Origin of the sequence: Serpentinimonas maccroryi, assembly GCF_000828915.1 — a bacterium.
Lineage (GTDB): Bacteria > Pseudomonadota > Gammaproteobacteria > Burkholderiales > Burkholderiaceae_C > Serpentinimonas > Serpentinimonas maccroryi.
Genome location: NZ_AP014569.1, coordinates 1745606 through 1857767 on the forward strand (window position 1 = coordinate 1745606; position 112162 = coordinate 1857767).

At 66.0% G+C, this 112162-nt stretch carries 110 protein-coding genes, 1 tRNA gene and 1 pseudogene (2 of these 112 cut by a window edge); 50 read left to right on the plus strand and 62 right to left on the minus strand.

What is annotated here, in order from left to right; translation table 11 throughout:
* From SMCB_RS12495 to SMCB_RS08040, 4 genes are all read right to left on the minus strand, one after another.
* A protein-coding gene (locus SMCB_RS12495) for a 2Fe-2S iron-sulfur cluster-binding protein (RefSeq protein WP_144400306.1) crosses the window boundary here: on the minus strand, positions 1-1703 show its 5' portion. The gene continues 760 nt to the left of window position 1, outside the view; the window shows 1703 of its 2463 coding nt (coding positions 1-1703); it begins with the start codon at positions 1701-1703; the stop codon falls past the left edge of the window.
* A 40-nt stretch (positions 1704-1743) separates the two neighbouring features.
* A complete protein-coding gene (locus SMCB_RS08030) occupies positions 1744-2193 on the minus strand; it encodes a MarR family winged helix-turn-helix transcriptional regulator (RefSeq protein WP_045536147.1) in 450 nt (149 codons plus the stop codon).
* A gap of 101 nt (positions 2194-2294) precedes the next feature.
* Positions 2295-2867: a TetR/AcrR family transcriptional regulator gene (locus SMCB_RS08035; RefSeq protein WP_045536149.1), complete on the minus strand. Its 573-nt coding sequence runs from the start codon at positions 2865-2867 to the stop codon at positions 2295-2297.
* A 312-nt stretch (positions 2868-3179) separates the two neighbouring features.
* The gene (locus tag SMCB_RS08040) at positions 3180-3707 is read right to left on the minus strand and encodes an IS91 family transposase (RefSeq protein ID WP_052468463.1); all 528 of its coding nucleotides are present in this window, start codon (positions 3705-3707) and stop codon (positions 3180-3182) included.
* 46 nt (positions 3708-3753) lie between these two features.
* Here SMCB_RS08040 and SMCB_RS08045 point away from each other — a divergent pair, with 46 nt between their 5' ends.
* Entirely contained in the window at positions 3754-4251 is a 498-nt protein-coding gene (locus SMCB_RS08045) for a hypothetical protein (protein ID WP_144400308.1), read from the plus strand.
* Between the two features lie 96 nt (positions 4252-4347).
* On the opposite strand, the gene SMCB_RS08050 is transcribed toward SMCB_RS08045, so the two are convergent.
* From SMCB_RS08050 to SMCB_RS08065, 4 genes are all read right to left on the minus strand, one after another.
* Positions 4348-4599 (minus strand): transposase zinc-binding domain-containing protein, encoded by a 252-nt coding sequence (locus SMCB_RS08050; protein ID WP_052468465.1) that lies wholly within the window; start codon positions 4597-4599, stop codon positions 4348-4350.
* Between the two features lie 205 nt (positions 4600-4804).
* A complete protein-coding gene (locus SMCB_RS08055) occupies positions 4805-6013 on the minus strand; it encodes an MFS transporter (RefSeq protein ID WP_045536153.1) in 1209 nt (402 codons plus the stop codon).
* A gap of 26 nt (positions 6014-6039) precedes the next feature.
* A complete protein-coding gene (locus tag SMCB_RS08060) occupies positions 6040-6390 on the minus strand; it encodes a DsrE/DsrF/TusD sulfur relay family protein (protein ID WP_045536155.1) in 351 nt (116 codons plus the stop codon).
* A 60-nt stretch (positions 6391-6450) separates the two neighbouring features.
* On the minus strand, positions 6451-7122 hold the full coding sequence (locus tag SMCB_RS08065) for an ArsR/SmtB family transcription factor (protein ID WP_045536156.1): 672 nt from the start codon (positions 7120-7122) through the stop codon (positions 6451-6453).
* A gap of 224 nt (positions 7123-7346) precedes the next feature.
* On the opposite strand from SMCB_RS08065, the gene SMCB_RS08070 reads away from it, so the two are divergent.
* The 5 genes and pseudogenes from SMCB_RS08070 to SMCB_RS12720 all read left to right on the plus strand — a co-directional run.
* On the plus strand, positions 7347-8291 hold the full coding sequence (locus SMCB_RS08070; protein WP_045536158.1) for a chromate resistance protein ChrB domain-containing protein: 945 nt from the start codon (positions 7347-7349) through the stop codon (positions 8289-8291).
* A 53-nt stretch (positions 8292-8344) separates the two neighbouring features.
* Positions 8345-9520 carry a chromate transporter gene (locus SMCB_RS08075; protein ID WP_045536160.1) on the plus strand — a complete coding sequence of 392 codons (1176 nt, stop codon included), beginning with the start codon at positions 8345-8347 and terminating at the stop codon, positions 9518-9520.
* Positions 9521-9579: 59 nt separating this feature from the next.
* Positions 9580-10173 (plus strand): superoxide dismutase, encoded by a 594-nt coding sequence (locus SMCB_RS08080; RefSeq protein WP_045536163.1) that lies wholly within the window; start codon positions 9580-9582, stop codon positions 10171-10173.
* A 2-nt stretch (positions 10174-10175) separates the two neighbouring features.
* Positions 10176-10544 carry a rhodanese-like domain-containing protein gene (locus tag SMCB_RS13095; protein ID WP_045536165.1) on the plus strand — a complete coding sequence of 123 codons (369 nt, stop codon included), beginning with the start codon at positions 10176-10178 and terminating at the stop codon, positions 10542-10544.
* Positions 10454-10804, plus strand: a pseudogene (locus SMCB_RS12720) (chromate resistance protein ChrB domain-containing protein); the annotation flags it as partial. The gene SMCB_RS13095 and the pseudogene SMCB_RS12720, both read left to right, overlap by 91 nt.
* 294 nt (positions 10805-11098) lie before the next feature.
* Here SMCB_RS12720 and trhP read toward each other — a convergent pair.
* From trhP to exaC, 4 genes are all read right to left on the minus strand, one after another.
* On the minus strand, positions 11099-12481 hold the full coding sequence (gene trhP / locus SMCB_RS08095) for a prephenate-dependent tRNA uridine(34) hydroxylase TrhP (RefSeq protein WP_045536167.1): 1383 nt from the start codon (positions 12479-12481) through the stop codon (positions 11099-11101).
* Positions 12482-12588: 107 nt separating this feature from the next.
* On the minus strand, positions 12589-12948 hold the full coding sequence (locus SMCB_RS08100) for a DUF779 domain-containing protein (protein ID WP_045536169.1): 360 nt from the start codon (positions 12946-12948) through the stop codon (positions 12589-12591).
* 148 nt (positions 12949-13096) lie between these two features.
* Positions 13097-14245: an L-threonine dehydrogenase gene (yiaY, locus tag SMCB_RS08105; protein WP_045536171.1), complete on the minus strand. Its 1149-nt coding sequence runs from the start codon at positions 14243-14245 to the stop codon at positions 13097-13099.
* A gap of 51 nt (positions 14246-14296) precedes the next feature.
* Complete coding sequence (gene exaC / locus SMCB_RS08110; protein WP_045536174.1) at positions 14297-15817, minus strand: acetaldehyde dehydrogenase ExaC; 1521 nt, start codon at positions 15815-15817, stop codon at positions 14297-14299.
* 289 nt (positions 15818-16106) lie between these two features.
* Here exaC and SMCB_RS08115 point away from each other — a divergent pair, with 289 nt between their 5' ends.
* On the plus strand, positions 16107-18140 hold the full coding sequence (locus SMCB_RS08115; RefSeq protein WP_045536176.1) for a sigma-54-dependent Fis family transcriptional regulator: 2034 nt from the start codon (positions 16107-16109) through the stop codon (positions 18138-18140).
* Between the two features lie 82 nt (positions 18141-18222).
* On the opposite strand, the gene acnB is transcribed toward SMCB_RS08115, so the two are convergent.
* Genes acnB through SMCB_RS08135 form a run of 4 tightly spaced genes read right to left on the minus strand, consistent with a single transcriptional unit; the run spans position 18223 to position 23472 of the window.
* A complete protein-coding gene (gene acnB, locus SMCB_RS08120; protein WP_045536178.1) occupies positions 18223-20814 on the minus strand; it encodes a bifunctional aconitate hydratase 2/2-methylisocitrate dehydratase in 2592 nt (863 codons plus the stop codon).
* Positions 20815-20854: 40 nt separating this feature from the next.
* Positions 20855-21412 carry a hypothetical protein gene (locus SMCB_RS12195; protein ID WP_052468466.1) on the minus strand — a complete coding sequence of 186 codons (558 nt, stop codon included), beginning with the start codon at positions 21410-21412 and terminating at the stop codon, positions 20855-20857.
* Positions 21413-21436: 24 nt separating this feature from the next.
* Positions 21437-22453 (minus strand): HpcH/HpaI aldolase/citrate lyase family protein, encoded by a 1017-nt coding sequence (locus tag SMCB_RS08130; RefSeq protein ID WP_045536180.1) that lies wholly within the window; start codon positions 22451-22453, stop codon positions 21437-21439.
* A gap of 32 nt (positions 22454-22485) precedes the next feature.
* A complete protein-coding gene (locus SMCB_RS08135; RefSeq protein ID WP_045536182.1) occupies positions 22486-23472 on the minus strand; it encodes a malate dehydrogenase in 987 nt (328 codons plus the stop codon).
* Between the two features lie 125 nt (positions 23473-23597).
* Between SMCB_RS08135 and SMCB_RS08140 the strand changes: the two genes are divergently transcribed.
* The 7 genes from SMCB_RS08140 (at position 23598) to SMCB_RS08170 (ending at position 29633) form a co-directional block, all read left to right on the plus strand.
* Positions 23598-24389 carry a GntR family transcriptional regulator gene (locus tag SMCB_RS08140; protein WP_045536184.1) on the plus strand — a complete coding sequence of 264 codons (792 nt, stop codon included), beginning with the start codon at positions 23598-23600 and terminating at the stop codon, positions 24387-24389.
* 174 nt (positions 24390-24563) lie between these two features.
* Complete coding sequence (gene sdhC, locus SMCB_RS08145; protein WP_045536186.1) at positions 24564-24998, plus strand: succinate dehydrogenase, cytochrome b556 subunit; 435 nt, start codon at positions 24564-24566, stop codon at positions 24996-24998.
* A gap of 36 nt (positions 24999-25034) precedes the next feature.
* Positions 25035-25400, plus strand: a complete 366-nt coding sequence (gene sdhD, locus SMCB_RS08150; protein ID WP_045536189.1) for a succinate dehydrogenase, hydrophobic membrane anchor protein — start codon at positions 25035-25037, stop codon at positions 25398-25400.
* 3 nt (positions 25401-25403) lie between these two features.
* Positions 25404-27212: a succinate dehydrogenase flavoprotein subunit gene (sdhA, locus tag SMCB_RS08155; RefSeq protein ID WP_045536192.1), complete on the plus strand. Its 1809-nt coding sequence runs from the start codon at positions 25404-25406 to the stop codon at positions 27210-27212.
* Positions 27213-27245: 33 nt separating this feature from the next.
* Positions 27246-27950, plus strand: coding sequence for a succinate dehydrogenase iron-sulfur subunit (locus tag SMCB_RS08160; RefSeq protein WP_045536194.1), 705 nt, complete (start codon positions 27246-27248; stop codon positions 27948-27950).
* A gap of 18 nt (positions 27951-27968) precedes the next feature.
* A complete protein-coding gene (locus SMCB_RS08165) occupies positions 27969-28259 on the plus strand; it encodes an FAD assembly factor SdhE (RefSeq protein WP_045536196.1) in 291 nt (96 codons plus the stop codon).
* 63 nt (positions 28260-28322) lie between these two features.
* Positions 28323-29633: a citrate synthase gene (locus SMCB_RS08170; RefSeq protein ID WP_045536198.1), complete on the plus strand. Its 1311-nt coding sequence runs from the start codon at positions 28323-28325 to the stop codon at positions 29631-29633.
* A gap of 97 nt (positions 29634-29730) precedes the next feature.
* On the opposite strand, the gene SMCB_RS08175 is transcribed toward SMCB_RS08170, so the two are convergent.
* Positions 29731-30156, minus strand: coding sequence for a putative toxin-antitoxin system toxin component, PIN family (locus SMCB_RS08175; protein WP_197539295.1), 426 nt, complete (start codon positions 30154-30156; stop codon positions 29731-29733).
* A 2-nt stretch (positions 30157-30158) separates the two neighbouring features.
* The gene (locus tag SMCB_RS08180) at positions 30159-30383 is read right to left on the minus strand and encodes an AbrB/MazE/SpoVT family DNA-binding domain-containing protein (RefSeq protein ID WP_045536203.1); all 225 of its coding nucleotides are present in this window, start codon (positions 30381-30383) and stop codon (positions 30159-30161) included.
* Positions 30384-30511: 128 nt separating this feature from the next.
* On the opposite strand from SMCB_RS08180, the gene SMCB_RS08185 reads away from it, so the two are divergent.
* Together SMCB_RS08185 and SMCB_RS08190 are read left to right on the plus strand one after the other, a co-directional pair.
* Positions 30512-30808, plus strand: a complete 297-nt coding sequence (locus SMCB_RS08185) for a type II toxin-antitoxin system RelE/ParE family toxin (RefSeq protein ID WP_045536205.1) — start codon at positions 30512-30514, stop codon at positions 30806-30808.
* Positions 30809-30810: 2 nt separating this feature from the next.
* Positions 30811-31113, plus strand: coding sequence for an addiction module antidote protein (locus SMCB_RS08190; RefSeq protein WP_045536212.1), 303 nt, complete (start codon positions 30811-30813; stop codon positions 31111-31113).
* 31 nt (positions 31114-31144) lie between these two features.
* Here the strand turns inward: SMCB_RS08190 and SMCB_RS08195 are convergent, their stop codons facing one another.
* From SMCB_RS08195 to SMCB_RS08210, 4 genes are all read right to left on the minus strand, one after another.
* Positions 31145-31738, minus strand: a complete 594-nt coding sequence (locus SMCB_RS08195; RefSeq protein WP_052468467.1) for a C39 family peptidase — start codon at positions 31736-31738, stop codon at positions 31145-31147.
* A gap of 294 nt (positions 31739-32032) precedes the next feature.
* Complete coding sequence (locus SMCB_RS08200) at positions 32033-32905, minus strand: hypothetical protein (protein ID WP_231851185.1); 873 nt, start codon at positions 32903-32905, stop codon at positions 32033-32035.
* Positions 32906-32963: 58 nt separating this feature from the next.
* Positions 32964-33524: a hypothetical protein gene (locus SMCB_RS08205; RefSeq protein WP_144400310.1), complete on the minus strand. Its 561-nt coding sequence runs from the start codon at positions 33522-33524 to the stop codon at positions 32964-32966.
* A 151-nt stretch (positions 33525-33675) separates the two neighbouring features.
* Positions 33676-34668, minus strand: a complete 993-nt coding sequence (locus tag SMCB_RS08210; protein ID WP_052468468.1) for an IS91 family transposase — start codon at positions 34666-34668, stop codon at positions 33676-33678.
* Between the two features lie 334 nt (positions 34669-35002).
* Here SMCB_RS08210 and SMCB_RS12875 point away from each other — a divergent pair, with 334 nt between their 5' ends.
* A complete protein-coding gene (locus tag SMCB_RS12875; protein WP_171820295.1) occupies positions 35003-35590 on the plus strand; it encodes a hypothetical protein in 588 nt (195 codons plus the stop codon).
* Between the two features lie 84 nt (positions 35591-35674).
* Here SMCB_RS12875 and SMCB_RS08215 read toward each other — a convergent pair whose 3' ends face one another.
* The 5 genes from SMCB_RS08215 to SMCB_RS08235 form a co-directional block, all read right to left on the minus strand.
* Positions 35675-36301 carry a class I SAM-dependent methyltransferase gene (locus SMCB_RS08215; RefSeq protein ID WP_045536216.1) on the minus strand — a complete coding sequence of 209 codons (627 nt, stop codon included), beginning with the start codon at positions 36299-36301 and terminating at the stop codon, positions 35675-35677.
* Positions 36302-36320: 19 nt separating this feature from the next.
* On the minus strand, positions 36321-37571 hold the full coding sequence (locus SMCB_RS12205; protein WP_082027316.1) for a radical SAM protein: 1251 nt from the start codon (positions 37569-37571) through the stop codon (positions 36321-36323).
* A 40-nt stretch (positions 37572-37611) separates the two neighbouring features.
* Complete coding sequence (locus SMCB_RS08225; protein ID WP_045536218.1) at positions 37612-38673, minus strand: methyltransferase domain-containing protein; 1062 nt, start codon at positions 38671-38673, stop codon at positions 37612-37614.
* Positions 38674-38700: 27 nt separating this feature from the next.
* The gene (locus SMCB_RS08230; RefSeq protein ID WP_045536220.1) at positions 38701-39264 is read right to left on the minus strand and encodes a hypothetical protein; all 564 of its coding nucleotides are present in this window, start codon (positions 39262-39264) and stop codon (positions 38701-38703) included.
* 136 nt (positions 39265-39400) lie between these two features.
* Positions 39401-40300, minus strand: coding sequence for a hypothetical protein (locus tag SMCB_RS08235; protein ID WP_045536222.1), 900 nt, complete (start codon positions 40298-40300; stop codon positions 39401-39403).
* A 216-nt stretch (positions 40301-40516) separates the two neighbouring features.
* Here SMCB_RS08235 and leuC point away from each other — a divergent pair, with 216 nt between their 5' ends.
* From leuC to SMCB_RS08255, 5 genes are all read left to right on the plus strand, one after another.
* Positions 40517-41938 (plus strand): 3-isopropylmalate dehydratase large subunit, encoded by a 1422-nt coding sequence (gene leuC / locus SMCB_RS08240; RefSeq protein ID WP_045537885.1) that lies wholly within the window; start codon positions 40517-40519, stop codon positions 41936-41938.
* A gap of 22 nt (positions 41939-41960) precedes the next feature.
* Positions 41961-42086, plus strand: coding sequence for an entericidin A/B family lipoprotein (locus SMCB_RS12210; protein ID WP_052468471.1), 126 nt, complete (start codon positions 41961-41963; stop codon positions 42084-42086).
* A 29-nt stretch (positions 42087-42115) separates the two neighbouring features.
* Positions 42116-42766: a 3-isopropylmalate dehydratase small subunit gene (leuD, locus tag SMCB_RS08245; RefSeq protein ID WP_034113116.1), complete on the plus strand. Its 651-nt coding sequence runs from the start codon at positions 42116-42118 to the stop codon at positions 42764-42766.
* 115 nt (positions 42767-42881) lie between these two features.
* Positions 42882-43952 (plus strand): 3-isopropylmalate dehydrogenase, encoded by a 1071-nt coding sequence (gene leuB, locus SMCB_RS08250; RefSeq protein ID WP_045536224.1) that lies wholly within the window; start codon positions 42882-42884, stop codon positions 43950-43952.
* 44 nt (positions 43953-43996) lie between these two features.
* On the plus strand, positions 43997-44614 hold the full coding sequence (locus SMCB_RS08255) for a mechanosensitive ion channel family protein (protein ID WP_045536227.1): 618 nt from the start codon (positions 43997-43999) through the stop codon (positions 44612-44614).
* Here SMCB_RS08255 and SMCB_RS08260 read toward each other — a convergent pair.
* Positions 44604-44996 (minus strand): DUF2784 domain-containing protein, encoded by a 393-nt coding sequence (locus SMCB_RS08260; RefSeq protein WP_045533579.1) that lies wholly within the window; start codon positions 44994-44996, stop codon positions 44604-44606. The two genes, SMCB_RS08255 and SMCB_RS08260, sit on opposite strands and share 11 nt — an antisense overlap.
* A 317-nt stretch (positions 44997-45313) precedes the next feature.
* Between SMCB_RS08260 and asd the strand changes: the two genes are divergently transcribed.
* The 7 genes from asd (at position 45314) to accD (ending at position 53836) form a co-directional block, all read left to right on the plus strand.
* Positions 45314-46423, plus strand: coding sequence for an aspartate-semialdehyde dehydrogenase (gene asd / locus SMCB_RS08265; protein ID WP_045536229.1), 1110 nt, complete (start codon positions 45314-45316; stop codon positions 46421-46423).
* Between the two features lie 209 nt (positions 46424-46632).
* The gene (locus SMCB_RS08270) at positions 46633-49173 is read left to right on the plus strand and encodes a FimV/HubP family polar landmark protein (protein ID WP_052468472.1); all 2541 of its coding nucleotides are present in this window, start codon (positions 46633-46635) and stop codon (positions 49171-49173) included.
* Positions 49174-49222: 49 nt separating this feature from the next.
* Entirely contained in the window at positions 49223-50017 is a 795-nt protein-coding gene (gene truA / locus SMCB_RS08275) for a tRNA pseudouridine(38-40) synthase TruA (protein ID WP_045536231.1), read from the plus strand.
* Between the two features lie 69 nt (positions 50018-50086).
* On the plus strand, positions 50087-50812 hold the full coding sequence (locus SMCB_RS08280; RefSeq protein WP_045536233.1) for a phosphoribosylanthranilate isomerase: 726 nt from the start codon (positions 50087-50089) through the stop codon (positions 50810-50812).
* The gene (trpB, locus tag SMCB_RS08285; RefSeq protein ID WP_045536235.1) at positions 50785-52053 is read left to right on the plus strand and encodes a tryptophan synthase subunit beta; all 1269 of its coding nucleotides are present in this window, start codon (positions 50785-50787) and stop codon (positions 52051-52053) included. The genes SMCB_RS08280 and trpB overlap by 28 nt, the downstream gene beginning before the upstream one ends.
* Positions 52050-52916: a tryptophan synthase subunit alpha gene (gene trpA, locus SMCB_RS08290; RefSeq protein ID WP_082027317.1), complete on the plus strand. Its 867-nt coding sequence runs from the start codon at positions 52050-52052 to the stop codon at positions 52914-52916. Before trpB ends, trpA begins: the two co-directional genes overlap by 4 nt.
* A 41-nt stretch (positions 52917-52957) precedes the next feature.
* Positions 52958-53836 carry an acetyl-CoA carboxylase, carboxyltransferase subunit beta gene (gene accD / locus SMCB_RS08295; protein ID WP_045536237.1) on the plus strand — a complete coding sequence of 293 codons (879 nt, stop codon included), beginning with the start codon at positions 52958-52960 and terminating at the stop codon, positions 53834-53836.
* Positions 53837-53928: 92 nt separating this feature from the next.
* On the opposite strand, the gene nagZ is transcribed toward accD, so the two are convergent.
* The 22 genes from nagZ to SMCB_RS08405 form a co-directional block, all read right to left on the minus strand.
* The gene (nagZ, locus tag SMCB_RS08300; protein WP_045536240.1) at positions 53929-55011 is read right to left on the minus strand and encodes a beta-N-acetylhexosaminidase; all 1083 of its coding nucleotides are present in this window, start codon (positions 55009-55011) and stop codon (positions 53929-53931) included.
* Positions 54993-55403 (minus strand): holo-ACP synthase, encoded by a 411-nt coding sequence (acpS, locus tag SMCB_RS08305; protein WP_045536242.1) that lies wholly within the window; start codon positions 55401-55403, stop codon positions 54993-54995. Before acpS ends, nagZ begins: the two co-directional genes overlap by 19 nt.
* On the minus strand, positions 55400-56257 hold the full coding sequence (locus SMCB_RS08310; RefSeq protein ID WP_045536243.1) for a pyridoxine 5'-phosphate synthase: 858 nt from the start codon (positions 56255-56257) through the stop codon (positions 55400-55402). The genes acpS and SMCB_RS08310 overlap by 4 nt, the downstream gene beginning before the upstream one ends.
* Before the next feature lie 132 nt (positions 56258-56389).
* Entirely contained in the window at positions 56390-57313 is a 924-nt protein-coding gene (gene recO / locus SMCB_RS13315; RefSeq protein WP_045537892.1) for a DNA repair protein RecO, read from the minus strand.
* A gap of 8 nt (positions 57314-57321) precedes the next feature.
* Positions 57322-58476 (minus strand): GTPase Era, encoded by a 1155-nt coding sequence (era, locus tag SMCB_RS08320; RefSeq protein WP_231851186.1) that lies wholly within the window; start codon positions 58474-58476, stop codon positions 57322-57324.
* Positions 58473-59210 carry a ribonuclease III gene (gene rnc, locus SMCB_RS08325; RefSeq protein WP_082027318.1) on the minus strand — a complete coding sequence of 246 codons (738 nt, stop codon included), beginning with the start codon at positions 59208-59210 and terminating at the stop codon, positions 58473-58475. The genes era and rnc overlap by 4 nt, the downstream gene beginning before the upstream one ends.
* On the minus strand, positions 59210-59554 hold the full coding sequence (locus tag SMCB_RS08330; protein ID WP_045536245.1) for a DUF4845 domain-containing protein: 345 nt from the start codon (positions 59552-59554) through the stop codon (positions 59210-59212). The genes rnc and SMCB_RS08330 overlap by 1 nt, the downstream gene beginning before the upstream one ends.
* A gap of 57 nt (positions 59555-59611) precedes the next feature.
* Positions 59612-60577: a signal peptidase I gene (gene lepB / locus SMCB_RS08335; protein WP_045536247.1), complete on the minus strand. Its 966-nt coding sequence runs from the start codon at positions 60575-60577 to the stop codon at positions 59612-59614.
* 14 nt (positions 60578-60591) lie between these two features.
* The gene (lepA, locus tag SMCB_RS08340) at positions 60592-62403 is read right to left on the minus strand and encodes a translation elongation factor 4 (protein WP_045536248.1); all 1812 of its coding nucleotides are present in this window, start codon (positions 62401-62403) and stop codon (positions 60592-60594) included.
* Positions 62404-62487: 84 nt separating this feature from the next.
* Positions 62488-63897 (minus strand): Do family serine endopeptidase, encoded by a 1410-nt coding sequence (locus SMCB_RS08345; protein WP_045537898.1) that lies wholly within the window; start codon positions 63895-63897, stop codon positions 62488-62490.
* 266 nt (positions 63898-64163) lie between these two features.
* The gene (locus tag SMCB_RS08350; RefSeq protein ID WP_171820297.1) at positions 64164-65144 is read right to left on the minus strand and encodes a MucB/RseB C-terminal domain-containing protein; all 981 of its coding nucleotides are present in this window, start codon (positions 65142-65144) and stop codon (positions 64164-64166) included.
* 86 nt (positions 65145-65230) lie between these two features.
* Positions 65231-66127 (minus strand): sigma-E factor negative regulatory protein, encoded by an 897-nt coding sequence (locus SMCB_RS08355; protein WP_045536256.1) that lies wholly within the window; start codon positions 66125-66127, stop codon positions 65231-65233.
* Between the two features lie 33 nt (positions 66128-66160).
* Positions 66161-66793 (minus strand): RNA polymerase sigma factor RpoE, encoded by a 633-nt coding sequence (rpoE, locus tag SMCB_RS08360; protein WP_045536258.1) that lies wholly within the window; start codon positions 66791-66793, stop codon positions 66161-66163.
* Between the two features lie 105 nt (positions 66794-66898).
* Positions 66899-67375: a hypothetical protein gene (locus SMCB_RS08365; RefSeq protein WP_045536260.1), complete on the minus strand. Its 477-nt coding sequence runs from the start codon at positions 67373-67375 to the stop codon at positions 66899-66901.
* 109 nt (positions 67376-67484) lie between these two features.
* Positions 67485-68729 carry a beta-ketoacyl-ACP synthase II gene (gene fabF / locus SMCB_RS08370; protein WP_045536262.1) on the minus strand — a complete coding sequence of 415 codons (1245 nt, stop codon included), beginning with the start codon at positions 68727-68729 and terminating at the stop codon, positions 67485-67487.
* A 7-nt stretch (positions 68730-68736) separates the two neighbouring features.
* A complete protein-coding gene (gene acpP / locus SMCB_RS08375) occupies positions 68737-68976 on the minus strand; it encodes an acyl carrier protein (RefSeq protein WP_045536264.1) in 240 nt (79 codons plus the stop codon).
* 138 nt (positions 68977-69114) lie between these two features.
* Positions 69115-69921: a 3-oxoacyl-ACP reductase FabG gene (fabG, locus tag SMCB_RS08380; RefSeq protein ID WP_045536266.1), complete on the minus strand. Its 807-nt coding sequence runs from the start codon at positions 69919-69921 to the stop codon at positions 69115-69117.
* A gap of 79 nt (positions 69922-70000) precedes the next feature.
* The gene (fabD, locus tag SMCB_RS08385) at positions 70001-70951 is read right to left on the minus strand and encodes an ACP S-malonyltransferase (RefSeq protein ID WP_045536268.1); all 951 of its coding nucleotides are present in this window, start codon (positions 70949-70951) and stop codon (positions 70001-70003) included.
* A gap of 115 nt (positions 70952-71066) precedes the next feature.
* Positions 71067-72086 carry a beta-ketoacyl-ACP synthase III gene (locus SMCB_RS08390; RefSeq protein ID WP_045536270.1) on the minus strand — a complete coding sequence of 340 codons (1020 nt, stop codon included), beginning with the start codon at positions 72084-72086 and terminating at the stop codon, positions 71067-71069.
* 44 nt (positions 72087-72130) lie between these two features.
* Positions 72131-73177 (minus strand): phosphate acyltransferase PlsX, encoded by a 1047-nt coding sequence (gene plsX / locus SMCB_RS08395; RefSeq protein ID WP_045537900.1) that lies wholly within the window; start codon positions 73175-73177, stop codon positions 72131-72133.
* Positions 73178-73337: 160 nt separating this feature from the next.
* A complete protein-coding gene (gene rpmF, locus SMCB_RS08400) occupies positions 73338-73520 on the minus strand; it encodes a 50S ribosomal protein L32 (protein ID WP_045536272.1) in 183 nt (60 codons plus the stop codon).
* 133 nt (positions 73521-73653) lie between these two features.
* A complete protein-coding gene (locus tag SMCB_RS08405) occupies positions 73654-74238 on the minus strand; it encodes a YceD family protein (RefSeq protein WP_045536274.1) in 585 nt (194 codons plus the stop codon).
* 74 nt (positions 74239-74312) lie between these two features.
* On the opposite strand from SMCB_RS08405, the gene pdxH reads away from it, so the two are divergent.
* Positions 74313-74945 (plus strand): pyridoxamine 5'-phosphate oxidase, encoded by a 633-nt coding sequence (pdxH, locus tag SMCB_RS08410; RefSeq protein ID WP_045536276.1) that lies wholly within the window; start codon positions 74313-74315, stop codon positions 74943-74945.
* Positions 74946-75030: 85 nt separating this feature from the next.
* Here pdxH and folK read toward each other — a convergent pair whose 3' ends face one another.
* The 5 genes from folK to SMCB_RS08435 form a co-directional block, all read right to left on the minus strand.
* Positions 75031-75525: a 2-amino-4-hydroxy-6-hydroxymethyldihydropteridine diphosphokinase gene (gene folK / locus SMCB_RS08415; protein ID WP_045536278.1), complete on the minus strand. Its 495-nt coding sequence runs from the start codon at positions 75523-75525 to the stop codon at positions 75031-75033.
* A gap of 108 nt (positions 75526-75633) precedes the next feature.
* On the minus strand, positions 75634-77316 hold the full coding sequence (gene pcnB, locus SMCB_RS08420; protein WP_045536280.1) for a polynucleotide adenylyltransferase PcnB: 1683 nt from the start codon (positions 77314-77316) through the stop codon (positions 75634-75636).
* On the minus strand, positions 77313-77990 hold the full coding sequence (locus SMCB_RS08425) for a histidinol-phosphatase (RefSeq protein ID WP_045536282.1): 678 nt from the start codon (positions 77988-77990) through the stop codon (positions 77313-77315). Before SMCB_RS08425 ends, pcnB begins: the two co-directional genes overlap by 4 nt.
* 63 nt (positions 77991-78053) lie before the next feature.
* Positions 78054-78749 (minus strand): DnaA regulatory inactivator Hda, encoded by a 696-nt coding sequence (hda, locus tag SMCB_RS08430; protein ID WP_045536284.1) that lies wholly within the window; start codon positions 78747-78749, stop codon positions 78054-78056.
* 6 nt (positions 78750-78755) lie between these two features.
* On the minus strand, positions 78756-79925 hold the full coding sequence (locus SMCB_RS08435) for an AI-2E family transporter (protein ID WP_082027319.1): 1170 nt from the start codon (positions 79923-79925) through the stop codon (positions 78756-78758).
* A 66-nt stretch (positions 79926-79991) separates the two neighbouring features.
* Here SMCB_RS08435 and purM point away from each other — a divergent pair, with 66 nt between their 5' ends.
* A complete protein-coding gene (gene purM, locus SMCB_RS08440) occupies positions 79992-81044 on the plus strand; it encodes a phosphoribosylformylglycinamidine cyclo-ligase (RefSeq protein ID WP_045536286.1) in 1053 nt (350 codons plus the stop codon).
* A 38-nt stretch (positions 81045-81082) separates the two neighbouring features.
* On the opposite strand, the gene murJ is transcribed toward purM, so the two are convergent.
* Positions 81083-82648, minus strand: a complete 1566-nt coding sequence (gene murJ, locus SMCB_RS08445; protein WP_045536288.1) for a murein biosynthesis integral membrane protein MurJ — start codon at positions 82646-82648, stop codon at positions 81083-81085.
* Positions 82649-82764: 116 nt separating this feature from the next.
* Between murJ and SMCB_RS08450 the strand changes: the two genes are divergently transcribed.
* The 6 genes from SMCB_RS08450 (at position 82765) to SMCB_RS08475 (ending at position 87527) form a co-directional block, all read left to right on the plus strand.
* Positions 82765-83619 carry a 3',5'-nucleoside bisphosphate phosphatase gene (locus SMCB_RS08450; RefSeq protein WP_082027320.1) on the plus strand — a complete coding sequence of 285 codons (855 nt, stop codon included), beginning with the start codon at positions 82765-82767 and terminating at the stop codon, positions 83617-83619.
* Complete coding sequence (locus SMCB_RS08455; protein ID WP_231851187.1) at positions 83609-84502, plus strand: DMT family transporter; 894 nt, start codon at positions 83609-83611, stop codon at positions 84500-84502. The genes SMCB_RS08450 and SMCB_RS08455 overlap by 11 nt, the downstream gene beginning before the upstream one ends.
* 16 nt (positions 84503-84518) lie before the next feature.
* Complete coding sequence (locus SMCB_RS08460) at positions 84519-85154, plus strand: L-threonylcarbamoyladenylate synthase (RefSeq protein WP_045536292.1); 636 nt, start codon at positions 84519-84521, stop codon at positions 85152-85154.
* Between the two features lie 52 nt (positions 85155-85206).
* Positions 85207-85875, plus strand: coding sequence for a site-2 protease family protein (locus tag SMCB_RS08465; protein ID WP_034114573.1), 669 nt, complete (start codon positions 85207-85209; stop codon positions 85873-85875).
* A 28-nt stretch (positions 85876-85903) separates the two neighbouring features.
* A complete protein-coding gene (locus tag SMCB_RS08470) occupies positions 85904-87310 on the plus strand; it encodes a tryptophan--tRNA ligase (RefSeq protein WP_045537906.1) in 1407 nt (468 codons plus the stop codon).
* A 126-nt stretch (positions 87311-87436) separates the two neighbouring features.
* Positions 87437-87527, plus strand: a tRNA-Ser gene (locus SMCB_RS08475).
* Between the two features lie 250 nt (positions 87528-87777).
* Here SMCB_RS08475 and SMCB_RS12505 read toward each other — a convergent pair.
* The 3 genes from SMCB_RS12505 to SMCB_RS08485 are packed head-to-tail and all read right to left on the minus strand — an operon-like array spanning position 87778 to position 95017.
* On the minus strand, positions 87778-90501 hold the full coding sequence (locus tag SMCB_RS12505; RefSeq protein WP_045536295.1) for a DNA methyltransferase: 2724 nt from the start codon (positions 90499-90501) through the stop codon (positions 87778-87780).
* Positions 90498-91238: a hypothetical protein gene (locus SMCB_RS12725; RefSeq protein WP_144400317.1), complete on the minus strand. Its 741-nt coding sequence runs from the start codon at positions 91236-91238 to the stop codon at positions 90498-90500. The genes SMCB_RS12505 and SMCB_RS12725 overlap by 4 nt, the downstream gene beginning before the upstream one ends.
* A 14-nt stretch (positions 91239-91252) precedes the next feature.
* Entirely contained in the window at positions 91253-95017 is a 3765-nt protein-coding gene (locus SMCB_RS08485) for a DUF6079 family protein (protein WP_231851188.1), read from the minus strand.
* 333 nt (positions 95018-95350) lie between these two features.
* Between SMCB_RS08485 and SMCB_RS08490 the strand changes: the two genes are divergently transcribed.
* The 6 genes from SMCB_RS08490 (at position 95351) to icmF (ending at position 102771) form a co-directional block, all read left to right on the plus strand.
* Positions 95351-95584: a glycine zipper 2TM domain-containing protein gene (locus SMCB_RS08490; RefSeq protein ID WP_045536297.1), complete on the plus strand. Its 234-nt coding sequence runs from the start codon at positions 95351-95353 to the stop codon at positions 95582-95584.
* A gap of 57 nt (positions 95585-95641) precedes the next feature.
* Complete coding sequence (locus tag SMCB_RS12730; RefSeq protein WP_144400319.1) at positions 95642-95791, plus strand: lmo0937 family membrane protein; 150 nt, start codon at positions 95642-95644, stop codon at positions 95789-95791.
* A gap of 40 nt (positions 95792-95831) precedes the next feature.
* The gene (locus tag SMCB_RS08495) at positions 95832-97514 is read left to right on the plus strand and encodes a PAS domain-containing hybrid sensor histidine kinase/response regulator (protein ID WP_045536299.1); all 1683 of its coding nucleotides are present in this window, start codon (positions 95832-95834) and stop codon (positions 97512-97514) included.
* Entirely contained in the window at positions 97511-98344 is an 834-nt protein-coding gene (locus tag SMCB_RS08500) for a response regulator (protein ID WP_045536301.1), read from the plus strand. Before SMCB_RS08495 ends, SMCB_RS08500 begins: the two co-directional genes overlap by 4 nt.
* 99 nt (positions 98345-98443) lie before the next feature.
* Positions 98444-99163: a Crp/Fnr family transcriptional regulator gene (locus tag SMCB_RS08505; RefSeq protein WP_034110731.1), complete on the plus strand. Its 720-nt coding sequence runs from the start codon at positions 98444-98446 to the stop codon at positions 99161-99163.
* A gap of 182 nt (positions 99164-99345) precedes the next feature.
* The gene (gene icmF, locus SMCB_RS08510; RefSeq protein WP_045536304.1) at positions 99346-102771 is read left to right on the plus strand and encodes a fused isobutyryl-CoA mutase/GTPase IcmF; all 3426 of its coding nucleotides are present in this window, start codon (positions 99346-99348) and stop codon (positions 102769-102771) included.
* An 18-nt stretch (positions 102772-102789) separates the two neighbouring features.
* On the opposite strand, the gene SMCB_RS08515 is transcribed toward icmF, so the two are convergent.
* Positions 102790-103404 carry a 5-formyltetrahydrofolate cyclo-ligase gene (locus SMCB_RS08515; protein ID WP_045536306.1) on the minus strand — a complete coding sequence of 205 codons (615 nt, stop codon included), beginning with the start codon at positions 103402-103404 and terminating at the stop codon, positions 102790-102792.
* A 9-nt stretch (positions 103405-103413) separates the two neighbouring features.
* On the opposite strand from SMCB_RS08515, the gene SMCB_RS08520 reads away from it, so the two are divergent.
* The 4 genes from SMCB_RS08520 (at position 103414) to SMCB_RS08535 (ending at position 108333) form a co-directional block, all read left to right on the plus strand.
* Positions 103414-105534, plus strand: a complete 2121-nt coding sequence (locus tag SMCB_RS08520; protein ID WP_082027321.1) for a lytic transglycosylase domain-containing protein — start codon at positions 103414-103416, stop codon at positions 105532-105534.
* Between the two features lie 50 nt (positions 105535-105584).
* Positions 105585-106532: a complex I NDUFA9 subunit family protein gene (locus tag SMCB_RS08525; RefSeq protein ID WP_045536308.1), complete on the plus strand. Its 948-nt coding sequence runs from the start codon at positions 105585-105587 to the stop codon at positions 106530-106532.
* Between the two features lie 31 nt (positions 106533-106563).
* Positions 106564-106932: a metal-sensitive transcriptional regulator gene (locus SMCB_RS08530; RefSeq protein ID WP_082027322.1), complete on the plus strand. Its 369-nt coding sequence runs from the start codon at positions 106564-106566 to the stop codon at positions 106930-106932.
* A gap of 72 nt (positions 106933-107004) precedes the next feature.
* Positions 107005-108333 carry a multifunctional CCA addition/repair protein gene (locus tag SMCB_RS08535; protein WP_045536310.1) on the plus strand — a complete coding sequence of 443 codons (1329 nt, stop codon included), beginning with the start codon at positions 107005-107007 and terminating at the stop codon, positions 108331-108333.
* Between the two features lie 66 nt (positions 108334-108399).
* Here SMCB_RS08535 and SMCB_RS08540 read toward each other — a convergent pair whose 3' ends face one another.
* Positions 108400-109491: a class I SAM-dependent methyltransferase gene (locus tag SMCB_RS08540; RefSeq protein WP_420834890.1), complete on the minus strand. Its 1092-nt coding sequence runs from the start codon at positions 109489-109491 to the stop codon at positions 108400-108402.
* Between the two features lie 104 nt (positions 109492-109595).
* Between SMCB_RS08540 and SMCB_RS08545 the strand changes: the two genes are divergently transcribed.
* From SMCB_RS08545 to ttcA, 3 genes are all read left to right on the plus strand, one after another.
* The gene (locus SMCB_RS08545) at positions 109596-110387 is read left to right on the plus strand and encodes an SDR family oxidoreductase (RefSeq protein WP_045536314.1); all 792 of its coding nucleotides are present in this window, start codon (positions 109596-109598) and stop codon (positions 110385-110387) included.
* Between the two features lie 116 nt (positions 110388-110503).
* Entirely contained in the window at positions 110504-110896 is a 393-nt protein-coding gene (locus SMCB_RS08550; RefSeq protein ID WP_045536316.1) for a dihydroneopterin aldolase, read from the plus strand.
* 156 nt (positions 110897-111052) lie between these two features.
* Positions 111053-112018 (plus strand): tRNA 2-thiocytidine(32) synthetase TtcA, encoded by a 966-nt coding sequence (gene ttcA, locus SMCB_RS08555; protein WP_082027323.1) that lies wholly within the window; start codon positions 111053-111055, stop codon positions 112016-112018.
* A gap of 23 nt (positions 112019-112041) precedes the next feature.
* On the opposite strand, the gene SMCB_RS08560 is transcribed toward ttcA, so the two are convergent.
* Positions 112042-112162, minus strand: partial view of a chemotaxis protein gene (locus tag SMCB_RS08560; protein ID WP_045536318.1) — the final stretch only. It continues 857 nt past the right edge of the window; 121 of the gene's 978 nt are visible here — the last part of the coding sequence; its start codon lies beyond the right edge, outside the window; the stop codon is at positions 112042-112044.

Genomic DNA, 112162 nt, shown 5'->3' on the forward strand with positions numbered 1-112162 from the left:
CCCAGTTCGTCGTGCAGCCACCGCGAGACCAGTCCCTGGCCTTCACGCTTGACCGTGATCTCTATCCGGTCGCTCCAGGTCGGCGACGACGCGATCGTGTAGGAGCGTTTGGTCGGGACTCCGCCGGGCGCGATATGGAGCGTCACGAACTGGCCGGGCAGGTAGTTAAACGGGAGTTCCCCGCCCGCGGGGGGAGTGAAGCGGAAAGTCTTCACCTCGTGCGCCTCGTCCACCACCTCCGAGAGCGTGAGTTTGCCCCGCCACCGGACCTCACCGGTGGCAGGGTCGTTCTTCACGAAGGCCGCGGGCTCTCCCCTGAGCCTTGAGGGTCGTGGCTCAAGCTCGACCCGCTCCTGCCGGCCGCCCGCGCTCGGGAAGCACTTGCCAAACGCCAGCAGCAACTTGGGCGGGCCGGCGAGCCGAATCTTCCTCCGCACCAAGGCCCACACCATGTTCCGCTCGGCCCTCAGGAACCCGACCCACGTTTGCGAGTCCGCGGTCACGCGGAGATCGGGCTGGCCGACGTGCCCCTCCTTAACACTGATCTTCTGCTGCTGGATCACGACCGTCACCTGGCGCTGCTCGTGGCCGGTGAAGGTGAAGTGGTAGGTGGCGTTCAGGCCGGCCGACTTGCCCGGCTGGAAGACGTTCGGCATCCCGTTCAGGAAGGCGTCGATGCTGTTCGGCCGCAGGCTGTTGCCCACGTGCTTGATCGTCTTGTGGGGGAAGCGCTTGGTGACGTGGTCCTCGGCGTCGGAGTTCTGGGTGACGTAGACCGTCTCCTCCCGCTCCTGGAGGGGTCGCACCACTTGGTCGAGGTGGGCCTTCCGATCGGCGAGGAACGGCCCGATCACGTCCTCCCCGGCCGGGCACACCGCCAGGCAGTACGCGGCCTTGTAGTTCGCGCCGTAGGACAGGCTCTGCCACATCGAGGCCGACTCGGAATCGCTGACCCGACCGCGGTAGTCGCGGGCGCTACTGCTGTCGGCCACTTGCTCGACCCAGTCGGTGAAGCCGCCCATGAACTCCCGGTAGTTGTGGGTATAGCAGGACGTGAAGTTGAAGCTCCCGTCCGGCGAGATGGCCCCCACGGGGCACGCGGCCACGCACAGCTTGCATTCCAGGCACGGGTTGTAGTTGATCGGCCGGCTGGACTCCGACACCTCGGCCCCAACCAGGATCGTCCCGAGCAGGATGAAGTTGCCGAACTTCTCGTGGATCACGTTGCGGTGGATGCCCATCATGCCCAGCCCCGCCGCGACCGCCACCGGCTTGTGCGACACGACCCAGATCTTGTTGGGGAAGCGGTGCATCTCCATGGGGAAGCCCATGGCCGGGTTCATTGCCCGGATGCCCCGGTCCTCAAGGGCTTGAACCACCTCCCGGGCGACGTGGTTGACCTCCTCGCCGCTGTGGTGGAACTCGGTGTTGGAGACCGACCGGGCCGGCGTCCGAACGGCCTCTCGGTTCATGCGGACCACGAAGCTGACGAGCGTCTTGGTGTGAGGGAACGCCTTGAGGATGTCCTCGCGCTGGTCGTCCAAAGCGGGTCGGCCGATCTCCACAAATCCCACGTCATCGGCACCGGCCTCGAGGACCAGTTGTTTCAACCAGCCGGCGTCCACCGACTCGTCCGCGGGCCGAATGCTGGGCACCGTCTTGAGGCGAACCCGCCGCACGGTCGGGTGATCGTTGAGGTTCATGGGCAGATCTCTTTGTATATACAACTATATGGCGAAGCTATCAGCCCGGAGCGGGCCCTTTCTTGACTCGCTTCACGGCTCGGTTCAACTGTTCCAGGAACCCGTCCCCAACAACCCTCCTGACCTGCTGTTGCGCCTCGCTCCAAGCCGGAATCGCCTTGTCCAGAAGCTCGCGTCCCTGTGATGTCAGACGGAAAGGCTGCGAGCGGCCATCCTCTTCGGGCACAACTTCGAGCCAGCCACGAGCTTTCATTCGTTCGACGTTGCGGCTGAGGGTCGAGACGTCGAGATGGAGATGTTCACAAACTTCAACGGGGCGAGCCGTTCCCATCATCGCGGCGGCGACCAGAATGTTCATCTGGCTCACCTTCAGGTCGAGCGGCCGCAGGGCGTCGTCGTAGATGTTCGTGACGACCCGGTTCAACAGCCGCAACTGCTTGGCGACGCAACTCGCGGCGATCTCCTCGATGGTGGCAGCGGGTTTTGTCATGGTCACACTCCTCTTTTAATTGTATATGCAATTGCCGCCGGCGTCAACGGCTCGCCTCCAGAAGGGATGAAAAGAGCTTCCCGGGTGAATCAAAAGGGGTCCTATCCCTTCCCGGCCACGACGATCAGCGCGGCGTCGCGGGCGACGTCGGCCGCGCCCGGCGTCCCCTGGATCACGGCCGTCACGACGGCCCCCTCCACCAGCAGGGAGACGGCGGGGGCGACCTTTGCCGCCGACCGCCCGACCGTCTGCTCGACGATGGCCCGCAGGATCTCGAAGAACCGCTGCTTGTACCCGCGGACGAACTCGGCCCCGGGGTGCTTCGGGTCGGCCAACACGATTGCGGCGTTCTGGAACGCACAGCCCCGGAAGCCCGGGGACTCGAACCACTCTTTCAGGGCGGCGAAGAACGCCCGGAGCGGGGTCCTCTTGCCGTGCCGCTCCATCGCACCGCGGAAGAACTCGAGGACGGTCTTCTCGCGGTGTTGGAGGACGGCCAGGATCAGGTCGTCCTTGGACGGGAAGTGGGTGTACAGGGTCATCTTGGCAACCCCGACCTCGGCGATCACCCGGTCGATGCCGACGGCCCGGACGCCGTGCTGGTAGAACAGCCGGTCGGCGGATTCCAGGAGACGCCGCCGGGCGGCGGACGTCGTGGCTCGTGCGCGTCCCATGCTGGGTTGTGCCGACCGGTCAGTGTGGTGTTCGGGTGCGCATAGGAATTTCAAACGGCATTTGGAAGGCCCCACTGACCATGGGTTGGCGGCCGATGCTGGCCTGGATGGCCTGGAACTGACGACTGCGACGCCGTCTTGTGATGATTCGGCCGGCCCCTCCGGTTCTGTTGGGGTTCGTTGGGTCTCGATATCAGGGTTGCCCCGGAGTCACTCGGCATCCAGCCTACATGCGGCGCAGCGCCATTCCGGCTGCCGCTGGCAGCGCAGCCTGGAGCGAGGTTTTTGTGAAGGCCGGCGCGGCTCCGCGGCTCAGGTGGCGAAGTCTTGCCCCGCCTCACGCGCCCGGCCCCTGGGCGGCGGCTGCGGATCCAGCCCCAGGTGGGTCAAGATCTTCTCGATCACCGGTCGCTCCAGGATCGCCGCGATGATCTTCAGCTCCCCAGCTTCGCAGTTCGGGCAGTGCTGCATGTCGATGTCGAAGACACGCTTGAGAAGCCGCGCCCAGCTGATCCGGTGCGGCCGGGCCTGAACCGCCTCGACCTCGCATTCGTCGGCAACTGCTACTTTGGTGGCCTGCTGCTCCTGCACCTCGGGTCCCGGCGGTACCACCAGCGGGCGCAGCTTGGCATTGGGTGCCAGCACGCCGTGGAACCTGATCAGGTGCAGCCTCGGCCGCGGCACCAGCGCTGCCAGTCGCTGCATGAACTCCAGCGGACTCATGACCAGATGCGTGGTGCCGTCGCGCCACGGCGTCTTGAGCTTGAGCTCCACCTGGCCGACGGTATTGAGTTGCACCCGCTCGTCGGACAACGCCGGCCGGGTGATGTAGCGGCACAACTGTTCCAGCCGCTTGGCTGGCGTGCGGTTCGACGCGGACCGCGGCGTGCAGACTGAAACCGTCGATGTCGGCACAGAGTTGCTGGCGTGCCATAGCCTCGCGCGGCAGCGCGCCCCTGAGCTTCAGCACCTTCTGCCCAGCGCGGGGGCCAAAGGCGATGCGGTAAGTGATGGCCGCGGCCTGCAGTGGCCGCGAGCCGTGCGCGCCTGCCTCGCCGTCGGCATCAGGCTCGGCCAGGTAGGTCTGCCCCATGTCCTCGACCAGCACACCCCGGCGAGTGAGCATCTTCATGAGCCGGGCGATGACGGTCTGCAGCAGCGCTTGCAGCGCGTCGTCGGTGGGCGCACTCGCCTCGATGAAGCTGGGCGCGCCGCCGTGGCCTACGTCGGCCTTGAGCCCGGCAGCGTCCAGCAGATGGCGCGTGAGCACGCGCTGCACCACCTGCAGCACCGGCGTGACCAGCTCAGGCTGCGCGGCCAGCAGCACGCGCAGCGGGATCGGCAGCGACAGCACCCACTGGCGCACCGGCACATGCGGCGATGACGTGGTCCACGAGTTGCGCTGCTGTCTGCGACATCCGGCGCGCGCCACATGACGGGCAGAACCCTCGCCGCTTGCAGCTGAACGCCAGCAGCTTGGTCAGTGGCCGCAGTCGCCGCAGCGCAGCCTGAGGAACCCATGGGCCAGGATGCCGCACTCTAGGAAGGCGTCGAACTCGTCTTTGACGAACTGCGGCAGAGCGGCGCCAGTGCTGGCCTCGGTGTGGGCGATGAAGCTGGCCGCGTGCTGCTGCACCAGACGGTACAGCGCGGTCTGCTCCGGGCGGTGGCGTTCGTAGTGGACCCGGCTGGCCTGGCCGGGTGACGAACCAGGCTGGCGGGCGGCGTGCACGGCATGCAGAGGGCTCGATGGGAGACCTCTACCGGCCTTGTGCGGGGTGTTTGTGCGCGCCGCCGGGCCTTCGCACGGCCCGTTGGGCGGGGAAAGTGCAAGAAATCCCTGTTTCGGGCTGCGGCTGGGTGGGCGTGAGGGGTTGGCTCAATTGAGGTCACGGATTCAGGTGTTGAGTTGCGGGTTGGATGACGTGTGCATACCCTCAGGCTGGCGTTGCCACCGAACGGAGCCGACGCTCGATGCCGATCGCGGCGATCAAGGCAAGAATCAGCAACGGCACCACGGCCAAGTTGAGCGTGGCCCAGCCAAAGCGGTCATAGAGCCAGCCCGCCGATAGCGTCGCGAGCGCCACCAGGCCGAAAATCGAGAATTCGTTGATCGCCTGGACCTTCATCTGCTCCGACGGGCGATACGTCTGGGTGAGCAGCGCCGTACCGCCGATAAAGGCGAAGTTCCAGCCGACACCGAGCAGGATCAAGGCGGACAGGAAGTGCAGAAACTCGACGCCAAGCAGCGCGATCGCGACATGCCCGAGCAGCAGGATGAAGCCGAGTTGCATGATTCGGGGCGCGCCGTAGCGCTTGATCAGGTTACCGGTGATGAACGACGGCGCGAACATCGCGACGACGTGCCACTGAATCACTGATGTGACGCTGGTCGAGGACAGTCCGCACCCGATCATCGCCAGCGGGGTCGCGGTCATCACCATGATCATCACGGCATAGCCGACCGCTGCACCCAGAACCGAAGCTTGCAGCACCGGCTGCGCGAGAATCTCGCGCAAGGGCCGCGCCGCACCTCCGGCCGCAACGACCACGGGCTTGAGCCGCACGCACGCCAGCAGCGTCAGGGCGATCAGGCTGAGTGCGGCTTGGGCGACGTATGATCCGACGAACAATCCGCTGGCGAACCAGTCTCGCCCCCACTGGCCCAGTTGCGGCCCGAGGAAGGCAGCAACGACACCGCCCGCGACCACCCAGGCGATGGCCTTGCTGACGTGAGCCGAATCGACTGCCTCTGCGGCGGCGAACCGGTAATAGTTGGCGAAACCCTGGTAACAGCCCAGCAGCAGATGGCCCAGCACGAAGAGCTCGAACGAGTGGCGCTGCAATCCGAGCGCGGCAATCATGCTGCCGGAGACCCCGAGCGCAGCGCCGATCAGGAAACCCGTACGCCGTCCAAAGCGGCGCATCAGCATGGCCGCGGGCAGTGACGCGATCGCCACCCCGATGACCATGACGGCAATAGGCAGCGTCGCAAGACTCTTGTCGGGCGCAAGCGCACTTCCAAGAATCGCCGCCAGCGCCATTGACATGACGATGGCCGACATCATCATGGCCTGACTTGATGCAAGAAGCAGAACGTTGCGGCTGCCTTGAAACAGCAGAACGTTGCGAATGCCTTGAAACATCTGTTTCCCCTCGATCGTTCGAGCGCTCAAAACACCAGCACCTTGTCCGCCTCGGCGGTCCATTGGGCGAGCTCGCCCATCGTCGAACGCTTGGCGCCATCGACCATGTCTTGGTCGGTCAGCCCGCGCGCATCCATGCAGGTGCCGCACAAGGCCACGTCACCCTTGCGCAGGATCTTTCCGAGCATGAGTTGGACGTTGTAATAGCCCTCAGGGACCTTCTGGCCGGACTTGGCGCAGCCGACCGCATCGGCCATCAGGAAGACCCGCACCCGCTGATCTTCACGGCCGGCGAGCGCCCCGGCGAGCCGCAGCGCGTTGTAGGCCCGCTCATTGCCGTAGGGCGCGTCATTGATGATGAAAAGCGTGCTGGACATGGCATTGCTCCTTGGTCTTGCATTGAAGTGGATGACGGGCGAGCGGCAGTCGGTGGCCCATCAGCGCTTGTCCGCTGCCTCTACCGGGAGGCCGGCTGCTTCCCATTCGCTGACGCCGTCGAGAATCTTGCGAACCCGGTAACCCTTCGCCGCGAGCAGGGCCACGGCCTCATCCGAGAGCAGGCAGAACGGGCCGCGGCAGTACGCGACGATCTCCTTGTCGAGCGGCAATTCGGTGAGCCGACGTTCGAGCTCGGCGACCGGCATCGAGCGGGCGAAAGGCAGGTGCGCAGTCTCGTACTCGTTTTGCGGACGCACGTCGATCACAACGATTTCGCCGCGCTGTGCGCGCTCCAAGAGGGCTTGACGACCAACAGCCGCAAGCCGGGAGGGATCGGACACCATCTGACCAAGCGCGACGCGCAACTCGACCAGATGCTCTTCGGCCACCTCGCGCAACATGACCCAAAGCCGGGCGACATCCGGGCCACTGAGCCGGTAGATCACGAACTTGCCGTCTCGGCGCGATGCCACCAGGCGCGCCTCTTTCAAGGCTTTTAGGTGCGCACTGGTGAGCTTGACGTCTACGGCTAGCTCGCCGGCTAGCGTCTCGACGGTTTTCTCGCCTTGAGCCAGCAATTCAAGCAGTTCCAGCCGCTTCGGGCTGGATACCGCCTTGCCGATTCGGGCTACCTGTTCGTAGAGCAGGTCTTTCAAGAGTCTTTGTTCCATGCGAAGATTCTAACGATCGCGCGAATGTTGTCAAGACGTTCAGCACAGAGACGCTTTTAGGACCAATGACGCGGTGACTGGGAGACCGGGCTGCGACGCGGTTCCGACCGCGTTGATCACCCCAGTTCGCACCGGACTCGCTACGCAATTGCATAGATTTCGTTTTATCTATAACAAGGAGTAGGATATAATACTCATCCCTCTTGGCAACACGGAGTCCGTGCTTGAGCTTTCTCGCGCTGTTCATCAGCCTGCCCACCAAGGCATCGACCGGCCGCATGCGCGTCTGGCGCTCCGTCAAGGCGCTGGGCTGCGCGACGCTGCGCGATGGGGTCTATCTGCTGCCCGACTCGGCCGACAGTGCCGCGGCGCTGGACGAAGCGGCGGCGCAGTCGGTCGAGGCCGGGGGCAGCGGCGAGGTCTATCGACTCTCGGGGTGTGACGAAGCTCAGGAAGCCGCGCTGCGCGCCCTGTTCGACCGGGGCGAGGAGTACGCGGGCATCGTCGAGGAGATCAAAGGGCTCGGACGGAGCCTGGCATCCCTAGACGGCGCAGCCGCCGCGCGCAAGCTCCAGCCGCTCGTGCGCCGCTTCGAGCAGGTGGCGCGCATCGACTTCTTCCCCGGCGAGGCGCAGCGGCAGACCTTGAGCCTGCTCGACGACCTGCGCGACGCGCTCACCCGCCGGCTTTCTCCCGACGAGCCGACCCCTCGGCAGGCCGACATTCCGCGACTGGAGCGGGCCGACTATCGGGGCCGTGTCTGGGCCACGCGGGCCCGTCCGTGGGTGGACCGGCTCGCCTCGGCCTGGCTGATCCGCCGGTTTGTCGACCCGAAGGCCCGCATCGTCTGGCTGGCGAGTCCTGCCGACTGCAAAGCCGATTGGCTCGGCTTCGATTTCGACGGTGCGACGTTCAGCCACGTGGGGACGAAGGTCACCTTCGAGACGCTGCTGGCGAGTTTTGGCCTGGAGGACGCCCCGGCGCTGACGCGCTTGGGCGAACTGGTGCATTGCCTGGACGTGGGCGGTCTGCCGGTACCGGAAGCGCCGGGCATCGAGCAGCTGCTCGCGGGCCTGAGGGCATCCGAATCCGACGACGACGCGCTGCTCGTTCGCGCGTGCGAAGTTTTTGATTGGCTGTTGAAGAGTTACGAGGAAAAAACAACGTGAACACCCTGACCCGTCCTGAGACGGATGCCACGACTGAAGCCGTCCCTCCAGCGATGAGCTACCTGCAGCTCTTCGTGCGCTTCCTCAAGTTCGGCTTGCTCGCATGGGGCGGGCCGGTGGCTCAGATCGGCATGTTGCGCAGCGAGCTCGTGGACGAGGAACGCTGGATCTCCAGCGAACGCTTCAACAAGCTGCTTGCGGTGATGCAGGTGCTGCCCGGACCCGAAGCCCACGAATTGTGCGTTCATTTGGGCATCCGAGCAAAGGGGCGGCTGGGGGGCGTACTGGCGGGACTCGGGTTCATGCTGCCGGGGTTCTTGCTGATGTTCGCGCTGTCCTGGTTGTACTTCCAGATTGACATCGCAGGCACCGCGCTGGGCGCTGCGTTCCTTGGCATGCAGGCGGCCGTGATCGCCCTGATCGTGCGCGCCGTGCACCGCATCGGCGAGCACATCCTGCTCGATCGCTGGTTGTGGGCCATTGCCATCGCTTGCGCGCTGGCAGCCATGGGTGGTGTCGACTTCTGGATCACCCTGCCGGCGGGTGGCCTTGTGTACGCCCTGCTCGTGCTCAAGCATCGGGCCTTAGCACTGCTCGTGACGCTGGCAGCGGTGGCGCTGGCCACGGCCGTGGCTCTGTGGACTGCGCCGACAGCGAAGCTGGTGGAAACGGTCGTTCAGGGCCAAGCCTCGGTGCTGCTCATCTTCGCGGCGGGCCTGAAGGCCGGCTTGCTCACCTTCGGTGGTGCCTACACAGCGATTCCGTTCATTCGCGACGACGCCGTCGGGCGCGGGTGGCTGACCGATGGGCAGTTCCTGGACGGCCTGGCGCTGTCCGGTGTGCTGCCGGCACCGCTCATCATCTTCGCCACGTTCGTCGGCTATGCGGCGGGGGGGCCGATCGGGGCGGTGGCCATGACGGCGGGGATCTTTCTTCCGGCCTTTGCGTTCTCGCTGATTTTCTACGACCGGCTGGAGGCGGTGGTGGACAACAAACGGCTGCACGCCTTTCTGAACGGTGTAGCGGCCGGGGTAGTCGGCCTGATCGGCGCAACCACCATCGACTTGGCGCGGGTCACTGCCGAACGCGTGCCATCGCTGACGGCGGGCATATCGATCTTCGCCGCGGCCCTGGCATTCCTTTATTTCTGGAAGAACAAGCTCAACGTCGTCGTCGTGATCCTCGCGGCGGGACTGGCGGGGTGGCTGGTGTTTCCGGGCCAAGGCTGAACCTGATCGAGTCAGCCTTCGTCGCGCCGTTTCCGATCCACCTTGCTGAGGAAGCCAAGATGCCTTACGAACTGAAGTCCCTTTCATGCGATCCGGCCAAACTCACCGGCCTGTCCGAGAAACTCATCGTCAGCCATTGGGAGAACAACTACGGCGGCGCTGTCAAGCGTCTCAACGCCATCGAGCAAGAGCTGGCGCAATTGAACTGGGGAGCGGCGCCGGTGTTCGAGATCAACGGCCTCAAGCGCGAGGAGATGATCGCCAGCGGTTCCATGATCCTGCACGAGGTGTACTTCGATTCCCTCGGTGGCGCGGGAGGCGACCCGGGCGGGACGCTGAAGGCGGCCATCGAGCGCGATTTCGGCTCCATGGACGCCTGGCGCGCCCAATTCACGGCCATGGGCAAGGCCCAGGGCGGCGGCTCCGGCTGGACCCTGTTGGTGTGGAGTCCGCGCCGCGGGCGTCTCGTGAACGCCTGGGCCGCCGACCACGCCCACAACCTGGCCGGTGCCACGCCGCTGATCGCCCTCGACATGTACGAGCACAGCTACCACATGGACTTCGGCGCCAAGGCCGGGGCTTACGTGGACGCCTTCATGCAAAACCTGTCCTGGACCACCGCCGAGGCGGCTTTCACCCGATTGGGAGCCTGAACATGGACCGCACCATCAAACCCGAAACCCTGAAGAACGAACTGGCCGGCAAGCTGATTCTCGACGTGCGCCGTCCCGCCGATCGCGAGGCCGCGCCCGCGCACCTGCCCGGCGCGCAATGGAAGAATCCGGAACAACTCGCCGAGTGGGCCGACAGCCTACCGAAGGAGCAGGGCATCGTGCTGTATTGCGCGCGCGGTGGTTCGGTGTCCAACAGCGTGGTCGATGCCTTGCAAGGCAAGGGGCCCAAGGCCCGCTTCATCGAAGGCGGCATCGAGGGCTGGAAGGCGGCGGGCGGCGAGGTCGTCGGCCCAAGAAGTGGATCACCCTCGAACGTCCCAAGATCGACCGCATCGCCTGCCCCTGGCTGATCGCGCGCTTCATCGATCCGACAGCCGAGTTTCTGTACGTGCCTGCCGCCGACGTGCTGCGCATGGCAGAAGAAACCGGCGCCATTCCCTACGACATCCCGGGCGTGGAATACGGCCATCGCGGTGAACTGTGCAGCTTCGATACCTTCTTGGACAGGCACGATCTCAAGGATCCTGCGCTGCGGCAGCTCGCCGTGATCGTGCGCGGTGCCGACACCGACCGCCTCGATCTCGCCCCGCAGTGCGCCAACCTGCTCGCGCGCGAGCGGCCCCTGGACAGCAAGCAGATGCGGCTGGATCTGGCCAGCCCGAGCGTGCACGAGTGCGGCAAGCTCTGGGAGTACGCGGTGTATGTCACCGATGTGGACTACCCGCTGGAATCTATCGCCCAACTCTACCGTGACCGGGCCGCAGTGGGCAAGGCCGCCAGCCATGCCAACCAGACCACGCTGTACCTGACAAATGCTGCGAGCATGGTCGCGGCCTGGGCACTGCGCGCACATCGGCTTGCGGCTGGCGAATGAATGGCAAGCCGCACGCTCGAGGCAATGCAATTACGCTGGCGCTCCCAGCAGCCGCGCCAGCAAGGCGCCTTGCACCGGCGCGCCCAGCGGCACGAACACGCGCACCGGGTTGCCTTGGGCCACCTGCACCGGCACGCCGTCGGGGTTGTGCATGGCTTCGAGCTGCACGATGCGGTTGCCGCTGGGATGGATGACCTCGATCTGGTCGCCCACGGCGAAGCGGTTTTTGGTCTCGACTTCGGCCCAGCCGTCGGCGCGCACGCCCAGCACCTCGCCCACGTAGTGGCTGCGCTGCAGCTGCGAGTGGCCGCTGAGGTAGTTTTGGTAGTCTTGCGCCGGGCGGCGCTCGAGCAGGCCGCCGGTGTAGCCGCGGTTGGCTAGGCCCTCGAGCTGCAGCAGCAGGTCGGGGTCGAAGGGGCGGCCCGCCATGGCGTCGTCGATGGCGCGTCTATACACCTGAGCGGTGCGTGCCACGTAGTACAGGCTCTTGGTGCGGCCCTCGATCTTGAGCGAATCGACGCCGATTTGGCACAGCCTCTGTACGTGCTCGACGGCGCGCAAGTCTTTGCTGTTCATGATGTAGGTGCCGTGCTCGTCTTCCATGATCGGCATGAGCTCGCCGGGGCGGCCTTTTTCTTCGAGCAGATAGATCTGGTCGGCAGCCGGGTGCCGCTGCCCGCTGCCGCAGGTGGCAAAGGCGGTTTCGGCCTCGGCTTGGGCTTGGCCAAAGTCGAAGTCGGCCCCCATGCGCGCCAGCGCAACCGCCTCGCCCGTGACCGGATCGAGCTGCGCGGCCTGGGTGCCGTACTCCCAGCGGCAGGCGTTGGTGCAGGTGCCTTGGTTGGGGTCGCGGCGGTTGAAGTAGCCGCTCAGCAGGCAGCGGCCCGAGTACGCGATGCACAGCGCGCCGTGCACGAACACCTCGAGCTCGACTTCGGGGCACTCGTTGCGGATGGCCTCGACTTCGTCTAGGCTCAGTTCGCGGCTCAGGATGATGCGCGTCACGCCCACCCGGTGCCAGAACTTGACCGCGGCCCAGTTGGTGCTGTTGGCCTGCACCGACAGATGGATCGGCACCTCGGGCCATTTTTCGCGCACCTGCATGATCAGGCCGGCGTCGGCCATGATGAGCGCGTCGGGCTTGAGCGCGATGATGGGCTCGATGTCGCGCAGGTAGGTGCGCACCTTGTCGTTGTGCGCGATCAGGTTGCTGGTGACGAAGAGCTTTTTGCCGCGCGCACGCGCCTCGGCCATGCCTTGCGCGAGTTGCTCGAGGCGAAATTCGTTGTTGCGCGCGCGCAAGCTGTAGCGCGGCTGGCCGGCATAGACGGCGTCGGCGCCGAAGTCGTAGGCGGCGCGCATTTTTTCCAGCGAGCCGGCCGGCAGCAGCAGTTCAGGGGCTTTGAGGGTCATGGGGCGTATTTTCGGCGCTTTCGCTATTCCCTGCTGCGCGCCGACCTGCTGCGCGCCGCCCTGCCCGCCCCAGCCCTGCCTTCGGCCGCCTTGCCAGTGCCAGCCGCCTACAACTCTAGGGCCGCCAACTCTTCGTCGCTAAACACGCGCGAGCGGGTGTGGAAGGCGCGCCCGAGCGGCCCCTCGAGCGAGAAGGTGCCGCCCGTGCCCTCGATCACGTCGATGACCAGTTGGGTGTGCTTCCACGTCTGGTACTGCGTCGTGCTGATGTAAAACGGGCAGCCGCCGATGTCGCCCAAGTGCACATCGCCGGCCCCGATGGTGAGTTCGCCCAGCAGGTAACAGTTGGCGGCGCTGTTGTCGCAGCAGCCGCCCGACTGGTGAAACATCAGCCCTGGCCCGTGCAGGGCCTTGAGTTGCTCGATCAGCTCCAGCGCGGCTGGGGTGGCGATCACTTTATCTACCATGGCGGGCTCCTGTAAAAGGCAGATGATGAGAAAGCAGTGCTGCCATGCCACGCCCTCACATCGTATTTCAACCATGGCCGCCTGCCCATGCCGGGCCTATAGACCGCATTCACCTATAGGCCTTGGCATCGGGCAGGGGCTCATCGCATCACATGGCGCCTTCGAAGATGGCCTCGATCTCGGTTTGCGTGGCGCTGCGGGGGTTGGTGAAACCGCATGCGTCCTTCATGGCGTTGGCGGCCAAGGTGGGAATGTCTGCCCGCTTGACCCCCAGTTCGCCCAAGCTCTTGGGGATGCCAATGTCGCTCGAGAGTTTGCGTATGGCTGCCAAGCAAGCCTGCGCACCGGCTTGGGCATCCAAACCTTGCACGTTCTCGCCCATGGCTTGGGCCACGTCGCGCAACCGCGCTGCGGATGTTTTGACGTTGAAAGCCTCTACGTGCGGCAGCAACAAGGCGTTGCAGACCCCATGCGGCAAATCGTAAAAACCACCCAGTTGGTGCGACATGGCGTGCACATAACCCAAGGAGGCGTTGTTGAAGGCCATGCCGGCCAAAAACTGCGCATAAGCCATTTGCTCGCGCGCGTGCAGATCGTCACCTTTTGCCACAGCCGTGCGCAAATGCCGCGCAATCAATTCCACCGCTTTCAAGGCACAGGCGTCGGTAATGGGCGTGGCCGCCGTGGACACGTAGGCCTCCACCGCGTGGGTCAGCGCATCCATGCCGGTGGCCGCCGTGAGCGCCTTGGGCTTGGCCAGCATCAGATCGGGGTCGTTGACCGACAGGATGGGGGTTACGTTGCGATCCACAATCGCCATTTTGATGTGGGTTTCTTCGTCGGTGATGATGCAAAACCGGGTCATCTCGCTGGCGGTGCCGGCCGTGGTGTTGATGGCCACCAGCGGCAACTGGGGCTTGACCGAGCGGTCCACGCCCTCGTAGTCGGATATTTCACCGCCATTGGTGGCGCACAAAGCGATGCCTTTGGCGCAATCGTGCGAGGAACCGCCGCCCAACGACACCACACAGTCGCACTGGTTGGCACGCAGCAGCGCCAAACCGGCGCGCACATTGCCCTTGGTTGGGTTGGGTTGTGCGCCATCAAACACCACGGTGGCAATCTGCAGCTCGTTGAGCAGCTTGGCCACTTTGTCTGCGAGCCCGAGCTTGTTGAGCATGGCGTCGGTGACGATCAAGGCCTTGCGATAGCCCAAACCCTTGACAGCCTGCATGGCTTCGCCCAATGAACCACTGCCCATCAAATTGACAGCTGGCATGAAAAATGTGGAAGTCATGTTGAATCTCCTTGAATGATTGAATTGTGAATTGACAGAATTGACCGGAAATCAGAAAAACCCCAGCTTGTTTTCGCTGTAGCTCACCAGCAGGTTTTTGGTCTGCTGGTAGTGGTCGAGCATGACTTTGTGGGTCTCGCGCCCGATGCCGGATTCTTTGTAGCCACCGAATGCGGCGTGCGCCGGGTAGGCGTGGTAGCAGTTGGTCCAGACCCGGCCGGCCTTGATGGCGCGGCCCATGCGGTAGGCCACATTGCCGTTGCGGCTCCAAACCCCGGCACCCAAGCCATAGAGGGTGTCGTTGGCAATGGCCAGCGCCTCGGCTTCGTCTTTGAAGGTGGTCACGGCCAGCACCGGGCCAAAGATTTCTTCTTGGAAGATGCGCATCTTGTTGTGGCCCTTGAACAGCGTGGGCTGCACGTAATAGCCGCCGGCCAGCTCGCCGCTCATCTGCGCCTGCGCACCGCCGATCAGCACCTGCGCACCCTCTTGCCGCCCCAGATCGAGGTAGCTGGTGATCTTGGTCAGTTGCTCTTTGGAGGCTTGGGCGCCCAGCATGGTCTCGGTGTCGAGCGGGTTGCCCTGCTTGATCGCCGCCATGCGCTTGAGGCAGCGCTCGATGAACGCGTCGTAGATCGATTCGTGGATCAGGGCGCGCGAGGGGCAGGTGCAGACCTCGCCTTGGTTGAAGGCAAACAGCACCAGCCCTTCGATCGCTTTGTCGAGGAAGGCGTCGTCGTGCGCCATGACATCGGCAAAGAACACGTTGGGCGATTTGCCGCCCAGCTCGAGCGTGGCCGGGATCAGGTTGTTGGCCGCCGCCTGCGCGATCACGCGCCCGGTGCTGGTGGAGCCGGTGAAGGCGATTTTGGCGATGCGCTTGCTCTGCGCCAGCGGCAAGCCGGCTTCGCGCCCGTAGCCGTTGACGATGTTGAGCACCCCGGGCGGCAGCAGGTCGGCAATCAGCCCGGCCAAGATCAAGATCGAGACAGGGGTCGATTCGGCCGGCTTGAGCACCACGCAGTTGCCCGCGGCCAGCGCCGGCGCCAGTTTCCAAGCCGCCATCAGAATGGGGAAGTTCCACGGGATGATCTGCCCGACCACGCCCAGCGGCTCGTGCAGGTGATAGGCCACGGTCTGGCTGTCGATCTCGCTGATGGCGCCCTCTTGCGCCCGGATGCAACCGGCGAAGTAGCGGAAATGGTCCACCGCCAGCGGGATGTCGGCGTTGAGCGTCTCGCGCATCGGCTTGCCGTTGTCCACGGTTTCGGCGTAGGCCAGCAGCTCGAGGTTGCTCTCGATGCGGTCGGCGATCTTGAGCAAAATGTTTGAGCGTTCGGTTACCGAGGCTTGGCCCCAAGCGCCGGCGGCGGCGTGGGCGGCGTCGAGGGCGCGCTCGATGTCGCGGGCGTTGGAGCGCGCCACCCGGGTATAGACCTTGCCGCTGATGGGCGTGATGACGTCGAAATACTGACCGTCGGCCGGGGCGGTCCATTTGCCGCCGATGAAGTTGTCGTACTGTGGCTGGTAGGCGATTTTGGCGCCTGGGCTGCCTGGGGCTGCGTAAATCATGGTGTCTTCCTCTGTACGGGGGTTGCAAACAATTGCCGATGTGGCGACGACCTATAACCACGTTTCGTGCCAACCCGGATTTATTTTCTAAGCCATTGATTTGATTGCGCGCACCACCGCAACAGCGATCTGCAGCAGCGGCCCTGCACGCAGGGCGCCGGTTGCAAAACGCGACACCTGTCACAAAACCGGACAGGTGTCGGCGCAGCCGCGCAATAAACCTTGCGCCAGGCCCGTCTAGTGCCTATACTGGCGGCCAGACCTTCAAAAGCAGCGCCCAGGAGACAACATGCGCGCACCCCTGCAGGCATTGGCTCTGCGCACTTGCCGGCAACATTTGCTGGAACACGGTGTCTGCCCGCCCGGCGCCTTGGGCGAGCGGTTGGCGCGCTCGTGGCAGCGCAGCTTGGCTGCGGGCCTGCTGCCCGTGGCGCGGGCCTTGCCCGACCCCTTGGGCCAGACGCAGTTGCGCGACTTGCGCGCCAGCCAGCACGAGTTGCTGGCGCATGCGCTGCCGGCGATGGAGTATTTGTTCGAGCAAGTGCGGCTGGCGCAAGGCATGGTGATTCTGGCCGATGCGGGTGGCACCTTGCTGCACACCTTGGGCGAGGGGCGGTTTTTGAGCAAGGCCGAGCGTGTGGCGCTGTCGGCCGGGGCCACTTGGCACGAAGCGCAGCGCGGCACCAACGCCATCGGCACCGCCTTGGCCGAGGGCGAGGCGGTCGAAATCCAAGGGGCCGAGCACTACCTAGAGCACAACGCTTTCTTGAGTTGCGCCGCCGCCCCGATCGCCTCTGGCACCGGGCGCCTGCTCGGGGTGCTCGACATCTCGGCCGAACACGGGCGCTGGAACCCCTACAGCTTGGGGCTGGTGAACACCGCCGCGCGCAACGTCGAAAACCGCCTGCTCTGCACCCTGCACCCGGGCCAGACGCGGCTGCACCTGCACCCGCGCGCCGAGGGCATCGGCTCGCTGGGCGAAGGCATTGTGGTCGTCGCCGACGACGGCTGCCTGATCGCTGCCAACCGCAGCGCCTGCGCGTGGCTGCGGCTCGACGCCCGGCAACTGGGTACGCCGCCGACCCGGCTCGAGCATTGGCTGCCACTCGATCTGGCGCAGCTGCACGCCCTGCATCAGCGCCAGCCACAGCAGCCCTTGGCGCTGCGGCTGCACGATGGACGCACCCTGTATGGCCAACTGCACCCCGGTGCGGCGGCGCTGGGCTTGCGGTCGCCCACACGGCCGCCTGCATTGAGTCCGGCAGTGCCGAATGCCCCGAATGCCACAATGGTGGGCTTACCCGGTGGAACGGCCCACGCACCCACCGACGCCCTAGCCCGCCTCGACAGCGGCGACAGCGGCTGGCGCAGCGCCTGCGCCAAGGTGCGCCGCATCCTCGACAAACCGATCCCGCTGCTGATTCAGGGCGAATCCGGCGTCGGCAAAGAGTGGCTGGCACGCGCCGCCCACGCCAGCGGGCCCCGGCACGAGCGGCCGTTCGTGGCCCTCAACTGCGCCGCCTTGCCCGAGGGGCTGATCGAGGCCGAGCTGTTTGGCCATGCCCCCGGCGCCTTCACCGGTGCCCGGCGCGAGGGCCGCACCGGGCTGCTGCGCCAAGCCCACGGCGGCACCCTGCTGCTAGACGAAATCGGCGACATGCCGCTGGCCACCCAAACCCGGCTGCTGCGCGTGCTGCAAGAGCGCGAAGTCACGCCGCTGGGCTCGCACAAGGCCGAGCCGCTGGATTTTTTTCTGATCAGCGCCAGCCACCGGCCGCTGCGGCTCGAGGTCGAGGCCGGCCGCTTTCGCGCCGATCTGTACTGGCGCATCAACGGCCTCATGGTCGAACTGCCGCCGCTGCGCCAGCGCAGCGATTTCGAGGCCCTGAGCGCCACCCTGCTGCAAGGCATCGAGCCCGGCCGCACTTTGGCGCTGAGCGCAGCGTTGCTTCAGGCTTTCAAGCAGTACCCATGGCCCGGCAACCTGCGCCAGTACGCCAACGTGCTGCGCACCGCCTGCGCCATGCTGGAGCCGCACGAGCACACGCTCGATTGGCAGCACCTGCCCGACGACCTGCGTGCCGAGCTGCAGGCCAGCCCTGCCCCTGCGCCAGCCCATGCCCCAGCAAGCCCGGCAGCGGCCAGCGCCAAAGCCACCGCGCCCACCACCCTTGGCCCGCTGCCCCACAGCCTGATCCAGCTCGAGCAGGCCGCCGTGCAGCAAGCGCTGCACAACAGCGGCGGCAACGTGGCCCAAGCCGCGCGCACGCTGGGCATCAGCCGCCAGACCCTGTACCGCAAGCTGCAGGGCTTGCGCGGCTGAGCGCTGCGCAAGCCGCAACCCAAAAGCACTCAAGCCCTCAGGGTGCGGGCGCGGGCCCCACAGGTGGGCCCGCTGGCGGTTTTCAGACCGCCACTTCTTTGGCCGCCTCAGCGTATTCTTCGATCTGATCGAAATTCAGGTATTTGTAGATCGCGGCGCCGTCTTGGTTGACCACGCCCATGGCCGCGTGGTATTCGGCCACGGTGGGGATGCGGCCCAGCTTGGAGGCGATGGCGGCCAACTCGGCCGAGGCCAGAAAGACATTGGCGTTCTTGCCCAGCCGGTTGGGGAAGTTGCGCGTGCTGGTCGAGATCACCGTGGCGCCCTCGCGCACCTGCGCTTGGTTGCCCATGCACAGGCTGCAGCCGGGCATTTCGGTGCGCGCACCGGCGGCGCCGAAGTTGGCGTAGTGGCCCTCTTTCATCAGCTCGCTGGCGTCCATCTTGGTGGGTGGGGCCACCCAGAGCTTGACCGGGATGTCGCGCTGGCCGCCGAGCAGCTTGGCCGCGGCGCGGAAGTGCCCGATGTTGGTCATGCACGAGCCGATGAAGGCCTCGTCGATCGGCGTGCCGGCCACGTCCGACAGCACTTTGGCGTCGTCCGGGTCGTTGGGGCAGCACAGGATCGGCTCTTTGATTTCGGCCAGATCGATCTCGATCACGGCGGCGTATTCGGCGTCGGCGTCGGCGCGCAGCAGCTTGGGCTGCTCGAGCCACTGCTGCACGCGCTCGATGCGCCGCGCCAGCGTCTTGGCGTCTTGGTAGCCGTCGGCGATCATGTTCTTCATCAGCACGATGTTGCTGTTGAGGTATTCGATCACCGGCTCGGGGTTGAGCTGGATCGTGCAGCCGGCGGCCGAGCGCTCGGCGCTGGCGTCGGACAACTCAAACGCCTGCTCGACCTTGAGCTCGGGCAAGCCTTCGATTTCGAGGATGCGGCCCGAGAAGATGTTTTTCTTGCCCGATTTGGCCACCGTCAGCAGTCCGGCCTTGATGGCGTAGAGCGGGATGGCGTGCACCAAGTCGCGCAGCGTCACGCCGGGTTGCATCTGGCCCTTGAAGCGCACCAGCACCGATTCGGGCATGTCCAGCGGCATGACGCCGGTGGCGGCGCCAAAGGCCACCAGACCGGAGCCGGCCGGGAAGCTGATGCCGATCGGGAAGCGGGTGTGCGAGTCGCCCCCAGTGCCCACGGTGTCGGGCAGCAGCAGGCGGTTGAGCCAGCTGTGGATCACGCCGTCGCCGGGGCGCAGCGCCACGCCGCCGCGGCTGCTGATGAAGGGCGGCAGCTCGCGGTGCATTTTGGCGTCCACCGGTTTCGGGTAGGCGGCCGTGTGGCAGAACGACTGCATCACCAGATCGGCCGAAAAACCCAGGCAAGCGAGGTCTTTGAGTTCGTCGCGCGTCATCGGGCCGGTGGTGTCTTGGCTGCCGACGGTGGTCATGCGCGGTTCGCAGTAGGTGCCGGGGCGCACGCCTTGGCCTTCGGGCAGGCCCACGGCGCGACCGACCATTTTTTGCGCCAGCGTAAAGCCCTTGCCGCTGTTCACCGGCGCCTTGGGCAGGCGGAAGGCGGTGGCGGCCGGCAGACCCAGAAAATCGCGTGCCTTGGCGGTGAGCGAGCGCCCGATGATCAGGTTGATGCGGCCGCCGGCGCGCACTTCGTCGAACAGCACCTCGCTCTTGAGCTGGAACTCGGCCACGGTGGCGCCGTTTTTCACGATCTGGCCGGCGTAGGGCAGGATGTCGATCACGTCGCCCATCTCGAGCTGGCTGACATCGACCTCGATCGGCAGCGAGCCCGAGTCTTCTTGGGTGTTGAAAAAGATCGGGGCAATTTTGCCGCCCAGCGTCACACCGCCAAAGCGCTTGTTGGGCACGAAGGGGATGTCTTGGCCGGTGGCCCAGACCACCGAGTTGGTGGCCGATTTGCGGCTCGAGCCGGTGCCCACCACGTCGCCTACGTAGGCCACGAGGTGGCCTTTTTTCTTGAGGTCTTCGATGAACTGCATCGGGCCGCGCTTGCCGTCTTCTTCGGGCCTGAAGGCCGCGTCGGGGCGGGTGTTTTTGAGCATCGCCAAGTAGTGCAGCGGGATGTCGGGGCGGCTCCAGGCGTCGGGCGCGGGCGAGAGGTCGTCGGTGTTGGTTTCGCCGGGCACCTTGAACACGGTGACGGTGATTTTTTGTGGCACTTCGGGGCGGCTGGTGAACCACTCGGCAGCGGCCCAGCTCTGCATCACGGCTTGGGCGTGGGCGTTGCCGGCCTTGGCCTTGGTGGCCACGTCGTTGAAGAAATCAAACATCAGCAGCGTCTTCTTGAGCCCTGCGGCGGCCACGGGCGCCACCTCGGGGTCGTCGAGGAGCTCGATCAGCGGGTGCACGTTGTAGCCGCCCACCATGGTGCCCAGCAGCTCGGTGGCCTTGGCCTTGCCGATCAGGCCGACTACGAGCTCGCCATGCGCCACCGCGGCTAGGAAGCTGGCCTTGACCTTGGCGGCGTCGTCCACACCCGGCGGCACGCGGTGCGTGAGCAGGTCGAGCAGGAATTCGGCTTCGCCGGCCGGCGGGTTTTTGATCAGCTCGATCAGCTCCGACACCTGTTTGGCGTCCAGTGGCAGCGGCGGGATGCCGAGCGCGGCGCGTTCGGCGGCGTGTTGACGGTAGGCTTGCAACATGGCGGGGGCTCCAGTAAAAAAAGGATCAATTACAAAGGGTTCATTGGCCGGCTGGCCGCTGCGCGATGCCGAGCAGGTCGGGGCCGGGGTTGCGCAGCATGGCGGCAGCCACCGCCTGCTGCAGCGCGTTGCTGCAGTCGTCGAGCAGGCGCCGATTCGGGCGCTGGCCGAGCAGCATGGATTTGTTGGCGAGCTGGATCCAGACCGCACCTTGGGCGCGGTCTTCGAGCCGGATGGCACCGGTGCTGGTCTCGACCGGGCGCAGCAGGTAGCGCTGGCCCCCACTTTGCAGCACGAAGTGGCCAGCAGCTTGCGGGGCCGCCTCGATGCGCACGCTGCGGCCGTGCGAGCAGGTCTTGCTGCCCACGTGCACCAGCGCCGCCGTGGCCAGCTCGCGCTCGCTCAACGGGGTGTCGGCCGGGGTGCCGGCCTGCACCGTGGGCACGCTGCGGCTGCCTTGGGCCTGTGCGGGGAGGCTTGTGGCCAGCGCGGAGGCGACCAACCCCAGCCCCAGCAGCGCACTCGACCACGACACCAGCCGGTTGCGCGTGCGGCTGGGCAGCGCACGCGACGGGTTTGGAACAGCGTTCTTGTGCATGATGGGCTCCTGCGGTACAAGGGTTTAAGGGCTCGATCGCTGCCCGGCCAGCGGCGCTGCGAAAAACGGCTGCAACTCCGCATCGAGCGCAGCGCCGGCTTGCTGCGCGCGCTCCAGTATCTGCCAATAGTAGCGGTAACTGGCGCGGTCGTGCAATTGACCCCGGTGCGAGATGGGTGCCCAATCGGCCGCCTGCGCGGCCAAGATAATCGCCGTGGCGCGCTCGACCTCGTCGGTGGGCGGGGCAAAGGCTTGCAAAATGGGCTCGATCTGCTGCGGGTGGATGCTCCACATGCGGCTGTAGCCAAACTCGTGCGCCGCCGTGTGCGCGGCGTGGCGCAGCGCGGGCAGGTCGTTGATCTCGGTCACCACGCAGTGCGACGGCACCTTGCCGTGGGCGTGACAGGCGCTGGCGATTTCGAGCTTGGCGCGGCGCACCAGTGGGTGGCTGAACTGGTCCGGCAGCCCCATCGCACTCGCCGGAATCGCGCCGCCATGCGCCGAGACAAAATCCATCAGACCAAAGCTGATCGATTCGACCCGCGGCTGCGCCGCAATCTCAAACGCGCGTTGCAGCGCCAGCGGCGATTCGATCAGCACGTGCAGCGGCAAAGCCGCGCCGCCAGCGGCGTCCAGCGCCTGCAGAGCGCGCTGCACATCGGCCACGCCTTCGACCTTGGGCAGCATCAGGTAGGCCAGCCGCTCGTGCGCCCGCCCGACGATGCACTCGATGTCGGCCCCGAAGGCCGCGTGCCCCACCGGGTGCACCCGCACCCCCACGCGCGGCGGCACCGGCGCCGCCAGATCGAGGCCTTGCAGCAGCTCGACCACCAAGGCCGCGTGCTCGGCCTCGCCTCCTACCGGGGCGCCGTCTTCGCAGTCGAGCGTGACGTCGAACACGCAGCGGCCGTGGCGCTGGCTGTACTCGGCTTGCAGCGCCAAGCTCTTGCGCATGCGCGCCGGCACGCCGCTGTAATGGTCACACACCGGCAGCAGGCGCTGGCCGGCTTGCGGGCCCATCAACAGGTCGCGTGGGTGCATGGAGCGCTGCCGCACGTGTTACAGCAGGTGGTTTACAGCAGATGCCGCACGCCGTCTTGCTCGCCCTGCAGCTCGGCCAGGGTCTTGTTGATGCACTCTTGGCTGAAGGCGTCGATGGGCAGCCCTGGCACGATCTGGTAGTCTCCGCCCGAGCAGGTCACGGGGTAGCCGAACACCACTTCTTTGGGGATGCCGTATTCGCCATTGGAGGGCACGCCCATGGTCACCCAGGCGCCGTGGGTGCCCAGCGCCCAGTCGCGCATGTGGTCGATGGCCGCGTTGGCCGCCGAGGCCGCCGACGACAGGCCGCGCGCCTCGATGATCGCCGCGCCACGCTTGCCCACGGTGGGCAAGAACACGTCTTTGTTCCAGACTTGGTCGTTGATCAGGTCTTTGACCGAAGCGCCGTCGATGGTGGCAAAGCGGTAGTCGGCGTACATGGTCGGGCTGTGGTTGCCCCACACCGCCAGGTTTTTGATCGAGGCCACCGGCTTTCCGGTTTTGGCGGCCAGTTGGCTCAGAGCGCGGTTGTGGTCCAGGCGCAGCATGGCGGTGAAGTTGCGCGCTGGCAGGTCGGGGGCCGACTTCATGGCGATGTAGGCGTTGGTGTTGGCTGGGTTGCCCACCACCAGCACTTTCACGTTGCGCGAAGCGGCATCGTTGAGCGCCCGGCCTTGGGCGGTGAAGATCTGGGCGTTGGCCGCTAGCAAGTCGGCGCGTTCCATGCCCGGGCCGCGTGGGCGCGCGCCCACCAGCAGCGCGTAGTCGGTGTCTTTGAAGGCCGATTTGGCCTCGCTGTGGGCTTGCATGCCAGCCAGCAGCGGGAAGGCGCAGTCGTCGAGCTCCATCATCACACCCTTGAGCGCTTTTTGGGCTTTTTCGTCGGGGATTTCGAGCAGCTGCAGGATTACGGGCTGGTCTTTGCCCAGCATTTCACCGGAAGCGATGCGAAACAGCAGGGCATAACCAATCTGGCCAGCGGCACCGGTGACGGCCACGCGTACGGGCTTCTTGCTCATGAATACACTCCAAAATAATGCACAGGTTGAAAAAAAGCGCTCGACTTTTGTGAGTGTACCCCGACTTGCCCTGCGCGTCAATTTGTCTTATGTCTTATATAAGATAAACTCGGGGCAGACACACCATGAACACCGACCTCAGCCCCCTCGCCACCCCGAGCCCCGCCCCCGAGCCGGCCGGGCCGCAGGTTGCGCCCGCCTTCAGCCCTTTGTACCAGCAAATCAAGGCGTTGCTGCTGCGCAGCCTGCAAAGCGGCGAGTGGAAGCCGGGCGAACCGATCCCGAGCGAGGTCGATCTGGCCACCCGTTTTCGCGTCAGCCAAGGCACGGTGCGCAAAGCCATCGACGAGTTGGCCGCCGAAAACCTGCTACTGCGGCGCCAAGGCAAGGGCACCTTCGTGGCCACCCACGCCGAGCAGCGCACCCAGTTTCGTTTTTTGCGCCTGCACTCCGACCTTGGCCATCTGGACCCCAGCGGCCCGGCGCAGCGGCGCATCCTGTCGTGCCAGCGGCTGCGCGCACCGGCCGACGTCGGGCTGGCCTTGGGCTTGCGCGCCGGCGACACCGTGGTGCAGGTGCAGCGCGTGCTGTCGTTTCAAGACGTGCCCACCATTTTGGAGCAGCTCTGGCTGCCCGGCGACCCCTTCAAGGGCCTCACGCTCAAGGTGCTGACCGAGCACCAAGGCCCCATGTACGCCCTGTTCGAGAGCGAATTCGGCGTGCGCATGGTGCGCGCCGACGAGCGCATCAAGGCCGTGGCGGCCGATGCCGAGGCCGCGGCCGGCTTGGCGCTGGCGCCGGGCACGCCGCTGCTCAGCGTCGAGCGCTTGGCCTACACCTACCACGACCAGCCCATGGAGCTGCGCCGCGGCCTGTACCGCACCGAACACCACCACTACCGCAACCAACTTAGCTAGTCCCAAAGATAACCATAGACCCGCAGCGCAGATGTTGCGTTGCAATAGAATCCGAAAGAGATGCGTCAGGGTTTTCGTGCACATTCAGGCCCAGCCGCTGCATCGAACACCCCCCCGCTGCACCCGCCCCACCCGCCCCACCTGCCCCACCCCCCACCACAGGTTCTTCATACCATGGCTGAATCGCGCACCACACCGCGGCCCGAGTTTCGCAACATCAACGCCCTGACCGATCTGCCCAGCTACCGCCTGCCCGCTGCGGGCTGGGTCTCGATCCTGCACCGCATCAGCGGCTTGCTGATGTTTCTGCTGCTGCCCTTCATCGTCTGGATGTTCGACACCTCGCTCTCGTCCGAGCTCTCCTTTGGCGTCTTTGCCTCGGCCTTCACCGCCGGCATCGGCTTTGTGCCGGCGTGGTTCGTCAAGCTGGTGGTGCTGGGGCTGATCTGGGCCTTCTTGCACCACCTGTTTGCCGGCCTGCGCCACATCTACATGGACGCCACCCACAGCGTGGACAAAGCCTTTGGCAAGTCCTCGGCCGTGGCCACGCTGGTGCTCAGCTTGGCCCTCACGGCCGCGCTCGGCGCCAAGCTGTTTGGCCTGTACTGATCCCTCACAAAAGCCACCCCTTAGGAGCCCATAAAAATGCCTGTCAACTACGGTTCCCGGCGCAACGTCAGCGGCGCCCATTACGGCTTGCGCGACTGGCTGATGCAGCGCGTCACAGCCGCCCTCATGGCTTTGTTCACCCTGCTGCTGCTGGCGCAGGTGCTGCTGGTCAGCGGCCCGATCGGCTACGAAGACTGGGCCGGCATCTTTGCCCAAACGTGGATGAAGTTCCTGACCTACGCCCTGATCGTCGCCCTCATCTGGCACGCCTGGGTGGGCGTGCGCGACATCTGGATGGATTACGTCAAACCGGCTGGCTTGCGTCTGGCCCTGCATGTGTTCACGCTCGTCTGGCTGGTAGGCTGCGCCGGCTGGGCCTTCCAAGTGCTCTGGAGACTTTGATTCATGACTGCCCTCACATCCTCTTTGCCCAAGCGCCGCTTTGACGTCATCATCATCGGCGCCGGCGGCTCGGGCATGCGCGCCTCGCTGCAACTGGCGCGCGCCGGCTTCAATGTGGCGGTGCTGAGCAAGGTGTTCCCCACGCGCTCGCACACCGTGGCGGCACAAGGCGGCATCGGCGCCTCGCTGGGCAACATGAGCGAAGACAACTGGCACTACCACTTCTACGACACCGTCAAGGGTTCCGACTGGCTCGGCGACCAAGACGCGATCGAGTTCATGTGCCGCGAAGCGCCCAAAGTGGTCTATGAGCTCGAGCACTTCGGCATGCCCTTCGACCGCAACCCCGACGGCACCATCTACCAGCGCCCCTTTGGCGGCCACACCGCCAACTACGGCGAAAAACCGGTGCAGCGCGCCTGCGCCGCCGCCGACCGCACCGGCCACGCCATGCTGCACACCCTGTACCAGCAAAACGTGGCCGCGCGCACCACCTTCTTCGTCGAGTGGATGGCGCTCGACTTGGTGCGCAACGCCGACGGCGACGTGCTGGGCGTGACCGCGCTCGAGATGGAAACCGGCGACACCTACCTGCTGCAAGCCAAGACCACGCTGCTGGCCACCGGCGGCGCCGGGCGCATTTTTGCCGCCTCCACCAACGCCTTCATCAACACCGGCGACGGGTTGGGCATGGCGGCGCGCGCCGGCATCCCGCTGCAAGACATGGAGTTCTGGCAGTTCCACCCCACCGGCGTGGCCGGCGCCGGCGTGCTGCTCACCGAAGGCTGCCGTGGCGAAGGCGCGATTTTGCGCAACGCCCAAGGCGAGCGCTTCATGGAGCGCTACGCGCCCACGCTCAAAGACTTGGCCCCGCGCGACTTCGTCAGCCGCTGCATGGACCAAGAAATCAAAGAAGGCCGGGGCTGTGGCCCGAACAAAGACTACATCAACCTCGACATGACGCACTTGGGTGGCGACACCATCCTCAAGCGCCTGCCCTCGGTGTTCGAGATCGGCCACAACTTTGCCAACGTGGACATCACCAAAGAGCCGATCCCAGTCGTGCCCACCATCCACTACCAGATGGGCGGCATCCCGACCACCATCAACGGCCAGGTGCTGGTGCCCGACGCCAGCGGCGGCCAGCGCGTGGTCAACGGCCTGTACGCCGTGGGCGAATGCGCGTGTGTGTCGGTGCACGGCGCGAACCGGCTCGGCACCAACTCGCTGCTCGATCTGCTGGTGTTTGGCCGCGCCGCCGGCAACCACATCGTCGACACGCTGGAGCGCAAAGCCGAGTTTGCCGACCTGCCACGCGACGCCGCCGACCGCTCGCTCGCCCGCTTGGCGCGGCTCGATGCCTGCACCGAGGGCGAATACGCGCAAATCGTGGCCGACGACCTGCGCAACACCATGCAGCAGCACGCCGGGGTGTTTCGCACCCAGGCCAGCATGAACGAAGGCGTGCGCAAAGTGGCCGCCTTGCGCCAGCGCGTGCAAGCCATTGGCCTCAAAGACAAATCCAAGGTCTTCAACACCGCCCGCATCGAGGCGCTGGAAGTCGAAAACCTGATCGAAGCCGCGCAAGCCACCATGACTTCGGCCGCCGCGCGCACCGAGTGCCGCGGTGCCCACACCGTCAACGACTACGAGCGCGCCGCCGACGACGCCGAGCACCCGCTGGGCCGCAACGACCGCGACTGGCTCAAGCACAGCCTGTGGCACAGCGCCGACAATGCGCTCAGCTACAAGCCGGTCAACCTCAAGCCACTCACGGTGGCCTCGGTTCCGCCCAAAGTCCGCACCTTCTAAAGCCGACGACGCACGCCTCCGGAGCACCAGAAAATGGCCTTACGCACCTTCAAAATCTACCGCTACGACCCCGAGCGCGACGCCAAGCCCTATATGCAAACCCTGCAGGTGGAGCTGAGCGGGCACGAGCGCATGCTGCTCGACGCGCTCATGAAGCTCAAGCAGGTTGACCCCACGCTCTCGTTTCGGCGCTCGTGCCGCGAAGGCGTGTGCGGCTCCGACGCCATGAACATCAATGGCAAGAACGGCCTGGCCTGCCTGAGCAACATGAACACGCTCAAAGGCGAGATCGTGCTCAAGCCCCTGCCGGGCCTGCCGGTGGTGCGCGACTTGATCGTCGATATGACGCAGTTTTTCCAGCAGTACCACAGCATCAAGCCCTATTTGGTCAACACCAGCCAGCCGCCCGAGACCGAGCGCCTGCAATCGCCCGAAGAGCGCGACGAGCTCAACGGCCTGTACGAGTGCATCCTCTGCGCCTCGTGCTCCACCAGCTGCCCGAGCTTCTGGTGGAACCCCGATAAATTCGTCGGCCCCGCCGGTCTGCTGCAGGCCTACCGCTTCCTGGCCGACAGCCGCGACCAGGCCACGGCCGAGCGGCTCGACAACCTCGAAGACCCGTACCGCTTGTTCCGCTGCCACACCATCATGAACTGCGTCGATGTCTGCCCCAAGAGCCTGAACCCGACCAAGGCCATCGGCAAAATCAAGGAGATGATGGTGCGCCGCGCCATCTGAGCTTTAGACCAACCGACCATGTCCGCCCCCGACGACCACGCCCCCATCGACGAGCGCGCGCTTAGCAAGCTGCGCTGGCGCTGTCGGCGTGGTTTGCTCGAAAACGACCTGCTGCTGGAGCGGTTTTTTGCCCGCATGGGCGACCGCATCAGCGTGAGCCAAGAGCGCGCCCTGTTGGCGCTCATGGACTTGTCCGACCCCGATCTGCTCGACCTGCTGCTGGCGCGCAAGCCCCCCGGCCCCGAGCAAAGCAGCGCCGACATCCTCGAGATGCTGCAACAGTTGCGCCCCACGGCGCAGCAGGTCTAGCCCGCTGCCCGCCCTCGGTTTTAGCCCCCTTCTTTACTCCCCCACTTCTCACAAGGATGCCGCATGAAACTCGCTGACCACAAAGCCACCCTGTCCTTCAGCAACGGCGCGCCGAGCATGGAGCTGCCTGTCTATGCGGGCACCATCGGCCCCAACGTGATCGACATCCGCAAGCTCTATGGCCAGACCGGGATGTTCACCTACGACCCCGGCTTCCTCTCGACCGCCTCGTGCCAGTCGGCCATCACCTACATCGACGGCGACAAGGGCGAGCTGCTCTACCGCGGCTACCCGATCGAGCAGATCGCCACCCAGTGCGACTACCTTGACACCTGCTACCTGCTGCTCAACGGCGAACTGCCCAACGAGCCCGAGCGCAACGGCTTTCACAAGCTCATCCTGAACCACACCATGGTCAATGAGCAGATGCAGTTCTTTTTGCGCGGCTTCAGGCGCGACGCGCACCCCATGGCGGTGCTCACCGGCCTCATCGGCGCCCTTTCGGCCTTCTACCACGACAGCACCGACATCAACAACCCCGAGCACCGGCGCATTGCCGCCATCCGCCTGATCGCCAAAATGCCCACCCTGGTGGCCATGGCCTACAAATACGGCGTCGGCCAGCCCTATATGTACCCGCGCAACGAACTCTCGTATGCCGGCAACTTCCTGCGCATGATGTTTGGCACCCCGTGCGAAGACTACGTCGTCAACCCGGTGCTCGAGCGCGCGCTCGATCGCATCTTCATCCTGCACGCCGACCACGAACAAAACGCCTCGACCTCGACCGTGCGCCTGTGCGGCAGCTCGGGCACCAACCCCTTTGCCGCCATCGCCGCCGGCGTCGCCTGCCTGTGGGGCCCGGCCCACGGCGGCGCCAACGAGGCCTGCCTGAACATGCTCGAAGACATCCAAGCCAAGGGCGGGGTGGCCAAGGTGGGCGAGTTCATGAACCAGGTCAAGGACAAAAACTCGGGCGTCAAGCTCATGGGCTTTGGCCACCGCGTCTATAAAAACTACGACCCGCGCGCCAAAATGATGCAGGAAACCTGCAACGAGGTGCTGGGCGAGCTCGGGCTCGAGAACGACCCGCTGTTCAAACTGGCCAAAGAGCTGGAAAAAATCGCCCTCGAAGACGACTACTTCGTGCAGCGCAAGCTCTACCCCAACGTCGATTTCTACTCCGGCATCGTGCAGCGCGCCATCGGCATCCCGGTCAAGCTCTTTACCGGCATCTTTGCGCTCGCGCGCACCGTGGGCTGGATCGCCCAGCTCAACGAGATGATCGGCGACCCGGAATACAAAATCGGCCGCCCGCGTCAGCTCTTCACCGGCTCGACCCGGCGCGACGTGCCCACGCTCGGGCAGCGCTGAACGTGGCCAGACGGAAGGAGGGTGCGCAGCGAAAAGCGTGCGGGTGCAGTGCTTGATTGCATGCCCTGACGCCATCTCTGCTATCCCCTTCCCTCTGCTACCCCCTCCCCGCTCCGATCCAGTCAGCGAATTGCGCAACGGTCAGGATGGGAATGTGAAATTGCTCCCGAACGGCCTGAATGTCGGCGTCGCCACTGACCAGCGCATCGGCTTGGCCGACGGCAGCCAGCACCAAAAAGACGCTGTCGTCTGCGTCGCGGATGTCGGGTAGGCCGTCCGGCATGGTGTCGATCTTGACGGTCTCGACGTAGGGCAAGAACTCGGCCAGCAGCGTTTCTTGCTCGTCGCGGGTCAGCTTGAACTTGGGGTAGGCGAGCACCCGCAGCAACTCGCTGACCGTGTCGTGACTGGCCAAAGCGACAAAGCGTTTGGCCTGCCAGGCTTGCCGCAACCAAGCGCAGTTGCCGCGCGCAAAGATCAGGGCCGAGACCAGGCAGTTGGTGTCGAGGACTACGCGCGGCACGCTCATGCGCGCTTTCTCGCCCAAGCGATCGCGTCAGCCACATCGTCCGGCGCGATGCCAAGTTCCTGCAGCTTGGCCCGTACCGCGTCCGCTTGCTGCATGCGCACCGGTGTCAGCACGATCTTGCCGTTCTGAACCGTGACGTCGTAGTAGTCCGCCTCACCCGCCGTCTGGACGATGGCCTTGGGCAGGGTGACCTGGTTCTTGCTCGTGCGCTTGGCCAGCATGACAGCCCCTCTGAAAGTAATGAAGTAAGGAATAACATTCTAGCAGCCCGTCGGACTTACCGGGTTCAAATTCTCTCCAGAACGCAGTATCCTTGCTTTATCGTAGTTTTTAGACTACAATCGCTGGCATGATCGAGCTCAAGCAGACCGAAACCTTCTGCAAATGGTTTGCCAAGCTCCGGGATGAGCGGGCGACAACGGCCATTTCCTTGCGCTTGGCGCGGCTGGCCTACGGACACACTGGCGACGCCGAGCCGGTAGGTAACGGTGTCAGCGAGCTTCGCATCCACTACGGCCCCGGCTACCGGGTGTATTTCCAACGGCGCGGTGACACGATCTACTTGCTGCTCTGCGGGGGTGACAAGAAATCGCAGGCCCGCGACATCAAGACTGCGCTGCGCCTAGCTGATGAATGGAGCGAGTGACCATGAGCAAAAAACTGACCACCTTCGACCCCGCCGAGCATCTGAAATCCGACCAGGCCATCGCCGACTTCATGGCCGGTGCGCTCGAGACCAACGACCCCGGTTTCATCGCCCACGCGCTGGGCATCGTGGCCCGCGCCAAGGGTATGGCGCAGATCGCCAGCCAGACCGGGCTGTCGCGCGAACAGCTCTACCGCTCGTTTAGCGCCGAAGGCAACCCGACGCTGCGCACGACGCTGGCCGTGATGAAGGCGCTCGGCATTGAGCTGTCGGCAAAACCTGCCGCCCCTGCCGCCGTTCGTTGACGCGCAGACCCCGCAGCACAGCCCCTACCCCTCAAGGCAGGGCCCGAAACCCCAGTTGCTGGCGTGCTGGCGCGCTCTGGCGCTGCGGCGTGTGGGTGAAAAAATCGCCCGCTGCGCTGATGCCATCACGCAGCGGCAAAATGGCCATAAACTTGCCCGCCAGCTCGGGTTGGGGGCGGCCGGCGCGGGTCTGCCACATCTGCTCAAACTGCTCGCGGCTGAAGCTGCGGTTGCCCAGCGAGGGGTCGGCCAGCCAGACCGTGTGTTCATCGATGCCGCGGATGACCGAAAAATGCTCGCTGCGCCGGTGGTGCAGATAGACCACCACCGGCATGCGCAAACGGCTCAACTGCGCCCAGTCGGCTGCCAGACCCTGGCCCCGAAACCCAAACTGCGGCAGCACCCGCGCCATATCGGCAAAGCTGGCCATGCCGTCGCCTTGGTCGAGCGCCTGGAGGATTTGGGCCTCGGTCAAGTTCTGGCCGTAGAACGCATTGAGCAGCGTTGCCAGCGAGGCCGCGCCGCAGGAATAATCGAGGTCTTGCTTGACGATGCGCGCGTCGCGCAGCGACTTCCAACTGCGCACCGGCACGAACCCGGCGGCACTGTGGGTGTGCAGCAGCACCCCTTCGGGGCTGGGCTGTCAGGGCGGGGGGCTGGCGGGCGGCTGCGCCCAAGCAGCAGCCCACAGCAGTGCCGCGCCCAAGGCCAAAATGGCCTTTAGGGCTACAACGAAACGCTTAAAAACACCCGGTCTCGCCACCTGAGGTGCTCGGCCATTGGTGCAGGCAAGAGGGGCGCTAAGGCCCGTACCCAGCAAACACCGCTTCAGTTTCGTCATGGCAATCTCCCTGTGCGCTTCAATGGCCCTGATCCTGCCTCAAGCAGCGCCCGCAGCCCTCGTGGGGGTGTGCTGCGCTTACTGCGCCATGGCGCCCGGCGCAAACAGCAGGAAAATCGCGGCCCCGATCAGTCCGGTGGCCAACATCGCCGGCAGCAGCGACAGCGCGATGCCGCCGATGCAGTAGCCCAGGCTGGCTTTGGGGATGGCCCCCGAGAGCGCGTTGGCACCGACCCAGACCGCGTACAGCCACAGCGGCAGCGTGAGCAGATACGGCACACCGACGGCCACCAAGACCGCACCGAGCACGTTGGACACCAGCCAGGACGCCGCCATGAGGTTGAACAAGTCGCCCTGCCCGTCCCAGCGCGCACCCCGGCGCAGCCACCAGCGCAGCACCGCGTGGATGATCAGGAATGCGACCCAAACCGACAGCAGCATGGACACCAGCGCCAGCGCCAAGGGCATCCCGGGCATCCCGGGCATCCCGGGCATCTCGGGCGTGCCGGCGCGCAAGGCCGGATCGAGCCCAACCAGCAGGCCGATCAGGCTGATGCCCGCCAGCGCCTGCCAGCGCGGGAAGGCAAAACGCTCAAAGGGCAGAGCGCGCAGGAGGAAGAGGGAGAGGGCGGTCTTGACAACTCCCGCACTGCATCCGCGCACATTGCCCCCTTCGGCGAGCAGAGTTCCATCCGGCGAAATGATGAGGTCGTAGGTTCCCGATAGGCCTTTGCCATTATCGATCATGCCGATGACTCTCAGATTACCTGAATGAGCGTCATCACGAACAACCTCGACCTCTGTTTGATAAAAGTTTTGACCATTCGGATCGCCTTGTGAATCGGTCTCAGGTTGCTGATTACCGACTCGCTGGCTGAGTTCGGCGTATGGCATCAAGCGATACTTTGCCAATTTACCTCTGAGGATAAGCAACAGTTCGTCTTTATTCATTTCCATTTCCCTGTAGCCCCGGAGTTCAACATCATATCGACCCCGGGTTCAGCCATCTTTACGGCCTGAAGAACGGTGTATTCGGAAGCGGGATTCGGAAAGCGCCGCCAGAGCCGGAGACGCCAGGGCGCCATGCATTGAATTGAATATGAGGGAGCCTCCCTAAACTGCCGAAGGAATGGTGCGCTGAATGATGTGCAATTCTAACTGCGGCAAAACGTCCTGCATGAAGAACGATCGGCGCGAACCATAGGAACGCCCCCTTGGTCTCCTCCATCTCCTGCGGCGACAGCACGGCCACCCGCAGCGGCTCGTGGCCGGGCACGAACAGCGCTTGCATGTCGGCCGCACTGAAGGGCTCCGGTGGCGTCAGCGCCAGCACGGCAGGCAGCTCGGGCAGCTCTGCCGGCAGGGTGCCTGCCACCGCCTGCGCGGGCAATTCTGCCTGCGCGGGCGGTGCGTGCAGCTCAGCCACGAGCTCAGCTACCGCTACCGCCTGCACCGGCTGCAGCGCCAGCGCGCTCGGCGCTTCTGCGCCCAAGCCCTCAGCCGCCAGCGCCGGCCCCGCCAACATCCCAGTGGCCGCCAAGGCCAACAGTGTTTGCTTCATCCGCATCATGATATACTCCAGTTGCGTTTCGATGACAAAACCCGCCTCGGTCTCACCCGAGGCACTCTTTGGCCTTGCGTCAACAAGGCCAAACCTTTGTGGCGTGCGCTGCCTGCAGCGCACGCCCACAATTTTTTTCCCTTCCGCAGCCCCTCGCATCTCAGCCCCCGGTCGCCCGGCGGTTGCCGCTGCGCGCTGCGCCCTGGAAGGGAAAATAGGGGTCAGACCACGTTTTCCCTCGCACGGCCGCGTGCAGGCTGAACCCGTCGATGTCGGCGCACAGGGGCTGGCGCGATGTGGCCTCCTGCGGCATCGCACCTCGCAGAGTCAGCATCTTCTGCCCGGCGCGGGGCCCGAAGGCGATGCGGTAAGTGATGGCCGCAGCCTGCAGTGGTCGCAGGGTGCGTGCCTCGTCACCGTCGCCATCGGGCTCGGCCAGGTAGGTCTGGCCCATGTCCTCGACCAGCACGCCCCGGCGCGTGAGCATCTTCATCAGCCGGGCGATGATGGTCTGCAGCAGCGCGTGCAGTTCGTCTTCGGTGGGCACACCCGCCTCGATGAAGCTGGGCGCGCCGTCGGCGCCGCACCGGTACACGCCGTCCAGCACCAGGCCGTGAAGGTGGATGTTGAGGTTGGCCGCAGAGCCAAAGCGCTGGATCAGCGTGACGGCGCCGCCGTGGCCTTCGGCGGCCTTCAGCCCGGCGCGGTCCAGCAAATGGCGCGTGACCACGCGCTGCACCACCTGCAGCACCGGCGTGACCAGCTCGGGCTGCGCGGCCAGCAGCAGGCGCAGCGGGATCGGCAGCGACAGCACCCACTGCCGCACCGGCACATGCGGGATGACGTGATCCACCCGCTGCGCCGAGGTCTGCGACATGCGCCGCGCGCCGCATGAGGGGCAGAACCCGCGCCGCTTGCAGCTGAAGGCCAGCAGCTTGTCGTGGCCGCACTCCCCGCAGCGCAGCCTCAGAAAGCCGTGGGCCAGGATGCCGCACTCGAGGAAGGCATCGAACTCGCCCTTGATGAACTGCGGCAACTGCCATCCGGTGCTGGCTTCGGTGTGCGCGATGAAGCTGGCCGCGTGCTGCTGCACCAGGCGGTACAGCGTGGTCTGCTCGGGGCGGTGGCGCTCGTAGTGGACCGGGGGTGCCATCGGGCGCCCTCTGGGGCTGTCGGCCGACGGCTTGCACGCATGGCTCCCGAGGGTGGTGACCTCGGACGGTCTTAAGCCGCGCACGGCGTCGCAATCGCCCTGCCAGGCGCCTACCTGCGGGTGCCTACTTCCAGGTACCGTAAGCGTGGTGAAGCGCGCCCGCCCGGGCGCGGTGACTTGCTCAGGCTGGGGGCGGCGTGTGAAGTGCCGGAGAGCGCTGCGCGTCGCGCCATTGCCGTGATGTGCGAGGCGGCACAAGGTCTGGACAAGGCGCTGGATGACGCTGGGGTGAGAAGGGCCACGCGCAGGGTCATCGCGGCGGCGGTTGCGGGCAATGTGGCGCGTTGCCTGGGCGGTGGGCCTGGTGCTCTCGCGCCAGCGCCAGATGCTGGACTGCAACGGCGATCTGCTGGCCATATTCGGCGCCACGCGCGAGCAGATCATCGCAGCACTCGTTCGAAGTCCTCTACCCCACGGCCTGCCCGCCGTCGAGCAGCGCGAGCGTGCTGTCCCACACGCGCGCCCAGATCGGCTCGTGCACGCCGTAGCGCGGCCAGATCGTGCAGTTGGTGAAGCCGATCTTCCAGACGCGCGGCTGCTCGCCGGCGGCGATGCGGCGGCGGTCGATCTCGGCGGCGACGCGTGCGATGGCGGCGTCGTCGATCAGCACGGCTTCACGAATCGCGACATCCGATCCCGACTGACAGGCACACGCTGGCTACGTGCGTGCGCCGATGACCCGAAGAACGCCAGCGCCAAGGTCGGCCGATGCTTCCGACGCCTGCATGCCCACGGACTGATCGCCAAGATCCCGCGCACCAGGCGCTGGCGGGTCACCGACTACGGGCGCAAGGTCATGGGCACGACGATGTACCTGCGCGAGCACCACTTCCAGAACGTCTACGCCGCTGTCGTGCACTGAACATCTTCGCAGGAAACAAGGAACTCACAGCAAAAGAGTCTATACCCGGGGCGCGCCGTTGCGTAGTGTGTGCAACTTTCGTTCTCACATCTTGTAGCCGATGGCGTAGAAGATGCTGATGGAGGCATCCCCGCCACCGCAGGACGATGTGGAATTGCAGGTTTCCCCGACGCAGTCCACGCGCACCTGTTCCAGCCCCGCATCGCGGTACCACTTCGCGATGTCCCCGCGATCGAAGCCCATCCACCGGTCGTTGTGCTCGGTGCGCAGGTATTCGTGCTCGTGGGCGTCCAGGTCCGTGATGACGAGCGCGCCACCCTTCTTGAGCTTTTGCGCAGCGTGGTGGATCGCGACGGCGGGGTGCTCGACATGGTGCAGGTACATGTTGGCGAACACATAGTCGAGGCTGTTGTCCTCGATGGGTAGCGACTCGGATTCGCCGACCTCGCATTGCAGGGCGGGGTTGCCGCCCATCTTTTTCCTGAGTTCGTCCAGCATCGATGGCGATTCATCGATGGCGATGACCCGGGCACCGTGCTGGAGCAGTGCTTCGGTGATGAAGCCCGTCCCCGCACCCAGATCGGCGGCAACGGCCCCGGGCTTGATTTCCGCCACGGTGAGCGCCTTGCGCCTCACGTTCTCGGAGAAGAAACCCTTGCGCATGGTGTCCCATTCGGTTGCTACGTCTTCGAAGTAGTTCTTGCTGCCCATGGCATGCTCCTTTGAGTGATTAACCTTTGATGCAGCAACGCTTGCGGCTCACGCTGGCGTCGCTCTTGTCGATGGAGAGGTAGATGGCGTCGGTCTGAGGGTCGGCGTGTTGCCACTCGTAGTAGCTACCCATGTCGATCTTCGACAGTTTCTGCACCTCGGTCAGGGCCAGCAGGGGCGAGCCCTTGTAGAGCAGCAGCCGTGTGGTGCGCTGCATTTCGTCGAACATGTCCGTCATGCCCGCGTCGGCCAGAAAGCGGTCGAGCCTGCCAAAGTCGTCCTTCGTGGTCCACGGGTTGAAGGTGATGAAGGTCGGTCGCACCCGCGCACCGGTGCCTTTGAGGATGGCCAGGCCTTGCTGCATGTCGGCCACGCTCATTCCCTTGTTGACGGCTTCCAGCACCGCGTCGTCGGGGAACTCGCATGCCGTGGTGAACTCCACGCAGCCCAGCTCTCTCAGTTCATGCACCGCAGCTTCGTAGCGGATGACGTCATCGAGCCGCACCGTCACATCGAAGGGCATGCCGGGATGCCGGGATGCCATGGCGCGGACGATCTGCAGGCCCCGCTGGCCGGTGCTGAAGAAATCCGCATCGACGAAAGTGATGTGCTCCGCGCCCAGGGCCACGACCCGATCGATGTCCATGTCGATAGCCACGGGCTCATGCTTGACCACCCGGCGCTCGTACGCAGCATACACGGAGCAGTAGGAGCAAGGATGGGCACAGCCCCGCATGGTCTCGATGTTGCCCACGACGAGACCGTTCTTGCGGGCATAGAGGTCCAGCGCCGGCAGGCCGCTGCGGTCCGGCGGCAGGTCGGACACCCGCTTGAGGCACTTGGCCGGCTTGGGCGAGCGCCCGTCCCACAAATGGGCCACCTCATCCAGTCCGTCGTCCTCGGCAAGCCGTTGGGCGATATCGCACAGCACCGGCTCATATTCGCCCAGCACCACACGGCAATCCTCGTCCAGAATGAATGTTTCCGGCTGCACCGTGGCATATTGATTATAGAAGATGATTGGCCCCCGAAAACCTTTCTTTCGAATGGTCAGGGCTTCCCGGATGGTGGGCTGTATGGCGGCGAAGATGGGAACGGAAAAGGCCACCGCATCGGCGCCCTCCCAGTTCAGCGGCATGTCCTGAAAACGGTCCACGACGTCCACGGCATGTCCCGCCTGCCTGATATGGGCCGCAGGGGAGGCCAGTCCGAGGGGCTGAAAGTCACCTTCGTCCAGGGAAACAAGCACCATTTTGACGGCAGAATTCATCGGTATTTCTCCAGTGTCACGCCAATGCGTGATGGCCGTTTCAACAGCAATCGCCGCCGGGCTGGCAGGCGGGGGTTTGCGTCGATTTGTTAGAGCCGCCGATGAATATGAAACTCTGGCTCATCGGGCCGTCCAGGAGGCTTTGGTAGGTCTTGTCGCATACGCTGGTCCGGCTGCCGCGCAGGTATTCATGCTTGTCGTCATCGTGGACGCGGCTGAATGGGCCGCGGTAAATGACTTCTTTGCCGCCGTATATACAGGGACCGGTCACGGGTTTCACCGCCGTCAAGGTGACGGACCGGAATTCAATGCCCTCCAGAACCTGCCAGGCTTCGTCGGTCCATTTGTCGAATGCGAGATCGGTAAATCCCGTGTCGGTGAATACACGCATGAACTCCTGTTCCTGGAATGCGCCCGAAATGCAGTCGGCCCACAGATCGGGGTTCTCCTGCAGGTTCTGCGGCACCTCTTTGTCGCTGACGACGTCGGCGATGGCCACGCGGCCCCCTGGCTTGAGGACGCGGTGGATCTCGCGGATGAGCTGCTGGCGCTCGTCCTTGCCGACCAAGTTCAGCACGCAATTGGAGATCACCAGGTCCACGGAACCGTCCGTGACCGCCGGCGGCGTCTGCCGCAGCCAGTCCTCGTATCGCGCCATGGAGTCACGGTTCGTGATGGGATTGCTGGCGATGAATTTCTCGACCTGCTCGAGGTCGGTTTTCAAATCCTGTATCCGGCATTTAATGAAATCCACCGGCCGAGTGCCGAATGCGATGGCCATGGGGTTTCGGTATTTCCTGGCCAACGCCAGCATGTCGTCGTTGACATCCACACCGATCACGTGTCCGCTCGGGCCGACTAATTGACTGGCCATATAGCACATCTTTCCGGTGCCGGAGCCGAGGTCCAATACGACGTCACCGCTGCGGACATAACGTGACGGGTCTCCGCAGCCATAATCCCGCTCGATGATTTCCTTGGGCAATGCTTCCAATAATCTGGGGTCATAGCTGGTGGGGCAGCATAGATTGGGTTTCGCGATGCGCGCACCTTCAGTATAACGGTCGCGCACAGCGCCCTCCAGGATAGCAGCGTTCTGCATGGGAAATCCTCCGGTTGGAATTGAGTGTCACATCCCCCCACTGGCGGCTGCCCCAGCAGCACCAAAGCTTCCACCAATCACCGCACCAGTCGCAACGTTGCCAAGGAACCTATGGGTATTCCAAGCATGATTTCCACGCCAAACACCAAGCGCAAATCCGCCACCGCCGACCGCCCCGCCAACCAAGCCACCAACAGCAAACGGCGCCAACGCCCCCTTGGTCTCCTCCATCTCCTGCGGCGACAGCACGGCCACCCGCAGCGGCTCATGGCCGGGCACGAACAGCGCTTGCAAGTCGGCCGCGCTGAAGGGCTCTGGTGGCGTCAGCGCCAGCACGGGCAGCTCTGCCGGCAGGGAGCCTGCCGCCACCAGCGCGGGCAATTCTGCCAGCGCCGGCTGTGTGGGCCGCTCAGCCACCAGCTCAGCCACCGCTACCGCTTGCACAGGTTGCAGCGCCAGCACGCCCGGCACTTCTGCGTACAAACCCTCAGCCGCCAGCGCCGGCCCCGCCAACATCCCCGTGGCCGCCAAGGCCAGTGCCCACCTCAGTACCATCCGCTTCATCTTCATCATGATAAACTCCAATTGCATTTTGATGACAAAAAACCGCCTCGGTCTCACCCGAGGCTCCCTTTGGCCCTGCGTCAACAAGGCCAAACCCTTTGAGGCGTGCGCTGTCTGCAGCGCACGCACTCCATTTTTCCCCTGCTTGAAGCTCCGCCTGCCTTCAACCCCCAGTCGCCCGGCGGTTGCCGCTGCGCGCTGCCGCTGCGCCCTGGAAGGTGTAGAGCCAGTTGAGCCGGAACTCGGCCCCGCCGCGCCCCGAGGCATTGAGCTTGAGGGTGCCGTTGAGGGTGTTGCCGCGCGCTATGCCGTAGCCCACTGCCAGCACTAGGTCGGTGGCACTGCGGTCGCTGCCTTGGCGCACGCCGTCGCGCCGGGCAGTGCTGCGGTGCGTCCATTGCACGCCGGTGCTCAGGGTGACGCGGTCGTTCACAGCAAAGCCGACCGATGGGTGCAGCAAGACCAGGTTGCCGGGCTGTAGCTGTTCGCCGCCGTCGCGCCGGCTGCGGTTGAGGCGGTAGGCGCCGGTGAGCGAGAACACGATCGGGTCGATCGCGGTGTAGGTGGTCAGCCCGAGCGTGAGCGCACGCGCATGGGCGTTGGCGGCGCGCTGGCGCTCGAGCACGGCCAGCTCGGCAAAGCCGAGCAGCGCCGGGCCGTTGCGGTCGGGCCGAAACTGGTGGTTCAGGCCCAGCCAGAGGTCGGCCAGACGCCCTTCGCTGTGGCTGCGGCTGATCTGGCCGGGCTCGCTGCTGCGCTGGCGGCTTTGCAGTGCGCTCAGGCGGCCATAGATTTCGGTGTGCTCGCTCAGGCCGTAGCGCAGCCCGAGGCTGGCGACGAAGGTGTCGGAGTTGTCGATCCGCTCGCCGATGGCGGTGGGCAGCAGGACGAAGGTGGCGGCGCCAGTCTGCACTTCGATCGGCTCGCCCGTGGCCACGCCTTGGCGCTCGAGGTTGGCGTAGGTCAGCCCCAAATCCAAGCGCCACTGGCCGCGCTCGGTGATCAGGTCTTCGACCGTCAGAGGCAGATCGGCCCAAGCCGCAGGCGCGGCCAGCAGACCCATGACAAGACATAGCGCACGCCAATTCATAGCACTCCCTGTACCGTTGTTTTTGACAGCGCTACTCTACCCCCCCCCGCGATTTTGCAAGGGGGAAATTGTAACAATTTGTAATAAATGGTCCAACCAAAGGTGCGCAGCAAGCCCCGCGCTGAAGCACTAAAATCAGCCCATCGCCCGGCCCCAAGCGCCGGCCACCACCCCCTCACCAGCGCAACCATGGGACGCACCCTCTACGACAAAATCTGGGACGAGCACGTCGTCCACACCGAAGCCGACGGCACCGCGTTGCTCTACATCGACCGCCATCTGGTGCACGAAGTCACCAGCCCGCAAGCCTTCGAGGGCTTGCGTGAGTCCGGGCGCAAGGTCTGGCGCGCGAGTTCGGTCGTGGCCACCGCCGACCACAACACCCCCACCCACGGCTGGGAGCACGGCTACGAGGGCATCGCCGACCCGATCAGCAAAGAGCAGATCGTCACCCTCAACACCAACATCGCCGAGTTCGGCGCCGCCGCCTTCTTCCCCTTCATGCACCCGCGCCAAGGCATCGTGCACGTGGTGGGCCCCGAAAACGGCGCCACCCTGCCGGGCATGACCGTGGTCTGCGGCGACTCGCACACCTCGACCCACGGCGCTTTTGGCGCGCTGGCGCACGGCATCGGCACCAGCGAAGTCGAGCACGTGCTGGCCACGCAGACGCTGCTGGCCAAAAAAGCGCGCAACCTGCTCATCCGCGTCGAGGGCCAACTGCCCCGCGGTTGCGGCGCCAAAGACATCGTGCTGGCCATCATCGGCCGCATCGGCACGGCGGGCGGCACCGGCTACACGATCGAGTTTGGCGGCAGCGCCATCCGCGCGCTGTCGATCGAAGGCCGCATGACGGTCTGCAACATGGCGATCGAGGCCGGTGCCCGCGCCGGCTTGGTGGCGGTGGACGACAAAACCATCGCCTACCTCAAAGGGCGCCCACTGGCCCCCAGTGGTTTGGAGTGGGAGCAAGCGGCGGCCTACTGGCGCACCCTGCAGTCCGACCCGGACGCGATGTTCGACGCCGTGGTCGAGCTCGACGCGGCCCAGATCGCGCCCCAAGTGACGTGGGGCACCTCGCCCGAGATGGTGCTGCCGATCACGGGCAATGTGCCCGACCCCGACCAAATCAAAGACGCCAACCAGCGCGCCGCCACCGAGCGCGCGCTGCACTACATGGGCCTGCAACCGGGCAAGGCGCTGGCCGATATCCATGTGGACAAGGTGTTCATCGGTTCGTGCACCAACAGCCGCATCGAAGACTTGCGCCAAGCCGCCGAGGTGGTGCAAAAGCTGGGACGGAAGGTGGCGCGCAACGTGCGTCAGGCGCTGGTGGTGCCGGGCTCGGGCCTGGTTAAGGCGCAGGCCGAACGCGAAGGGCTGCACGAGATTTTTCGCGCTGCCGGCTTTGAGTGGCGCGAACCCGGTTGCAGCATGTGCTTGGCGATGAACGCCGACCGGCTCGAACCCGGCGAGCGCTGCGCCAGCACCAGCAACCGCAACTTTGAAGGCCGCCAAGGCGCCGGTGGGCGCACGCACCTCGTCAGCCCAGCCATGGCGGCGGCGGCGGCCATCCACGGCCACTTCGTCGATATCCGTACCCTCGCCTGAATTCTTTTCCAGGAGTTTTGCCATGAAAACCTTCCTCACCCTGCTGCTGTTGAGCGCCAGTTTGGCCTTGGGCGGCTGCGCCACCGTCGCCGGCATCGGCAAAGACGTGCAACGCGGCGGCCAGATCATCCAGGACGCCGCCCGCTAGGCCGCGCCCACACCCCTTTACGCTCTCCGATGCAAGCCTTCACCGTACACCAGGGCTTGGTGGCCCCGATCGACCGCGAAAACGTCGATACCGACGCCATCATCCCCAAGCAGTTCCTCAAATCCATCCGCAAGACCGGCTTTGGCCCGAATCTGTTCGACGAGTGGCGCTACCTCGACGTCGGCCAGCCGGGGCAAGACCCGGCCAGCCGGCGCCCCAACCCCGACTTCGTGCTGAACCAGCCGCGCTACGCCGGGGCGTCGATTTTGCTGGCGCGCAAAAACTTTGGCTGTGGCTCCAGCCGCGAGCACGCGCCCTGGGCGATCGAGCAGTACGGTTTTCGGGCCCTGATCGCGCCCAGCTTTGCCGACATCTTCTTCAACAACTGCTTCAAAAACGGTCTGCTGCCGATCGTGCTGCCCGAAGCCACCGTGGCCAGTTTGTTCGACGCCGTGCACGCCTTTGCCGGCTACCGCCTGACCATCGACCTGCCGCGCCAGTGCATCGTGCTGCCGCAAGGCGAAGAGATCGCCTTCGAGGTCAACCCCTTTCGCAAGCACTGTCTGCTCAACGGCCTAGACGACATCGGCCTGACGCTGCGCCACGCCGACACCATCCGCACCTTCGAGGTCCAGCGCTTGGCGGCCAAACCGTGGTTGGCGCGCACTTGGCTGGGCTGAGGCCAGCACCTGCAACCCGATCGGCTGACCCGCGCCGCCGCCCTTTGGCCCCGACCGCCTTACTCGACCCACCCAGCGCCCACGCCCGGGCCTCACGCCTTCCAGCTCACACCCCATGAAAATCGCAGTCCTCCCCGGTGACGGCATCGGCACCGAAATCGTCGCCCAAGCGATCAGCGTGTTGCAGGCTCTGGCTTTGCCGTTCGAGTTCGAGCACGCCGCCGTGGGCGGTGCCGCCTACGAGGCGCACGGCCACCCGCTGCCCGAGGCCACGCTCAAGCTGGCGCAGCAGGCCGACGCGGTGCTGTTCGGCGCCGTGGGCGACTGGAAATACGACCGGCTCGAGCGCCACCTGCGGCCCGAGCAAGCCATTCTGGGGCTGCGCAAGCACCTGGGGCTGTTTGCCAACTTCCGCCCCGCCATCTGCTACCCGCAGCTGGTCGATGCCTCCAGCCTCAAGCCCGAGCTGGTGGCCGGGCTCGACATCCTGATCATCCGCGAGCTCACCGGCGACATCTACTTCGGCCAACCGCGCGGCCGCCGCAGCGCCCCAGACGGCCCCTTTGCCGGCAGCGAAGAAGCCTTCGACACCATGCGCTACAGCCGGCCCGAGATCGAGCGCATTGCCCACGTGGCCTTCAAGGCCGCGCGCCAGCGCAACAAAAAGGTCACCAGCGTGGACAAGGCCAACGTGCTCGAGACCTTCCAGTTCTGGAAAGACGTGGTCAGCGCCGTGCACGCCGACTACCCCGACGTGGCGCTGGAGCACATGTATGTCGATAACGCCGCCATGCAGTTGGTCAAGCGCCCCAAGGCTTTTGACGTGATCGTCACCGGAAATATGTTTGGCGACATTTTGTCCGACGAGGCCTCGATGCTCACCGGCTCGATCGGCATGCTGCCCTCGGCAAGCCTGAACGAGCGTGGCCAAGGCCTGTACGAGCCCAGCCACGGCAGCGCGCCCGACATCGCCGGGCAAGGCGTGGCCAACCCGCTGGCCACGATTTTGAGCGCGGCCATGATGCTGCGCTTCTCGCTCGGCCAGCCCGAGGCGGCGGCGCGCATCGAGGCCGCAGTGCAAACCGTGCTCGAGCAAGGCCTGCGCACGCCCGACATCATGGCCCCCGGCTGCACCCGCGTCGGCACGGCGCAGATGGGCGCGGCGGTGCGGGCGGCGCTGGGCTGATCCAAGCTCCCTAATTCCAGCCAGCTCCACCGGTGTTAGTCTCTATGCAAATGCTGCCGCAGTGGCTGTACCCTTGGGTGCCCAGCATCGTGCTCGGTGCGCAGATCACCCTGCTCATCGTGGGTGCGTGGCTGCTGCGCGCCCTGTTTGGGCGCTTGGTGCGGAGTACCAGCACGCGCCATGGGCTGCCACCCGAGTTTACGTTTGTCGCCTTGCTCGCGGGCAAGATCGTGATCTACGGTGCCGCCCTGTTGCTGGTGCTCGACCGCCTGGGGGTTTCGGCCACCGTGCTCTGGACCGCGTTCACCGGCTTTGCGGCCGTGGCGGCGGTGGCCTTTTTTGCCGCCTGGAGCGTGCTGTCCAACATTTTTTGCAGTTTTTTGATCTTTGTTACCGGCATCGTGCGCTTGCACGACCACATCGAAGTCGTGGAAAACGGCCAAACCGCTGGGCTCAGGGGCCAAGTGATCGACATCAATCTGATCTACACCACGGTGCAGGAACACAGCGCCGACGGCTCGGGCTCGACCCTGAAGTTTCCCAACAGCATGTTTTTTCAACGCATCACGCGCACTTGGCCGGGCGAGCCGCCCGCGCCAGTGGTCGCGCCCACGGGCGCCGGTGCCGCCTCCCAGCCGCCCAGCGGCGGCGCTACGCCCTAATTGCACCCCCCGGGGGACGGCGGCGCCAGCGCCTCCAGACCCACGCATAAATCACGCCGTTGAACCCCAGCACCAGCGCCCCGAGCAGGTATTGCAGCTCGCGCGTCAGGCCAGCGGGGTAGATCACGGCCAGCAAGTAGTGCTCGATGAAGCCGCCCGGGGCCATGCCGGCCTGGCCGGCCTGGAGCCGGAAATGGTTTTCGATGTCGGTGAGCGGGCACGGCGCCCCGGCGATCATGACAAAAAACGCCCAAGCCGCGCACGGCAGCTGCAGCCACGGCACCCAGCGCCACCACAGCGCCAGCACGGCTCCGAACACCGAAAAAACAATGTAGAGCAGGTGGACGCTCATGACCGCTTCGGCCGCGATTTGGTACCACATGGCAGTTTTGCTCCAGACGAAAGAGGCCATCAAAACCCGCGGGCGCTGTGGCGCAACGCAAACTGCGCTGTCAACGCCCCAGAGCACCGCAGCGGTCGCCATCGGCTAGAATGTACGACCATGTTTGCCGCCCAATCGTTCACCTCGAACCACACCACCGCCACTCCGGCGCGGGTGTGTGGGCGCGCAATCGTTAAAACCACGACCGGCTAAACCCCAGCCCGGTTCGTCGCGCGCCCCCACCCGGCCAGACGAGCCGGGCAGGACGGTACCCGGGGTCTGGATCCGTATTTCTGCAACCTGAAAGGGCGTTCGTCATGAGCAAGTTGGTAGGTCTGGTGGGCTGGCGCGGCATGGTCGGCTCGGTGTTGATGGATCGCATGACGGCCGAGGGCGACTTCGCGCACATCGACCCGGTGTTCTTTTCCACCTCCAACGCCGGCGGCGCCGCCCCGGCGCAGGCCCAAAGCCAGCGCACACTGCAAGACGCCAACGACGTGGCGGCCTTGGCGCGCTGCGACATCGTCCTCACCTGCCAAGGCGGAGACTACACCAAAGCCGTGTACCCGCGTCTGCGCGCCAGCGGCTGGCGCGGGCACTGGATCGACGCCGCCTCGGCGCTGCGCATGGAACCCGAGACCGTGATCGTGCTCGACCCGGTCAACGAGGGCCTGATCCGCCAGCGCTTGGCTGCCGGCGGGCGCGACTGGATCGGCGGCAACTGCACCAACTCGATTTTGCTCATGGGCCTGTGCGGCTTGTTCCGCGCCGATCTGGTGGAGTGGGTCAGCTCGATGACCTACCAAGCGGCCTCGGGCGGCGGCGCCAACCACATGCGCGAACTGCTGCAAGGCATGGGCGTGTGCCACGCCGCCGTGGCCGCCGACTTGGCCAACCCAGCCAGCGCCATCCTGGACATCGACCGCAAAGTGGCGCAGGCCATCCGAGATGATGTGCCGCGCGAATACTTCGGTGCCCCGCTGGCCGGTGGCCTGATCCCGTGGATCGACGCGCAACTCGACAACGGCCAGTCCAAAGAAGAATGGAAAGGCCAGGCCGAGGTCAACAAAATCCTGGGCACGGCCCAGACCATCCCGGTCGATGGCCTGTGCGTGCGCATCGGCGCCATGCGCTGCCACAGCCTGGCCCTCACGCTCAAGCTCAAGCAAGACCTGCCGCTGGCCGAAATCGAGGCCCTGATTCGGGGCGGCAACCCCTGGGTCAAATGGGTTCCCAACGAGCGCCCGGCCAGCGTGGCCGAGCTTACGCCAGCAGCCATCACCGGCGGCTTGCAGGTGGGCGTGGGCCGGGTGCGCAAGCTCAACATGGGGCCGCAGTACCTGTCGGCCTTCGTGATCGGCGACCAACTGCTGTGGGGCGCGGCCGAGCCACTGCGGCGCATGCTGCGCATTCTGCTAGCGGCCTAAGGGCATGGCGGCAAGGAGAATATAAAATCTGTTGCACCAGTGCAACGCAAATCCCCTGCTTGGATGCCATTTGGGCCCCAGATTTGCTTCGCTCTGCTTCTGAGCTTGTGTGTGCAAGCGCTTGATGTTATGGTCGAATATCTTTGAAAATGACAGAGGTGTCTGTGCCGAATTGCCCTTCAAAAATGCACCCCACGGGACCTGTTGCCTTGGCCACCGACAAACCACCTGCGCCACCCCATCGGCTGCGCTGGCGCTCGGTGGCGAGCGCGGCGGCCTTGGTGGCGGCCTTGGCGGTGCCGGCCAGCCAAGCTTGGGCCGTGGCGCTGGGAAGGGTGACGGTGCAATCGCAACTGGGTGAGCCGCTGCGCGCCGAAATCGACTTGCCCCAGCTCAGCGCCCAAGACGCCGCCACCTTGCAAGCCAGCGTGGCGGCGCCCGAGCGCTTTCAGGCGCTCAACCTGAGCTTTAACCCGGCCTTGGCCGATTTGCGCTTTCAACTGGTCACGCTGCCCGACGGCCGCAGTGTCTTGCGCCTGAGCAGCACCGCCGCCATCAACGAACCCTTCCTCGATTTGCTGGTGCAAGCCAACTGGGCCAATGGGCAGTTGCTGCGTAGCTACACCCTGTTGTTCGACCCGCCCAATTTGCGCCCGGCTCCGGCTCCGGCGCCACAGCCGCCGGTTGCGGTTGCACCTCCAGCACCTCCCGCGCCAGCGCCCGCGCCCTTGGTGACCCAGGTGCGTCCGGCCGTGCCGCTGCCCCCAGCCGTCCCTGCCGCCGCCGCACCTGCACGACCCCGCGCCCAAGCGCCTGCCGCCGACCCCACCCCCGCGTCGATCACGGTTCGGCGTGGCGATACCGCCGGCCGCATCGCGCAGGCGCACCTGCCCGGCGGGGTGTCGCTCGATCAGATGTTGGTGGCGCTGCTGCGCGCCAACCCACAAGCGTTCATCGGCGACAATGTCAACCGGCTGCGCGCTGGCGCGGTGCTCGACCTGCCCAGCGCCGAAGCGGCCAACGCCACCCCCGCCCCTGAGGCGCGCCGCATCGTACAAGCCCACAGCCAAGATTTCAACGAGTTTCGGCGTCGCTTGGCCGCATTGGCCCCGGCTCAAGCAGCACCCAAAGCCACCCGCGCCGCTGCCGGTGCGGTGCAAGCCGAAGTCACCGATCCACGACCCGCCGCCGCCGTGCAAGACCGCCTGACGCTCGAGCGCGGCGCCTTGCCCGGAGCCGCTGCCGACCAGTTGGCCCAAGCGCGGCAACAGCAGGCCACGCAGCAGCAAATCACCGAAGTCGAGCGCAACCTGCAAGAGCTCGAGCGTCTGCGCCAAGCTGCGCAGGCCCCTGCCCCGGCCCCTGCAGCGCCGGCCGCTGCCGACGCCACACCAGCTGCGGCCGAAACCGCGGCGGCACCCACACCCGCCGCACCAGTCCTCGAGGCCCCGGCATTGGCTGCACCGCCTGTTCCTCCAGCCCCGGTTGCCGCACCCCCAGCCCCTGCTGCCCCACCAGCGCCTGCGCCGGCCGAAGTGGCTGCGCCCGGTTTGCTTCAGACCCTCAGCACCCACCCCTTGGCGCTGCCCGCAGCGGGTGGTGCCGCAGCCTTGCTGCTGCTGGGGCTGCTGGCCGCGCGCATCCGCAGCCGCCGACAGCAAAATCAAGCCGCTTTGGCTGACCGGGACGATCCGCAATCGGAATCCGAGAACGATGCGCTGGCCGATGCGCCGACCGATGCGCAAGCGACCTCGATGATGTATTCGCCCAGTCAGCTCGATGCGGGCGGCGACGTCGATGCCGTGGCCGAGGCCGAGGTGTACCTGGCTTATGGCCGCGAAAAGCAGGCCGAAGACATTTTGCTCGAATCCATCCGTCTGCATCCGGATAGACTGCCTGCACACCTCAAGCTGCTCGAAATTTACGGTCAACGGCGCGACTTGCCCGCTTTCAACGCCGCAGCCCAAACCTTATACCAAGTGAGCGGGGGCACGGGCGACGCCTGGGAGCAGGCGCGCGAGGCCGGCCAGCTGCTCGACCCCGACAACCCCTTCTACCAACTGGTTCCCAGCAGCGCCCCTCCAGCCAGCGCCCTTCTAGGCAGCGCCACGTCAGAGGCAGACAGCCCGTCATCGGTGGTGCCAGATTTTGATTTGGGATTTGCCGAATCCAAATCCGACACTCTTCTCTCTGAACCCGCATCCCACTCCGGCCCTGCAACAACTTCTGGCCCCGCCTCGCGGCAAGCCATGGATGCGGCCGATGAGGAGCTCGAGTCCCTGCTCGCAGGCACCCGAAAACCCACCACCCCCACAACCGACTTGGCTTTCGATTTCGACTTCGACACCACACCGAAGCCCGCACCGTCGCCTGCGGCAGATACGCCAACCACTGCAGCTTTGCCGAGCGCCATTGCTGCACATGAAATCGACTTCGATCTCGACCTTAGCGACTTCAATACCCCTACACCCAAACAGCCCCCCATCACCCCGAGCGAACCGCCCACCTCAACCCCCGAACCCAACTTGGCTGCCACCTTGCCCAGCAGCGTGCAAGATCTGTCGCTGGACCTCGATCTCGACCTCGAACCCTCAGGGGCCGACCCGCTCGAGACCAAGCTGTCGCTGGCGCAAGAGTTCGACGCCATCGGCGATACCGACGGCGCGCGCTCGCTGGCGCAAGAAGTCGAGTCCGAGGCCACCGGGGCGCTCAAAGAGCGGGCTCGGGCCTTTTTGGCGCAGTTGGGCTAAGCGCCCCCAAGTCCCCGCTGGCACCCCCCCCTTCAGAAAGCCCACGCCTTTGCGCCTCGCGCTCGGACTCAGCTACTCGGGCAGCGCCTACCAGGGCTGGCAGAGCCAAGCCAGCGGCCAGACGGTGCAAGACCACTTGCAGGCCGCACTGGCGACCTTCACCGCCGCCCCGGCCGTGAGCACCCTGTGCGCCGGGCGCACCGACGCCGGCGTGCACGCCCTGATGCAGGTGGTGCACTTCGACACCCCAATCGAGCGCCCGCTGCACGCTTGGGTGCGCGGCTGCAACCGCTACCTGCCGCCCGACATCGCCATCCAGTGGGCGCAGGTGGTGCCCGCCAGCTTTCATGCCCGTGCCAGCGCGCTGGCGCGGCGTTACGTCTATGTGCTGCTCGAATCGGCTGTGCGCCCGAGCTTGGAACACGGCCGCGCCGGCTGGGTGTTTCGGCCGCTGTCGCTGCCCGCTCTGCAGGCGGCGGCGGCGCACCTGCTGGGCCGGCACGACTTCACCAGCTTTCGCGCCTCCAGCTGCCAGGCGCTCTCGCCCGTCAAGCACCTGCGCCGGCTCGATATTTCGCGCCACGGCGCCTACTGGCGCTTCGAGTTCGAGGCCGACGCCTTTTTGCACCACATGGTGCGCAACCTCATGGGCTGCCTGCTGGCCGTGGGCCAGGGTTTGCACGCGCCCGACTGGATCGCGGACGTGCTGGCGGCGCGCAGCCGCGCCGTCGCTGCGCCCACCTTCGCCCCCGACGGGCTGTATTTTCTGGGCCCGGTCTATGCGCCGCACTGGGACCTGCCAGACCGGGTGCCGGGGCTGGATTGGTTGCCCCAAAGCCCCTAGTTGTCGCTTGCATCCCCGCTTGCATCCACCCCTGCCCCCAACCTTGCTGCCACCGCAGATAGCGCCCCCATGCCGCACCGCACCCGCATCAAAATCTGTGGCCTCACCCGCCCGTCTGACCTGCACTGCGCCGCCGCCGCCGGGGCCGACGCCGTGGGCTTCGTGCTCTACCCGCCCAGCGTGCGCGCGCTCACGCCGGCGCAGGCGGGCGCGCTGGCGCGGCTGCTGCCACCCTTTGTCACGCCGGTGCTGCTCTACGTCAACCCCAGCGCCGCCGAGGTGCAGGCCGGTTTGGCAGAGGTGCCCCACGCGCTGCTGCAGTTTCATGGCGACGAATCGCCCGCCCAATGCCAGGCGCTGGCCCAAGGCCGGCCCTATCTGCGCGCAGCGCGCATCCCGCTGAGCGCCGACGCGGCGCGCTTCGATCTTCTAGAATACGCCGAACTGCACGCCGGCGCACAAGCGCTGTTGCTCGACGCCCAAGTGCCGGGCTACGGCGGCGCCGGGCACTCTTTTGACTGGACGGCATTCGATTGGTCACATCCCGCACTAAACGCCAGCTCTCGCCTCGTTTTGTCTGGTGGACTCACGCCTGCAAACGTGGCCGATGGCGTGCGCCTGCTGCGCCCGTGGGCGGTTGATGTGAGCTCCGGCGTCGAGGCCGCGCGCGGCATCAAGTGCCCCGATTTGATCGCCCGCTTCGTCGCCGCCGTGCGCTTGGCCGATACGGCCCTTGCCGCACCCCAGCCCCTCACATCCCCACCGTCATGTCCACCGCCACCGCCACCGCCCTAGCACCCACCAGCAGCCCCCCCTACCAGCAACCCGACGCCAGCGGCCACTTCGGCCCCTACGGCGGCAGCTTTGTCAGCGAAACGCTCACCCACGCCCTGTCCGAGTTGCGCGAGGCATACGCCCGCACCCAGCACGATCCCGAGTTCCAGCGCGAATTCCGCTACGAACTGGCGCACTTCGTCGGCCGGCCCTCACCCATCTACCACGCGGCGCGCACCAGCCGCGAGCTGGGCGGGGCGCAGATCTTCCTCAAGCGCGAAGACCTCAACCACACCGGCGCGCACAAAATCAACAACGTCATCGGCCAAGCCATGCTGGCGCGGCGCATGGGCAAAGCGCGCATCATTGCCGAGACCGGCGCCGGCCAGCACGGTGTCGCCACCGCCACCATCTGCGCCCGCTACGGGCTCGAGTGCGTGATTTATATGGGCGCCGAAGACCTCAAGCGCCAACTGCCCAACGTCTATCGCATGAAGCTGCTGGGCGCCACCGTGGTGCCGGTGACATCGGGCAGCCAGACCCTCAAAGACGCGCTCAACGAAGCCATGCGCGACTGGGTCACGAACGTCGAGCACACCTTCTACCTCATCGGCACCGTGGCCGGGCCGCACCCCTACCCGATGATGGTGCGCGATTTCCAGTGCGTGATCGGCGAAGAATGCTTGCAGCAGATGCCCACCCTGCTGTACGAGCTCGGCCTGCCGGGCAACGGCGCCGAATTGCAACCCGATGTGGTGCTGGCCTGCGTGGGCGGCGGCAGCAACGCGATCGGGATTTTCCACCCCTACATCGACCACCCGCACACGCGCCTGATCGGCGTCGAGGCCGCCGGTGAAGGGCTCGAGAGCGGCCGCCACGCCGCCTCGCTGCAAAAGGGGCTGCCCGGCGTGCTGCACGGCAACCGCAGCTACGTGCTGCAAGACGAAGACGGCCAGATCATCGAGACCCACAGCGTCAGCGCCGGGCTGGACTACCCCGGCGTCGGCCCTGAGCACGCCTGGCTCAAAGACAGCGGCCGCGCCAGCTACGTGGGCATCACCGACGCGCAGGCGCTGGCCGCCTTCCACCGCCTGTGCCGCCACGAGGGCATCATCCCGGCGCTCGAATCCAGCCACGCGCTGGCCTACGCCTTCGAACTTGCTCCCACCCTGCGCCCAGATCAATCGATCCTCGTCAACCTCTCGGGCCGTGGCGACAAAGACCTAGCCACCGTATCCGAACTCGCCGGAGTGAGCGCATGAGCCGCATCGAAGCCACCTTCAGCCGCCTGCAAAGCCAGCGCCGCAAAGCCCTCATCCCCTACGTGACGGCGGGCTTCCCACAAGCCGACGGCACGCCCGCCCTGATGCAGGCGCTGGTGCAGGGCGGGGCCGACATCATCGAGCTCGGCGTGCCGTTCTCTGACCCGATGGCCGACGGCCCAGTGATCCAGCAAGCCGGCGAACGGGCGCTGCGCGCCGGCGTCGGGCTGGTGCAGGTGCTCGATATGGTGCGCGCCTTTCGCACCCACGACCGCCTCACGCCCGTGGTGCTGATGGGCTACGCCAACCCGGTGGAGCGCTACGAGCTCAAGCGCGGCGCCGGCGCCTTTGCGCGCGACGCCGCTGCCGCCGGCGTCGATGGCGTGCTGATCGTCGATTACCCGCCCGAGGAATGCCAAGCCTTTGCCGCCGCCCTGAAGGCGCAGGGGCTGGACCTGATCTTTTTGCTCGCCCCCACCAGCAGCGAGGCACGCATGGCCGAAGTCGGGCGCGTGGCCAGCGGCTACGTCTATTACGTGTCGCTCAAGGGCGTGACCGGGGCCGGGCACCTCGACACCGCCGCCGTAGAGGCGATGCTGCCGCGCATCCGCCGGCACGTGCACTTGCCCATAGGCGTGGGCTTTGGTATCCGAGACGCCGCCAGCGCCTGCGCCGTGGGCCGCAGCGCCGACGCCGTGGTGATCGGCACCCGGCTGATCCAGTTGCTCGACAGCGCGCCCCCCGAACAGGCCGGGGCTGTGGCCCGCGCCTTCATGGCCGAGTTGCGGCAGGCGCTCGACGGGCTCGAGGGCGGCGGCGCTGGCGGCCCTGTCACGCTTGCGCCGGCGGGCAATCGGGGATAATCAGCGCCGTCGTAGCCCCCAGATCAGCAAGGAAAACCCGCATGTCCTGGCTCGAAAAACTGCTCCCGCCCAAAATCAAGCGCGCCGACCCGGCCGAGCGCCGCAGCATGCCCGAGGGGCTGTGGCTCAAGTGCCCCAGCTGCGAGGCCGTGCTCTACAAAAGCGACCTCGAGAAAAACCTCAACGTCTGCCCACACTGCGCGCACCACCACCGCATCGGGGCGCGGGCGCGCCTCAACGCCTTTTTGGATGCCCAAGGCCGCTACGAAATCGGGCAAGAGGTGCTGCCCGTCGATGCGCTCAAGTTCAAGGACAGCCGCAAATACCCCGAGCGACTCAAAGAAGCACTCGAGGCCACCGGCGAGACCGACGCCCTGATCGTCATCGGCGGCGCGGTGCAGGGGCTAGATCTGGTGGCGGCGTGTTTCGAGTTTGACTTCATGGGCGGCTCGATGGGCTCGGTGGTGGGCGAGCGCTTCGTGCGCGGTGTCGAGACGGCGATCGAGCAAAAAGTGCCCTTCGTCTGCTTTACCGCCACCGGCGGCGCGCGCATGCAAGAGGGGCTGCTCAGCCTCATGCAGATGGCCAAGACCAACGCCGCCCTGACGCGGCTGGCCAAAAAGGGCCTGCCCTACCTCAGCGTGCTCACCGACCCGACCATGGGCGGCGTCAGCGCCGGCTTCGCCTTTGTCGGCGACGTGGTGATCGCCGAGCCCAAGGCGCTGATCGGCTTTGCCGGCCCGCGGGTGATCGAAAGCACGGTGCGCGTCAAGCTGCCCGAGGGCTTTCAGCGCGCCGAGTTTTTGCTCAACAAAGGGGCGCTGGACCTGATCTGCGACCGGCGCGAGCTGCGCTCCACGGTAGCCAACCTGCTGGCCATGCTGCAGCGCCAGAGCGCGGATGCGGTGCAGGCGGGTTGAACCCAGCGGTCGGCTTCAGAGGCCGATAGGCTATTGAGCGTATTTGATGTGGCGCGCATAGGAGCCGCCGGCAAGACGCAATGATCCTGCCCTTAAGGCAACAGACTGAGTGCCTGCATGTAGCGCGGGCTCACCATCAGCTCGTCCCACAGCGGCGCGGGCGCAGCGGGCAGCAGCTCGAGGCGGCGCTGCTCGCTCAGGGCGCTGGGCTGCCAGTGGCCTTCGATCTGGGCGCGGCTCAGGCCGTCGATGAGTTCGTCGATCGGCGCGCCGTCGTCCACCACGCTCTGGTTGCACAGCAGCACCAAGTCGCAGCCGGCGTGCAGCGCGGCCAGCGCGGCCTCGGTGCTGCCGATCTCGCGCCCGTCGAGGCGGCGCGCCCCGGCCATGCTCAGGTCGTCGCTGAACACGGCGCCGCCAAAACCCAGCTGCTGGCGCAAAATGCCCTCGATCCAGCGCGCTGAGAATCCGGCCGGGCGCGCATCCACCTGGCTATAGACCACGTGCGCGGGCATGACGGCGTCCAGGCTGGCTTGCAACCAGCCGTAGGGGGCGGCGTCGGCCACCAGGATGGCCTCGAGGCTGCGCTCATCCACGGGAATCTCGTGGTGCGAATCGGCTGCCACATAGCCGTGGCCAGGAAAGTGCTTGCCGCAGTTGCGCATGCCCGCTTGCAGCAGGCCGTGCATGAGCGCCTGAGCCAGCACGCTGACCACGCGCGCATCGGCGCCCAAGGCGCGGTCGCCGATCACGGCGCTGCCGCCGTGGTCGAGGTCCAGCACCGGGGTGAAGCTCAGATCGACGCCGCAGGCACGCAGTTCGGCCGCCAGCACGTAGCCGCAAGCGGTGGCGGCGCGGCAGGCGGAGAGCGCGGCGGCGCCGGGTGGTTGCGCCACTTCACCCAGCCACATCTGGCCCAGCGCGCGCATGGGAGGCAGGTGCGTAAAGCCGTCGCTGCGAAAGCGTTGCACGCGCCCGCCTTCGTGGTCGACGCAGATCAGCAGGTCGGGGCGCACTTTTTTGATCTGCCGGCACAGCTTGGCGAGTTGGGCGCGGTTCTCCCAGTTGCGGCCAAACAGAATCACGCCGCCCACCAGTGGGTGTGCAAGGCGCTGGCGCTCGGTTTTGTTCAGCCGGGTACCGGCGACGTCGATGATCAGGGGGGCGTGTTGCATGGGTTGTGCTCCACCACCACGAAGCTGGTGGCATAGTCGGTTTCGTCGCTTAAAGTCACGTGGGCGCGCAGGGCGCGCGCCGCAAACCAGTCGTTGAGGGCGCCTTGCAGCTGCACACTGGGCTGGCCGCTGGGCAGGTTCAAGATTTCGCAATCGCGCCAGCGCATGGGGAGGTGCAGCCCTAGGCCGATGGCTTTGCTAAAGGCTTCTTTGGCGCTAAAGCGCGTGGCCAAGTAGCGCAGGCCGCGCTCGGGGCTGCGCGCGCTGCGCTGTTGCCAAACGGCCAGCTCGTGCGGTCCGAGCACGCGCTGGGCAAAGCGCGGCCCGTGGCGTGCCAGCGCGGCGCCGATGCGCCGGATGTCGCAGACGTCGGTGCCGATGCCGTAGATCATGGCCGGGGGGTGGCCGGGGTGGCCTGGGCGGCCTGGGCGGCTGGGCTGGCCGCGGCCTCATCGATGCAGCGCAGGTAGTCGCACACCGTGGCGCTGTAGCCGAGCTCGAGCGCATCGGCGATCAGGGCGTGGCCGATCGAGACTTCGCGCACGCCGGGCACCTGGCGCAAAAAATCGCTCAGGTTGGCGCGGTTCAGGTCGTGCCCAGCGTTCACTTCCAGCCCGGCAGCCTGCGCGGCTTGGGCGGCGGCGGCGTAGCGCTGCAGCTGCGCCTGCAGCGCGGTGCTAGCCTTGCCATCGAGCGGGCAGTCAGCGGCTGAGTGCGCCGCCGCATAGGGCTCGGTGTAGAGCTCGACCCGGTCGGCCCCGAGGGCGCGGGCGGCCGCCATCTGCCCGGGCTCGGCGTCCATGAACAGGCTCACGCGCGCGCCCAGCGCCTGCGCCTGCGCGATCACCGGGCGCAGCCGCTCGGCATCGGTCGGCAGGCTCCAGCCGTGGTCGCTGGTGTACTGGCCCACGCTGTCGGGCACGAAGGTGAGTTGGTGCAGCGGCAGGCCGCGTGCGCGCAACTCGCGCGCCACCTCGAGCAGGTTGTGAAAAGGGTTGCCCTCGATGTTGTACTCGCGCTGCGGCCAGCCTTGCAGCAGTTCGGCGAGCTCGAACACATCGTGGCGGCGGATGTGGCGCTCGTCGGGCCGCGGGTGCACGGTGATGCCGTGCGCCCCGGCTTGCAGGCAGGCCTGCGCGGCACGCAGCACGCTCGGGATGCCTAGGTGCCGGCTGTTGCGCAGCAGCGCTACCTTGTTCAGGTTGACCGACAAGGCGCAAGGCGGGGGGCTGGCAGCAGGGCGCATGGGGCAATCGGCAATAAAGGGATGAGGAATGAAAAAATGCGCAGCGGCTCTAGCCCTCAGCGGCACCAAGGCCGCACCGCACGGACTGAACACAGATTTGCTGTGGGGTTTTGGCAAGGCATCGTGCAGGGCTCATCCGGGCAGCGCCACCCGGTGGCCCGCCAAGCGCTGCACCTGCTGCGCCCAGCGCCGGGTCTGGAACTCGCGCACCCCGCTATGGTAGTGCAAGGCGGCGCGCAACTGGCGCCGCAAGGCCCCGCTGCGGTCTTGCTGGCACAAGGGCAGCAGCGCCGGCCACACCGCGCCTGTCTGCAAGGCCGCGTGCAGCGCCAGCCAATAGTCTGCGCTGCACGATGCGGTAGCGAAATCGGCACCGGCGGCAGCAGCGGGGGCATTGAGGGAAGCACGGCCCTCCTCCTGCACCCGCCCCTGCACCCGTTCCTGCATCTGCTCTTGCGCCAACACCCCATCCAGCCCCTCGTGCTGCCCGCCATCCGGCGCCGCCACCTCGTGCAAGCCGCCCTGCGCCTGCAATTGGTAGCGCCGCTCGGGCTGCAGCGGTTGCAGGCTGGCGCTGTCGTGGTCTAGGGCCGGCAACCAGCCCAGCTCACCCAGCAGCAGCAGCTCGAAAGCGCGCAGCACCCCGGCCTGCGGCGCGCCGGCGGCCAGCAGGGCCAGCGCCTGCGCGTAGTGGTCGAACAGCGCCGGGTGCGGGTCTTCGCGCGCCAGCAGCTTGAGCAGCAGCTCGTTGAGGTAGTAGCCCGCCAGCAAGGCCTCGCCGGGGGGCAGCAGCTGCCCGCCCGGCCAGTGCGCAGCCTTGAGGGTGCGCACCTCGGTCGCGCCGCCCCAGCTCAGGCGCAGCGGCCACAGCGCCAGCAGCACCGAGCGAAACTGCGAAGTCGGGCGCTTCACGCCCTTGGCCACCAGCGCCACGCGGCCGTGGTGGCGGCTGAACACCTCGAGGATCAGGCTCGACTCGCTCCAGTCGTGGCGGTGCAGCACAAAGGCCGGTTCCTCGTGCACCCGGCTGGCCTTGGCCGCTGCCGCGCGCGCCATGGCGGCGCTCACTCGTAGCCGAAGGAGCGCACGCGGGCCTCGTTGTCGGCCCAGCCCGAACGCACCTTGACCCACAGCTGCAAAAACACCTTGCAGTCCCAGAGTTTTTCCAGCTCTTGGCGCGCTTCGCTGCCGATGCGCTTGAGCTTTTCGCCGCCCTCGCCGATCACCATGCCCTTGTGCCCCTCGCGCTCGACCACGATGGTGGCGGCGATGCGGCGCAGCGTGCCCTCTTGCTCGAACTGGTCGATCAGCACCGTGCTGGTGTAGGGCAGTTCGTCACCGGTGAGCCTAAAGAGCTTTTCGCGCACCATTTCGGCCGCCATGAAGCGCTCGCTGCGGTCGGTCAGGGCGTCGGCTTCGTGCAGCCAGTCTTGCTGCGGCAGGTATTTTTCTACGATCGCCAGCAGGCGCTGCACGTCGCGCGTGCTCTTGGCCGACATCGGCACGTATTCGGCAAAGGGGTGGCGCTGCTGCATCTGCAACAGCCACGGCGCCAAGTCGGCGCGGTTGGCCACGGCATCGAGCTTGTTGGCCAGCAGCAGCGTGGGCACCTGCGGCGGCAGCAGCGCCAGCACCTGCGCATCGGCGGGCCCAAAGCGCCCGGCCTCGAGCACGAACACGATCAGATCGACGTCGGCCACGGTACCGAGCACGGTTTTATTGAGGCTGCGGTTGAGCGCGTTGCTGTGCCGGGTCTGGAAGCCTGGCGTGTCAACGAACACAAACTGGCTCGCCCCTTGCGTGAGCACGCCGGTGATGCGGTGGCGCGTGGTCTGCGCTTTGGCTGATGTGATGCTCACTTTTTGCCCGACCAGCGCGTTGAGCAGCGTCGATTTGCCCACATTGGGCCGCCCGACGATGGCCACCAGCCCGCAGCGGCGCGGCGCCTCCACACCCGCGCTGGCACCCGGTGCGATGGCGTCTGCCGCTGCGTCTGCCAATCCCTCTGCCGCAGCGCCAGCCACACCCTCCGCAGCCACACCGCCCGGAACCAGCGGCTGATTGGCAAGAGCGGCAGCCGGGTCTGGGGCCGCTGCGGCCTTGGGCAGCTTGCCCAAAGCCTGCGCCAACATGGCCTCGAGTTCTGCGGCGCTCTGGGACTCGGCAGCGGTGGCTGGGGCTGAATCTGGCGTGGAGGCTGGGGGCTTGCTGGGTTTCATGGCCTGGTGTTTTGGAGTTGTTGCAGCAGCTGCGCGGCAGCGGCCTGCTCGGCGGCGCGGCGCGAGCTGCCCTGGCCGCGCGCGCTCTGGCCGGTCTCGTTGATCTGGCACTGCACCTCGAAGGTCTGCAGGTGCGCTTGGCCGCGCGTCGCCGCCACGGTGTAGAGCGGCAGCTGCATTTTGCGCCCCTGCAACCACTCTTGCAGGGCGGTTTTGGCGTCTTTGCCGTGCGCGCCTTGGCCCGGACGCAGGTCGATGCCCGCATACAAGCGGCGGACCAGCGCCTCGGCAGCGGCAAAGCCGGCGTCGAGGTACACAGCACCCAGCAGCGCCTCGAGCGCATCGGCCAAAATCGAGGCCCGCTGGCGGCCACCAGAGCGCGCCTCGCCCTCGCCCAGGCGCAGCAGCTCGGGCAAGCCCAGCGCCAGCGCCAGCCGGTGCAGCGTGTCTTGCTTGACCAGGTTGGCGCGGGTGCGCGAGAGCTCGCCCTCGTTGTGGCTGTCCAGGTGTTGGTAGAGCAAGGTGGTGACGGCCAAGCTGAGCACCGAGTCGCCCAGCAGCTCGAGGCGCTCGTTGTGTTCGGCGGAAAAGCTGCGGTGCGTGAGGGCGCGCAGCAGCAAGGCGGGGTGGGTGAAGCGGTGCCCGATGCGCTCTTGCAGCGCCAGCAGCGCCGCCGGGGCAGCTTGGGCAGCTGGGGGCGCTGGGGCCGCCGTGCCCGTGTCGCTGGCGGGCATCAGTGGCTGCTTCCCCGGTATTTGAGCACCAGGTAAGCTGGCCCAAACAGGGGGATTTCTTCGTCGTAGGCGAACTCCACCAGCAGGCGGTCGTTGGCGCGCGTGATGACCAGATCGGCGCCCGTGACGGCGTCGAAATAGCCCACCGTGCGCGTGCGCTCAAAGGCCGTTCGCACCTCCGCCGGAGTTTGCCCGGCAAGCGCGGCTTGCTGCACGGCGCGCTGAATCGACTGGTATTCGATCACCGTGGGCACCACCCGCGCGGCCAGAACCCCCAGCGCCGCCACCACCACACCGATCAAGACAATACCCAGAAAACTAACCCCACGCTGATGACGCTTCATGAGCCGACTCCGTTGCCATGCAAAAGGTGCATCTTAATCAATCGCCGCGCGCCGGGTTCACTCAAAGCCCCCGATGCGGCTCAAATCGCCAAAATTCATCCAAACGAAAAAGGCTTTGCCCACGATATTGGCCTCGGGCACAAAGCCCCAGAAGCGCGAATCGAGCGAGTTGTCGCGGTTGTCGCCGAGCACAAAAAAGTACCCGGCTGGCACGGTGCAGGTCACGCCTTCGATGGTGTAGCGGCACAGCTCGCGGTGCGGGAAATCGCCCACAGCGGGGATGAAGGCCGGGCGGTCGGCGTCGTTGAGGGTGCGAAAGCGGCGCTCGCCCAGGGTCTCGGCGTACTGCTGCGAGTAGCGCATCGATTCTGGGTCGTAGAACTGCGGCAGCGCCTCGCGCGGCACCTCGACGCCGTTGATCGACAAGCGCTTGTCGAGGAAGGCCACTTCGTCGCCGGGCACGGCCACCACGCGCTTGATGTAGTCTAGGTTGGGCTGCGGCGGGAAGCGAAACACCATCACGTCGCCGCGCGCGGGGGGGTTGTTGGGCAGGATTTTGGTGTGGATCACCGGCAGGCGCACGCCATAGTGGAATTTGTTGACCAAGATCAGGTCGCCCACGTGCAGCGTGGGCAGCATCGAGCCCGAGGGGATTTTGAACGGCTCAAACAAAAACGAGCGCAGCAAAAAGACGATCAAAATCACCGGAAACAGCCCGGCGGTCCAATCCAGCCACCACGGCTGCAACAGGAGTTTGTGCCGCGCCGCCTCCACATCGACGTTATCGCCCTTGATTCCCAGCCGCTCAAACTCGGCCATGCGGCGCTGGTGTTCGGCCTCGAAGCGCTGCGCGGCGGCGCGGCGCTGGGGCAAAAAATGCCAGCGCTCGGCCACCCAATAAACCCCGGTCACCGCCGTGGCCAGCAGCAGCAGCAGCGAAAAATTGCCCTGCACCAGCCCCAGGTACCAGGCCAGCCCGTAGCCACCAAAGGCCGCCAGCACCACCCCGGTGAGGGCGGCCATGCTCGATTCCCGGCTCATTCGTCCACCTGCAAAATGGCCAGAAACGCCTCTTGCGGCACCTCGACCGAACCGATCTGTTTCATGCGTTTTTTGCCCGCTTTTTGTTTTTCGAGCAGCTTGCGCTTGCGCGAGATGTCGCCGCCGTAGCATTTGGCGATCACGTTTTTGCGCAGCGCCTTGACCGTTTCGCGGGCGATGATGTTGGCCCCGATGGCCGCCTGAATGGCGACGTCGAACTGCTGGCGGCTGATGATCTCGCGCATCTTGGCCACCACCGCGCGCGCGCGAAACTGCGACTGGCTGCGGTGCACGATGATCGACAGCGCATCGACCTTGTCGCCGTTGAGCATGATGTCCACCTTGACCACGTCAGAGGCGCGGTACTCTTTGAACTCGTAGTCCATGCTGGCGTAGCCGCGGCTGACCGATTTGAGCTTGTCAAAGAAGTCGAGCACAATCTCGCCCAGCGGCAGCTCGTAGGTGAGCATGACCTGCTTGCCGTGGTAAGCCATGTTGAGCTGCACGCCGCGCTTCTGGTTCGCCAGCGTCATGACCGCGCCCACGTACTCTTGCGGCATGTACAGGTGCACGGTGACGATGGGCTCGCGGATTTCCTGGATGCGCCCGACTTCGGGCATCTTGGCCGGGTTTTCGATCTCCAGCAGCTCGCCATCGCCGCGCAGCACCTGATAGACCACGCTGGGCGCGGTGGTGATCAGGTCTTGGTCGAATTCGCGCTCGAGCCGCTCTTGCACGATTTCCATGTGCAGCAGGCCCAGAAAACCGCAGCGGAAACCAAAACCCAGCGCCTGCGAGACTTCGGGCTCGTAGTGCAGCGCGGCGTCGTTGAGCTGCAACTTTTCGAGCGCGTCGCGCAGCTCCTCGTATTCGCTGGCTTCGCTCGGGTACAGGCCGGCAAAAACCTGCGGCTGCACCTCTTTGAAGCCCGGCAGCGGCTCGGTGGCCAGTTGCAGGTTGGCGCCGCTGCTGCTCTTGATGGCGGTGAGCGTGTCGCCCACCTTGGCCGCCTTGAGCTCGCGGATGCCGGCGATCACGTAACCCACCTCGCCGGCACACAACGCCTGGCGCGGCTGGTTGGCGGGGGTGAACACGCCCAGCTTCTCGCTGCTATAGACTGCGCCCGTGGCCATGAGCTTGATGCGGTCGCCGCGGTTCAGGCGGCCATCGACCACCCGCACCAGCATCACCACGCCGACGTAGTTGTCGAACCACGAGTCGATGATCATGGCGCGCAAGGCCGCCTCGGGCTGGCCGCGCGGCGGCGGCACCTTGGCCACCACCAGCTCCAGAATCTCGTCGATGCCCATGCCGGTTTTGGCCGAGCAGGGGATGGCCTCGGTGGCGTCGATGCCGATCACCTCCTCGATCTCTTGCCGCGCCGCGTCCGGGTCGGCCTGCGGCAGGTCCATTTTGTTGAGCACCGGCAGCACCTCCACGCCCAGCTCGAGCGCGGTGTAGCAGTTGGCCACCGTTTGCGCCTCCACCCCTTGGCTGGCATCGACCACCAGCAGCGCGCCCTCGCAGGCGCTGAGCGAGCGGCTGACTTCGTAAGAGAAATCGACGTGCCCGGGGGTGTCGATCAGGTTCAGGTTGTAGGTTTGGCCGTCGCGCGCGGTGTATTGCAGCGCCGCCGTCTGCGCCTTGATGGTGATGCCGCGCTCTTTTTCCAAGTCCATCGAATCCAGCACCTGCGCGCTCATTTCGCGGTCGCTCAAGCCGCCGCAGCGGGCGATCAAGCGGTCGGCCAACGTGCTTTTGCCGTGGTCGATGTGGGCGATGATGGAAAAATTGCGGATGTGCTTCATGAAAGGGGCAAACAAAACGGGCGCGCACTGGCTGGCGCGCCCGAGGCCTGCTGCAAAAGGGGCAGGTCAACCCGCCATTTTACGTTACGGGCGGATGATGGCGTATTGGGTCCAGTCGCCGCGGCGCACCAGCACGTGCACGGGGCGGTTCTGGGGCACGGCAGCGGCAGCGGCCTCGAACTCGCGCACGCTGGCCACCGGGCGGTTGCCAACGGCCAAAATCACGTCCTCGGCTTGCAGGCCGGCCCGAGCCGCCGCGCCGCTGGCCGCCGCCACCCAGACCCCGCCGTCGATGCGCAGGCTGCGCCGCTCGGCCGCCGTGGCCTCGCGCAAGTTCAGGCCCAGGCGCTGCGCCGCCGGGGTGGCTGTAGGTGGCTCGGCGTCGCGCTCGCCGGCGCGGGCGGTGCGTTCGTCCTCAAAGGCCGCCACGGTCACGGTCAGGGTGCGCTCGGCCCCTTGGCGCCACACCCGCACCGGCACCCGGGAGCCGGGCGCGGTGCCGGCCACGATGCGCGGCAGGTCGGTCGAGCGTTCTACCGCTTTGCCATCGAAACTCAAAATCACGTCGCCGGGCTCGATACCACCGCGAGCCGCCGGCGAGTTGTTTTCCACGCCCCGGATCAAGGCCCCGGTGGCGCGCTGCAGGCGCAGCGCTTCGGCCGTCTCGCGGTCCACGGCGGCGATCGCTACGCCGATGCGCCCGCGCGTGACGCGGCCGGTGGCGCGCAGCTGGTCGGCAACCACCATCGCTTCGTCGATCGGAATGGCAAAGGAGATGCCCTGAAAGCCGCCCGAGCGGCTGTAGATCATGCTGTTGATGCCCACCACCTCGCCACGCATGTTGATCAGGGGGCCGCCCGAGTTGCCGGGGTTGATGGCCACGTCGGTCTGGATGAAGGGCAGGAACTCGCCTGTTTCGCGCTGCTTGGCGCTGACAATGCCGGCGGTGACGGTGTTTTCAAGCCCAAAGGGCGAACCGATGGCCATGACCCACTCGCCCACGCGCAGCCGCGTCACGTCGCCGATGCGCACCGTGGGCAGCCGGGTGGCCTCGATTTTGACCACCGCCACGTCGGTGCGCCGGTCGGACCCGACCACGCGGGCGGTGAATTCGCGCTCGTCGTTGAGCGTCACCACGACCTCGCTGGCGCCCTCGACCACGTGCGCGTTGGTGAGGATGAAGCCGTCGGGCGTGAGGATGAAGCCCGAACCGACGCCACGCGGGCGCTCGATCTCGGGCCCGTCTTGCGGGCCTTGGGGGCCGCGCGGTGACATGCCGGGGGGCAGCGGGATGCCAAAGCGGCGAAAGAACTCCTGCATTTGGTCTTCGGGCGAGCCGCCGCGGCGCACGCGCTCCACGGTGCGGATGTTGACCACCGCCGGCCCGACCAGATCGACCAGCACCGTGAAATCGGGCAGGCCGCGCACCTCCACCGGGGGGGCACTGGCTGGGACCACGGTAGCTGCGCTGCGTGCGGGCACGGCCTGCGCCATGGCACCCAAGGGCAGCGGGCCGCTTGAGGTGCCGGAGGCAACGGGCGTGCCAGGCTGCGCCTCCACCGTCTGTGACTGCGCCAGCCACAACACGGCCACCAAACCGAGTGCAGCCGCGCTGGCTGCCAAGTAACGCCGGGTGCTTTGGGTAAGGATCTTCATGGTAGGGGGTACTCCGTCGGTCAGGGCTGGTTCATTTTGCCCCAGATGCGGCAAATCGCGGTGCAGCGCCTAAGAATGGGGGTGCCACAGCGGATATTCAAGCCTCAGCGCAGCCGCTCGAGCGCTTGGATGTGCAACAACAGCGTCTCGGGCGGCACCTCGCCCATCGCAGTCACCCAATGATCGCCCACACGGCGCGTCAACGAATGGGTGGCGCCTTCAGCCTGCACCGACTCGCGCGTGTGCCGCTGCGGGTTGAAGGTTTCAATGAACAGCGACACCGACGCCAAGCCGTCCGAAAAAACCCACTGGGCAATCGGGGCGGCGTTCGGATCCTGTCGCAGATTGAATACCATGGGTTGAAAACCGGGCACATCGTGGCGCATGCGCCAGCGCTGATCGAGTGCCGTGCTGGGGCGTTGCACCGAATGCACGATGCGGTAGCCGTTGGTCTGCTCAAACTGGCGCGCCAACAGCTCAAGGCGCACAGGGGCATCGAGCTGCAGCTCGGTAAACGCCACCTGCTCCAGCACGCGCCCTTGGGGGCTGCGGGTTTGCATTTTGAGCATCAAGCCGGTGCGCTGCTCAGACCAGACGCGGTAGCCAAAGCGCAGCCCGTCGGCGGCGACAAAGTCCACCACCGTGGCCTCCAGCCCCGCTACGCGCTCGCTGCCGACCACGCGCACGCTGTAAAACGAGTCGATGCGCGGGTTGGTCGGGCGCAGCCAATCGGGGAACTGGCGCAGGGCGTCGCGCCGGTCTTTGTGCACCAGCTTTTGGACCGGGAAAAAAATCGCCACTTCGTCGTTGCGCCGCATGGTGATGCGCGGCGCACCAGTCAAGGCCTCGATGCGCTCCAGCTGCTGGCGCCCATCGCACACGTGCCAGATTTTGGAAGAGGCGATTTCGGTGCCGTTGGAAAACACAAAGGTGCCCGTGTACGAGCGGTTGCGCGTGGCCATGTGCAGGCGCTCGAGCCAGTGCAGAACCGACTGCTGCTGCGCGGCGTTGCCCGGACTGGCACTGCTGGCGGGGGCGTTGGCTTGGGGTGCAGCCGCTGTGGGCGCCGCGCTCTGCGCGTACACCGCAGATGCACCCAGAGCCAGCCACAAAGCAACGGTCCGACGTGCAAACCCTGTTGCCCTTGAGTCCGAAGCGCGTTGCGTATTCATCAATTAGCGGGCCGATCGTAGGTGGCGTTGCGCATGAAGCCCACCGGCACGTGCAAGGCGTTGAGGCTGCCGTGGTGGCGGTGCGCCGCCATCAGGGCCTCGAACTGCGGGTCGCGCCAGACCAAACCGTGGGCCGTGGCCACGGTCTGCAAGTCAGCGGGCTGCGCGGCCGCATCGGGCGCGGCGGCCACCAACGGGGCCGGGGATTGCGCCCATTGCTGGCCGGCGTCTGGGGTGGCGGCACCGGGCAGCAACGACCACGACAGGGCAGCCACCGCCGCCACCGAGGCCAATCCGGACACCATTTTCCAGCGAAACACGGCGTCGTTGGCGGCGTGCTGGGCGGTAGGCAGCGGCACAGCGGGTTGCTGCGCGCGGGGTTGCTCGGGCTGGATGGGCGCTTGGGGCTGCGGGCTCGTTTCGGGTTGCACGTGTGCTGCGGGCTGCTGGGGCGCCGCCGCAATCGGGTTCCAGGCGGGGGCCGGCTCGGCGGCTAGGCGCGCCAACACGGCATTGGCAAAGTCTGGGCTGGCGGGCGGGTGCGCCGGCTCACCGCGCAGCGCCTCGCCGATCCAGTGGTGCAGCGACCAGTCGGCACACAGGTCGGCGTCGAGAGCGGCATCGAGCTCGGCATCAAGAGCGGTATCGAGATCAGAACCGCGCTCAGCGCCCAGTACGGGCCGCTGGCGCCCCGGCGTGGCGAGGGCCCGGGCCACGCGCTCGGGCGGGCACTCGCCGTCCACCAAGGCCGACAACCATTCGCGCGCGGTTGCTGGGTCGGCATCTGGCGCCGCCGCGTTTGCGGCGCCAGAGCCCGTCGGGCCAGCTGGGTTGAGCGCGTCGGCTTGGGCGGGGTGCTCGGCCTTGTGGGCGTTGGAGCGGGGCATGGTCTGCATGGTACTGCGCTTTCACATTCAGGGTTGGCCGCTTCACCAGCGCTTGCCCGACTGGCGTTCCAGCATGGGCTTGATGCGCGCCGAAATGGCTTCGCGGGCGCGGAAAATGCGCGAGCGCACCGTGCCGATGGGGCAGTCCAGCGCTTGCGCAATTTCCTCGTAGCTGAGGCCTTCGATCTCGCGCAGGGCAATGGCCTGCCCCAATTCTTTGGGCAGCGCCTCCATCGCGTCGTTCACGGCTTGGGCGATTTCTTTGCTCGCCAGCAACGACTCGGGCGTTTCGGCATCGGCTACTTGCCCATTTAGTTCGAGTTCTGGTGCGGAAGTTTCATCGTCTTCGTTGCGCATCAGCGAACTCATCAGCACCACCGGGTCGCGCTTGAGCTCCATGAGCTGTTTTTTGGCGGTGTTGACCGCGATCCGATACAGCCAGGTGTAAAACTGGGCCTCGCCGCGAAACTGGCCCAGCGCCCGGTAGGCACGGATAAAGGTCTCTTGCGCGATGTCCTGCACCAAGTCGGAGTCGCGCACCATGCGCCCGATCAGGCGCTCGACGCGGCGCTGGTATTTGACCACCAGCAAACCGTAGGCGCGTTGATCCCCGGCCAGCGTGCGCTGCACCAGCAACAAATCGGCGTTAACGGGGAGGGATTCGAGTTCGGTCATGGTGATCGGTGAGGGCGAGTCAATATACCCGATCGCTGCTCTGGTTTGGCCCCAAGGTGCGCGCAAGCGCTGGCGCATTTGTAAGTTTGTGCAGCACTCGGCCTCTCAGGGTTGGCGCTGATGGTGCACAGCGGCGCGAAGTGCCTGCCATTGCCCCGGGTTTTGGCTGCGCTCGAGCCAGACCCAGCCGCGCAGGCCGCTGGCGCTGTGCCAATGCAACAGCAGCAGGCCCTGCAGATCGAGCACGCAGCGCAACTCGGTCAGCTCGAGGCCACGCCGCCACGCGGGGCTAAACCAGCGCCACTGTCCGCGCGCACCGGGGCTGCGGTTACGCGCACCGGGCGGCACGGGCTCCCACACCAGCTCGCCTTGCACCGGCTGGCGCAAGCGCCACAGGCACCAAGCCAGCAGCGCGACACCCACAGCCAAGCTGACCCACCAGGCCGGTGGCGCCACGTGCGCGGGGGCCAGCGTCAGCCAAAGCAACAAACCCGCAGCCCACGCCAGCGCCAGCCCAGCCAGCGCCGCGTATTCGGCCTTGGGCGCCCCGGCGGGGTAAGAGACCGCTGGCGGGCCTTGCATGGCGGGGGTGCTTATGAAGGACGCGGTGGTCGATGAATCGGCGGCAAATGGGGATGCCGCCGCCTACACCAGACGACGCCGCATCAGGCCAAGCACGAACGAAAGCCCATCAGATGCGCTTGAACACCAGCGAACCGTTGGTGCCGCCGAAGCCGAAGTTGTTCTTCAGGGCCACGTCGATCTTGCGCTCGCGCGCCGTGTGGGCGCAGTAATCGAGGTCGCACTCGGGGTCGGGCTCGTGCAGGTTGATGGTCGGGGGGGCCACCTGGTGGTGCAGCGCCAGCACCGTGAACACGCTCTCGATGCCGCCGGCGCCGCCGAGCAGGTGCCCGGTCATGGACTTGGTGGAGCTGATCAGCACCTGGCGCGCATGATCGCCCAGAGCCGCCTTGATGGCGTTGCTCTCGTTGATGTCGCCCAGCGGCGTGGAGGTGCCGTGGGCGTTGAGGTAGTCCACCTGGTCGGGGTTGAGGCCGGCGTTGCGCAGCGCCGACAGCATGGCGCGGCGCGGGCCGTCCATGTTGGGGGCGGTCATGTGGCCGGCGTCGGCGCTCATGCCGTAACCCGCCACTTCGGCGTAGATTTTGGCCCCACGGGCGCGGGCGTGCTCGTAGGCTTCGAGCACCAGCACGCCGGCGCCTTCGCCCAGCACGAAGCCGTCGCGCCCGCGGTCCCAAGGGCGCGAGGCGGCGGTGGGGTCGTCGTTGCGGGTCGAGAGCGCGCGCATGGCCGCAAAGCCGCCGATGCCCAGCGGCGACACGGTGGCCTCGGAGCCGCCGGCCACCACCACGTCGGCGTCGCCGTATTCGATCTTGCGCGCCGCCTCACCGATGCAGTGCAAGCCGGTGGTGCAGGCCGTGACCACCGCGAGGTTGGGGCCCTTGAAGCCAAAGCGCATCGACACATGGCCCGAGATCATGTTGATGATCGAGGCCGGGACGAAAAAGGGCGAAATGCGGCGCGGCCCGCGCTGCATCAGGTCGGCGTGGGTCTGCTCGATCAGCGGCAGTCCGCCGATGCCCGAACCGATCACGCAGCCAATGCGGCAGGCTTGCTCCTCATCCAGCTCTTCCCCGGTGGGCAAGCCGGCGTCGGCCACGGCCTGCGCGGCGGCGGCGATGCCGTAGTGGATGAAGGTGTCCATGGTGCGCGCTTCTTTGGCACCGATGTAGGCTTCGAGGTCGAAGCCGCGCACTTCGCCTGCAATTTGGCAGGCAAAGGCAGAGGCATCGAACTTGGTGATGGGGCCGATGCCGGAGCGGCCTGCGAGCACGCTGGCCCACGCCTCGGGCACCGTGTTGCCCACGGGGCTGATGCAGCCCAGACCGGTCACGACGACGCGACGGCGGCTCATAGGCAACTCAGCCTTTCTGATGCGCCAGCGCGTAATCGACGGCGTGCTGAACGGTGGTGATTTTTTCGGCGTCTTCGTCCGGGATCTCGATCCCGAACTCGTCTTCCAGGGCCATGACCAGTTCCACGGTGTCGAGCGAGTCGGCACCCAGATCGGCCACGAAGGCTTTTTCGTTGGTGACCTGGGACTCTTCTACGCCGAGTTGTTCGGCGATGATTTTCTTCACACGTGCTTCGATGTCGCTCATAGTTCCCTCTGTGGGTGGTTGAAATGCAAGACCGGCATTCTAGCCGGGGCGGTTTAGGGTGCTAAACAACGGGGTGCGGCCACGCAATGCGCTGGGTCTAGGGGGCCGATGTTAGCGCAAGTGGGCAGCGGGGCCAAATCAGGGCATCAGCATGCCGCCGTTGACGTGCAGCTCCTGCCCGGTGATGTAGCCCGCCTGTGCACTGGCCAAGAAGGCCACGGCCTGCGCCACGTCGGCCGGTTTGCCCAAGTGCCCGAGCGGAATCTGGCCCAGCAGCGCCTGCTGCTGCGCCTCGCTCAGGGCGGCGGTCATGTCGGTTTCAATGAAGCCCGGCGCCACGCAGTTGACCGTGATCTGGCGGCCGCCGAGCTCACGCGCCAGCGCGCGCGTCAGGCCCGCAACACCGGCCTTGGACGCGGCGTAGTTGGCCTGCCCGGCGTTGCCGCTGGCCCCGACCACGCTGGTGATGTTGACGATGCGGCCCCAGCGCTGCTTCATCATCGGGCGGATGACGGCGCGGCACAGGCGAAACACCGCCTTGAGGTTGGTGTCGAGCACCGCGTCCCAGTCTTCGTCCTTGAGGCGCATGGCGAGCGTGTCGCGCGTGATGCCGGCGTTGTTGACCAGCACGTGCAGGGCACCGTGTTCTTTGACGATGGCATCGATCAGGGCCTCGGCGGCGGCGGCGTCGTTGACGTCGAGCCGCACGCCGCGGCAACCGGGGTGCGCCGCCAGCGTTTGGCTGATTTTGGCGGCGCCGTCGTCGCTGGTGGCGCTGCCGATGACGCGGTAACCGCGCCGCGCCAACTCGAGCGCAATCGCCGCGCCGATGCCGCGCGTGGCCCCGGTGACGAGGGCGACTTGGGCGCTGCTGTGGCTGTTGGCGGTGCTCGGCGCGGCCGCTGGCACGGAGGCGGAGGGGGGGCTGTTGGTGGTTTCGCTCATGGGTTGTGTCGCTGCATGGGTGTGGGTGCGCGCGCTGGGCTCGGGCGCGCCGTCATGCCCGCTTGGCCCTTCAAACTATTTAGCCCAATTGGGCGCGCAACGCCGCCAGTGTAGCCGGGTCGTAGAGTGCGGCGCTGGCCAGTTCGGGGTCGATGCGCTTGACCAGCCCGGCCAGCACCTTGCCGGGGCCGCATTCGACCACCGTGCGCACGCCGCGCGCCTTGAGCGCCTGCACGCACTCGACCCAGCGCACCGGCCCAAAAGCCTGGCGGTACAGGGCGTCGCGGATGCGCTCGGGGGCGGTCTCGCAGGCCACGTCGATGTTGTTGAGCACCGGGATTTGCGGCGGCAAAAACGCCGTCTGCTCCAGCGCCACGCGCAGGCGCTCGGCCGCCGGGCGCATCAGGCTGGAATGGAACGGGGCCGACACCGGCAAGGGCAGCGCGCGCTTGGCGCCGCTGGTCTTGAGCAACTCGCAGGCGCGCTCCACCGCCGCCTTGCTGCCGGCAATCACGGTTTGCGCCGGGTCGTTGAAGTTGACCGCCTGCACCACCTCGGCGCTGCCTTGGCCAAAGCTGGCTTGGGCCTGCTCGCAGCCGGCGCGCACCTGTTCGGCGCCCAAGCCCAAGATGGCGGCCATGGCGCCGGCGCCCACCGGCACCGCGTCTTGCATGGCTTGAGCGCGCAGCCGCACCAGCGGCGCCGCCTGGGCCAGCGTGAGCACCCCGGCGGCCACCAGCGCCGCATACTCGCCCAGCGAATGGCCGGCGAGCGCCACCGGCGCCGCGCCACCCTCGGCGCGCCAGATGCGCCACGCCGCCACGCCGGCCACCAGCATCACCGGCTGGGTGTTGGTGGTCAGGGCCAGCGCCTCTTTGGGGCCGTGCTGGATGAGTTGCCCCACGTCCTCGCCCAAGGCCGCGCTGGCCTCTTGCAGGGTATCGGCCAGCACCGGGTGCGCCCCCCAAGCGTCGAGCATGCCCACCGACTGCGAGCCTTGGCCGGGGAAAACGAAAGCAAAATCAGACATATCTAGCGCTCCTTGCGGGCCCAGTTGGGCTGTCAATGGGTCTGGAATGGGGGCTGTGGGTGAGCCGTCGATGGGGGGCGAAATCCGTCGGGCATTGGTGGGCAAGCCATGGCCCCTACAGGCGCAACAACACCGCGCCCCAGGTGAAGCCACCGCCCACCCCTTCGAGCAGCAGCAACTGCCCCGGGCGCACCCGGCCCGAGCGCACCCCGTCATCCAGCGCCAGCGGGATCGAGGCGGCCGAGGTGTTGCCGTGCTCGTGCACGGTCACAATCACCTTGTCCATGCCCAGCTTGAGCTTGCGCGCCGTGCCCTGCATGATGCGGATGTTGGCCTGGTGCGGGATCAGCCAATCGACCGCGCTGGCCTCGATCCCGGCCTTGGCCAGCACGGCGCGGGCGGCCTCCTCCAGCACCCCGACAGCAAGCTTGAACACCGCCTGCCCGTCCATGCGCAGCAGCGGCGTGCCGCGCACTTGGCCGCCGGCCACGCTGCCGGGCACGCACAAAATGCCGCTGTGGCGGCCGTCGGCGTGCAGATCGCTGGCCAGCAGCGCCGGCCCGCTGCCGTCGTGGGTGCAGGCCTCGAGCAGCACCGCCCCGGCGCCGTCGCCAAACAGCACGCAGGTGCCGCGGTCGTTGAAATCGAGCAGGCGCGAGAACACCTCGGCCCCCACCACCAGCGCGCAGCGGGCGCTGCCGGTGCGGATGAGCGCGTCGGCCACCGTGAGCGCGTAGATGAAGCCGCTGCACACCGCCTGCACATCAAAGGCCGCCCCGCCCGCGGCGCCCGCCAAGCCTTGGGCCTGCGCGTGCTCGCTGAGCTTGCGCTGCAAGATCGTGGCGGTGGACGGAAACACCATGTCGGGCGTGGAAGTGGCGACGACGATCAGGTCCACATCCGCCACCTGGCGGCCCGCCGCCTGCAGCGCCTGCAAACAGGCTTGCAGCGCCAGATCGCTGGCCTCGCTGCCCTCATCGACAAAATGCCGGGCCCGGATGCCGGTGCGCTCGACGATCCATTCGTCGCTGGTTTCGATGCCGCGCGCGGCCAGTTCGGCCACCAAATCGGCGTTGCTCAAACGCCTGGGCGGCAGGTAGCTGCCGGTGCCGGTGATGCGGGTGTAGCGGATCATGGGCTGTGCAAGGTTGCTTGGGGGCCAGTGGGCGTAACCGGGCCTTATGCCGGACTGCCTAGACTTGCAGGACTAGGCGGCGCCAGCGGCGCGGCGGCAGCGATGCGCTCTTGCACCCGCTGCAGCAGTTGTTTGTCGGCGGCCTCGTAGGCGCGCCGCAGGGCCTGCTCGAACGCCATGGCGTCGGCCGAGCCGTGGCTTTTGAACACCAGCCCGCGCAGGCCCAGCAAGGCCGCGCCGTTGTAGCGCCGGTGATCGACCCGTTCTTTGAAGGAGGACAACACCGGCCACGCCAGCGCAGCGGCCAGCTGGCTGTACCAGCTGCGCGAGAATTCTTCGCGCACGAAACCGCCGATCATGCTCGCCAGCCCCTCGCTGGCCTTGAGCACCACGTTGCCCACGAAACCGTCGCAGACCACGATATCGACCGTGCCCTTGAACAGGTCGTTGCCTTCGACGTTGCCGTAAAAATTGAGGTCGCCGTGTTCGGCGGCACGGCGCAGCAGCACGCCGGCTTGCTTGATGACCTCGTTGCCCTTGATGACTTCTTCGCCGATATTGAGCAGCCCCACCGTGGGCGAGGCCTTGCCGCTGGCCGCCACCAGCGACGAACCCATGAGGGCAAATTGCAGCAGGTGTTCGGCGCTGCAATCCACGTTGGCGCCCAAGTCGAGCACGGTGGTGGCCGTGCCTTTGGCGTTGGGCATCTGCGAGGCGATCGCCGGGCGGTCGATGCCGTCGAGGGTTTTGAGCAGGTAGCGCGCAATCGCCATCAGGGCGCCGGTGTTGCCCGCCGAAACCGCCACCTGCGCCGCCCCGCTCTTGACCTGTTCGATGGCCACGCGCATGGAGGAATCGCGCTTGCGCCGCAGCGCCACCTCGACCGGGTCGTCCATGGCCACCACCTCGGAGGCGGGCACCACGGTGCAGCGGCTGGCGTCGAGCGCCGCCGGCAGCTGCGCCAAGGCTTGCGGCTGGCCGACCAGCAGCAAACGGGCTTGGGGGTGGCGCGCCAGAAACGCCGCACACCCCGCCAAGGTGGTGGCGGGGCCGTGGTCGCCCCCCATGCAATCGACCGCCAGCGTGATCACGATCGGCTGCCCCTTAGGCACGTGCATGCCGATAAAGCCCAGCCCAATCCCAGCGCTGGACTGCGCTCAGGCACTGGCTCGAGCGCGTGGGCCGACGCGGACAAGTGCGCAGGCGAGTACGCCGGGAAACGCGCAAGGACACCGGCAGGCGCAAGCCGGATCAAGCCTCGGACTTGTTCTTGAGCACCTGCCGGCCGCGGTAAAAACCGTTGGGGCTGACGTGGTGGCGCAGGTGCACCTCGCCCGTGGTGGGCTCGATCGCCATGCCCGGCACATTCAGGGCGTTGTGCGAGCGGTGCATACCGCGCTTGGAAGGCGATTTTTTGTTTTGCTGAACGGCCATGATCGGCTCCTGGAAAAAAGTGGGTGGACCTAGGAGCCCGCCCGATTTTGCGACGATGCACAGCGTTTGCGACCCTAGGCAGCTGCAGCCATTGCCTGCAGTCACCCTAGTCACCCGCGTGCGTAACCCTGCATTATAACGCCGAGTCTGCGCTGGGTTTGCGCTGCGCCAGCACCTTAAATGGGTTTGGCTGCGGCGGCTCTTCTGCTGGCGCGGCGGTGGCATCGGCGTAGCCCGGCAGCGCGCTGGGGCAGGCCGCGTGCATGGGCACCAGCGGCAGGGCCAGCAGCAGCTCGTCCTCGATCAGCCCGACCAAATCAAAACGCGGCTGCCAGACCAGCAGGTCTTCGGCGCTGGCGTCATCTTCAGCCAGGGCGCTGGCCTCGTCGGCCACGAAGCGAAACCAGCGCTCGTCTTGCAGCGGCTCTAGGTAGGGCTCGAGGCAGCGCTGGCAGCGCAGCGGCACCTGGGCGCTCCAGCGCAGCTGCAGCCACAACTGGCGCGGCGCGCTGCGCCCCGCAGCCGGCGCGGCCGCCGGGCTGGTGCGCCACTGGGCCAGCGCCTGCCACATGAGCGGCACCAGCGGGCTGGGCCAAACCGGCGCGTCGGCGCTCCAGCGCGGCAGAGCGGCCAGCGCCAGCTCGCCCTGCAGCGGCTGCGCGCTGTCGGCCAGGGCGCGCAGATCGAGGGCTTGGGGCCGGGGAACGGGTTGAGTCATGGGGCTGAAGGCTGGGGACTGCTGCGCAAGTGCCCGATTTTAAGTGGCCGTTTGCCGTGCCATACTTGCGCTCCATGAACATCGCCGACTTGCGCAAAAGCTACGAACGCGCCGCCCTGAGCGAGGACGACTCGCACCCCGACCCGCTGCAGCAGTTTGGCCGCTGGTTCGAGGAAGCCCTGAACAGCGAACTGCCCGAGCCCAACGCCATGACGCTGGCCACCGTGGGCAGCGACTTGCGCCCGAGCACGCGCGTGGTGCTGATCAAGGGCTACGACGCCGCTGGCTTGGTGTGGTACACCAACTACGACAGCCGCAAAGGACTAGAACTGGCCGGCAACCCGTGGGCGGCGCTGCAGTTTCACTGGACCGAGCTCGAGCGCGTGGTGCGCATCGAGGGCCGGGTGGAGCGCGTCAGCGCGGCCGAGAGCGACGCCTACTTCCAGACTCGGCCGCTGGAGCACCGCATCGGCGCCTGGGCCAGCGCGCAAAGCCGCGTGCTTTCCAGCCGCGCCGCGTTGGTGGCGCAAGCGCTCAAGGTCGGGGCCCAGTTTGTGCTGCAACCGCCGCGCCCGCCGCACTGGGGCGGCTACCGGCTGCGGCCAGACCGCTGGGAGTTCTGGCAGGGCCGCCCGAACCGCCTGCACGACCGGCTGCGCTACCGCCTCGAGGGCACCGCCTGGGTGCGCGAGCGCCTGTATCCCTGAGGGGCCAGACCGCCCAGCGCGCGGCTGGCCTAGAGCCGGATAGCCGCCAAGCCGCTTTGCTGCGCCTCACTGGCGCCAAAAGGCCCTACCCCAGCCTTTCGATGCGCTGCCCCGCCACCCGCTCCAGCGCGGCGGCGCTGACGCGCTCGGGCGCGATCTCGGCCAGCGGCCACAACACGAAGGCGCGCTCGTGCAAGCGCGGATGCGGCAGGGTGAGCCGTGCCGACTCGATGCGCGCCGCGCCGTATGCCAGCAGATCGAGGTCGAGCGTGCGCGGCGCGTTGCGGTAGGGGCGCGCGCGGCCGGCAGCCTGCTCGAGCGCTTGCAGCTCCTGCAGCAAGTCGGGGGCGCTCAGGTGCGTGTGCAATTCGGCCACGGCGTTGATGAAGTCGGCCCCTTCGGCCTGCCACGGCGCGCTGCGGTACAGGCTCGAGGCCCGCAGCAGCTGCGTGCGCGGCAAGCGCCCCAGCGCCTCGATGGCGGCCAGCACGCTGGCGCGGGCATCGCCCAGGTTGGCACCCAAGCCCACCCAGGCCGACACCGGGGGGCGCGCGGCGGTGGTGTGCATGGTGTTGATCATGGCGCGTGGGCGGGCATGGAGGGTCTGCGCTGCCGAGCGGAGGTTGATCGACGATTGAGCGGAGGCTAACAAGCAGGGACTGAGCAGGCGCTGGGCGGCAGCGGCGCTTCAGTCCGCGCTGGAATCGGCGGCGCGTGCTCCGCCACCGCCACCGCCACCACCGCCACCACCGCCACCACCGCCACCTTCGCCACCCGCACCAGCACCAGCACCCGCACCACCCCCAGCAGGTTTGCGTCGGCGCCGGCGTTTGCGTGCGGGGGCGGCATCGGCTGCACCGCCTTCGCTGCCCACGGCCGCGCCGTGCTCGGCCTCGCCCAGCTCGGGCTGATTGGGGTCGAGCTCGGGCCGGGTTTCGTCTGCCGTGCTGCGCGGCGCCCTGGGCGCTTTGGCGCGCCCCGTGCCCTTGGCCGGCGCCCGGTTGCGCTGCTGCTCGAGCCGCAGCGCCTCGAGCATGTCGCGCCGCACCGCTTCGTTGGCCAAGCTGAAGGTCTCCCACCAGTGCGAGAGCTCCTCGTCGATCTCGCCCACTTGGGCGCGCAGGCGCAAAAAATCAAAGCCGGCGCGAAAGCGCGGCTGCTCGACCAGGGCAAACGGGGCCTGGCCGCTGCGCTTGTCGAAACGCGGCTGCATGAGCCAGATTTCGCGCATATCGGCCGCCAGCTTGCCGCGCCCCGACACATCGCCGATGCGCGCATCGAAGGCCTCATCCACCGCCTCTTGCAGCGCCGCGAAGGGGCTGCTGCCGGCCTGCTGGCGCCGCCCCCAGCCTTCGCGCACATCGCTCCACAGCACGCAGGCCAGCAAAAAGCTTGGCACCACCGATTTTTCTTCGGCCACGCGCCGATCCGTGTCTTGCAGCGCGGCGCGCACAAAGGGGTCGTGGGCGCGCTCCACCACCACGTCGAGCAAGGGGTAGATGCCCTGCCCCAGCCCGAGCGCCTGCAGCTGCTCGAGGCTGGCTAGGGCGTGGCCGGTTTGCAGCAATTTGAGCATTTCGTCGAACAAGCGGCTGGGCGGCACCTCGGCCAGCAGCGGCAGGCTGGGGCGCAGAGGGGCGCGGGTTTTGCTGTCGAAGTGAAACCCCAGGCCGCTGAGCTTGGCGGCAAAGCGCACGGCGCGGATGATGCGCACCGGGTCTTCGCGGTAGCGCGTGGCCGGGTCGCCGATCAGGCGCAGCACGCGCTTTTTGGCGTCGCGGATGCCGTGGTGAAAATCCACCACCACCTCGGTCTCGGGGTCGTAATAGAGCGCGTTGACGCTGAAGTCGCGCCGCGCCGCGTCCTGCTCCAGCGTGCCCCAGACGTTGTCGCGCAGCACCCGGCCGCTGGCATCGACGGCGTGCCCAACCCCGACCAGCGCCGCCTTCTGGCTGCGCTCGTTGCCGCTGATCTGCTCGGCGTCGGCGCTGTCGAGGTAGGCGCGCAGGGTCGAGACCTCGATCACCTCGTGCTCGCGCCCGCGCCCAAACACCACGTGCACGATGCGAAAGCGGCGCCCGATGATGAAGGCGCGGCGAAACAAGGACTTGACCTGCTCCGGCGTGGCGCTGGTGGCGACGTCGAAATCTTTGGGGCGCAAGCCCAGCAGCAAATCGCGCACGGCCCCGCCCACGATGTAGGCCTCATGGCCGGCGCGCTTGAGGGTGTGCAGCACATCGAGCGCGCGGCCATCGACCAGCGAGGGGTCGATGCCGTGCACCGCCACCGGCACGTCTTCGCGCTTGCCAAAGGGGGTGGCGCTGGCCTTGCGCGTTTTGCCCAGTAAGCGGTTGATAAAAGAGGTGATCATGCCGGTGCGGTATCAAATAGGTCGAGAATAGGCCAGCCGCGTTGTTGCGCCAGCGCGCGCAAGCCAGCCGAAGGGTTGGTGGCCACCGGCACGTCGGCTTTTTCGAGCAAGGGCAGGTCGTTGAGGGAGTCGGAATAAAACGTGGTGTGCACCTGGCCCCAGCCCAAGCCGCGCGCGGCCAGCCATTGCTCTAGGCGCTGCACCTTGCCTTCGCGAAACGAGGGCGTGCCCGCGATCTCGCCACTGTACCAGCCATCGGGGCCGCGCGCCAGTTCGACCGCCAGCAGTTCGTCGATGCCGAACGCGTGCGCGATCGGGCGCGTGACGAACTCGTTGGTGGCGGTGATGATGAGCAGCGCGTCGCCGGCGCGGCGGTGGCGCTCGATCAGCTCGAATGCGGCGGGCCGCAGCTGCGGCGTGATCACTTCGCGCATGTATTGTTGGTGCGCGGCGGCGGCGGCCTGCGCACCGCGCTCGCGCACGGCGGCGGTGCTGAAGCGCACGTAGTCGTGAATGTCGAGCGCGCCGGCTTGGTACTGGGCAAAAAATTCGTCGTTGCGGCGCGTGAAGGTTTCGGCGTCGGTCCAGCCGATGCGGGTGGTGAACTGGCCCCAGGCGTGGTCAGAGTCCAGTGGCAGCAAGGTGTGGTCGAGGTCAAATAGGGCCAGCTTCATGGGAGGGGGCGTTGGTGGTGGGCTTGCGAATGGGTGCTTGAATATGGGGCTGGGTTGGGCCGCTCATGCGTGCTCATCGAGCATGGCCTTGAGCAAGGGGATGCTCAGCGGCCGCTGGGTGCGCAGGGCGTAGCCGTCGAGCCGCTCGAGCAGCGCCATCAGGCTTCCGAGCTCGCGCGCAAAGCGGTTGAGCATGAAATCGAGCAGCTCGTCGGGCACCAAGAGCCCGCGCACGCTGGCGGCTTGGCGCAGCACGCGGCGGCGCTCGGCGTCGCTCAACACCGGCAATTGGAACACATGGCCCCACGCCAGCCGGGTGCGCAGGTCGGGGCGCAGCTCGAGGTCAGCCGGCGGCCGGTCGGCGGCGGCCAGCACCCAGCGCGCGCGGCCGTCGGCGGGCGTGAGCGCGTTGATGCACCAGTTGAAGGCCAGCGCCTGCTGCGCGCTGCCGTAGTGCTGGCAGTCGTCGAGCAGCACGGCGCTCCAGCTCTCATCAAAATCGGGCAGCACCTGGGAGCTGGCGTCGAGCCAGCCCACCGCCAACCCCTGCTGCTGCAGCGCCAGCCGCACCGCGTGCAGCAGGTGCGTTTTGCCGGTGCCGGGCGCGCCCCAAATAAAAGTGGGCACGGTGGCGCGCTGCGGCTGCGCCAGCAGCTGACGCAGGTGCGCCAAGGCCGGCTGCTCGGTGTCGAGGTCGGTGAGGAAATTGTCGAGCGCGGGTGGCGCGGCCAGCCCCAAATCGAGCACCAGTTGCTGCATCGTGGCTCAGGTGGGCGGGTTCCCGGGGGCGTGCGCAACGGGCGGGGTCGCCAAGGCCGGCCCTGTGGCGGGGGCGGCATCAGCGAAAGCGGCAGGCGCAGGCACCCGCTCCATGCCGTCGGTGTAGAGCGCGCTGCTTTGGTACAGCGCCTGCAAGCGGCGCAGCGCCACCACCAGCACCGCGCTCACCGGCAGCGCGATCAGCACCCCGATAAAACCAAACAGGTGCCCAAAGGCCATCAGGGCAAAAATCACGGCGATCGGGTGCATACCGATGCGCCCGCCCAGCAGGCGCGGCGTCAGGAACATGCTCTCTAGGGTCTGACCCAGCATAAAGACGGCGCCCACCAGCAACACCCCCCACAGATCACCAAACTGCAGCAGCGCTGCCAGCAGGCCCAGCACCATCCCGACGCCAAAGCCGAGGAAGGGCACGAACATCGCCAAGCCGGTAAAGACACCTATGGGCAGCGCCAGATCGAGCCCGACCAGCATCAGGCCGACGGTAAAAAACACCGCCATGCTGCTCATGACCAGCAGTTGGCCGCGCAGGTACTGCCCCAGCACCTGGTCGGTCTCGTCCAGAAAACGCTGCGTCGGGGCGCGCCAGCGCGGTGGCACCAGCAGCTTGGTGTTTTCAACCAGCCAGTCCCAGTCCAGCAACAGGTAATAGGCGGCAATCGGGGTGAGCACCAGAAAACCCAGCGCCGCCAGCAAGACGCTGCCGCCGATGCGCAACGACGACAACAGGTACTCGATCCACTGCCCCTCCTCGCCGCTGATGAGCCGCTGCAGCAGCTCGCGCACCATCGCCACGTCGATCTGCGCGTTCAGCCCAAAACGCGCGGCCAAAGGGCCGATCCAAGCGTTGAAATTTTCCAGCAGCAGCGGAATCTGGTCGCGCAGCAGCGGCACCTGGTGCGTGATCACGGGCACGATCAGCAGCATCACCGCCAGCAGCACCAGCAGCAGCAACGTGAGCGCCAGCCCGGCCCCGACCCAGCGCGGCACCCCGCGCCCATGCAGGCGCTCCACCGCCGGGTGCAGGGCGTAGGCCAGCACCGCCGCGACCAAAAAGGGCATCAGCACCGGGGCCAGCAGATCCAGCAGCAGCCACGCCACCACGGCCAAGCTGAGCCAGGCGAGCACGCGCAACTGCGCAGGGGTGAGCAACATCGGAGGGGCAGACAAGGTGGGAAGGCAGGCCGGTAAAATCAACACATTCTATAGTGCCCACATCACATGACCACGACACCCCTCTCCTACAAAGACGCCGGCGTTGACATCGAGGCCGGCGACGCGCTGGTCGAGCGCATCAAGCCCTTGGCCAAAAAAACCCTGCGCGAAGGCGTGCTGGCGGGCATCGGCGGCTTTGGCGCGCTGTTTGAAGTGCCCAAGCGCTACCGCGAACCGGTGCTGGTCTCGGGCACCGACGGCGTGGGCACCAAGCTCAAGCTGGCCTTCGAGTGGCAGCTGCACGACACGGTGGGCATCGACCTCGTGGCCATGAGCGTCAACGACGTGCTGGTGCAAGGCGCCGAGCCGCTGTTTTTCCTCGACTACTTTGCCTGCGGCAAGCTGGATGTCGATACCGCGGCGGCGGTGGTGGGCGGCATCGCGCGCGGCTGCGAACTGGCGGGCTGCGCCCTGATCGGCGGTGAGACCGCCGAAATGCCGGGCATGTACCCGGCGGGCGAGTACGATCTGGCCGGTTTTTGCGTCGGGGCGGTGGAAAAAGCGCGCATCCTCACCGGACAGACCGTGGCCAGCGGCGACGCGGTGCTGGGCCTGGCCTCCAGCGGCGTGCACTCGAATGGCTTTTCGCTGCTGCGCAAGTGCCTCGAGCGCGAGGCCTCCAAGCTGCCCGCCACCCTCGACGGCCAGCCGCTGCGCCAAGCCATCATGGCGCCCACGCGCATCTACGTGCGCAGCGTGTTGCAGGCGCTGGCGCAGCACCCCTTCGATGCGCCAGCGGGCGGCATCAAGGCGCTGGCGCACATCACCGGCGGCGGTTTGCTGGAAAACATTCCGCGCGTGCTGCCCGATCACTTGGCAGCCGAACTGGTGTCGGGCAGCTGGCCGCAGAGCGAGCTCTTTGCCTGGCTGCAGCGCAGCGCCGGCATCGACGATTTCGAGATGAACCGCACCTTCAACAACGGCATCGGCATGGTGCTGGTGGTCGATGCCGCCGCCGCCGACGCGGTGGCCGCCACCTTGCGCGCCCAAGGTGAAACGGTGTACGCCATCGGCCAGATCGCGGCGCGCGGCACCGGGGCGGCGGTGCGGGTGGGCTAACCCCAAACCGCAGCAAACCGCAGCGGCGCGGCTCCCGGCTACATCCGCACCAGCCGCTTGAGCTTCACCCCAGCCAGCAGCAGGGTGCCAAAATAGACCAGCGCCGCGCCCACCATCAGCCCGAGCATGGCCAGCAGGCGTTGCCACACCACCACATCCTCGTGCAGCCAGTCAAACTGGCTGCTGCCCCACAGCAAAAACAGCGCCAGCAGCGCGCTGGCGGCCAGCACCTGCAGCGCCAGCACCAGCCAGCCCGGCTGCGGTTGGTAGGAACCGCGGCGCAGCAGCCCGATCAGCAGCCAGCCGGCGTTGATCAGGGCCCCCAGCCCGATGGCCAGCGCCAGCCCGGCGTGCGCCATGGTGGGCACCAGCAGCAGGTTGAACACCTGCGTCAGCACCAGCACCACGATGGCGATGCGCACCGGGGTTTTGATGTCTTGCTTGGCGTAAAAGGCCGGGGCCAGAATCTTGATCGCAATCAGCCCCACCAGCCCCACGCCGTAGCCCATCAGGGCCAGCGCGGTCTGGCGCACATCAAAGGCCGTAAAGGCGCCGTAATGAAACAGCACCGCCACCAGCGGCACGGCGATGGTCAGCAGCGCCACCGCGCTGGGCACGGCCAGCACCAGCACCAGCCGCAGGCCCCAGTCGAGCATCTGGCTGTAGCGCGTCGGGTCGGCGGCGGCGCTGGCGGCCGCCAGTTGCGGCAGCAGCACCACGCCCAGCGCCACCCCCAGCAGCGCGGTCGGGAACTCCATCAGCCGGTCGGCAAAGGTGAGCCAGCTCACGCTGCCGGTGGCCAGGTGCGAAGCGATCTGGGTGTTGATGAGCAGCGAAATCTGCGCCACGCTCACCCCCAGCAGCGCTGGCAGCATGAGCGTGAGGATGCGCTGCGTGCCCGGGTGCTGCCAGGCCGCGCGCACCTTGGACCAGCGCAGTGCCACGCGCGGCAGCAGCCCCAGGCGCTTGAGGGCTGCCAGCTGCACCGCCAGCTGCAAGGTGCCGCCGAGCAACACGCCACCGGCCAGCGCCATGATCGGCTCGATGCCCATCGATTCAAACCACGGCGCGCCCCAAGCCGCCGCTAGGATCAGCCCGACATTGAGCAGCACCGGCGTGGCCGCCGGCACGGCAAAGCGCTTCCAGGTGTTGAGCACCCCGGCCGCCAGCGCCACCAGCGACATGAAGCCGATGTAGGGGAACATCCAGCGCGTCAGCGCCACCGTCACGTCAAAGGTGTAGGGGTCGCGCGCCAGCCCGGAGGCCATGGCCCACACCAGCAGCGGTGCCGCCAGCACGCCCACGATGCAAGTCAGCGTCAGCGCCCAAGCCAGCACCGTGGCCACGCGGTCGATCAGGTCTTTGGTGGCCTCATCGCCCTCTTGCGCGCGGGTGGCGGCCAGCACCGGCACAAACGCCTGGCTGAAGGCGCCTTCGGCAAACAGGCGCCGCAGCAGGTTGGGAATGCGAAAGGCGACGTTGAAAGCGTCGGTCATGGCGCTCACGCCAAAGGTGGCGGCGATGAGCAGATCGCGCACCAAACCGCTGATGCGCGACAGCAGGGTGAGCAGCGAGACGACTGAGGCGGATTTAAAGAGCGACACAGCGCGAGTGTAGCCTTGGCACTAGAATGAATTGCTCCCACGATCGCTGCGCTCGCCACCCCTCGAGGGGATGCGCGGGTGACTACGGGCGGTCGGGCGCTTATAAAATGATTCTTATGCCGATTTTCAACGCCGACCTGCACTGCCACTCCACCGTTTCCGACGGCACCCTCACGCCCGAGGTGCTGGCGGCGCGCGCCAAAGCCAACGGGGTCGAGCTCTGGGCCCTGACCGACCACGACGAAGTGAGCGGCCAGCAGCGCGCCATCGACGCCGCGCGCGCCTTGGCGCTGCCCTACCTCACCGGCACCGAGATCTCGGTCAGCTTTTTCGAGCTCACGGTGCACATCGTCGGGCTCGGTTTTGACCACACCCACCCGGCACTGCTGCAGGGCCTGGAGCGCACGCGCAGCGGCCGCAGCGAGCGCGCACTAGAAATGGCGCAGCAGTTGCGCCTGGTCGGCATCCCCGGTGTCTTCGAGGGGGCGCTCAAATACGTCAGCAACCCGGAGCTGATTTCGCGCGCCCATTTTGCGCGCTACCTGGTCGAGGCCGGGGTGTGCAAAGACGTGCAAGAGGTGTTTCGCAAATACCTCACCGACGGCAAACCCGGCTTCGTGCCACACCGCTGGGCCAGCTTGGGCGACGCGGTGCGCTGGATCGTCGAGGCCGGCGGCGTGGCGGTGATCGCGCACCCGGCGCGCTACAACCACCCCAACGCCACCCAAGAGTACGCGCTGTTCAGCGAATTCAAGGCCCATGGCGGGCAAGCGGTGGAGGTGCTCACCGGCAGCCACAGCAGCGCCGAAGCGGCCCAGTACGCCGAGATGGCGCTCGAGTTTGGCCTTGCGGCCTCGCGCGGCTCCGACTTTCACAGCCCCGGCGAGAGCCACTGCGAGCTCGGCGCCCTGCCCACGCTCGACGCGCGCTTGCAGCCGGTGTGGGATTTGCTGGCACACCGTGTCCACTGAAGCCGCGCGCTTGGTGCAGCCACGCGCGCTGCTGGGCATTGCCTTTGTGGTGCTGGCGGTGGCCTGCTTTGCGGCGCTGGATGCCACCGTCAAGCTGCTGGGTGCCAGCATCTCGGTGCTCATGGTGGTGTGGTTTCGCTACACCTTTCAGGCGCTGGTCATGGCCGCGGTGGTGCTGCCCACGCGCGGCTGGCGTTCGCTGGCCACGCGCCAGCCGCTGCTGCACGCGCTGCGCGGGCTGCTGCTGCTGGCGGTGAGCACGCTGAGCTTTGTCAGCGTGCAGCACATGCCGCTGGGCGAGTTCACCGCCATGATCATGCTCACGCCGCTGGTGGTGACGCTGCTGGCGGCCGTGTTTTTGCGCGAAGCCGTGAGCCGCCTGCGCTGGCTGCTGGTCTGGGGCGGGTTTGCTGGGGCCTTGCTCATCATCCAGCCCACCGGGGCCGCGTTGGGCTGGTTTGTGCTGGTGCCGCTGCTCATGGTGCTGCTGTACGCCGCGTTCCAGATTTTGACCAGCCGCATGGCGCGCAGCGAAGACGCCATGACCATGCACTGCTACACCGGCTGGACCGGGGCCGCGCTGATGACGCTGGCCCTGCCCTGGGTCTGGCAGACCATCCCCGACTTGCGCACGCTGGCGCTGCTGTGCCTGGCGGGGCTGTGCGGCACCGTGGGGCATTTTTTGTTCATCCAGGCTTTTGCGCGCGCGCCGGCCTCTACCCTAGCCCCCTACATGTATCTGCAAGTGGGCTTTGCGCTGCTGCTGGGCTGGCTGCTGTTTGGCCACCTGCCGGGGCTGTGGGCCTGGGTGGGCATGGGTCTGATCGTGCTCTGCGGCGCCACCTTGGTCTGGCTCACGGCGCGCCAACCCAAAATCGACTGATTTTTACCCTGTACGCATGTCGCAGTATTTTCAACTCCACCCCGACAATCCGCAGCCGCGCCTGCTCAAGCAAGCGGTGCAGGCGCTGCACCAGGGCGGCGTGCTGGCGCTGCCCACCGACTCCAGCTACGCGCTGGTCTGCCACCTCGACGACAAAGACGCGGTCGAGCGCCTGCGCCGCATCCGCGGCGTCGATGCCAAGCACCCGCTCACGCTGCTGTGCCGCGACCTGTCTGAGCTGGCCAGCTACGCACGCGTGAGCAACGCCCAGTTTCGCCTGCTCAAACTCGGCACCCCCGGCCCCTACACCTTCGTGCTCGAGGCCAGCAAAGAGGTGCCGCGGCGCCTGAGCCACCCGGCGCGCAAAACCATCGGGCTGCGCGTGCCGGCGCACAAGGTGCTGCAAGCGCTGCTGGAACTGCACGGCGCGCCGCTGCTGGGCACCACCCTGATCGAGCCCGGCGCCAGCGAGCCCCTGAACGATGCGAACGAAATCCGCCAGCGCCTCGAGCACAGCCTGGCCGCCGTGATCGACGCCGGCGCCTGTGCGCTGGAGCCCACCACCGTGCTCGACCTCACGCCCATGGCCCAGGGCGAGGCGCCGCAGCTGCTGCGCCAGGGCCAAGGCAGCTTGGCCGCGCTCGGGTTGTAAGCCCCACCGAGCCCATACGCCGCACCGCTGCACTGCTGAGACAATACACCCCATGGACATCGCCGCCCTGCTGCAAACCATCGCCGTCTTTGCGCTGCCGGTGTTGTTTGCCATCACCATCCACGAGGCCGCGCACGGCTACGCGGCGCGCTACTTTGGCGACCCCACGGCCTGGATGCTGGGGCGCATCACGCTCAACCCGGCCAAGCACATCGACCCGCTGGGCACCATCGCGCTGCCGCTGCTGCTGCTGTTTGCCACCAGCGGCGCTTTTTTGTTTGGCTACGCCAAGCCGGTGCCGGTGAATGCCGCGCGCCTGCGCCGCCCCAAAACCGATATGGTCTGGGTGGCGCTGGCCGGCCCGGCCTCCAACGTGGTGCAGGCGCTGCTGTGGGTGATCTTTGGCTACCTGCTGCTGGCGCTGGGCATCCACGAGCCGTTTTTGCTCGAAATGTCGCAAGCCGGGCTGCTGGTCAATCTGGTGCTGTTTGTGCTCAACATGCTGCCGCTGCCGCCGCTGGATGGCGGGCGCATCTTGGTCGGGCTGCTGCCCGCGCAACCGGCGCAAGCCGTCGCGCGCATCGAACCCTTTGGCTTCATCATCGTGCTGGTGCTGCTGTTCACCGGTTTGCTGGGCACCTACTGGCTGCGCCCGCTGATGGCGCTTTCGGCCGACCTGATCCAAACCGTGCTCACGCCGCTGCGCTGGCTGCTGCTGTAGATTTATCCCCTTTTTGGTCGAACCCTTCATGCAAACCTTGCGCGTTCTCACCGGCATCAAGCCTTCGGGCACCCCGCACTTGGGCAATTATGTGGGCGCCATCCGGCCGGCGCTGCGCTCGAGCGCGCTGGGCAGCGTCGATGCCTTTTATTTTCTGGCCGACTACCACGCCCTCATCTCCACCCACGAACCCGAGCGCGTGCAGCGCTCGACGCTCGAAATCGCCGCCACCTGGCTGGCCTGCGGCCTCGACCCGCAGCGCGTCACGTTTTACCGCCAGTCCGACATTCCCGAAACCACCGAGCTCACCTGGTTGCTCACCTGCGTCTGCGGCAAAGGGCTGCTCAACCGCGCCCACGCCTACAAGGCGGCGCTGGACAAAAATGCCGCCAGCGGCGCTGAGCCCGACGAGGGCGTGAGCGCCGGCTTGTTCATGTACCCGGTGCTGATGGCCGCCGACATCCTGCTCTTTAACGCGCACCAAGTGCCGGTGGGGCGCGACCAGGTGCAGCACATCGAAATGGCGCGCGACCTCGCTTCCAGCTTCAACCACCTCTACGGCCCGCACTTCACCCTGCCCGAGGCCGTGGTCGAGGCCCAAGTGGCCACCCTGCCCGGGCTCGATGGGCGCAAGATGAGCAAGAGCTACGACAACACCATCCCGCTGTTTGCGCCGCCCGAGCAGCTCAAAAAACTGATCTTCGGCATCGTCACCGACTCGCTGGCGCCGGGCCAGCCCAAGCAGACCGAGGGCTCGGCGCTGTTCCAGATTTACCAGGCCTTTGCCAGCGCCGACGAAAGCGCCGCGCTGGCGCGCGCCTATGCACAGGGCATAGGCTGGGCCGAAGCCAAACAGCTGCTGTACGAGCGCATCGAGGCCGAAATCGCGCCGCTGCGCGCGCGCTACCTCGAGCTCATGGCGCGCCCGCACGAGGTGGAAGCGCTGCTGCAAGCCGGCGCCGCCAAGGCGCGGCGCAGCGCCACGCCCTTTGTCCAGCGCCTGCGCCATGCGGTGGGGTTGCGGCCGCTGGTGGGGGGTGCTGCGTTGGGCTCGGTTGCCAGAGCCGGGTCGGGTACTGCCGCGGCGGGGGATGATGGTGCGGCGGCAGCCTTGGCTGGTGGCGGCCTAGCGGCCCCCGCAGCAGCCAACGCCCCTGCCGCCAAAGCCGCCCTGCCCACCTTCAAGCAGTACCGCGAACCCGACGGCCGCTTTGCCTTCAAGCTCACCGATGCACGCGGCCAGCTGCTGCTGAAAAGCCTGGGCTTTGCCACCCCGCAAGAAGCGGCGCAAGCCATCGCCCGCCTCAAAGCCGCCGGCTACAGCGCCTGCCCCGAACTGCACCCGCTGTTGCAACTGGGTGCGCAGCATGCCGATGCGGATGCGGGTGCGCCCCAAGCCGACGCCGCCTTGGCAGCGCTGCGGACAGCCGGTTAGCGCGCAGCACCCCAGACCCTCTAGGCTTTTGTGAGAGTCTCTAGCGGCCCCGGTAGTAGTCCGCCGGCTCGCCATGGCCCTGCGAGGGTCGGTTTTGAGCCTGCTACAATTGCAGGCTCGACACGCGGAGAGATGGCAGAGTGGTCGAATGCGCCGGACTCGAAATCCGGTATACGGTTGTACCGTATCGAGGGTTCGAATCCCTCTCTCTCCGCCACAACCAACCCTTCAAACCTGCTCAGCCAGCCTAGAAGGCGTACAGAGCCCCGCAGCACGCGGGGCTTTTTGCTATGGGCTCCTGACTGACCCCATGGCCACCCACCCTCGAAACTCGTCTCAAACCCCGTTTCGTCTCAGAACCTCCTGACTTTTCTCAGGGCGGTACGGCGCTAGGGGTCTAGAGACCGGTGAGGCCTTCCGTGTGGAATCGCACCAGTCGCCGATGGAGAACCCGCTGACGACCCCGCTCAGATCCCATCCGCGGCACGGGTCAGCGCGAGGTCATAGAGAGTGAGCAGCTTCTCGTCCTCTTGTAGCGTATCCTCAGGCAGCTTGTTGGCGATGCCGATGATGGTCTTGTAGTCCTTGGCGGCCCAGGCAGCGCGGAAACCAGCACGCAGGACCTCCAAACGCGACTCCTTAATCTTGCGACCTGTGAAGGTCTTGTATGTTTCAAATTCTTTAAGTAGCGATTTTTCCCGCTTTTTTTCAAGATCCTGCGCCTTGTTGAAGTCTGGTACATACCAACGGTTCTTCGCCTTATGCAGCAACGATGGATTTGACTTATCAAGCCCGCGCATATCTTTGAAAATACTTGAAAGATAGATATGGATTGGCGATGGACATTCGCCGAAGCCATCAAACTCAATAAAGTTATCCTCAAGAAGACGCTGAAGCTCTGGTTTTGATTCGTGCTTTTTCCAGCCTGCACCGAGTTGCGCCGTAAATTCTGGATATATCTCTTGATAGGTTGAAGGGTTTGATTTAAGGAAGTTAGTCAGCCATTCAATCGCGCTTCTTTCATCAGAGACAAAAAGCTCCATTTGTGGAGCCGTAGAAACAGACGCACGCCTCTTGTCATACTCCTTTGCTTGATCTGGCAAAAAAATCATGCCATCTCTCTCTAGAAATTTCTCAACAAGTCCCGCACGGAACTCCTGATGTGACAAAGGAACATATACGTTTTGCCTAATAAACCACCCGACCATCCGATCAAATAAAACCCGTGGATCTCTTTCTGAGATGTAATTAATAAGGCCGTCGCGCTCCTTAATTATCGGTATATGCTTGAGGTGCTCTTTTACAAAATCCCAAACAGACTGGCTGATTTGTGAATTGAGGACACAGCTTCTGATCAGCGACTCTATTGGCTTATATGCAGTAATGGCCAAGTCTTTGTTCACAGCTGCAGCCTTATGATCCTGATGGAGTGTTGTCTGTATCTTGTCAAGCAATGCAACATTGGCCACAATTAGGCCAGACTTTTCAAGGGCGTGCTGTATGGCATGCCAAACGGTGTTGGATGAATTATGGAACTCGACGACGATATAACGACCCGGCTTCAAAACACGTGCATATTCAGAAAAGACAAGAGTCAATAAATGAGTGTATTCTTGAATTCTCTTTTTTTGCACCGAGTTGGTTATGGCCTCAGCCTGGTTGTTGGTTTTAATTCCAAGCCACCATTCGTAGAGAATGTTCTGCTCAGAATAGTTAATATTCCCCCCGAATGGGGGGTCTGTAAAGATAAAATCTATACTTGCATCTGGTATTTGCGCAAGGTTTGTTGCGCTTTGGTTTGATACGATCGACCTGGTCTTTGGCCATGATGAGTGCACTTTTTGCAAACTCTCAAGCACCTGAAGCATTTTTCTCCCAATGTTTGTTTCGGTTTGCAATGTTGGAACGTATAACGTGTTGGACAACGGACCAATAGGGGAGCCATTAGGGCGCCGCTTGTCAATATAGAACCGATTGCGGCGAGTGGCATTATTTTCCATAATCGTCAACGCGCAAAATAAAGCAGCCCGCCTTAACTGCGCATCCTTGATGCCTGCTATTCTGGCCAAGGAATAATAGTTTCGCCTTGTATAGAAGTGATGAATGTGGGTGATCCCCCAGTATTCGGGTAAGTTGTTCCTTTCATGGGTCATGTGCGTATATTCTAGTTTGGCCGGAACCAGAGAAACCACCCGGCTGCCAACTTCCTCATAGTGCCTGACGTCTAGCTCAGTAGGTTTTGTGCGGATTGCACGATTTCCTACCTTTTTTGAAATCAACACCATGGATGTCTTGGCAAGACGGGTTGTGTCGTTGATCCATGGATCAAATACGGCCTCAAAGCTCTTTTTGGCCGACTCCGATTTGATGATTGCGCCGCAATGAGGACAAGGATACTCACTTAAAATGCACGGTTTTTTGGTATCAATAATGACGTCATACAACAAAAAACTGCCACCGCAGTTTGCGCATTCGCCCCAGTCCGAAAATACTGCGTAATCAAAGTGATCTACCGCATTTCCGCTCTTGAATGTATATAGCGGAAGAATCTCTTTTTTGATGAATTCGCCTAGAACACCGCTGACCCCACTAGACAAATGCTCATCAAGGGGGGAGTTCATTATTGATGCTATGAATGCTGCCGCTGGCGACAGATCCACCAGAATCGCTCGGCGCGCGCCTTTTTCGTAAACAGAAAATCTGTCAGTTAAGTCTCTGCCAGGGTTTGCGCAGTTTGCCGCTGCCACACCTGTCATGCCTGTGCCGCAGAATGCATCCAGAACCAGATCGCCGGGTTTTGTGTAATGGAGCAAGTAGTTCTGAATGGCCTTTGGCGGGACTTTGGTATGGTAAGACGGAACTGCATACAGCGGATCATTCTTGCCCTCAACGACATCCAAAGAGAATGGCGTGACATCGTATTTCGATGCTTCAATTATTGGCTTGCCATAAAACTCAATAAAATCTTTTATGAATGGGTTCGGGCAGGCGGTGTAATACGGGGGGTCTGATAGAGCCAGTATGGCCTCATCTGATCCTACTGGGAATCCTTCTATTCCCCTAAATGTCGGGTCTTTTAGTCTCTCAGCCAGAATCTCGAGATAAAAGTCCCTTCTTGCTTCTTCGCTGGGGAATTTTTTTCCTAGGCATTCAATCGATCCAATGGTTTTTTCATTAAAAATTTCAGTCACTCCTTCGCTCCCAACCGCTGAAGCCAGGAAATATCATCAAATGAAGCATAACTTACGATTGGAATAACGTGAGCTGGCTTGTTGAAAATATTGGCTGTGGGTGACGCCATTATTTCACCTCTGGTTATGCAGCCGAGGATTGCCACTGCTCCTGTTGAGGAATCCACGCCGATTTGAATTAACAGCTCCGGATATGAAAGTACACGCAATGACTCGCCGTCCAGCATTTTTGCTGGATAGTAAGAGGTTCCACGCCGAATAATATCAAGGTATGAACGTTTGGCTGCAGTCTTGATTCCTACACTTTTTCTGTTTATGGTGAGGTCTTGCCTAAATTCGCTTTTGGAGGCCACCACGACAGGCGCACCAGAAAACTTGATTTGCTTAGATTGCAGATATTTTGATAGAGCCATCTCGCCGGCTTGGCCTATTGAATGCGCAAGTTGGCTTGGTAGCCCGGAGTGCCGATATTTCCATCCCATCACTTTTTCATTGAACCACGTTCTAACGGTTCCGACGGCGAAGGCATATTTGAGCTCAGCCAACGTGAGCTCAATCGTCAGTCCGTGTGGAGAAATCAAATCATGCTTGTATGAAATGTCTTCTTTCTGCTGCCTAGAAAGCCATGCTTCAGCCTCTGCAGTTAACTTTTGGAGGTTGATGGGCACTCGGTTTTGTCTGCATTTTTCCTCGATCACAGGAAATTCGCTGAGCAGTTTGGTGATTGCTGTTTCCATTTCAGTCCTGACCTTTACTCGATGATGATGCGAAGCTTGATGGAGTCTTTTCCTTTGCAGAGATTGTTCATTAAAACATCGAAGCGCATGCGCAAATCGTCCGGCGTGGCCGGCAAACCACCCTGCAGCAGTGCCTGCTTGATTTCGTCGCCCTTGACCTCGATCTTCTCCAACCCCGACAGCGCCTTCTGTGCGGCGTTGGCGAACTCGCTGGTCATCGGGGCCGGCAGCTGGCGCGAAGCCAGGAAGGCGTCGATCAGCTTCTTGGATGCGGGCGGCATCAGGCGCAGGCTCTCCTGCGTGAACGGATCTTCTAGGCACTCCAGCAGGATCTGCTGCCAGTTGGCTAGCAACTGGTCCAAGTCGTTGTCGAGCTTGTGCAGGCGGTTGGCGGCAGGGATCAGCTCCAACGGCTCGGCAGACGGGCGGAACTGGCAGTGCGGGCATACCGCCGCGGTCATCAGCGTGGGCTCAGCCAGCGAGAAACAACTCTTCAGGCCGTTCAGCGACTCCTCGAAGGCGGTGAGCTGGCTGGTGGGCAGTAGCGACACGCCGGCCAGCAGGCGCAGCGCCAGCAGGCGGTCGTCGCGGCGCAGCGCGTTGCGGGTCTTGTCTTCGGCCACGCCCAGCCGCGCCTTGCTGTGGCTGGCGATGTAGGCGCTGATGTAGCCCTTCTTGAGCTGGTTGAGTATCTGCCGGCCATTACCCAAAATCAGGGCCGCGTGCTCGGTGGTGCGGTCTTGGCTGATCTGCTCGCAAATGGCCTTGCGGGCGGTCTCGGCCTGCTTCACCCAAGGGTGCTCGGCGGGCAACACCATCTCGCCCTGCAAGAGGTAGGACGCCGTGCTGCCCAGTTCCACCACCAGTTCGAGCAGACGCTCGACGGCGGCCAGGATCTCCAAATTCTTCTTCTGGCCGTACAGATCTTCCTGGGTGACGCGCAGATTCTTGAACTTACCGACGGTGTTGTAGGGCGTGAGCGACTCGGCGAACTTCTTCAGCGCATCGAGCCGGGCGTACCAGTCTTTGGCTTGTTCTTCGTGCAGCAGATTCTGGCCCCAGAAGCCGAGCTTGCCTTGCTGCAGGTCGGATCCGGCCTTGAGCACGCGCGGCACCAGCGCGCTGACTGTCTGCTGCAGTTTGATGACCGGCTCCGTGTCCCCTTGGTTGGCTTTCTGAGCCAAGCCGGACGGCAGGCCAAACAACTCGAACAAGGCGCGCAGCACCGCGAGGTTGATCTCCTTGGACGCCTCGACGTGCTTGAACTGTTTCAGCTCTTCGATAGAGCGTTCGGCCAGTTGCGCCAGCTTGCTGGAATCGATCTTGTCGCCGTTGATCGACAGCACGATGTCGCCGGAGTAGACGAGGCTGCCCAGCACGGTGAGCAGCAGATCGGGTTCCAGCCGGCACTTGCTTGGCGCGAAATATTCAAGGTCAGACGTGCCCGACAGCAGCTCGCTGCGGTTGAGCACTTGGCCATGGCCCTTGGCCTTGAGGCGGTTGAGCACTTCCTGCGCGTAGCGGGACTTGGCCGGATCGACGCGGTCGCCATCGAGCAATTCCAGCGCATCGAGCACGGCGAGCGCATCTTTGGTGCGCGTGCCGCCAGCCAGCAACCTAAGCGCGTTGCCCACCAGTTGCTTGCGGTTGGCCTCGGTGACCGGCACCGTGAAGGTGGGGTATTCGGGCGCGATACAGGCAAAGTGCTGGCTCAGCACCAAGCCTGAGACGGTGTTGACCACGTCGCGAAAGTGGCGGCGTTCGTCCGCACCCAGCCGCGCCCGGTCGCGCGGCGACACGCCTTTGACCCACTCTTGTAGGTTCTTTTTCTTGCCTTGGTAGGTGACCTCAAAGGCGGTCAGCTGCTTTTCTTGCAGCCACTTGCTCATGGCGCGCAGGAAGTCCTGTGCCTTGGAGAGGTAGATGGCCTTGGCGCCGCCGCTGGCGGTGGAGGCCAGATCGAGTGCCGCCGCGTAGGATGACAGGTGCCGCTTGAGCTCGTCGTCCAGCCCGGTGAGGCGCAAGAACACCTCGTTTGGCAGGTTGTTGTCATCGAACCTGCGTTTGGTGAACGGCTGGATAAAGTAAATGTAGAAGTCGCGCTCGGGCTGGGACGTGGGGCGATCGTTCGGCGCGCCGAAGAACAGGTAGCCGATGCGCTCGACACGCCGCTCCTGCCACTCGAGCGGGTACTGCCAGATCTGAAAGCCGGGGTAACGCAGGTCGTCGCTGCACTCCATCAGCGCCTTGACGGCGCTGTAGTAAGCGCGGCCCAACGCATCGGGCGCAAGGGCTTGGGCGCGTTGTTCAATCTGCGCGTCGTAGTCGATGTCCTTCTTGAGGTCGAGGTAGTACTGCTCGCCGGTGTTGCCGCCATGCGGCGCCTTGGTGATGAACTGGCCATTGACGGTCTTGATCACTTCGCGCATCACGGTCTGAACCATCGACAACAGGTTCTCGGCCGGATCGCCCGGCATGTCTTCCACGCTTGGTTGGAACAGGCACAGGGCGTCGCGCAGCTCGGCAGCGGTGGGGCCAATGGGCACGTGGATGTCGCCGCCCGTGGTCAGGCGGTGTACGGCCAGCGCGTTGATGACGCGCAGCGCCATGGCCTTGTAGGCTGGGCGCGTGAAGGCCTGCTGCACGCGTGACTCCAGCACTTCTGACACGCGCATCACTTCTTTGATGCTGGGGTCGGCGCGCAAGACCGAGTTGGCCTTGATGGTGTTCCAGAAGCTCTCGTAGCTGATGAACAGCGGCTGGTCGGCGGACACTTCCTGGTCGAGGATGGCCAGCATGGCGGCCTCGATGGTCTTGAGCGCGCCACGCTTCTCGGTGAATTGGATCTGCTCGAAGGTCTTAAGGTAATCCGGGTGCACCGGGAACAAGCGCACGTATTCGTCCATGCGCTCGTTCATGGAGCCGTAGAACTTGGCGAACGGTGTGAGGTATGCGCGGATCTTGTGCTGCTGGTCGGTCGTCTTCTTAAGCAGACGCGCAGAGACGACGAAGCTGAGGTCCTGGCGGTCGATGAAAATCTGCGTGTAGCGCTCGTTGACGCGGTGCATGCTGTCGGCCACATGCTGGAAGCGCGCGCCGTCGAAGATGGCTTCCTGTACACCGGCCACGAAGCGGAACTTCAGGTGCTTGGTGACTTCGCCGATCTGCCGCAGGATGGCCAGATCCTGCACCAGCTCTTGGTCGCGACGGGACTGCAGGTACTCCAGGAACTCGTCGACCACCAGCAACACACCCTGGTCCGGGAATTTTTCGCCAAACGCGGCCATCATCTCCTCGAAGGAGTGCTTGTTGTTGAGCTCCTTGTCGGCGGTCGGGAAGGTGTAGTCAACGCCGATTTTTTCCAGGAAACGCTCAAGCTGCAGGGTGATGATCTGCCGCAGCGGCATCTGCAGCCCGCCCACCTCGATGCGCAGCACCTTGAAGCGCCCAGCGATAGGAGCCACCGCCTCGGCCACCTTGGGGTGGCGGATCATCGGCGCGTAGGCCGCATCCTCGGCCACCAGGGACAGCACCGACATCAAGTGCGACTTACCGGTGCCGTAGTTGCCGACGATCAGCACGCCCTTGTGATCGACGGAATCGTCGAAACTGAGTTGGGGCACCATGAGCTTGGAGATCCGCTCTGCCATGTCGTCGGAGATGACGTAGGTCGCGACGAGCTTCTTGGCCTCGTCAGGGCGTCCGGCATCGAGCAGCTGAATGACTGACTCGATCTGCTCGAACTGGATCAGATCTCTGTATTTCATGTTCTGGGCCATAGGGCTCCCTCTTCCCCATTCTCTTTTTATCAGGTAGTCGGCGACTTGGCCCGATCGTTGTGATTCCGCTGGTGCCTAGACTTGATGCCATCGACATTGCCGTGGGGGTGTAACAGGCGAAAGGATAGTGCAAATCTTTCAAGCCTTGAATGAAGGATTGAAAGATTGTCGGCGGCCGCAAGGTGCGCTAGCGCACAGACGCGCGGGCAGCCCGGCTTTACATTGAGCGCAATGGCACCGGATGCGAACCCGGCCCGCCATGCGGAGCAGCCCTAGGGTAACTGAACCGCCGCGTTGCCCTAGCCCTCCATTGCTCCCTCCAAAAGGTATTTCATGAACACGAACCCGCTCCTCGTTCCCCGTGGCTTGGCCACGGCCATCGCACTGACCTTGGTCATAGGCCTGAGCGCCTGCGCCGGCATGTCGCGCCAAGACCAAAACACCGCCATCGGCGCGGGCGTGGGGGCCGTCGGTGGCGCCGTGCTCACCGGCGGCGGCACGCTCGGTACCTTGGGGGGCGCCGCCATCGGCGGTGTGATCGGCAGCCAAGTCGAACCCAGAAAATAAACGGCCGCGCGCCAGCATCACCCCGCACAACCAAAAACCCCCAACCAAGGCCTCACCATGCTCTACACCATTGCGCTCGTGCTGCTCATCCTCTGGCTGCTGGGCATGGTCACATCGACCGTGCTGGGCGGTCTCATCCACGTCTTGCTGGTGATCGCCTTGGTGGTGGTGCTGCTGCGCGTGATCAGCGGACGCCGCCCGCTCTGACGCCATCCGTCCACGGGGCGGCCAACACCAGCACACCACGATGCCACAGACCCCGGGGTGGACCCCCAAGCGCCGCCAACGCAACGCGCTGCTCAAGGCCGGCGCGCTGCAGAACGCCATTCTCACCAGCGCCAATTTTTCGATCATCGCGACCGACGAAAAGGGCATCATCCAGCTCTTCAACGTGGGGGCCGAGCGCATGCTGGGCTACCGCGCCGTCGAGGTGGTCAACCGGGTGCGCCCGAGCGACATGCACGACCCGCAAGAAGTGCGGGTGCGTGCCATGGCGCTCAGCTTGGAGCTCGACACACCGATCGCGCCGGGCTTCGAGGCGCTGGCCTTCAAGGCCTCGCGCGGCATCGAAGACGTCTACGAGCTTACCTACATCTGCAAAGACGGCAGCCGCTTCCCGGCGATCGTCTCCATCACCGCGCTGCGCGACGACTACGGCGATCTGATTGGCTACCTGCTGATCGGCTCCGACAACTCGGTGCGCAAGCGCGGCGAGCTGCAGCTCAACGAGGCCATGGCCGCGGCCGAGCAGGCCAACCGCGCCAAGACCGATTTCATCTCCAGCATGAGCCACGAGCTGCGCACACCGCTCAACGCCATCCTCGGTTTTGCGCAGCTGCTCGAATCGGGCACGCCCCTGCCCACGCCGACTCAAAAGCGCAGCATCGAGCAGATCCTCAAAGCCGGCTGGTACCTGCTCGAGCTGATCAACGAAATCCTGGACCTCGCGCTCATCGAGAGCGGCAAGCTCACGCTGTCGGGCGAGCCGGTGTCGCTGACCGAGGTGCTGGCCGAATGCCGGGCCATGGTGGAGCCGCAGGCGCAGCAGCGCGGCATCGGCATGGTCTTTGCCCGGCTGGAGCAGCCGCGCTGCGTGAAGGCCGACCGCACGCGGCTCAAGCAGGTGCTCATCAACCTGTTGTTCAACGCCATCAAATACAACCAGCCGGGCGGCCACGTGACGGTGGAGTGCACGCTCGCCACACCCGAGACGATCCGCATCAGCGTGCGCGACACCGGCCCGGGGCTCTCGGCCGCGCAGCAGGCGCAGCTGTTCCAGCCGTTCAACCGGCTCGGGCAGGAGAACGGTGACGTAGAGGGCACCGGCATCGGCCTGGTGGTGACGCAGCGCCTGGTGCACCTGATGGGTGGCCAGATCGGTGTGGACAGCACACCCGGCGTGGGCAGCGTGTTCTGGGTTCAGATGGCGCTCACCGCCGCACCGTTGCGCGCCCCCACAGACGGCGACACCCCCCGCGCCGACCCGCTGCGCCCCGATGCACCGCAGGCCCCCCCCCTGCACACCCTGTTGTACGTCGAAGACAACCCAGCCAACTTGGAGTTGGTGGAGCTGATCATTGGCCGGCGCGCCGACCTGCGCTTGCTCGGCGCGGCCGACGCCAGCTTGGGCATCGAGTTCGCCCGCGTCTACCAGCCCGCGGTGATCCTGATGGACATCAACCTGCCCGGTATCAGCGGGATCGAGGCCATGAAAATCTTGCGCGCCGACCCGAGCACGGCGCACATCCCGATCATCGCGCTGAGCGCCAATGCCGTGCCGCGCGACATCCAGCGCGCCCTGGATGCGGGCTTCTTCAACTACCTCACCAAACCGATCAAGGTCAACCAGCTCATGGACGCGCTGGAGGCGGCCTTGGCCTGCTCGCCATCCAGCAGCGGCGACCCGGCCACCCTACAGGAACCCGCATGACCCTCAGCCCACAAGACATGCTCGACGCGCGCATCCTGATCGTGGACGACCAGCCCGCCAACGTGGCGCTGCTCCATGAGCTGCTGCACGGCGTGGGCTACAGCCAGGTGTTCAGCACCATGGACCCCACGGCCGTGGCCGCGCTGCACCGCGAGGCGCCGTTCGACCTGATCCTGCTGGACCTGCAGATGCCCGGCATGGACGGCTTCCAAGTGATGGAGGCGCTGAAGGCGGGCACCGCCGAGGGCGACTACCTCTCGGTGCTGGTGATCACCGCACAGCCGGGCCACAAGCTGCGCGCCCTGCAAGCTGGGGCCAAAGACTTCGTGAGCAAGCCCTTCGACTTGGTCGAGGTGCAGACGCGCATCCGCAACCTGATCGAAGTGCGCCTGCTGCACCGCCAACTGGCGCAACACAACCTGGTCTTGGAGCAACGGGTGCAGCAGCGCACCGCCGAACTGCTCGAGAGCGAAGCGCGCTACCGTGCCCTGACCGAGCTCGCCACCGACTGGCACTGGGAGCAAGACGGCGAGGGCCGTTTCACCCAAGTATCCGGCCCGGTGCTGGAGATGCTGGGACTGCAAGACTCGGTGTTGGCCGACGGTGCGTCACCGACGGCCAGCGCCGGCTGGAACGAGGCCGAGCGCCAAAAGCTGCTGGACCGCATCGCCGCCCGCAGCCCCTTCCTAGACATGGTGCTCAACCAGTCGCTGCCCGACGGCACCACCCGCCAGTACCGCGTGAGCGGCACGCCGGTGTTCGACACCCGCTGCACCCTCACCGGCTACCGGGGTTTCGGCGTCGAGGTGCTCACGCTGCCGAAGGTCTGAGGGGCTGATGGCTTGATCGCGGTGCATACTGCGCCTGCAGACCAAAAAGCCGCACCTTGGCGCCCCGGGCTTGAACCCCCCTATCGAGAGCACAGACACATGGGCATCCCTCCCGACCAAGCGGCCAACCAGTTGCTCGCCTCCATGCCCATGCCCGAATGGCAGCGCATTGGCCCGCTGCTGGAGGTGGTCGATCTGCCGCTGGGCCGGGTGCTGTACGAATCGGGCAGCAAGATGGGGCACGTGTACTTCCCCATCGATGCCATCGTTTCGCTGCTGTACGTAATGGAAAACGGCGCCTCGGCCGAGATCGCGGTGGTGGGCAACGAAGGCCTGGTCGGCATCGCGCTGTTCATGGGCGGTGAAACCACACCCAGCCGCGCCGTGGTTCAAAGCGCTGGCAAGGGCTACCGTCTGCGCGCGGCCGACATCAAGGATGAATTCAACCGCGCCGGCCCGGTGCTGCACCTGCTGCTGCGCTACACCCAGGCGCTCATCACCCAGATGACGCAGACGGCGGCGTGCAACCGCCACCATGCGCTCGACCAGCAGCTCTGCCGCTGGCTGCTGCTGAGCTTGGACCGTCTGAGCGGCAACGAACTGGTGATGACGCACGAGCTCATTGCCAACATGCTGGGCGTGCGCCGCGAAGGCGTGACCGAAGCGGCGCTGAAGCTGCAGCGGCTTGGCATGATCCGCTACGCCCGCGGGCACATCACGGTGCTGGACCGAAAAGCGCTCGAAGGCCGCGTCTGCGAATGCTACGCCGTGGTCAAAAAAGAATACGAGCGCCTGCTGCCACCACGCCCAGCGGCTTGAGCGCGTGATCAGACTACGCGCTGACGCGCCTTGGGGGGCTGGCGCGATGACTCCCTATTGACGTTTACGTAAACGTCAATTAAAGTGCGCGGATCGACAATCGCCTGTCACAACCCACCAGAGCCCAGCAGCCGTGCCGCCCTGCCCGCACGGCCACGCGGCCACACCGGAGACCGCCGCCCATGACCGACCTGCACGCCGATTTCAAAGCCTTGGCCGAGTACCGCCCGCGCCACAAGGTGCGTTTTGTCACCGCCGCCAGCCTGTTCGACGGCCACGACGCGGCCATCAACATCATGCGCCGCCTGCTGCAGAGCATGGGCGCCGAGGTCATCCACCTGGGGCACAACCGCTCGGTCGAGGAGGTGGTGACGGCCGCCCTGCAAGAGGACGTGCAGGGCATCGCCATCAGCTCGTATCAGGGCGGGCATGTGGAGTATTTTCAGTACATGGTCGATCTGCTGCGCCAGCGCGGCGGCGCGCACGTGCAGGTGTTCGGCGGCGGCGGCGGCGTGATCGTGCCGGGTGAAATCCGCACCCTGATGGACTACGGCGTGGCGCGCATCTTCAGCCCCGAAGACGGCCAGCGCATGGGCCTAGCGGGCATGATCGGCGAGATGCTGATGCGCTGCGACCTCGACCTCACGCCCTACGCGCCGCAGACGCCGGCAGCGATCGAGGGCCACAGCGATGCCGCCTGGCGCGCGCTGGCGCAGCTGATCACGGCGCTGGAAAACGGCGCCGCCCCGGCCGCGCTGGTGCAGCAGTTGCACGCGGGCGCCCAAGGCCGCCGGGTGCCGGTGCTGGGCATCACCGGCACCGGTGGTGCGGGCAAATCGTCGCTCACCGACGAGCTCATCCGCCGCCTGCGCCTAGACCAAGACGACGCGCTGCGCGTGGCCGTGATCAGCATCGACCCCTCGCGGCGCAAGAGCGGCGGCGCGCTGCTGGGCGACCGCATTCGCATGAATGCCATTGGCGAATGGGGCACCACCCGAGACAAGGCCACCGAGCCAGCGCCGGGCCGCCCCAAGCTGGCGAGCGCCCCCTCGGGGGGCAGCGACGGCGCGCCAGCGCCAAGCGTGGGGGCTCGAATCTTCATGCGTTCCCTCGCCACGCGCGACTTTGGCAGCGAAATCAGCGCCGCCCTGCCCGATGTGCTGGCGGCGTGCAAGGTGGCGGGCTTTGACCTGATCGTCGTCGAGACTTCGGGCATCGGCCAGGGCGACGCCGCCATCGTGCCGCTGGTGGATGTGCCGCTGTACGTGATGACGCCCGAGTTTGGCGCCGCCAGCCAGCTCGAAAAAATCGACATGCTCGACTTTGCCGAGTTCGTCGCCATCAACAAGTTCGACCGCAAAGGCGCGCTCGACGCGCTGCGCGACGTCTGCAAACAGGTGCAGCGCAACCGCCAAGCCTGGAACCAGAGCCCGGAGCAGATGCCGGTCTTTGGTACCACCGCCAGCCGCTTCAACGACGACGGCGTGAGCGCCCTCTACCAGGCGCTCAAACCGCGGCTGGCGGCGCTGGGCCTGGCGCTGGATGCGCAAGGCAGCCGCCTGCCCCCGGTGGCGGTGCGCCACAGCTCCAACCAGACGCCGGTGCTGCCGCCGGCGCGCAACCGCTACCTGGCCGAAATCGCCACCACGGTGCGCGGCTACAAGCAGCAGGCGCGCGCGCAGGCGCGGCTGGCGCGCGAGATCCAGCAACTGCGCGCCGCCAGCGCCATGCTGCGCGCCGACGCCGCCCGCTGCCCGAACGAAGCCGCTGCGGCAGACGATGCCGCCCAAGCCGCCGCTGCGGCTGCGCTTAGCCTGGCCGAGCAGCGCGAGCAGCGCCTAGACCCGGCGGCGCGCAAGCTGCTGGCGCAGTGGCCGGCGATGCAGCAGGCCTACGCCGGCGACGAGTACGTGGTGAAAATCCGCGACCGCGAAATCCGCACCGCGCTGGTGCACACCACGCTCTCGGGCAGCAAAATCCGCAAAGTGGTGCTGCCGCGCTACGCAGACGAGGGCGAAATCCTGCAATGGCTGCTGCTCGACAACGTGCCCGGCAGCTTCCCCTACACCGCCGGCGTATTCGCCTTCAAGCGCGAAAACGAAGACCCGACGCGCATGTTCGCCGGCGAGGGCGACGCCTTTCGCACCAACCGGCGCTTCAAGCTGCTCTCGTCCGGCATGGAGGCCAAGCGGCTGTCCACGGCTTTCGACTCGGTCACGCTCTACGGCGCCAACCCCGACCCACGGCCCGACATCTACGGCAAAGTGGGCAACAGCGGCGTGAGCATCGCCACGCTCGACGACCTGAAAGTGCTCTACAGCGGCTTCGAGCTGTGCAGCCCCAGCACCAGTGTGTCGATGACCATCAACGGCCCGGCGCCCACCATTTTGGCGATGTTCATGAACACCGCCATCGACCAGCAGCTCGATAAGTTCAAAGCCGACAACGGCCGCGAGCCCACCGACACCGAAGCCGCCAAAATCCGCGCTTGGGTGCTGGCCAACGTGCGCGGCACGGTGCAGGCCGACATCCTCAAAGAGGACCAAGGCCAGAACACCTGCATCTTCAGCACCGAGTTCAGCCTGAAAGTGATGGGCGACATCGCCGCATGGTTCGTGCACCACGACGTGCGCAACTTTTATTCGGTGAGCATCAGCGGCTACCACATCGCCGAGGCCGGCGCCAACCCCATCAGCCAACTGGCCTTTACGCTCTCCAACGGCTTTACTTTCGTCGAAGCCTACTTGGCGCGCGGCATGCACATCGACGACTTTGCGCCCAACCTGTCGTTCTTTTTCAGCAACGGCATGGACCCGGAATACACCGTGCTCGGCCGGGTGGCGCGGCGCATCTGGGCCGTGGCCATGCGCGACAAATACGGCGCCAACGAGCGCAGCCAAAAGCTCAAATACCACGTACAGACCAGCGGCCGCAGCCTGCACGCGCAAGAGATCGCCTTCAACGACATCCGCACCACGCTGCAAGCGCTGATCGCCGTCTATGACAACTGCAACAGCCTGCACACCAACGCCTACGACGAGGCCATCACCACGCCGACCGAAGAATCGGTGCGCCGCGCCATGGCGATCCAACTGGTCATCAACCGCGAGTGGGGCCTAGCGAAAAACGAAAACCCGAACCAAGGCGCTTTCATCATCGACGAACTCACCGAACTGGTGGAAGAAGCGGTGCTGGCCGAGTTTGAGCGCATCAGCGAGCGCGGCGGCGTGCTGGGCGCGATGGAGACCGGCTACCAGCGCGGGCGCATCCAAGACGAGTCGATGCACTACGAGCAGCTCAAGCACAGCGGCGCCTACCCGATCATCGGCGTCAACACCTTTCGCAACCCACACGGCGACCCGGTGCCGGCGCAGATCGAGCTGGCGCGCTCATCCGAGGCCGAAAAACAGTCGCAACTGCAGCGCCTGCAGGCCTTCCACGAGCGCCACGCGGCTGCGGCCCCGGCCATGCTCAAGCGCTTGCAGCAGGCGGTGATCGAAGAGCGCAACGTCTTTGAGGTGCTGATGGAGGCCGTGCGCTGCTGCTCGCTGGGGCAGATCACGCAGGCGCTGTTCGAAGTCGGGGGGCAGTACCGGCGCAGTATGTGAACCTTTGGCTGCCGCGCTTCAGTCCAGCGGCCAGACCACGCCGTTGTCGTTCAAGATCGCGTCCAGCGGCCAGTCGTGCGGCTCGGGTTCGAGCTCGGGCAAAAACCCGTGCGTGTACGCCAGCCCCACGGTGTAGGGGCGGGGCTGCAGTTGCGCCAGCGTGCGGTCATAAAAACCGCCGCCGTAGCCCAGCCGGTAGCCGCCCGGCCCGTAGCCCACGCAGGGCACGAACAGCAGCGTGGGCGTGATGCGCTCGGTGCCGCAGGGTTTGGGGATGTCGTAGGCGTCGGGCTCCATCGGGCAGCCCGGGTACCAGCGGTGAAAGCTCAGGGTTTTGCTGGCCTTGTCGATCACCGGCAGGCCGATTTTGCGTTCGCGGCTGGCGCCCAGCGCGTCGGCCTCGCGCCCGGCCTCCTGCCAGCGAAACAGCGCCGGCAGCGGGTCGAACTCGCCCTTGATCGGCCAGTAGGCGCCGATGGCGCTGTCGGGCCGATCCACCAGCCAGACCCGCAGCACGCGCTGCAGCGCGTCGTTGCGCGCCAGCCGGTCGCCCAGGCGCAGGCGCTGCTCGATCAGGCGCTGGCGCCACTGGGCTTTGCGCGCCATCTGGTCAGGCGGGCGGTTGTTGTTCATAATCGGCCTATGTTCAGATTGTTCGTTGCTCAACCCAAGGCGTCGCTGCGCCCGTTCGCACCCACCCAGCCCAGGCGGCGGCTGCGCTGGTTTGCCACCCTGCTGGCGTGCATCTTACTGCCTGCCGCGGTGGCGGCCAACCCCAGCGCAGCGACCTTGAGCGCGCCAGCCGCAGCCGCGGCACCTGCGCCCCTGAGCCGGGCCGAGCAAGCGCTGCTCGAGATGGAGCAGGCCTTCGAGCGCCGCAACCACGCGCGCCTGGCCGCCCTGCTGCCGCAAGTGGCCGGGCACCCGCTCGAACCGCTGGCCCAGTACTGGGTGCTGGCGGCGCGCCTCGAGAGCGCCAACCCCGACGAAATCCGCGCCTTTCTGCGCCGCTGGAGCGGCACCTTTTACGAAAACCGCCTGCGCGCTGACTGGCTGCTGCTGCTCGGGCGCGCGCGCGACTGGAACACCTTCAACCAGGAGTTTGCCGATTTCCGCCTCACCGCCGACCGCGAAATCCGCTGCTACGCCTTGGTGGCCCAGCGCGAGCGCCCGGCGGCCGAGCGCGCCGCCGCCTTGCCCGCGCTCTGGTTGGCGCAAACCCGGGCCGACGACGGCTGCGCCCACGCCGCCGAGCGCCTGCTTGCCAGCGGCGACCTGCCCGCAGCCGTGGTCTGGCAGCGCGCGCGCCTAGCCACCGAGGGCAATCTGCCCGGCACGGCGGCGCAAGCCGTGGGCCTGATTAACCCGCAGTGGGCGCAGCAGGTGGCGGGCCTCGTCAGCCAGCCACAGCGCTTCATCGACGCCGCCGGCAGCGCCGAGCGCCTGCCCGCCCCCGAACTGGCCACACTGGCACTCATCCGGCTGGCCATGGAAGACCCCCCAGCCGCCACCGACGCCATGCACCAAGCGCGCTGGCGCTTGCACCTGAGCGCCGAAGCGCAGAGCTGGGTCTGGGCCGTGATCGGGCGCCGCCAAGCCCAGCGCCTGAACTCCGAGGCCCACGCCGCCTTTGGCCACACCCAGCTTGATCTGCTGCACGACTCGCACCTGATCTGGGCCACGCGTGCCGCCTTGCGCGCCGGCGACTGGAACCGGGTACACGACGCCATCATGGCCATGGGCAGCGCGCAGCGCGACGAAGCGGTCTGGAGCTACTGGTTGGCGCGCGCCCTGAACGAACGCGCCGCCAGCCTGCCGGCCCGTCAAGCGGCACAGGCGCAGCAATGGCGCGAACAGGCGCAGCAAATCCAGCGCCGCATCGCCGGCGTGGGCGGTTTTTACGAGCAGTTGGCGCTCGAAGCCCTGGGCCAGCGCATCAGCACCCCACCCGCCCCCGCCCCCCTGACGGCGGCCGAAATCGCCGCCGCGCGCCAGCACCCGGGTCTGCAGCGCGCCCTGCACGCCATTGCCATCGGGCTGCGCAACGATGGCGTACGCGAGTGGAACTACCACATCATCGTGCACCGCAGCGGCGGCCTGAGCGAGCGCGAACTGCTAGCCGCCGCCGACTTCGCCTGCAGCCGCCAAGTCTGGGACCGTTGCATCAACACCAGCGAGCGCACCCGCACCGAGATCGACCACCTGCAGCGCTTCCCGATGCCGTTTCGCGACCAGGTGTTGGCCCAGTCGCGGGCCATCGGGCTGGATCCGGCCTACGTCTTTGGCCTGATTCGCCAAGAAAGCCGCTTCATCATGGATGCGCGCTCGCACGTCGGTGCTTCGGGGCTGATGCAGCTCATGCCCGCCACCGCGCGTCTGGTGGCGCGGCGCATCGGGCTGCAAAACTTCACCCAAGATCAGGTCAACCAGCTCGACGTCAACATCGCCTTGGGTACCGCCTACCTGCAATGGCGCCTAGAGCAGCTCGACGGCTCGCGCGTGCTCGCCGCCGCCGCCTACAACGCCGGCATTGGGCGCCCGCAGCAGTGGCGCAACGGCCCGGTGCTCGAAGCCGCGATCTGGATCGAAAACATCCCCTTTGCCGAAACCCGCGACTACGTGCAGCGCGTGCTGGCCAACGGCACCAACTACGCCGCCCTGATCAGCGGCCAACCACAGAGCCTGCGCGCGCACCTGCAGCCGATCGGGCCGCGCGCCACCCCCGCCGCCAGCGCCCCGGTGCCTTTAGCCCAGCGGCCCTGAAAACCAAACCCCCTCTTTTCACACCCCCACCTACACTGCATTTGTACCTCATGAAAAACGTTTTGGTTCTGGGCGGCACCGGCTTTGTCGGCCGCCACCTGTGCGAACACCTCAACCGCGCCGGCATCCGCGCCACCGTGCCCACGCGCCGCCTGAACAACGCCCAAGCGGTGCAGATGCTGCCCTTGGTGCAACCGCTAGAGGCCGATGTGCACGATGCGGCCGCGCTGGCGCGGCTGCTGCCTGGCCACGACGCCGTGGTCAACCTGATCGCGGTGCTGCACGGCAGCCGGGCGCGCTTCGAGCAGGTGCACGTGGAATTGCCGCGCCGGCTCGCCGCCGCCATGCAAGCCAGCGGTGTGCGCCGCTTGGTGCACGTGAGCGCGCTGGGCGCCAGCGCCAGCGGACCGTCGGAGTACCAGCGCAGCAAAGCCGCCGGCGAGGCCGTGCTGCAAGCCGCCGGGCTCGAGCTCACCATCCTGCGCCCGAGCGTGATCTTCGGCGCCGAAGACCGCTTCCTCAACCTGTTTGCCTCGCTGCAAAAGCTGTTTCCACTCATGCCGCTGGCCGGATCGCAGGCGCGGCTGCAGCCGGTCTGGGTGGGTGACGTGGCGCGGGCGCTGCTGCACTGCCTGCTGCACCCCGCCACCAGCGGCCAGATCATCGAGTGTGCCGGCCCCGAGACCTTTAGCTTGGCCGACTTGGTGCGCTTGGCGGGCCGGCTGTCGGGCCACCCGCGGCCCGTGCTGCCCCTGCCGCGCGCACTGGGCTATGCGCAGGCGTTGCTGATGCAGCTGCTGCCCGGTGAGCCGCTGCTCAGCGCCGACAACCTGCGCTCGCTCGAAGTGGACAACGTGGCCAGCGGCCAACTGCCGGACCTGCGCGCACTGGGCATCGAACCCCAGGCGCTGGAGCCGCTGGCGGCGCGCTACCTCGATCAAGCCGGCCGCGCCGACCCGCTGCTGGCCCTGCGCAAACACGCTGTCCATCGCAAGTAACCGGCCACAAGCCACCACCCCCCTACCCACCATGAGCAAGAGCACACCCAAGCCGGCAGCCAAAGCTGCCACACCAGCGTCCGCCGCACCCTTGAAAAACGCCGCACAAGCACCGGCTGACGCGGCCGCGCCCGAGCCGATCTCGGCGCACCGCGCCCAGCACCAGCGCGACGTCAGCAACCGGCTGCGCCGCATCGAAGGCCAAGTGCGCGCCTTGGTGCAGATGATCGAAGACGGCCGCCCCTGCGAAGACATCGCCCAGCAGATGGCCGCCGCCCGCAAGGCGCTCGACAAGGCCTTTTACCGCATGATGGCCTGCTCGATGATGGAAGCCGCCGCCAGCGCCGACGCCGGCAACGATCTCGAGCGCTCCACCCGCATCCTCGAAAAATACGCTTGAGCGGCTGAGCACGCAGCTGAGCTGCCCCCTCACCTGCCACCGCCAGCACCCGCTGCCACCAGCCACCTCCCGATGCGCATCTACCTCGTCGGCGGCGCCGTGCGCGACGGCCTGCTCGGCCACTACCACTTAGCCCACCGCCGCCCCGACGGCAGCGTGCACGCCGACCGCGACTGGGTCGTGGTCGGCGCCACGCCCGAACAGATGCGGGCCCAGGGCTTTCTGCCCGTGGGGCGCGACTTTCCGGTGTTTTTGCACCCGCGCACACACGAGGAATACGCGTTGGCGCGCACCGAGCGCAAAACCGCGCGCGGCTACCACGGCTTCGATTTTTACGCCGACCCCACGGTGACCATCGAGCAAGACTTGGGGCGGCGCGACCTGAGCATCAACGCCATGGCGCTGCCCGCTGCGGCGCTCGACCCCGACGGGCGCTTCGACCCGCACAGCCCGGCGCTGATCGACCCCTACGGCGGCCGCGCCGACTTGCAAGCCAAGGTGCTGCGCCACGTCACCCACGCCTTTGCCGAAGACCCGGTGCGCCTGTTGCGCATGGCGCGCTTTGCGGCGCGCTGGAGCGACTTTCAAATTGCCCCCGAAACCCTGAGCCTGATGCAGCAGATGGTGGCGCACGGCGAGGCCGACCACCTGGTGCCCGAGCGCGTCTGGCAAGAGCTGGCGCGCGGCCTGCAAGAGCCCCGGCCCTCGCGCATGCTGGCGGTGCTGCGCCAGTGCGGCGCGCTGCGCGTGCTGCTGCCCGAAGTCGATGCGCTCTGGGGCGTGCCGCAGCGCGCCGAGTACCACCCCGAAATCGACACCGGCACGCACCTCGAAATGGTGCTCGACATGGCGGCGCAGCTGGGCGCCGGGCTGGAGGTGCGCTACGCCTGCCTGTGTCACGATTTGGGCAAGGGCACGACCCCGGCCGAGCTGCTGCCGCGCCACCACGGGCACGAGCAGCGCAGCGCCCGGCTGGCGCAGGCCATTGGGCAGCGCTGGCGCGTGCCGCGCGACTGCCGCGAACTGGCCGACGTGGTGGCGCGCGAGCACGGCCACATCCACGCCAGCCTGAACTTAAGCGCCGGGGCCACGCTGCGCTTGCTGCAGCGCTGCGATGCGCTGCGCCGGCCTGAGCGTTTCGAGCAGGTGCTGCTGGCCTGCGAAGCCGACGCCCGCGGCCGGCTGGGCCACCACGACGCGCCCTACCCGCAAGCACAGCGGCTGCGCCTGGCCCTGCAAGCGGCGCTGGCCGCCGACACCGCCGGCGTGGCCGCGGCCGTGCAGGCGCAGCCCGGAGCCAACCCGCGCAGCAGCGGCCTGCAGATCGGGCGCGCCATCGAGGCGCTGCGCGAGGCCGCCATCGCGGCGGCCTTGCCGGCAGCCCCGCAAGCCGATGCTTAGGCCGCTTTACCTGCTTGACCGCTTGGGCCGCTCATCCGCTCCAACCTTCCTAGCCCGCCCCGCCGCTCAAAGCCTGTGCGTCCGATCCCCGGTCAGCAGCCCCGTGGGCAGCCAGTCCGCCGGCAACGTTGCCGGCGCCAGCGCCAGCACCTTGAACAGCTCACCCATCTCGTGCTCGTTCACCAGCCGGGCGGCGGCGGCGCGCTCGGCCAGCGGCCAGCCGTCGGCGCCGTCGAGCAGCCCGGCGTTGAGCAAAAACCGGCCTTGGCTGTTGTAACCCAGCACCTGCAGGCCAGCCTGCTGCGCCGCCACGGCGATGCCGGTGAAGTTCACATGCGCCGTGATGTCTTTGCGGCCCACATCGACCAGCGGATCGGCGTCGGCGCGGTGCGCGCGGTGGCACATCAGGGTGCCGCTGCTACGCTGCGGGTGGTAGTACTCGGCCTCGGGGAAGCCGTAATCGATGAAAAACGCCACCCCGCGCTGCCAGCGCTCGGCCAGTGTAGCGATGAAGGCCTCGGCCTGCGGGTGGATTTCGCACAGGTAGTCGTGTGTGCCGGCGATTGCCAGCGGCGGGCGCAAGTCGGTGGCGCGATCGGCCCAGGCAAACGCTGGGGCCACCCCCTCAGCCACCCCTTCCGCCCCCGCCAACACCACCCCACGCTCGTACCACACGCCGCCACAGCGCAGCAGCAGCTGCACCGGCATGGCGTCGAGCACCTCGTTGCCCAAAATCACCCCCTGCATCTGCGGCGGCAAGGCCTCGGCCCAGACCACGCGCGGGGCAAAGTCTGCCAGCCGCTGCTGCTGGCGCCAGCGCAACTCGGCCGACAGCTCGACGAGGGTGTAGCGCGCCAGCGCCACCCCATCGGCCTGCAGCTGCTGCAGCACCTGCTGCGCCAGCGCCCCGCTGCCGCCGCCAAACTCCCACACCTCCTGCGTGCCGCTGGCCGCCAGCGCCTGCGCCACTTGGCGCGCCAAGGTGCGGCCAAAGGCGGGACACAGCTCGGGCGCGGTGACAAAATCGCTGCCGCTGGCGGGCATGGCGCCAAACTTTGGGCTGGCGCTGGCGTAGTAACCCCAGCCCGGGCTGTACAGCGCCAATGCCATGAAACGGTCAAAGGGCAACCAGCCGCCGGCGTCGGCCAGTGCGGCCACGATGCGCTCGTGCAATGGCCAAGCCGCTCCGGTAGGGACCGGAGGCAACCCGGAGAGGGTCGATAAAATGGGCGTTTGTCTGTCCACAGATCGGATTGTCCCCCATGTCGTCCTCCACCCCCGCCGCTGGTGAAGCGCGCTGCGTGCTCGTCACCGGTGCAGCCAAACGGCTTGGGCGCCGCATCGCGCTCGACTTGGCCGCCGCCGGCTGGAACTTGGCCCTGCACTACCGCCACTCGGCGCTCGAGGCCGAACAATGCGCCGCCGACTGCCGCCTGCTGGGCGTGCAGGCCGCTGTATTTGGCGCCGATCTGGCCGACGAAGCGGCCTGCCGTGCCTTGGTGCCGCTGGTGCTGCAGCGCTTTGGCCGCCTCGATGCCGTGGTCAACAACGCCTCGACCTTCGAGCACGACAGCGCCGCCAGCTTCAGCTACGCCAGCCTAGAGCAGCACCTGCGCAGCAACACGGCGCCGGCGGTGCTGCTGGCGCAGGCCTTGCACCAGCACTTAGGCCAGCGCACGCCTACAGCCAGCGCCGCAGGCGTGGTGGTCAACCTGCTCGACCAAAAGCTGTGGAACCTGAACCCGGATTTTTTCAGCTACACCCTGTCCAAAGCCGCGCTGCACTGCGCCACCACCATGTTGGCGCTGGCGCTGGCGCCCCTGGTGCGCGTGGTCGGCGTGGCCCCGGGCCTCACGCTCACCAGCCACCTGCTCGACGAGGCCAAGTTTGCGCAACTGCACCGCCAGTCGCCACTGGGTCGTTCCTCCAGTCCCGAAGACGTGGCCGCCGCAGTGCGCTTTGCGCTCGACAACCGCTCGGTCACCGGCAGCACGCTGCTGGTCGATGGCGGCCAGCATCTGCAACGCTTCGAGCGCGACTTTTCGCTCATGTAAACCACGCCCCGCGCAGAGCGGGCCAGCAAGCCACCCTTGTCAACTGCCCCTTGTCAACCGCCCCTTGTTTCCAGCCTCTTTAGCGGCGCCCTTCGAATCGCATTTTTAATCCACCCATGACCCCACTCCCGCCCGGCAACGCCCCCGACAGCGGCACCCAAGTCCTGACGCTGACTGGCCTGCGCTTTGCCGCCAACCTTGGGATCCTCGATCATGAGCGCTGCGCGCCGCAACCCATCCAAGTCGATGCCGAGCTCAACCAAGGGCCGCAGCCGCTGCAGCCGCACGACGATGACATCAGCCATGTGCTCGACTACCGCAAGGTGCGCCAGATCATCATCGACGAGTGCACCGCCGAGCACGTGAACCTGCTCGAGAGCCTGATCGGCAAGCTGGCCCAGCGCCTGCTGCGGCTGCCGGGCGTGGTCGGGGTGCGGGTGCGCATCGCCAAGCTCGAAATTTTTGACGACTGCGAAGTCGCCATCCGCATCGAGAGCGGGCAGTGGTGAGCCCGCGCAGCAGCGCGCTGGCGCTTGCAGGCGGACCAATCAAGCAAATTTAGGCAAGTTATCCTCAGCGCATCACATTGCCCAGCCTACACCGTGGCCACGTTCGATGCCTTCATGCCACGCATGCATGCCCGACCCAGATTGGAAATCCCTGACATGAACCCCGACAAAATCGAACGCGAAAACCACAAACTCGAAAAACGCCTGTGCCGGCTGGTGGGCCAGGCGATTGCCGACTACGCCATGATCGAGGCCGGCGACCGCATCATGGTCTGCCTATCGGGCGGCAAAGACAGCTACACGCTGCTCGACATTTTGCTCAAGCTGCGTCAGCGCGCGCCGATCGACTTCGAACTCATCGCCGTCAACCTAGACCAAAAACAGCCCGGCTTCCCAGCCGAGGTGCTGCCGGCTTACCTGACGCAGCTCGGGGTGCCGTTTCACATCGAAACCCAAGACACGTACAGCGTGGTGAAAAAAATCATCCCCGAGGGCAAGACCACCTGCAGCCTGTGCAGCCGCTTGCGCCGGGGCATTTTGTACCGCGTGGCGCGCGAACTGGGCTGCAACAAGATCGCGCTCGGGCACCACCGCGACGACATCTTGCAAACGCTGCTGCTCAACATGTTTTTTGGCGCCAAGCTCAAAGGCATGCCGGCCAAGCTGGTGAGCGACAACGGCGAATTCATGGTGCTGCGGCCGCTGGCCTACGTGGCCGAGCCCGACCTGGTGCGCTGGGCCCAAGTGCGCCAGTTCCCGATCATCCCCTGCAACCTGTGCGGCAGCCAAGACAACCTGCAACGGGTGCAGGTCGGGCAGATGCTGCGCGAATGGGAACGCCAGCACCCCGGGCGGCTTGACAACATGCTCAAGGCGCTGCAAAGCGTGGTGCCCAGCCACCTGATGGACCGCGAGCTGTTCCCCTTCGAGACGCTGCAGACCACGGGCCAGCCCGTTGGCGACGGCGACACCGTTTTTGACGCCCCCGACCCACCTGCGGGGCCAGCAACCCCCACGCTGCAATCGGTGGCGCTGCCCCTGCCCACACGGGCGCCAACGGGCCCAAGGGCCAGCAGCAGCGCCTCCAGCAACTCCCAGCCAGCCGCCCAGCCAGCCTTATAGGCCTCTTAGACCTATCACACCGATTAGGCCACCACGGCTTCGTAGCGCGCCAGCGCGTCGCGCAGCGCCACGTCGAGCTCGCGCGCGGCAAACTTGGCCACGTAGGCGTCGGCCCCGGCGCTGCGCACATGCTGCTCGTTGGTG

Coding starts and splice junctions, on each gene's coding strand:
- SMCB_RS08030 (WP_045536147.1), bottom strand. CDS start 2,193: ATGACAAAACCCGCTGCCACCATCGAGGAGATCGCCGCGAGTTGCGTC.
- SMCB_RS08035 (WP_045536149.1), bottom strand. CDS start 2,867: ATGGGACGCGCACGAGCCACGACGTCCGCCGCCCGGCGGCGTCTCCTG.
- SMCB_RS08055 (WP_045536153.1), bottom strand. CDS start 6,013: ATGTTTCAAGGCATTCGCAACGTTCTGCTGTTTCAAGGCAGCCGCAAC.
- SMCB_RS08060 (WP_045536155.1), bottom strand. CDS start 6,390: ATGTCCAGCACGCTTTTCATCATCAATGACGCGCCCTACGGCAATGAG.
- SMCB_RS08065 (WP_045536156.1), bottom strand. CDS start 7,122: ATGGAACAAAGACTCTTGAAAGACCTGCTCTACGAACAGGTAGCCCGA.
- SMCB_RS08075 (WP_045536160.1), top strand. CDS start 8,345: ATGAGCTACCTGCAGCTCTTCGTGCGCTTCCTCAAGTTCGGCTTGCTC.
- SMCB_RS08080 (WP_045536163.1), top strand. CDS start 9,580: ATGCCTTACGAACTGAAGTCCCTTTCATGCGATCCGGCCAAACTCACC.
- SMCB_RS13095 (WP_045536165.1), top strand. CDS start 10,176: ATGGACCGCACCATCAAACCCGAAACCCTGAAGAACGAACTGGCCGGC.
- trhP (WP_045536167.1), bottom strand. CDS start 12,481: ATGACCCTCAAAGCCCCTGAACTGCTGCTGCCGGCCGGCTCGCTGGAA.
- SMCB_RS08100 (WP_045536169.1), bottom strand. CDS start 12,948: ATGGTAGATAAAGTGATCGCCACCCCAGCCGCGCTGGAGCTGATCGAG.
- yiaY (WP_045536171.1), bottom strand. CDS start 14,245: ATGACTTCCACATTTTTCATGCCAGCTGTCAATTTGATGGGCAGTGGT.
- exaC (WP_045536174.1), bottom strand. CDS start 15,817: ATGATTTACGCAGCCCCAGGCAGCCCAGGCGCCAAAATCGCCTACCAG.
- SMCB_RS08115 (WP_045536176.1), top strand. CDS start 16,107: ATGCGCGCACCCCTGCAGGCATTGGCTCTGCGCACTTGCCGGCAACAT.
- acnB (WP_045536178.1), bottom strand. CDS start 20,814: ATGTTGCAAGCCTACCGTCAACACGCCGCCGAACGCGCCGCGCTCGGC.
- SMCB_RS12195 (WP_052468466.1), bottom strand. CDS start 21,412: ATGCACAAGAACGCTGTTCCAAACCCGTCGCGTGCGCTGCCCAGCCGC.
- SMCB_RS08130 (WP_045536180.1), bottom strand. CDS start 22,453: ATGCACCCACGCGACCTGTTGATGGGCCCGCAAGCCGGCCAGCGCCTG.
- SMCB_RS08135 (WP_045536182.1), bottom strand. CDS start 23,472: ATGAGCAAGAAGCCCGTACGCGTGGCCGTCACCGGTGCCGCTGGCCAG.
- SMCB_RS08140 (WP_045536184.1), top strand. CDS start 23,598: ATGAACACCGACCTCAGCCCCCTCGCCACCCCGAGCCCCGCCCCCGAG.
- sdhC (WP_045536186.1), top strand. CDS start 24,564: ATGGCTGAATCGCGCACCACACCGCGGCCCGAGTTTCGCAACATCAAC.
- sdhD (WP_045536189.1), top strand. CDS start 25,035: ATGCCTGTCAACTACGGTTCCCGGCGCAACGTCAGCGGCGCCCATTAC.
- sdhA (WP_045536192.1), top strand. CDS start 25,404: ATGACTGCCCTCACATCCTCTTTGCCCAAGCGCCGCTTTGACGTCATC.
- SMCB_RS08160 (WP_045536194.1), top strand. CDS start 27,246: ATGGCCTTACGCACCTTCAAAATCTACCGCTACGACCCCGAGCGCGAC.
- SMCB_RS08165 (WP_045536196.1), top strand. CDS start 27,969: ATGTCCGCCCCCGACGACCACGCCCCCATCGACGAGCGCGCGCTTAGC.
- SMCB_RS08170 (WP_045536198.1), top strand. CDS start 28,323: ATGAAACTCGCTGACCACAAAGCCACCCTGTCCTTCAGCAACGGCGCG.
- SMCB_RS08180 (WP_045536203.1), bottom strand. CDS start 30,383: ATGCTGGCCAAGCGCACGAGCAAGAACCAGGTCACCCTGCCCAAGGCC.
- SMCB_RS08185 (WP_045536205.1), top strand. CDS start 30,512: ATGATCGAGCTCAAGCAGACCGAAACCTTCTGCAAATGGTTTGCCAAG.
- SMCB_RS08190 (WP_045536212.1), top strand. CDS start 30,811: ATGAGCAAAAAACTGACCACCTTCGACCCCGCCGAGCATCTGAAATCC.
- SMCB_RS08200 (WP_231851185.1), bottom strand. CDS start 32,905: ATGAATAAAGACGAACTGTTGCTTATCCTCAGAGGTAAATTGGCAAAG.
- SMCB_RS08205 (WP_144400310.1), bottom strand. CDS start 33,524: ATGATGCGGATGAAGCAAACACTGTTGGCCTTGGCGGCCACTGGGATG.
- SMCB_RS08210 (WP_052468468.1), bottom strand. CDS start 34,668: ATGGCACCCCCGGTCCACTACGAGCGCCACCGCCCCGAGCAGACCACG.
- SMCB_RS12875 (WP_171820295.1), top strand. CDS start 35,003: ATGTGGCGCGTTGCCTGGGCGGTGGGCCTGGTGCTCTCGCGCCAGCGC.
- SMCB_RS08215 (WP_045536216.1), bottom strand. CDS start 36,301: ATGGGCAGCAAGAACTACTTCGAAGACGTAGCAACCGAATGGGACACC.
- SMCB_RS12205 (WP_082027316.1), bottom strand. CDS start 37,571: ATGAATTCTGCCGTCAAAATGGTGCTTGTTTCCCTGGACGAAGGTGAC.
- SMCB_RS08225 (WP_045536218.1), bottom strand. CDS start 38,673: ATGCAGAACGCTGCTATCCTGGAGGGCGCTGTGCGCGACCGTTATACT.
- SMCB_RS08230 (WP_045536220.1), bottom strand. CDS start 39,264: ATGCAATTGGAGTTTATCATGATGAAGATGAAGCGGATGGTACTGAGG.
- SMCB_RS08235 (WP_045536222.1), bottom strand. CDS start 40,300: ATGGGTCTGCTGGCCGCGCCTGCGGCTTGGGCCGATCTGCCTCTGACG.
- leuC (WP_045537885.1), top strand. CDS start 40,517: ATGGGACGCACCCTCTACGACAAAATCTGGGACGAGCACGTCGTCCAC.
- SMCB_RS12210 (WP_052468471.1), top strand. CDS start 41,961: ATGAAAACCTTCCTCACCCTGCTGCTGTTGAGCGCCAGTTTGGCCTTG.
- leuD (WP_034113116.1), top strand. CDS start 42,116: ATGCAAGCCTTCACCGTACACCAGGGCTTGGTGGCCCCGATCGACCGC.
- leuB (WP_045536224.1), top strand. CDS start 42,882: ATGAAAATCGCAGTCCTCCCCGGTGACGGCATCGGCACCGAAATCGTC.
- SMCB_RS08255 (WP_045536227.1), top strand. CDS start 43,997: ATGCAAATGCTGCCGCAGTGGCTGTACCCTTGGGTGCCCAGCATCGTG.
- SMCB_RS08260 (WP_045533579.1), bottom strand. CDS start 44,996: ATGTGGTACCAAATCGCGGCCGAAGCGGTCATGAGCGTCCACCTGCTC.
- asd (WP_045536229.1), top strand. CDS start 45,314: ATGAGCAAGTTGGTAGGTCTGGTGGGCTGGCGCGGCATGGTCGGCTCG.
- SMCB_RS08280 (WP_045536233.1), top strand. CDS start 50,087: ATGCCGCACCGCACCCGCATCAAAATCTGTGGCCTCACCCGCCCGTCT.
- trpB (WP_045536235.1), top strand. CDS start 50,785: ATGTCCACCGCCACCGCCACCGCCCTAGCACCCACCAGCAGCCCCCCC.
- trpA (WP_082027317.1), top strand. CDS start 52,050: ATGAGCCGCATCGAAGCCACCTTCAGCCGCCTGCAAAGCCAGCGCCGC.
- accD (WP_045536237.1), top strand. CDS start 52,958: ATGTCCTGGCTCGAAAAACTGCTCCCGCCCAAAATCAAGCGCGCCGAC.
- nagZ (WP_045536240.1), bottom strand. CDS start 55,011: ATGCAACACGCCCCCCTGATCATCGACGTCGCCGGTACCCGGCTGAAC.
- acpS (WP_045536242.1), bottom strand. CDS start 55,403: ATGATCTACGGCATCGGCACCGACGTCTGCGACATCCGGCGCATCGGC.
- SMCB_RS08310 (WP_045536243.1), bottom strand. CDS start 56,257: ATGCGCCCTGCTGCCAGCCCCCCGCCTTGCGCCTTGTCGGTCAACCTG.
- recO (WP_045537892.1), bottom strand. CDS start 57,313: ATGGCGCGCGCGGCAGCGGCCAAGGCCAGCCGGGTGCACGAGGAACCG.
- era (WP_231851186.1), bottom strand. CDS start 58,476: ATGAAACCCAGCAAGCCCCCAGCCTCCACGCCAGATTCAGCCCCAGCC.
- rnc (WP_082027318.1), bottom strand. CDS start 59,210: ATGCCCGCCAGCGACACGGGCACGGCGGCCCCAGCGCCCCCAGCTGCC.
- SMCB_RS08330 (WP_045536245.1), bottom strand. CDS start 59,554: ATGAAGCGTCATCAGCGTGGGGTTAGTTTTCTGGGTATTGTCTTGATC.
- lepB (WP_045536247.1), bottom strand. CDS start 60,577: ATGGCCGCCCTCACCGGGGTGGTGCTGGCGGCCTTTGGTGGCTACGGG.
- lepA (WP_045536248.1), bottom strand. CDS start 62,403: ATGAAGCACATCCGCAATTTTTCCATCATCGCCCACATCGACCACGGC.
- SMCB_RS08345 (WP_045537898.1), bottom strand. CDS start 63,897: ATGGCGCAGGCCGTGCCCGCACGCAGCGCAGCTACCGTGGTCCCAGCC.
- SMCB_RS08355 (WP_045536256.1), bottom strand. CDS start 66,127: ATGCAGACCATGCCCCGCTCCAACGCCCACAAGGCCGAGCACCCCGCC.
- rpoE (WP_045536258.1), bottom strand. CDS start 66,793: ATGACCGAACTCGAATCCCTCCCCGTTAACGCCGATTTGTTGCTGGTG.
- SMCB_RS08365 (WP_045536260.1), bottom strand. CDS start 67,375: ATGCAAGGCCCGCCAGCGGTCTCTTACCCCGCCGGGGCGCCCAAGGCC.
- fabF (WP_045536262.1), bottom strand. CDS start 68,729: ATGAGCCGCCGTCGCGTCGTCGTGACCGGTCTGGGCTGCATCAGCCCC.
- acpP (WP_045536264.1), bottom strand. CDS start 68,976: ATGAGCGACATCGAAGCACGTGTGAAGAAAATCATCGCCGAACAACTC.
- fabG (WP_045536266.1), bottom strand. CDS start 69,921: ATGAGCGAAACCACCAACAGCCCCCCCTCCGCCTCCGTGCCAGCGGCC.
- fabD (WP_045536268.1), bottom strand. CDS start 70,951: ATGTCTGATTTTGCTTTCGTTTTCCCCGGCCAAGGCTCGCAGTCGGTG.
- SMCB_RS08390 (WP_045536270.1), bottom strand. CDS start 72,086: ATGATCCGCTACACCCGCATCACCGGCACCGGCAGCTACCTGCCGCCC.
- rpmF (WP_045536272.1), bottom strand. CDS start 73,520: ATGGCCGTTCAGCAAAACAAAAAATCGCCTTCCAAGCGCGGTATGCAC.
- SMCB_RS08405 (WP_045536274.1), bottom strand. CDS start 74,238: ATGACTCAACCCGTTCCCCGGCCCCAAGCCCTCGATCTGCGCGCCCTG.
- pdxH (WP_045536276.1), top strand. CDS start 74,313: ATGAACATCGCCGACTTGCGCAAAAGCTACGAACGCGCCGCCCTGAGC.
- folK (WP_045536278.1), bottom strand. CDS start 75,525: ATGATCAACACCATGCACACCACCGCCGCGCGCCCCCCGGTGTCGGCC.
- pcnB (WP_045536280.1), bottom strand. CDS start 77,316: ATGATCACCTCTTTTATCAACCGCTTACTGGGCAAAACGCGCAAGGCC.
- SMCB_RS08425 (WP_045536282.1), bottom strand. CDS start 77,990: ATGAAGCTGGCCCTATTTGACCTCGACCACACCTTGCTGCCACTGGAC.
- hda (WP_045536284.1), bottom strand. CDS start 78,749: ATGCAGCAACTGGTGCTCGATTTGGGGCTGGCCGCGCCACCCGCGCTC.
- SMCB_RS08435 (WP_082027319.1), bottom strand. CDS start 79,925: ATGTTGCTCACCCCTGCGCAGTTGCGCGTGCTCGCCTGGCTCAGCTTG.
- purM (WP_045536286.1), top strand. CDS start 79,992: ATGACCACGACACCCCTCTCCTACAAAGACGCCGGCGTTGACATCGAG.
- SMCB_RS08450 (WP_082027320.1), top strand. CDS start 82,765: ATGCCGATTTTCAACGCCGACCTGCACTGCCACTCCACCGTTTCCGAC.
- SMCB_RS08460 (WP_045536292.1), top strand. CDS start 84,519: ATGTCGCAGTATTTTCAACTCCACCCCGACAATCCGCAGCCGCGCCTG.
- SMCB_RS08465 (WP_034114573.1), top strand. CDS start 85,207: ATGGACATCGCCGCCCTGCTGCAAACCATCGCCGTCTTTGCGCTGCCG.
- SMCB_RS08470 (WP_045537906.1), top strand. CDS start 85,904: ATGCAAACCTTGCGCGTTCTCACCGGCATCAAGCCTTCGGGCACCCCG.
- SMCB_RS12725 (WP_144400317.1), bottom strand. CDS start 91,238: ATGGAAACAGCAATCACCAAACTGCTCAGCGAATTTCCTGTGATCGAG.
- SMCB_RS08485 (WP_231851188.1), bottom strand. CDS start 95,017: ATGGCCCAGAACATGAAATACAGAGATCTGATCCAGTTCGAGCAGATC.
- SMCB_RS08490 (WP_045536297.1), top strand. CDS start 95,351: ATGAACACGAACCCGCTCCTCGTTCCCCGTGGCTTGGCCACGGCCATC.
- SMCB_RS12730 (WP_144400319.1), top strand. CDS start 95,642: ATGCTCTACACCATTGCGCTCGTGCTGCTCATCCTCTGGCTGCTGGGC.
- SMCB_RS08495 (WP_045536299.1), top strand. CDS start 95,832: ATGCCACAGACCCCGGGGTGGACCCCCAAGCGCCGCCAACGCAACGCG.
- SMCB_RS08500 (WP_045536301.1), top strand. CDS start 97,511: ATGACCCTCAGCCCACAAGACATGCTCGACGCGCGCATCCTGATCGTG.
- SMCB_RS08505 (WP_034110731.1), top strand. CDS start 98,444: ATGGGCATCCCTCCCGACCAAGCGGCCAACCAGTTGCTCGCCTCCATG.
- icmF (WP_045536304.1), top strand. CDS start 99,346: ATGACCGACCTGCACGCCGATTTCAAAGCCTTGGCCGAGTACCGCCCG.
- SMCB_RS08515 (WP_045536306.1), bottom strand. CDS start 103,404: ATGAACAACAACCGCCCGCCTGACCAGATGGCGCGCAAAGCCCAGTGG.
- SMCB_RS08520 (WP_082027321.1), top strand. CDS start 103,414: ATGTTCAGATTGTTCGTTGCTCAACCCAAGGCGTCGCTGCGCCCGTTC.
- SMCB_RS08525 (WP_045536308.1), top strand. CDS start 105,585: ATGAAAAACGTTTTGGTTCTGGGCGGCACCGGCTTTGTCGGCCGCCAC.
- SMCB_RS08530 (WP_082027322.1), top strand. CDS start 106,564: ATGAGCAAGAGCACACCCAAGCCGGCAGCCAAAGCTGCCACACCAGCG.
- SMCB_RS08535 (WP_045536310.1), top strand. CDS start 107,005: ATGCGCATCTACCTCGTCGGCGGCGCCGTGCGCGACGGCCTGCTCGGC.
- SMCB_RS08545 (WP_045536314.1), top strand. CDS start 109,596: ATGTCGTCCTCCACCCCCGCCGCTGGTGAAGCGCGCTGCGTGCTCGTC.
- SMCB_RS08550 (WP_045536316.1), top strand. CDS start 110,504: ATGACCCCACTCCCGCCCGGCAACGCCCCCGACAGCGGCACCCAAGTC.
- ttcA (WP_082027323.1), top strand. CDS start 111,053: ATGAACCCCGACAAAATCGAACGCGAAAACCACAAACTCGAAAAACGC.